Below are 85,479 nucleotides of genomic sequence, written 5' to 3'. Positions count from 1 at the left end.
AGTCGATCGTCCAGGAAGGCCACAAGGCGGTTGCCGCCGGCATGAACCCGATGGACCTGAAGCGCGGCATCGACCTCGCCGTCACCGACGTCGTCGGGACGCTGATCAAGAACGCCAAGAAGATCAAGACCTCCGAGGAAGTCGCCCAGGTCGGCACGATCGCCGGCAATGGCGACGAGTCGGTCGGCAAGATGATCGCGGAGGCGATGCAGAAGGTCGGCAACGAGGGTGTCATCACGGTCGAGGAAGCCAAGACCGCCGAGACCGAACTGGAAGTCGTCGAAGGCATGCAGTTCGACCGCGGCTATCTCTCGCCCTACTTCGTCACCAACGCCGACAAGATGGTCGCCGATCTGGAAGACGCCTACATCCTTCTCCACGAGAAGAAGCTCTCCAACCTGCAGGCCATGCTGCCGGTCCTCGAGGCCGTCGTGCAGACCTCGAAGCCGCTGCTCATCATCTCGGAAGACGTCGAAGGCGAGGCTCTGGCCACGCTGGTCGTCAACAAGCTGCGTGGCGGCCTGAAGATCGCCGCCGTCAAGGCGCCGGGCTTCGGCGATCGCCGCAAGGCGATGCTGGAAGACATCGCCATCCTCACCGGTGGCCAGGTCATCTCGGAAGACCTCGGCATCAAGCTCCAGAATGTCGGCCTCAACATGCTCGGCCGCGCCAAGAAGGTGTCGATCTCCAAGGAGAACACCACCATCGTCGACGGCGCTGGCAAGAAGGCTGAGATCCAGGGCCGCGTTGCCCAGATCAAGCAGCAGATCGAGGAGACCACCTCGGACTACGACAAGGAGAAGCTGCAGGAGCGTCTGGCCAAGCTGGCGGGCGGCGTTGCCGTCATCCGCGTCGGCGGTGCGACGGAAGTCGAAGTCAAGGAAAAGAAGGACCGCGTCGATGACGCCCTCAACGCGACCCGTGCGGCCGTGGAAGAAGGCATTGTTCCCGGCGGCGGCGTCGCACTCCTGCGCGCTTCGCTGGCCATCACCGTCACCGGCGCCAATTCCGACCAGACCGCGGGCATCAGCATCGTGCGTCGCGCGCTGCAGGCTCCGGCTCGCCAGATCGCGGCCAACGCCGGTGCGGAAGCATCGATCGTTGCCGGCAAGATCCTCGAGAACAAGGGCGCGACCTTCGGCTACAACGCCCAGACCGGCGAATATGGCGACATGATCGCCATGGGCATCGTCGACCCGGTCAAGGTCGTGCGCACGGCTCTGCAGGATGCGGCCTCGGTCGCCGGCCTGCTCGTCACCACCGAAGCCATGATCGCCGAGGCTCCGAAGAAAGAGTCGGCTGGCGGCGGCATGCCTGGCGGCATGGGCGGCGGCGGCATGGGCGGCATGGGTGGTATGGATTTCTAAGGTCCACGCATCTCAACAACTCGAAGGGCGGCAGCGATGCCGCCCTTTTTGCTGGTCTAAGCTTGGTCGGAAAAAATGCGGTCGGCGCGAATATTTCCGGAACCCAATAGCCCCTCGGCGTTAGTTTGGCGCCTAAGGCGTTTCGGGGGACAAATCCGAAGAAATGAATTTGACTAAAAAAGGCGTCCCCCGCACCTAAAAGCTGTGAGGGACGCTCCCGGGTCGAGGCTTCGCTTTTCAGGATGTTGCGCTGCGACACGGCAAAGCCAAGCCGGGCGCTTTTTCATGGGGCGATGCCCTTCTCCTCTTGCTGCTTAGTGCGTTCCGCACTGCCTTCTTATGCGACTTTCGAAGCACAGAGCGTGAACATCGAGCCCGGTTCATTGTTAGAGTCACGGCCCAGCGAGCAGCCCTCGCTATTCTAAATGCCACCGGGTCGTGGTGAATACGATAAACGACTGCGCCAAGGGTGCCTTCAGCTTTCCCCGGAAAGCTCAAGAATTCAAAGCGGCCAGATCGTTGCACTAAGGCGTCCTTCCAGAGATCGATCGTCGTCGTTTTGCCAACTCCGTCCGGACCCTCGGCATTTACGCTCCCATATACTCGCAATAGATATGCAGAATGGCTTCTATTTAAACCGTCAGACTCAGCAAAACGCCAGCGTCGCAGTCGAGGCTTTCATACTCAGCGGCCATTGAGGCGGCAAAAGGTTTACCCGCAGTTTAGGAGCTGGTCCGAATTTTGGCGGAAGATCACACGGTACTCTGAGACCTCCGAACTCATGCGAATCACGAGGCTTCTAGTGTTCGATACAGGACAATTCGTCCCGTCGGTACAAGTTGGGAAAGAAAGTCGAAGTCCCGAATGTTTCCCGTGAGCACACTCGCACCCAGCTGCCGCGCCTGCAGGCAAACCAGAGCGTCGTTGACGAACTTGCGTTCGTGACCTTCGCCTTTTGGCAAATTGCTCATTCGGAAAAGCAGGCCTGCGAGGATGCCGGATTGCCCCCAGATGGCAGTGTCGGGAGCGTGAAGTCGGTGCTCGGGTATATCCGCGACCGTCGCCCGGATCGTTTCCAGTGCGATCTTCGTTGACGTGTGCTTTGGATCCAATCGGCCGAATGCGTATGTCAGCTCGGAAAGGCACACAGCCGAATGATGACATAGCCTATACGTCAGAAGCCTATCCACCTCTGCCGGTGATCGGCCTTGGAGGACATCCAGATACACGGTCGTATCCAAAAACAATGGACGGCCAATAATAGGCTCGTCGTCGACCCATGGCAGATCGTCATCGGCCCGGCGCACGAGTGTCCCCAGGCGTTTCTGCGGTTTGAATGATCGAAGGGTATCGGCGAGATCAAATCCCAAGATCGATATCCGAGGGAATGCTGCCTTTGCGCTTGACGAGGCCAGCCCCGAAGTCATCCTCCAGCGCCAGCCGCGACAGAGCAAGCTCCAACAACTCGGTGTCCGACGTGACGTGGGCGCGCTTCTTGGCCGCGTCGATCAGCTCTGACGGTACGCGCCCCGACAGACGCGTATTCTTAGCGGAACCAAGGAGACCAACGGCCCTCGCTTGTTCGAGGACGAGCTTGTTGCGGGTCAGTGCGACCGTTGCTTCGCTGTCTGTTGTAGTATGGATTTGAGCGCCCATGCCAGCCTCCTGTGTTGAACATAACATAGTTTACGTTCAACATAGATGCAAAGGGTAGTCGAGGTCGGTCGCGGGGATGATCCCAGCGCCACGATACTGGATAGCGATGTCGGCGCGGCCGGTGGAAGATTTCGCTTCGACGGGCTACCCGAGCCGAGGGGAACATCGTCCTTAAGACGACATTCCGATTATGGTCGCAAGCGCCCGCTCGAAGAGATAAGCGCTCCTTTTGGCGATGCAACTCCAGGTTAGGGATGAATTGCAAAAAGCTCAAGACCGTACGGCTGGACATCGATTTCCGGGGGACTGCTCGGCCATCAATTTCGCATTAAGAAGATCGACGAAGTTCGGCCCAAGCTTACGGCCGAAACGCGCTTAGCAGCTGGCTGCACCCTATATCGAAAAATGCAGGTGTCGAGCTGCTTGGGTACCGAATTGCCAAAATCGACATCGCGATAGTGGCGCTTTCGATGGCGCGAAAATATCTTCGGCTCTTCGTGGAAAATTCACAAGCAGGGGATTGGGAAGCACAGCTGAGCTCGACTTGGTCGGGGGATAGCCAAAAGCGAGCGGATGAACGTGCACGAGGGCATGATACGTCGCATAGATCTCAGTGCTCGACGAGCATCGCGACAGCCCTGCTAACGCTGTATTTGCGTTCAGCGGCAAGCCCCACTATGAAGCAATGCTTCGCCGACTATGTTTCAAGCCGCTCGGAGAGTTTCATGACAGACGAAGCCGACAAAAACATCGACACACTCATCGAGCTCACCGCCGATGTTGTCTCAGCCTATGTCTCCAACAATCCGGTTCCGGTGGGGGATCTCCCTGCTCTGATCGGCCAAGTGCATGCGGCTCTGAAAGGCACGGCCGGAAGCGTCTCGGCAGAAGAGCGGGTGGTCCTTCAGCCTGCAGTCCCGATCAAGAAGTCGGTGACACCGGATTACATCATCTCCCTTGAGGACGGGAAGAAATTCAAATCGCTAAAGCGCCATCTGTCCACCCACTACGGGCTGACGCCGAATGAATATCGCGCCAAATGGGGCCTGCCGGCGGATTATCCCATGGTCGCGCCGAATTACGCCGCGGCGCGCTCGGCCTTGGCCAAGACGATGGGGCTCGGCCGCAAGCCGAAGGAGCCGGAAACGCCAGTGCCGGCGAAGCGGACCCGCAAGAAGGTCGCGGTCTAATTTCGGCAACCGAAATTCGTTCTCCAGTGCGCAGCCTGCGGTCGCGCACAGGGTGCATTTCGTGGTTGTGTCTGCGCCGCCATGTTTTCAATCGCGTACAGGGTGCGTTCCTGCAAACGCCGCTCGTAACGCAACGCAAAGGATGTCGCACCATGGGTACTCGAAATTTCATCGCAGTAGCCTCCCTCGCCATGATGGTGATCGTCTCGTCACCCTCCGAGGCCCGCACCCTCTTCACCAACGACACCGCCTCCCGCACCCAGGCCCTCGCCCTGCTGGAAACGCTCAACGCCGACCTGCTCAGCCACCCCAGCGCCACGCTTACGCTGGAACGGTGGTGTGGTGAGCACGGGCTGGCGCCGGAGGCGAAGATTGTCGCCCATCGCGTGAAGGGCGACGACAAACTGCTGCCGGATAATGCCCGCCAGGCATTGGGGATCAGCGCTGGCGAACCCGTGCACTACCGCCGCGTGCAGCTCGCCTGTGGCGAGCTCGTGCTCTCCGAGGCCGATAACTGGTACGTCCCGTCGCGACTCACACCCCAGATGAACCAGGTGCTCGACACCACCGATCAGCCCTTCGGGAAGGTGGTCCAGCCGCTGCACTTCCGCCGCCAAACCATTAGCGCCGAGCTGCTGTGGTCGCCGCTGCCCAAGGGGTGGGAGATGGACGCGCCGCTGCCGGCGGCGGGGAAAGGAGCGCTGGCCATTCCCCACGAGGTGCTGCGGCACCGGGCCATCCTCTATACCGGAGCGAACCAGCCCTTCAGCCTGGTGGTGGAGACCTACACAGCCGAGGTCTTGGCCTTCGGCCGCCGCTGACAGGCCGCGAAATTTTCGCGCTCCCGGACCGGCACTTGAACGGAAGCCCCGGAGCGACCCTATCGCTGTAAAGGTTGATTACTCCATATCAGAGTAACCTCGAGACCTTTTTGGGCTATATGCGGGCAAGGCGCCACGTTCAGAGCCGTGCCGGTGCACGAATTGGACGCTCCAGCGAAATCTTCAAACGCCTTCACTTTGCACAGAAACATTCCTCACGCCAACCTGGATGGACTTTCTTCGCCTCAAGCATCGGCTCACGGCCGCGGATAAGGAAGTCGGCCCTCATCTCCTGGCACTGCATGATGGAGAGCTTCCTCCACACACAGTGCTTTCGATCGAACAAACGACCGAGGTAGCTCGTACCCATGCCACAACAATCTTTTCTCGTCCTCCGAGGTGACGTCATGATGAGGCGTTAGCCGATGAACCGGCCCCCTGGCGCATGACAAGTATCTGTCAGACCACTATCTAGTGATAACCTCAATCGTCGTGCGGCGCGACGACGATTTCAGCACGGCAGATGCGGTTGCAGGTGCAGTGGCTGGGGTGTGATCCCTCCTATGTGATAGTCCTTGCGGACAGAGGGCCGACAGGCTCTGTGCCGCATCCAGTCAGTCGGACCGATCTATCTGGCTGCCTTTCTCCGTTATCGACAAATTTTGTAGTGGAATGTGAGTGTAGAACAGCGCGGTCGACGAAAGGCTTCAAACGAACGGAGCGCAAAACCAGAATGGCGTGTAACATGCTATTCGCTGGGCGAAAAAAACTGTTCGGATTGTGAGAACGGTCATGGTTAAACAGGGCCGTGAACATACCCGCGGCATGCTCGTCGAAGCGGCTTGGCGGCAGCACGCGCGCGCGCCGGGGCCACTCCGTGATTTCGCTTGTCGTACTGATGGCGACCGACCGGTGCCGACCACATGGTGTCTCGATCCATGCAAACAATACTGTCGCTATTGAGCCAAACTGTCGACTATCGAACAGACGCACCATAGGCCAAACGTTTTGCATTTCGTGCGCAGCCTCAAGCAAAAAGGAAGGAAGAGCGCGACGCGAAGGTGCGCCGGCCCAACTTGAGTAGCAGCGCGCAGTTACATCCTCAGGATGGCACGTCACTTGCACATCACTTTGGGAAGCCGTTGTGACGGTTTTGCCCCGAACCAAAGGAGATGACGATGGCAACTGGCCCGGAAGTACTGAATTGCCCGGAGCAACTGAAGATTTTGGCTGAAGAGCTGCAGGCGTAGCGTGCCGAGCCAGGAACTATGTCACGAGCTGAGGTGGAGCGATTCGTCGGCGATCTGGCGAAAGACGATAATCGACACTGTCGCGTTTGGACGTGAAGGGACCGCCGACGGCCATATCAGGCGAGGGCTGGGATCACAGCTTTCCAGGTGATGGAGATGGATCTGGAATGCGGAGCGTTTTGAGCGGGCTGGGACGAAGAGACTACGGAAGGTTGAGAAGATCGAGCGAAGCGCTGCAGCCTCCCGGCGAACGGAAGCCTTGCATCGTCCGCTCCCGCTTTCGCAGCGGCACGTGGGAACTCTCGGCCCTGTTGTTGAGGCCCCTGTGCGCGCGGTGCTCGACATCCGGCATGACCTGCCGTTTCGCCGCTCCATAGGAACGCAGCTTGTCGGTGATGATGCGCTTTGGCGCCAGGCCCTGTTTCTTCAGCAGCCTGGTGAGCAGGCGCGGCCTCGAGAACATAACCGTCCTGATCGAGCTGCCAAACATCATTGGGGCTCGGCCGCTTCCTGCGCAGTTGGTCGAACGTAAACTCGGGGCCGAACTTCTTCCCCCACCGGCGATCGCTTTATAGGAGACGACGATCCAGCGCTCCGGAAGCTTTCCTCGACCAGGCGCAGGCTCAAAGGGAACCGGTAATAAAGCCACACCGCATGGGCGATGATCGCGGCGCGAAAGCGGTGGCGTTTGTAGCTTATGTGCATGAACCGGCGTCGACCCCAGCGCCTCCTCACAAGAAGTTACCGTGACAACGCCCCAAATCATTAACGAATCGGGTGGCCATTTTGGACAATGCACTTAAAAAATACCGTTCTGCCGAGCTGGGTCGTGGAACCATATCGGTTGAAATCGATCGCAGCCTAATGCCCCCCGATGAAATATTTGGATTTGCCGAGCGCGTTAACCCCAAACGGTCTTTCATGTTCGTTTCCAAGGTGCTTGGACGTCATATTCCCGTGCGGCCTTCGCTGATGCGAACGACGTACAAATTTCTGGCCGACCAAATTTCACCCGATCTCGAAGGGCCAATCCTGTTCATAGGAATGGCCGAAGCCGCTGTCGGGCTGGGTGCGGGCGTGCACCAGCAATACTCAGAACAAAATGACCGGGATGACACCGTCTATATTTGCACTACCAGACATGCACTTGGTTTGCCCCTAATCTGCGAGTTCCAGGAGGAGCACAGTCACGCCACGGGACATCTCCTACACTGGCCGCTCATGCCAGGTCTGGTCTCCAGGGTTAAGAATGCCCGAACACTTGTATTGATTGACGATGAAGCGTCGACCGGAAAAACATTCGGCAATCTGTTCGCAGCTCTGCCTGCCGGCATCAGGTCGAACGTTCGCAATGCGGTACTCGTCACCCTCACGGATTGGTCAGATGGCGCTATCGAACAGACGATAGCAACCAAAGTGAAGCGCGCGTCACTCCTGTCCGGGCGGTATCGCTGGCATGCAAACGGTCTGAACAGCAACGCGCCGGAAGTGCCAACAGTTGAAACGAAAAGGCGCAAGGTCATTTCTCCCGACAAGGATATCGACTGGGCGCGATTGGGCGTCTCCCGCCACCGTCTGCAACTGGAGGGTCAGGCAGCAGCGTCGGGCGCTACGCTGGTTCTTGGTACAGGAGAACATATTTGGCAGCCGTTCCTGCTTGCGGAAAAATTGGAGATGGAAGGAGCTGACGTCCACTACTCATCCGTTACACGATCGCCGATTTCAGTAGGTCACGCGATAGTAAAGAAATTCGCGTTTGAGGACAATTACGGAGGGCATTCGTTAAATTACCTGTACAATGTCAATCCGTCAGATTACGCAAAGGTCCTTCTTTGCTCCGAGACATGTGAAGAGCAGATAAGTCATACACTTGTGACGTCATTGAGAGAGCCAACAGTAATAGTTGCTCGGCGAGCGCTTTTATCGATGGTCTAACATTAATCAACAGCATTCACCTTGGTATTTCATTGATACTCCATCCTGGGTTTGAAGCCAGCAGTCATCTAAGCCTCCAGGGTTCCGATACGCGGCGGAGGAAAGAGAGGACCTTTGCTGACGACGCAAAGTAAATTCATTTCGGGCACGTATCGCAGTTCGGACGTTACGTTTCTTTTGAAACCTATAAAATTAGAGGCAATCGACGTCGCATCGAAGGAAGCGGCGATACAGTCCGGTCTACGCCACTATTCGGAAACAATTTCATTCGAAGGCGCGCCCGAAGCCGGCTACATGGAGATATTTGATGAAGCGATGTCAGCTGGCGCTGCGAGAATGGGACGCGAGGTGGCAGCCCTCGCGCGGTCTATCTCAAATCAAATTAAAGGCCCGATCACGTTGGCGAGCCTCGTTCGGGCCGGAGTGCCCTTGGGTGTTCTCCTCAAGCGTGCGTTGTCGCGCCTAAAAAAGGACGTCGAACACTTTGGCATTTCGATCATCCGGGACCGCGGAATTGACTGCAATGCAATGCGCCACATCATTGAGCGGCGGCCCATTGAAGGCCTGCTGTTCGTTGATGGCTGGACCGGCAAAGGCGCTATCGCCAACGAGCTGGAACGGAGCTTCCATTCATTTTCTGCACAGCCGCCAAAGCTGGTGGTTCTGGCTGACCCCTGTGGCCGCGCGTGGCTTGCGGCGTCGAGCGAAGACTGGCTTATTCCGTCGGGAATACTCGGAAGCACCGTGTCCGGGCTGATCAGCCGTTCGATACTGAACGAGCAGGTCACCGGTCCGGAAGATTTTCACGGTACAGTCATATGGGATCACTTGACGTCCCACGATATCTCAGCTGCTTTCGTGGACAATGTGTGGACACATGCCGTCACCGCGTTAGACCAAAATAACGAAATCGCGCAGTGGACGGATAACGACCGCTCAAGCCATCAGAGACGATCGCGGGAGGCAATCAATCGAATTGCTGCAGAGTTTGCCGTTGAGAATTTTAATCGGATCAAGCCAGGAATTGCGGAAGCCACGAGGGCAATTCTGCGCCATATGCCTCAAATTGTATTCCTGTCTTCCGTTGAAGATGCTGAGCTGGCAGCGCTGCTATATTTGATCCGAAAGAAGAATGTTCCCTTCCAAGTCGCCTCGGAAATAATCCAGCCTTATCGCGCCATTACCTTGATCCAGAGGGTTTAAAAGAATCGCAAAAAAATAGATCGCCATTTTAACTTGGCGCGACACTTTACATGCCGATTATAAAGCAAGACGCGCCTGCTTTATGGTAAAAACTTCTGGAAATAATGTCGTTGGTCCTGTGTCTAGAAAACGAAGCAGTCGGCATAGATGTGAATGCAAAACCAAAGTCATCTGCCCGGAATCTTTCCGGGTTGACGAAAACGAATTCCAAATATGTATGGCGGATCGAGTGCAATGCCTGATCAACCCGTCAAATCCGTAGATCACGCCATCCAGCCAATCGTCTTTGCCGATCTGGATGACACATTGTTCCAGACGCACGCAAAGTGTCCGAAAGGCAGCAAGGACAAACTGACTCTAGCTGCGATCTCCTCGAACGGACATCATTCCATGATGACCCCGCGGCAGGTTGCGATGATCGATTGGCTGCTGAGTACGTCACAAGTCATTCCCGTCACGGCACGTGGCACGACAGCCTACGGGAACGTCAAGATCGCGTTCAACAGCTACGCAATTGTTGCCAACGGCGCTGTCATCCTTAAACCGGGCGGTGCGCATCTGAAGGAGTGGCACGATGTCATTTCTAAGGAACTGATCCCTCACAGGGAGGCACTGAACAAGGTACTTGAAATAGGTCGGCAAGGAGCCGAAGCTGGCAAAATGTCTGTTCGTTCGTGGATCGTTGAAGAAATGGATATGGCCACATACGCCGTCTTCAAAGAAAACGACGGTGATGGCAAGAGGCTGGCCGAACTGAAATTTGAGTTCGACGATGCGGGTTGGATACGGCATCACAACGGAAACAACTTCGCGCTAATCCCCCCGCCGGTTTCAAAGCGCCGGGCAGTAGAGTTCCTCTTGAAGAAGATTCGCTCGGAGTCTGGAGATAGGCCAGCGATCGGATTCGGTGACAGCGCAAGCGATCTCGCCTATCTCAATCTGTGCGACTGGTGGGGCGCGCCATCGCGCTCGCAGATTTCGGCGATGCTGAACCAAGGCTTGACCTTCAGCGCATCGAGAAATGGGAGCGCTCCCCGGAACCGGAAACTTCGCTAAAAAAAGCCCCAACTGTGTTTCGGCTTGGAATAAGGGGTGACGCAATCTCGATGAAGTTCGCATTCATGCACCACACCGATCAATCGGGCTTGGAGGAGGTCGAGTTTTCCGCGCCCATACATCTAGGCTTTACGAGCTTGAGTTTCGTAATTTGGCCCTCTTCTGGCCGTTTGAACAGGGTTCGGTGATCGCGGCGCGGACGGCTGCGCGGTCGCGAGTGATACCGCTGACGAAGGATGCGATGACCCGGCATCGGTCCAACCTGAGGGCGACCGGTGTGCGCGGCGTTTCGTTGCCGCTAAGTGACGTTAGGGCGGGCGTACTGGTTTCTGTCGCAAACTATTCGGTAATCCGCTGAACAGCCATTATGACAGCGGTCAAGCCCATGCTGCAAACGGCCGCTTCTCCGTCTGCGACCACGCCCGACCACGCTGCACCGATGTGATGACATCAACGCGTGACGATGTGACCACCTCAACGCGCGACCTCGGCTGTAAGTTTTCTGATTGCGGCAGCGGCGCTTCGTCGACCGCTCGCCGCTGCCAACACTCGCGATTTAGGCATATTCTTTAATTTGTCCACGTTCTCCAGCAGCGCGTGCACCGCTTGCGTTGCGCCGTTGTTGCCCAGGATCTGGAGGATATCGTCCTTGCTGAGCTTCTGGCCGCTGAACTCCAGCTTCGCCAGCCCCTCCGCGTTGTCCAGCAGGGCCTGCACCGCCTGCGCCGCGCCGATGTTGCCCAGGATCTTGAGGATGTCGTGCTTGGCGAACTTCTGGCCGCCGAGATCCAGCTTCGCCAGCGCCTCCGCGTTCTTCAGCAGGGTCTGCACCGCCTGCGCCCCACCGTTGTTGCCCAGGATCTTGACGATATCGTCCTTGCCGAACTTCTGGCCGCCGAACTCCAGCTTCGGGCGGCACCATCATTGCCTAGCATCTTGACGATATCGCCGTTGCCGAACTTCTGACCGCCGAACTCCAGCTTCGCCAGCGCCTCCGCGTGCACGTAGCGCAGGGTCCTCGATTCGATGTGCCCCAACGGTGTGGCTGGAAGACCTGTCGCCAAGGGCATCATTGGCACTGCGCGCAATGGGAACGGAGGACGACCCTCTACCTTGAGGCCCAGAGCGCATTCGATCCATGATGGAATCGAACGATTGGCTGCCTTCTCCAGGGGCAACACCTGATTGGGGGCGCGAACTGCTCGATCCCCGCGTGCTGTCCGCTCCAGCAGCGCCAATGCGCGCTCTTCCGGGTCGGCCAATGCCCGTCATATTCCATCTCCGATACCGGCGAGAATGCGCCGGCTATAGTGTTTGGGGCGGGTGTCGATCATCCAAAGTGCTTCAGGGCTTCGACGTATAAGTGCGATCGCCCAGATGGCACGTGGTCTTCCCAAAAGTGGGGCACGGATGCGTGGCGCCCCTTGGTCCCTTTTGAGGCTCTGATGCGATCGGTTGCAGCTGCCTCGGCGCGGACCCAAGACGTTTGGCATGCGGCCGAGCCAGCTGACAGTAGCTGCACCGGGAGATGCCGAACGTATGCACATCGTGTCACCGTGAGCAGAGTCGGCCGTACGCCTACTCGACCCGCTGATCCAGCCATGGATCGTCGCGGCAGCGCCCGAACTCTCTCGCCGATCCTCATCGCTGCGATCCACGCGCCAAGATAAGTCCGCGTTCTCGCGTGATGACACTCCGTGCCGCGGACGATCCACCATCCCGGCAAGTGAGATCATGGACCGTGGGCAATCCGTGGCGCTCATTCCAATCCATTTGGGTACTGCCACGATCCGCCGACCGACAATCTCGCAACAAGAAAAAGTGAAATAGTCATTCCCTACGGAGCCGCATTTTGGCAGGTCGGGCATAGTCGTCCTTCCTGACGCAAACCTGACTTGCGTTCAGCCAAATCTTGAAATTTGGAAAAAGGGGTGATCACTCAAACGCCTGCAGCGGTCCGGCTGCAGCCCATGGGCGGGCTTTGCCCGCGGTGTGGGAGGTCGAGCCGCGTCCATAGCCCGTACGTGAGGAGCGTTGCAGACTTGCCCGGTGTGGGCAGAATATTGAGCTAGGCTGGGCTTTGCGTTGCAGCTTTGCGCATTGCGGTACCCAGGTCGCAAACAGCAGGCAGCGTCGCGCGTTCGTGCAGAGATCGTGCGCGCGGGCGGCAAGCACATTCAGCCGCATCAACGTGACATCAACGGATCGCTACCTCTTCATTGTGCTGACTTGCACCATCTACTCGTTGCCGCTCTCCCCGACATACGCTTGCGTTGCCCCCTGTTGTCGGGTTTGTCGCGTCCGCGACACGGTGATGTTCGGCCGGCGTGCCGCCGCGCTCTCCCTGAAGCCACTGAATAATATGCAGAACAGTTTTTCTGAAGCGCCTCTGTGCAGTTGGCACGACTCTTGATGTTCTCATTGTACGGCGGCACACGCCGCCGACCGGCATCACCGATTCATCCTCTTATTTGAGTTCTAGGAAAGGAGACAACAATGAACGCGGATATGTCAGCTTATAGTGTGACCGAATTAGCTCCTGAAGAAGCATCTGCAATTTCTGGAGGGTTTTTTTGGGCAATAGCTTTCGCGGTTATTGGGCTATTAGGCCTTGCAGCTGTAACTATAGCGGCAAAAGCCGCCGAGCTGCATCACTAAATGATCTTCTCATTTGAATATAGGAAAAGGGGATAACAATGAAGGAGGATATGTCAACTTATGGTGTTACCGAATTATTACCTGAAGAAGCATCTGCAATTTCGGGAGGGCTATTCTGGGGAGTAGTTTGGGCAGCTGTTACGCTACTAGCTTTTGTAGCTTCGACTATAGCGGAAGGGGCAGTCCGCTATAAGATTCACGGCTAGAACATAAGTGCGCAAGCTAACTATGCTTCATACTGAACATAGATCAGAAGTTCCCCTTTCTCCTGAAATAGCCTGCTACACCGCAGAGAGCATTCTCTCCCGAAGGTCAGGACGATCTTTGGTCATTTATAAGGTGATTGTGCTCTCTGTGCTAGCGACATTGGTGTCGCTGCCACTCATCACCATAACGGTCTCTGCCCAAAGTGCCGGTATCATTCGCCCCACCGTCGAGAAGACGCCCCTGATCGCGCCCGTCTCCGGACGCATCTCCCGTATCCTTGTCGTTGAGAACGATCTGGTTGCCCAGGGGCAGGAGATCCTCGCCCTCGATGATGAGGTGGTTGAGGAAAAGCTCAGGGCGCTTACAAGCGATATTCGCGCTAAGAGCGATCTTGCCCGGGACCTCGAAACCCTGATCTCCTCCGCCGGCATACAGGCCAAGGACCCGATCCGCCTCCTGACCGAGCCCGCTACGGCCGAGCGGGCGCATTTTCTCAACCTGCTGCGGGAGAACCAATATGCCCGCAGTAATGCCGCGGCGGAACTCGACCGCGCTAAGCGACTGCTCTCCGCTGCTGCAACGCCCGCGAAGGCCGTTGACGAGAAGGCTTTCGCCCTCCAGACAATTGAGGTGCAGGGCGAGATCCTCGCGCTGCGCAAATCCGCCGAATGGAACCAGCAGCTTTTCGACATTAACCTACGTCTCAAGGAACTCACGTCCACCTTACATCAGCTCGAGAACGAACGGGATCTGACCCGCATTCGGGCCCCCGTGTCAGGCGCTCTTGAGCAATTCTCCGGCCTCACCCCCGGCAGCTACATCCAGGCCGGGCAAACCGTCGCTTGGGTCTCGCCGGACGGCGAACTGGTGGCGGAAATCTATGTCACCCCCAACGACATCGGCTTCGTGCGGCCGGGCCAGTCGGTGCGGCTCCAGGTGGATTCCTTCAACTATAATCAATGGGGTGTCATTGACGCGACAGTGCTCGACGTGGCGCAGGACTTCACACTCCACGACAGCAGCCCGGTCTTCAAGGTCCGCTGCGCGCTCTCTCGCAGCCATCTCGCGCTCAAGAACGGGGTCATCGGTCACCTGAAGAAGGGCATGACCGTACGGGCCCGCTTCCTCGTGGCCGACCGCACTCTCCTACAACTCCTCTACAATGAGGTCGACGATTGGCTCAATCCGCTCCTGGCGGGCCACTAATCCTTCATTTTCCAACAGGCAGCGAGCCGCCATGTCGAGCAAGGTCATCAAGTTCAAGCAACGCGACATCACCGATTGCGGGGCCGCCAGCCTTGCTTCTGTCGCTGCCTTCTATGGCTACAAGCTGCCATTGTCACGCATCCGCCAGTATGCCTCGACCGACCGCTCCGGCACCACCGTGCTGGGTCTCACGGAAGCGGCCCAGAAGCTGGGCTTTATCGCCAAGGGGGTGAAGGGTGGCTTCGACAGCCTATACAAGATCCCCAAGCCCGCCATCGCGCACGTGATCGTGAAGGAGGTCCTGCACCACTTCGTAGTCATCCAGGCGATCGATGCTAGGTGGGTCATCGTCATGGATCCAGCCTATGGCGAAATCCGCAAGCTGCCGCACGAGGAATTCAAGAGGCAATGGACCGGCGTTCTGGTGCTCCTCGTTCCTGCAGACACCTTCAAGCGCCGCGAAGAAACCACCTCACCCCTCGCCCGCTTCGCGCGTCTGCTAGCGCCACACAGGGCGGTGATGGCGCAGGCTCTCGTCGGGGCGCTGGTGACGACGATCCTCACCCTCTCGACGGCCATTTACGTCCAGAAGATCGTCGATCATGTGATCACAGCGGGCAACCGCAACCTGCTCAACCTGATGAGCGTCGCCATGCTGCTGATCCTGGTGGCACAGATCCTGATCAATTTCCTCAGAAACCGGCTCGTCCTGCAGACGGGGCAGAAGATCGATGTCCACTTGATACTCGGCTACTACACTCACATCCTCAGCCTGCCCCAGAAGTTCTTCGACAGCATGCGCATGGGCGAAATCGTGTCCCGCATGAACGACGCGGTGAAGATCAGGAACTTCCTGAACGACGTCTCGATCAACATGTTCGTCGACGTGCTAATGATACTGTTCTCGCTCGGGCTGATGTTCATTTATTCGTGGAAGATCGCCTTGGTTGTGGCGGTCTCCATCCCATTGTACCTCTTAGTCTATTGGACCATCAACCGGCTGAATAGGAAGCGCCAGCGCGCCATTATGGAGAATGCCGCCGATCTGGAGGCACAACTGGTGGAATCTCTCGCAGCTGTCTCCACGATCAAGACCTCCGGCATGGAGAGCTTCGCCAACTTCAAGGTGGAGACCCGCTTCATCAAGATGCTGCACTCCGTCTACAGCTCCGGCCTCATCTCGATCTTCGGAGACAATGCCTCGAATTTCCTCTCGACCCTATTCACCATCGTGCTGATGTGGTTCGGAACGACGCTTGCCCTCGATCAAACCATCACGCCCGGCGAATTGCTGTCCTGCTATACGTTGCTCGGCTATGTCACCCGGCCGGTTGCCAGCCTGATCCAGACCAACCGGATCGTTCAGGATGCTTTTATCGCAGCGGATCGCCTGTTCGAGATCTTCGACCTGGAGCAGGAGACAAGCGGCGGCGACATTGATGCCACAAAGTCCAACCTTGGTGATATCCGCCTGGAGAACGTCACGTTCCGCTATGGCGCGCAGCCGGAGCTTTTCCAGGACCTCAGCGTCACCTTCCGCCGAGGCGAGATGACGGCCGTGGTAGGCGAAAGCGGCTCGGGCAAGAGCACCCTTGCGGCGCTGCTGCAGAATGTCTACCCGCATGAGGGCGGACGCATCCAGATCGGTCCCTTTGCTCTCCAGGATCTCTCAACCGTATCCCTGCGCAAGGCTATCGCTGCGGTGCCGCAATCGGTCGATGTGTTCTCGGGCTCGATGATCGAGAACATCGCCCTTGGCGAGTTCGAGCCGGACATCGAGAAGATCCTGCAAATCTGCGATCAATTAGGGCTACGAGAGCTGATCGATCGCTGGCCCGGCGGTCTCCAGACCCATCTGGGCGAGAACGGTGTACGCCTCTCCGGCGGCGAGAAGCAGCGCCTTGCCTTGGCTCGGGCTCTGTACCGGGATCCGGAGATCCTGATCCTCGACGAGGCGACCTCCTCTCTTGACTCGGTCGCCGAGGCGTTTGTCCTGCGGGTGATTGAGGATCTGCGTCGGGACGGTAAGACCATCGTCGTCATCGCTCATCGACTCAGCACCATTCGTGGGGCTGACACGATCGTGGTCTTGGACAAGGGGCGGATTGTTGCGGAGGGAAGGCATGGTGATCTGCTGACAGCTGACGGCGCTTACGCTCGCTTGTGGCGGGCGCAAACCGGATCCAGCTAATCCGAAAAAATTCATGGTGGGTTGGCGAATGTGGTGCAAGCCGTTGAAATGACGTAGGATTTGGTTAGATCATACCCGCCATGAACGATCTTACGCTGCTGCTGAGCGGTTTGTCATTCGTGGGCGGCAAGTCACGTCGTCGCCCGTTTCGACGGCGGCATGCTGTCGTCCAACAGCGGCGGCTCTGGCCGAGATGGAAACGCGGCTGCGGGGTGGCGTCTGGCGCGCTGCATCGACGATCCGCGCTGTCCGACCAGACCGCCCACAGCTTGGCCGACATGAGCTGCTTTCGCATGAAGATGATCGCCGCCGGCTACCAGGACGGCAACGACGCCAACCGGCTGCGCTCCGATCCGGTCTTCAAGATGGCGCAGGGTGTGCTGCCGTCGGGTCGGGATCTGGCCTCCCGATCGACGATGTGCCGGCTGGAGAACCTGCCCGGCGTGCGGGAGCTGGTCGCCATGGGGCGGGCGATGGTTGACCTTTACTGTGCCTCGTTCCGGCAGGTGCCGAAGCGGATCGTGCTCGACAAGCACCTGAGAAGCCCGTGCCCATTCCGATTAAACATCGGGATCTCGTCCCCTCCAAACCTCCGTGCTCGGCAGCTGGTCTGCGCGCGGCTGGTCCGAGGCCGACACCAAACGCGTGGCACTCGCCCAATTGCTTCAACCCATGGTTCAAATTGATTTCGCGAAGCAATTTATTTTTCGCTCGACACATCTACCGTCAGACACACCGTCAAAAATTCGGGCTTTGATTTCATCGATAATTTCGCAGTTCGCGGCTTTCTTGCCGTCATAGACGATCGATAGGATCGGTCGACATTTGGTGGGCCGATCAACTGGCTTCTGACAATGCCTCCCCTTGATCTTACTGAGGAAATGTTCTGACTAAGTGCATAGAAAGCGCGCCCGAGGCGCATGTGCTCAATGATCAACACGCCGTCTTGACGGGACGCGAGAACAAAGCGAAAACATTCAAAAGAGAGGTTGGGGAGGCAGCGATTGCCTACGTACATTGCGAATGACCCGGCGGATCTATTTCGTCACGTGAGCGCCGAGAAGGCCGCATTCTACCGCTGCATCATGGACGTCTTCGCAGCGGCCAAGCGGCAATATCGCTTGCAGTTGCGGCCCGACGAAGTGCTTGCGGAAGCCCGATGGTCGAAGAATGGGCCGCCGCGCATTGAGGATGTGAATACGGCGCTCACCCAGCTTACCGAATGGGGCAATCTTGAATCGCATCCCGACACCGCGCGGGTTTCCAGCCTTAGCGACTTCTACCGTGCACGCTTTCTCTATCGACTCTCGCAGGGCGGCGAGGCCGTTGAATCGGCCTTGGCGGTGTTTGTACAGACCTTGCAGCGCCGCGCTGAGCTGCAAACGGTGGCGCTCGAGGACATAGCGAGCCGACTGCAGGCACTTCAGGCGCTGGCCAAAGCAACCGAACCCGACGCGGCCAAGATCCATGAAACACTGCGGGATCTTGTGCGTGTCTTCGAAAGTCTGGCCGAGAACGCGCAGGCGTTCATGGCCGGCGTCGCGCGCAGCATCGAGCTGCAGCAAGCCGATGCAGGGGCGGTCGCAGACTACAAGAAGCGGCTGATCGACTATCTGGAGCGCTTCATGGGTGATCTGGTGCGCCGTTCCGACACCATCGCACGCCTCATCCTGGCTTTGGAGCAGGGCATCGACGCCCTGCTTGGACAGGTGGCCGAGCGCGAATCGCGCGACGCGGCTCCCGGCGGCGCGCAGGATCAGGCCGAGGCGCGGAAAGCCTACCTGCAAGCCTGGCAAGAACGCTGGAAGGGTCTGCGCGGCTGGTTTCTCAGCACCGGCCACGAGCCGCCGCAAGCCGAGCTGTTGCGGGCGCGGGCACGATCGGCCATCCCCCAGCTTCTGGCTGCTATCGCTGCGCTCAACGAGCGCCGCAGCGGCCGCAGCGATCGCTCTGCCGACTTCCGCCTGCTCGCCGGCTGGTTTGCCGCCTGCGCAGACAACGGCGAGGCGCACCGCCTTGCGCGGGCTGCCTTCGCCCTCAATCCGGCGCGCCATTTCTCGCTCAACGCCAACGCGGACGCCGATCTGCCGGCCAGCACCTCCTGGGCCGACGCCGCGCCGCTCAGGATTCACCCGCGTTTGCGCGAATACGGCGAAGCCGCCCCGCGCGGACCGCTGCCGCGCGTGCGAGACCGCGCCGAAGAGCGCGCGTTCCTGGCACTTCAGCTCGCAGAGGAGTCGCTGCAGGTCGAAGCGGCGCGCGAGCGTCTCGCCACCAGCCGCCCGGCGCGGCTTTCGGATCTAGGGAAACTGGACACGCATGCCTTCGGCCTGTTCCTGGCCCTGCTCGGGGAGGCGCTGAGCGAACAGGCCGGGCCGGAAACGCCGGTGGAACGACGCACGGGCGACGGTTTGCTGCACATCCACCTGAAGCCGCTCGCCCCCGACAGTCGCGCCATGATTGAGACGCCGCGTGGTGTCTTTGCCGGGCGCGACCATCTGATCACTATCACACCCTTGCAGGACGGTCGATGAAAGCGGCGAACGGCTCCAACGACAGTCGCGGCATCGGCCTGCTGCAACAGCGCTTCCAGCGCGAGGAGTTTCGCGCGAGCGTGCGCGCCCTTCTGATGACGCCGCTGATGGGGCCGGCGCATGAGGATTTCGCCGGCGTACGCCGTCAGGCCGAAGCATTGCGTGAATGGTTTTCGCGCGAGACGGGCTGGATACTGCAGGTCGAGCGCGAGGGCGCGCGCCTCTACAAGCGGCCCGGAGACCTGGCCGACGCCATGCGCGGCATTCCCGGCTACGATCGGCGCCGCTACGTGCTGCTTTGCCTCGCCTGCGCGGTGCTCGAACGCGCGGATCCGCAGATCACCTTGCGCCTGCTGGGAGAGAGGCTGCTTGAACTCGCCGCCGAGCCGACGCTCGACTTCACCTTCACGCTCGAGGCACAACACGAGCGGCGCGAACTCGTGTCGGTGTGCCGCACATTACTGGGCCTCGGGGTACTGCACCGCGTCGCCGGCGACGAAGAAACATTCGTGCGTGCCGGAGGCGATCAGGCGGATGCGCTCTACGACGTGCAGCGCCGCACGCTTGCCGGCATGCTGGCAGCGGTGCGTGGCCCGTCCACCTGGGCGGCGCAAGAAGCCCCCGTCACGCTTGAAGAGCGGCTGCGCGCCCTAATCGAAGAACATGTGGCGGACAGCGAAGAGGGGCGGCGCACGGCGCTGCGCCACCAGCTCGCGCGCCGGCTTCTCGACGATCCGGTGGTCTATGTCGAGACGCTGGACACGGAAGCCCGAGCCTACTTCTTCAACCAGCGCGGCGCGATGGCGGCCCGCCTGTGCGAGGCCGCCGGCCTGGTGGCCGAGCAGCGCGCTGAAGGCTGGCGCTGGTGGATGAAGCCGGTGTGCTGACCGATGTGGCCATGCCGGCCGAGGGCACCGACGCCCATGTAACGCTGCTGGTCGCCGAACACCTAGCCACCGGCCAAAGGCAGGGCCGGGCCGATGGGGCCGGCACGGCGCAGGCCGCCGGCATGCGGGAGCACGACATCGCCGACTTCCTGCATGAGGCCAAGGGCCGGTATGGCCGCTACTGGCGCAAATCGGCGCGAGAGCCCGGCGCCGAGCGCGAGCTCGCCGCCATTGCGATCGATCGATTGGAAAAGCTGCAACTTGTCGTGCGGATGGCTGGCGTCGTACAGCCGCTGCCGGCGCTCGCGCGCTTCGCGCTGGGCGAGGCTGAAATCCGTGAAACCCACAGTGCCTCGACCAAGGCATCCGGACCTCTGTTCGAACCGACGGGAACGACTGCTTGAACCTGTTCGCCTTGCCTCCGGAAAAACCCGCCTTGCCGATGCCGACTCGGCAGCGCTGGCAACCGCTGCGCTTGGGCCTGGTGGAGCTCTTCCGCTACGACAGTGAAGAATTCTGGTTCCGCGACGGCCATCTGCTGCTACGCGGCAACAACGGCACGGGCAAGTCCAAGGTGTTGTCGCTGACGCTGCCGCTGCTGCTCGACGCGCAACTCAAGTCTTCCCGCATCGAGCCCGATGGGGACGGCAGCAAGAAGATGGCCTGGAACCTGCTGATGAACAGCTACGACCGGCGCATCGGCTATGCGTGGATCGAGTTCGGCCGCATCGCAGAAGACGGCACGCCACGTTTTCTCTCGCTTGGCGCTGGCCTTTCAGCGACGGTGGCTCGTCCGCAGGTCGACAGTTGGTTCTTCCTGCTGGAAGATGCCGACAACGCGCCGCGCATCAATCAGGATCTGTGGCTGACGAGCGCGCAGCGGGTGGTGCTGACCAAGGAACGCCTGCGCGACGCGCTCGATGGCCGCGGCCAGGTGTTCGACACCGCGGCCGGCTACCGCCGTGCCGTCGACGAGCGCCTGTTCCACCTGGGCGCCAAGCGCTACGACGCGTTGATGGACACGCTCATCCAGCTTCGCCAACCGCAGCTTTCCAGAAAGCCGGACGAAACCGCGCTGTCGAATGCACTGACCGAAGCCCTACCGCCGCTGGCGCCCGAATTGCTTGGCGACGTCGCCGAAGCACTCGGACAGTTGGAGGAAGATCGTCGTCAACTCGACGAGTATCAGGCGCTGGCCAAGGCCGTTGGCCGTTTCGAGGAGCGTTATCGCGTCTATGCCGGTACGCAGACTCGCCGGCAGGCGCGCTTGCTGCGCCAGGCCCAGACGGAGTTCGACAACGCCAGCCGGGCACGAGGCGAGGCCCAGGTTCGGTTCGACGAGGCACAAAGGCAAGAAGCGCTGGCCCGGACCGCTCACGATGATGCCGAGATCGCGCTGGCGCGCAGTCGTGCGCGGCTCGATACCTTGCGCTCCGACCCGACGATGCAGGACGCCAATCGCCTCGAAAACGCCGAGAAGGAGACGGCGGGGCGACGGCAGGCGATGCAGAGGGCCACGATGGCCGTCGCTGAGGCAGGACGTCGGCTGGAGATCAGCACCGAGGAAGCCGGACGCGCAATCCAGCGCGCGGACCAGGCCGAACGCGCATTGGCCGATCTGCGACTGGAAAGCGCCACGCACGCCGATGCGGCGGGCATCGCCGGCCAGCACGCCGGAAATCTCCTCGCCACATCGGAGGCTTCCGCGCTGATCGAGCTGACGCAGCATGCCTTCGACAGGGCCTGCGCCGAGCTCCGCAACCTCGTTGTCGGCCGGCGTGAGCAGATTGCCCTGTTGCGTCGTCGCCACGGCGAAGTCGCGCAAGTCGAGGCCGTCTATGCGCGGCGCCGCGAAATCCAGGACGAACGGCGGATCGAAGCTGAAGCGGCTGCCGAAAGTCGGACCCAAGCCGACACTAAGGTCGAACAGCAAGGCCGGGAGCTGGTGGAGAGTTGGGACCGCTATTTTATTGGCCTAAGGCAATTGCTGATCGATTCCGACGGCAGATCCGCGGCATTGACGGCCCTGGCGGAATGGACAACGACGCTCCAGGGCGACAACCCCACGCACCAGCTCCTGCAAGCGGCATATCAAGGAGCCAGCCTCTCCCTGACTGAGCGTCGCGTAGCGCTCGACGGCCAACGGCAGGCGTTGGAGCTGCAATACGAGATCCTGAAAGACGAACGCGGACGCCTGGAAGCTGGCGACGAAATTGCGCCGCCCCTGCCCTACACGCGCGACGCCTCTGTCCGGGACGAACGTCAGGGGGCGCCGCTCTGGCAAGTGGTCGATTTTCGTGGTGCGGTGGCTGCCCCGCAACGCGCCGGCCTCGAAGCCGCCGGGTTGCTCGACGCCTGGATAGCGCCTGACGGACGACTCCAAGTCAGTGATGGTGGTACCCTACCTTACGATACGCAGGCTGTGGAACGACAGAAGCACTCTCCATCGCTCGTGGACTGGCTGGAAGCCACCGTGCCGGCCGGCTGCATCGTACCAGCCGATATCATCGGGCGCGTGCTGTCTGGCATCGCCTGCGCGGACGACGATCCGATCGACAGCGAGGCCTGGATCGCCCCCGACGGCCGCTTCCGCCTCGGCGCGCTGTCCGGTCGGTGGGGCAAGCCGGCGGCGGTTTATATCGGCCACGCGGCCCGCGCCGCAGCCCGCATGCGGCGGTTGGCTGAGATTGCTGGACGTCTGACGCAACTCTCTATCGAATTGACGGCGGTGCGAGCCAAGGCGGAGCAGCTCGCGCTGGATCGGGACCAGGCCGACGAAGAGTGGCGCCTTGCGCCCGCCGACGAGGTGTTGCGAGGCGCCCATATAGCCGCCACCGCCAGCGCCCGCGCCGCGCGTCTCGCCAGCGAAAAGCTCGCCGAAGCAGATACACGATGTCGCGAGGCCGAACAGGCGCTCAAGGCAATGCGCGAACGGCTTGCTGGGGATGCCATTGACCTGCGCCTACCCGAAATACCCGAAGCGCTACCTGGCGTCCAAGCAGCGCTGGATCATTATCGCGATGCGCACGTCCGGCTCGAACATGTGGCCCACGAGGTCCGTCTGGCACTGCCCGAGCGGCAGCGTCAGCGTGCCCGCGAGAGTGAGGCACGCAACGATGTATGGCAGCGCGAAGAGGAACTCGCGACAGCCCGCGTTGAAGCGGAAGACGCCTCTGCTCGGCTGGAAGTGCTGCGCGAAACGGTCGGCGCCAAGGTCGAGGAATTGCAGCGGCAGCTGATCGATGCGCGCCGTGTGGTCGAAACCGGTGAAGCCGAGCTGAAGCTCGCCGGCGAAGCCTGGCGCAAGGCAGGTGAGGCGCGTGCGGTTGCCGGCCAGCAGGCCGAGACGGCGAACCTCGTCCTTCAGCAGCGCGGCGAGGCCCGCGCCCAGGCGATCTCCAGACTGCAGCAGTTCGCGGTCACGGGCCTGCTGTCGGCCGCCCTGCCGCATATTGAACTGCCGGACATGGGCGTTCAGTGGACGATCGACCCGGCGTTGACACTGGCCCGTCGCGCTGAACAGGAGCTGTCCGGCCTCAGTGACGACGAGGAGGCATGGGCGCGCGTGCAGCGGCAGATAGCCGAAGAACTAACCGATCTGCAGCGCGCGCTCGCCGCGCTCGGCCACCAGGCCCAGGCCGACCCCAGCGATTGGGGTTTCAGGGTGGATATCGTCTATCAGAACCGGCGCGAACGGCCGGACCGCCTTGCCATGCGCCTCGCTGAAGAGATCGCCCAGCGCAGCGAACTGCTTACCGCGAACGAACGGGCTGTTCTGGAGAACCATCTGCAGGCCGAAATCGCCGCAGAAATCCAGCGCCTATTGCAGGGCGCCGAACGCCAAGTCGACGCCATCAACGGCGAGTTGCACAAGCGCCCTACCTCCACCGGCGTGCGCTATCGCCTGTTGTGGCAGCCGCTGTCCGAAGAGGAAGGGTCGCCGGTGGGCCTCGACGTGGCGCGCAAGCACCTGCTTAACACCAGCGCGGACCTTTGGTCGTCAGACGACCGGAGCGTCGTCGGCGCGATGCTGCAGCAGCGCATTTCCGCCGAGCGGGAGCGCTGATTCCAGCGGTGGAAAAGACAGCGGCGGTACCCTGCTCGACCAGCTCGCCCGCGCCCTGGATTATCGCCATTGGCACCGCTTCCGCGTCGAACGCTGGCAGGAGGGACATTGGCGTAAGCTTTCCGGACCCGCCTCGAGCGGCGAGCGGGCGCTCGGTCTGACGGTGCCGCTGTTTGCCGCGGTCGCCAGCTTCTATGGCCAGAGCAGCCACGCCCTGGCACCGCGGTTGATGCTGCTCGACGAAGCATTCGCCGGCATCGATGACACAGCACGCGCGCATTGCATGGGGCTGATCCGAGAGTTCGATCTGGACTTCGTCATCACCAGCGAGCGCGAGTGGGCTTGTTATGCTGAACTGCCTGGTGTCGCCATCTGTCAGTTGCAACGGCGCGAAGGTATCGACGCCGTGTTCGTGTCGCGATGGACTTGGGACGGAGGGGAGAGGAAGCTAGAGGCCGATCCCAACCGTCGATTTGCGCCGGGATGAGCGACCAGGTCGATCCGCGCCTTCAACGCCTGCTCGGCGGCGAGCATCTCGCCCCGCTGCGCAAGCGACTGCGCCAACGCTTCGAGCGCGCGCCGCTCGGCGGCACTGTCGATCATATTCGCGTCGCCGGGCTCAGCGCGGAAGAACACGCGAAACTGGCCTCGCTGCTCGGCCGCCCCCAGCGCCGCTCCAAGTCCCTACAGATTGACGTCCGCCGCGTCGATGCCGACCTGCTGCGCTCCGGCATCGCAACGTCCCTGCGCGACGCGTTGGAAAAGCTCGACGGCCCCATCCTTCATCTCGCCGGGATGCGCCTCCATCTGCAAACAGTGTGGTCCGGTGTAATCGATGGTTGCAGGCATTCCGGCTTGGCCAGCTTGCTCCTGACACCGGAGGGCATCGGCCTGCTCAAGCGGCTCGCTCGGCAGGATGCAATCGCTGCAGCGGAGCTTTGCCGACGCGCCGAAGAGGTGCTGCGGCATCTGCCGGCAAAAGGCATTACGCGTTCGCAATTGGCCGCGGACGTTCTGGGCGATGCCCATGCGCTCGACAACGGCCGCGGGGTCGCGACACTTGTGCTGGCGGTCTGGCGCCAGACCGCCACGCCCGCTCCTGACCTGACCGCACCCGTTACCGACGAAGATGGCAAGACGATGCGGAAATCGAGAGACGACGTCGATCTGAACCCGGCCGGCGGTGCGGAGCGAGCACGCGAGACGTGGGCCAGAGCAGGGGTTCTGGTCAACGAGCTGGCACGCCCTGCCCTGTCCCTGAACCTGCCGACAAGCGGGACCGGAAGCGATCGTTGGCCTCTGGGAGAGCCAGCCTATGCATCGCTGCGATCGCTGCTGCGCTCGCCGCCCCGGTGGGATGCGACGGGCCGTGACGTCTATGTGTGCGAAAATCCCAACCTGCTCGCCATCGCCGCTGACCGATGGGGGGCTGGCTGCGCGCCGCTAGTCTGCACCGATGGTATGCCAGCGGCTGCGCAACGATGCCTTCTGGCCCAACTCGCGCAGGCGGGCGCGCGGCTCTACTATCACGGCGATTTTGACTGGCCCGGATTACACATCGGCAACCACCTCATGCGCGAACATGGTGCAGAGCCGTGGCGCTTTGGCGCCGGCGACTATATTGCCGCCGTGCGAACAGCGCCGAGCGTGGCCCACCCGCTTGGAGGAAAGGCGGTCGAAGCATCATGGGACGCAGCGCTGACGCTGGCCATGCTTCAGCACCGCGTGGCCATCGCCGAGGAGGCGCTGGCCGCCTCGTTGTTGCAGGATCTCGATGATCGATAAAGCTGCCTTCTTCGCACGGCCACGCAATTCTTCGCAAATACAAGGTTGAGAATGCAGCTTTGCCGACGCGCGCCAACGTCTCGCGGGAGATCGGCGCGCTGGCGGGAGGGGGACTGCTCCGGATAAGAACGCATCGCATGAAACCCTCCCATTGGGTTTTGAGACCTCATATGCTATATGACCATCTACATGGTCAGGAGCAGTGACATGGACGCGATCAATCTGGCGGACGCCAAGGCACATCTGAGCGAACTCGTCGACCGAGTTGAGGCTGGGGATTCGATCGACATCACCCGGCGTGGCAAGCCGGTCGCGCGCCTCACAGCGGTGACTAGGCCACGCATACGGATCGATGCGGCTCCGCTCCGATCCCTAACGGCAACCATGCCACCGCAGGCGGAGGGTGCCGCCAATCTGGTGCGGTCGATGCGGGATGGCGATCGCTACTGATGCTCTATCTCGACACGTCGCTGATCGTCGCGGCACTCTCCAATGAAGCGATGACCCCGCGCGCGCAGGTGTGGCTCGCCGACCAGGATCCGGCGCAGCTTCTTATCAGCGACTGGACGATCGCCGAGATGTCCTCTGCCATGGCGATCAAGCTACGGACTGGGCAGATCAACCTGGAGCAACGTGCGGCGGCGCTCGCGATGTTCAACAAGCTGGTTGCCGAGAGCTTCACCGTGCTGCCGGTGACGGGCGGGCATTTCCGTACGGCAGCGAAGTTTGTCGATCAGCACATGCTCGGGCTTCGTGCCGGCGACGCCCTGCATCTCGCGACCGCGTCGGAGCATGGCGCCACGGTCAACACTCTGGACCAGCGTCTTGCTGAGGCCGGTCCGGCGCTCGGCGTGCCGACGCAACTTCTGGCATAATCATGGCCCTCACCAATGTCGATCGTCAGGCTGATCCGGGGACCGCTGATACAGGCTATTGTCCGCAGCCACAGCCCGCCATATTCTAGCTCTTCGCGAATACGATCGACGCGAAGTGCGTCGACATCGAATTCCACGCCATCGTCTGCGGCCTGCGCCAGGATTTCTCGAAACGTCGCGAGCATCTTAGTCGCAGCAGTCACATTCATCTTCTTCGGCGTTTTGTCTTTTTGAGGTTTTCTCGTTGAATCCGACAATGCGCCTGTTGAGACGGCTGGACAATATTGCGCAGTCGCCGAAGACCACCTCCACATCCTCGCGCGAGACGAAATCACCGCCGTCCCGCGCAAGGCTCCGTTGAGCGAGACGGCGGACCATTTCCTTGACGTAGGCCGCGCTGCTGCCCTCTGAGCGTGCGGCGGCATCGGCCACCGCTCCGTCCTCGAAGACGAGCGTCTGACCATACAGCCCGATCAGCCGCTCGCGGCAACCGGCGTCGGGAAGCGGGATCTCAATTGCTTCGTCCACTCGGCCTGGGCGCGAGGCGAGCGCGTCCTCAATGTCCTCCGGTCGGTTCGTCGTCAGGATGAAGAGGATATCTGCATCTGGTGCGAGACCATCCATCTCGTTCAACAGACGGTTGAGGAGGCTTTCGGCCTTCTGACCATAAATGTCTTCTCGTGACCGGCCCACCAGATCGACGTCCTCCAGCACGACGATGCTCGGCTGCAGGGTACGAGCCAGTGCGATATAGGAGGCAATCTGCTTCATCTGCTCAGCCGTGACCAGAACGGTGGTGCGCCCGACCAGGTTGGCAGAAACATAACGGATGACGTGCGTCTTGCCTGTGCCAGGTGGTCCGTAAAGCAGAATGCCCTTTTGAGTCGATTGGCCGAGGCGCTTCAGCCCCTCTCGGTGTCGATCAAAGTCGAAGATGTGGGCATCAAGACGCGCCATAGTTGCCTCGGAAAGCACCACGTCATTCCGGGGTACGGCAGGAAGGCGATGAACCCGCATCGTTCCCGGCATCCCGGAGTTTCGTGCATCGGGTTCGAAAGAGAGAACCTTGTTGCGGTAGTATCGTGAGCTTTCGCCTGCCGCCTGGATCTTGCGAAGAAATTCGCGCGAGAAGGCTGATGCCTGCTCGCCAGGCAGATAGGCGATTTCCACTTGAACCGTTCGCCCGCCAAAGTAGTCAAAAAACTGCGATTGCAAGATCGCGACAGGCTCTTCGCCGATATGGAATAACCATAGGCCATTGTGCAGAGACGCATAAGGCAGATCTTCGCCGATATCGATGTCCTGATATTCCAAGGGTGTCAGCGCAACGACGGCTTCTCCCTCGCGAATGACCATGTCCGACAGCTTCATGGCATTGAACTCGTGCCGCTGGTGGACGCCGACGAGCTTGGGAGACAGAGGTGCAATCTGCTCTTCAATCACCGTTTGAAGGTCAGGCAGGAGATATGGAGCAAACTTTCGGCGCGAGCTAGCGAGACCCGTCAAATCATCGTTTTTGAAATGCCGACACAGTGCCAGCCAGGCAAAGGGATCGATATCGGTCATAGCAACATCCTATTGCGAGTTGAGTTGAGCGAAGATCAATGCGATCCTGCATCATGCGTCGTCACGGCGCCGCTGAGCTCTGCGACGCATTGCTGACGTCCCCGACAAGATCATCGGGGCAATTTGCGTGCCGGATTGGCGCTCCGTTTGCGCTACATCGTTTGCCCGCTAACGGTGGCCCGGCCTTGGCGGCCTTTCGGTCGGGCTTGCGACACTCTTGTCCAGTTTCGGACACAAGAAGGTTGCCGATAGACACGCTCGGGGAAACCAAATGGAACCTCAAGCATGTAATGTCGCACCCGAGCCGAATTCGATCCTCGCCGAGTCCGGACCAGGGCGCTTGCTGAAGAGCGCGCGCTCACGGTTGCTGCTAAAGGCGTGTGCTCGCGATAGCCGTGCCTCTGCGCATGCAAGAACACGCTAGCGGCAGACACTGTGCAATCGCTGCAGTGCCGCCCGTGTGCGGTATTGCATCCGGCTCGGTCTGTCCGGTTTGGGTTTCCCGAGCCGGTGCGGAAGCGCTGAATATGCGCACCTAGCACCTTTGTTCAGTGTGGTGACCAAGCGGTTATAGAGCGCGCCTGGTCTTGGCGAAGACACCGGTCCTTTCAAGCCAAAGGGTCGCTGCAAAGGCATCTTCAATTGAAATGGCATGCCGCTTGCTCCTCGTGGTTAGAGCCCATCAAAGCACGAAGAAAGCGACTACCCAACCATGGCTGAGACGCGAACCTCTATACGATCGTCCGAGGCGACGGTGCCCACTCCCGCTGGAGATCGGGAAATCGTCCGCTTCGGAGGTCCTTGCCTGGTAGCTGCTTTGCGCATGGCAGATCCGATACCGGCGCGCCAACACGTGGCGCTCGCGCAATTGCCGTTTGCCGGTTCTCATCAGCATGTGAGTGCCCAAGAGTCCCATCAAAGGGTCGCCCACGCCTATTTCGATACTGACTACTTCCGGTTGCCATCACTTTTTCCCGGGTACGAGCAGCGGGTGATCGATGCCGCGTTCGGCGCCATAGCCGTGGAAAAATTGCCCAAGCGACTCGGAGGCCTCCAGCTCAGTCATATCGATGGCGTTCGGGTAACGAAGACCAGGAGCCAGGACATTCCCATACATCCGGATGAAAAAAGGAGGTTTAGAGCCGCGAGGGCCTCATCTTATCCCCGGCACGCGGGCCCTAGCTCGCTATTACGCCAGTCCAGCTGAAATCCAGTGCACCAGTTTTTCTAGAGGAGCAAGTTGATGACCGTTCAAAAGAAGGTTCCCTTCGTTACCTTTCTCACGCGTGTTCGCGACGAGTCAGTCCAGGGGCCAAATCCATATCGCTGGGAAGAAAGAACATCCGACGACTACTTTGCCGGCAAGCGCGTCATACTGTTCTCGCTGCCTGGCGCCTTCACCCCGACCTGCTCAACCTACCAATTGCCCAATTTCGAAAAGCTCTATGACGAGTTTGAGAAGGAGGGAATTGACGCGATCTACTGCGTCTCCGTCAACGATGCCTTCGTCATGAATGCATGGGGGAAGTCCCTGGGCCTGCAGAAGGTCGGGCTCATCCCTGACGGCTCAGGCGAGTTCACGCGCAAAATGGGCATGCTGGTCGCCAAGGATAATCTCGGCTTCGGCATGCGCTCCTGGCGCTATGCCGCCCTGATCGACAATGGCGTGGTGGAGCAGTGGTTCGAGGAGGAAGGGTTCTCCGACAACTGCGAGACCGACCCCTATGGCGTCTCATCCCCGCAGAACGTTCTTGAAACGCTGAAGGCCGCCGCATGACCTAGAGGACGTCTCACTGATCCCATTACGCACGGCCAAGAGTCTCCTCGACAGGATTATCGCGCTCACCATGCAATCATCAGCAAGCCTGCTTCAGCGCCAGAAGCAATCTATGGTTGCCTCGCCTCAACTCATTGAGTCGATACGATTGCTGCAACTGGCGCATGCCGAACTGCATCAGTTCGTGGAGCAGGAACTCGAGAAGAATCCGCTTTTGGAGCCTGCTTCAAACGAAGGCGAGGCTCTTGGCGACGTGTTGCCGAATTCGGGGGAGGATCAGTACATCGGCGCAGGCGAAAACGACGTTGCCAGGCCGACCATGGCCGGATCCCCCGAACGGCTCGGGGAAAGGAAATCACTTCGCAACACGGCCAACAACCCACCAGGCAATCGCCCTGCCTTCGACGAGTTTGTTGCCCTCACCGAAACATTGCACGACCATGTCGCTCGCCAGATCGCCCTCACTGCGCTCACACCACAGGAGCGGCTGATTGCTGGCCAGCTTGCCGCGCATCTGGAAGACACTGGCTATCTCCGGGCAAATCTTTTGGAGCTGGCGGAGAGCCTAAACATCCGGGAGGCTGATGTGGAACGGGTTCTCGGAACCTTGCAGCACTTTGATCCACCGGGAATCTTCGCGCGGACGCTCAGCGAATGCCTTGAGATCCAGTTGCGCCAGCGAGACCGGTTCGACCCGGCGATGGCAACTTTGGTTGCCAATCTTGAAATGCTTGCGCGACGCGATTTTCAGGCATTGAAGCAGCGTTGTGGTATCGATGAAGAAGACCTTCTCGACATGTTGCAGGAAATCCGTGCGCTCGATCCCAAGCCTGGAAACCGATTCCAATCCGGAGCGTCGGAATCCATCATACCCGACGTCTGGGTCATGCCCTCGCCCGGCGGTGGATGGCAAATCGAACTTGATCCGGACACGCTACCCAAGCTGCTGATCAACCAAACCTATTTCGCCGAAGTCTCGCGCCACACGGTCCAGAATTCGAAAGATCAGGCCTTTCTCAACGAATGCTTGCAAAACGCGAACTGGCTAATCCGCAGCCTCGATCAGCGCGCCAAGACGATCCTTAAGGTTGCGACTGAAATCGTGCGCCAACAGGAGGCATTTTTGGAACATGGCGTCGCCCACCTGAGGCCTCTCAATCTCAGGACTGTCGCTGACGCGATCAACGTGCATGAGTCGACCGTAAGCCGAGTGACATCGAACAAGTACATGCTTACCCCACGCGGGGTGTTCGAACTGAAGTATTTTTTCACTGTCTCGATCGCCTCCTGCCAAGGCGGCGACGCGCATTCCGCCGAAGCTGTCCGCCATCGGATCAAGGAGATAGTCGCCTCAGAATCGCCCCACGACGTGCTCTCCGACGATGACATCGTCGGCCGGCTCAAGGAAACCGGCATCGAAGTAGCACGCCGCACCGTCACGAAATATCGCGAAGCGATGAACATCCCCTCCTCTGTGCAACGGCGGCGGGAAAAGCGCTTATGGCTAAATGGCGGTCAAGGCCCGGCGGCCTCGCACCGCTGACGAAAGCGGCGCTTAATCCAGAGCGATCCCGTTCTTAATGCGTGCGAGGCGGCTTTCGCCTTCCTCCGGGCCGAAGCAGTTTTCGAAATCGTTGCATTCCCGGCAACTGGGCGCGGTGCATAGCGAAAAACCTTCCGCCTCGCAGAGCTTGCGGTAAAAGTACCTCTTCCATTTCATGTTCTGGGTGTTGCCGGCTGCCAGCGTCGGAAAATGCGTGGCAAGCAGGCGGCTGAGCTCGGCCCGATTGAAAAGGCCAAGGTCCTGCCACAGATGATCATCGCGCATGGCACGTCGCGCGATGATCTTGGCGAAGCGGGTGCTCGCCGGGTCGCCCGGCCGGGCATGAGCCAGCAGCAGGCCGCGCAGAAGTTCTTCCTCCATGTCGGGCTCGGGGTCGCTCACCTCTTTCAAGGCGAAGGCGTTGACAGCAGCAGCGGGGAAACCGCGGGGCAGGACGTTGCGCAGCTCGGCGTGCGAAAGGCCGGTCGCCTCCGTCGCCGTCGCCTCGCCGGCCTCGACCTCCTCGAGCGCACGCGAAAGCACACACGCAAGCACATGCTGGTCGAATCTCCTCTCCAGCTCGATGCGCGGCCATTGGCGGGCGCTGAGCCGGCAATTGTGATGGGCGAACATGGTGGCGTTCTCCTGGTTTATCCTCCAGCGTGCGGCGACCTTGTCAGCCGCAATATGGGTCTGGCAGCTCTTCGAGCAGACGGAGGCGCAGACACCGCAGCCAGTGCAGCGACCGGCGTGGTCGACGACCATGATCATGCGATTGAGCTCGCCATCGAAATCGTCGTCCTCGCCGGCGCAGGCGCCGAAAATCTCACCCGCGTCATCGACGCCGTAAAGGTGCATGACATGGCGTGAGCAGACCTTGAAACAGCGGCCGCAGCCGATGCAGGGTCATGCCGTCGATAGCGGTCAATTCCGGCATCCATCTGGAGCCGTCGCGGGTGACGAAACCGCTCATCGGGAATTCTCCAACGCAGCGAGCTTTCTTGCAGCTGCAGGGCGCACGTCGTGCCACCACCATGCTGAAGCTGCGTCGTCACTGTGCGTACGGCACGGTGAACGCTGCGTTCCGGCCGGAGGCCGCGGCAACAGCGATGGAAGCCGGGGCACGGCATTCTTTTGACAAACCTTTGACATAGGCCCCCCTGAACCTGTCGCGGCGAGCGACCTCTAGGCTCCGTCCCTGCTGTTGACCGCGCGCTTCTATCTTTCGAAACGACCAACCAGCCGAGGTGAGAGTTCAGGCCGTTGCGGATTTTACCCCCCCGCATGAGCGAGCGACTTGTTGACCGCCGGGATGATCTTGTCTCCCCAGAGCTCGATCTGGCGCAACATTGTCTTTTGGTCGAAATCCCCCAACTGGGTCTGAATTGCGATCTGGTCCGGTTTCAAGATATCCACCTCTTCCAATAGGCGATCAATCACGCGATTCACGCTGCCGATCGGCAGGTTCTCGCGCATCGTCTCGAATGACAGGTCCTGCTGCGTCGGCGTTTCCTGCAGCAGATAGCCGTCCAGGCTCTGCTGGCGGCGCTGATGCAGTGCTTCAGACAGCCGGCGCTGGAAGCGGGCATTGTCGAGATAGCTGTTGATCTCTGCCTCGTCGTCGCTGGCATAGCAGCAGCGCAGTAGCGATATCTTGGCGTCCGTGACATTCTTACCTGCGGAAGCCGCCGCCCTCTTGATGGATTCGCGCAGCGTGCTCAAAGTCTCCAAGCCATTGTGGAATGCTGTGACAAAGAAATTGTGTCCCTCACGATAGGCCCTGCGCATGCGCGCGGACCCGCCGGCGATCCAGATCGGCGGTGTCGGCTTCTGGACGGTGCGCACCGAAATCGCTGTCGGGGGTATGCTCTCATACTGGCCGTCGTGCTCGAAGATGTCTTGGTTGAGGCCCTTCAGAAGGATGTCCAAGTATTCCGAGAAGACGGCCGGCGCCTCATCGACATTTACACCAAAGCGCTCGAACTCGAATTGCTGGTATCCCAAGCCGACGCCGAGCTCGAGACGGCCGTTCGCAACGATGTCGGCGAAGCCGATCTCGGAAAGTAGGCGCTGAGGTTGATAAAGCGGCAGCACGCAGACGGCGGTGCCAAGGCGAATGGTGCTCGTCACGCCGGCGCAGTGCGCCACCATCATCAAGGGCGAGGGAATCAGGCTGTAATTGTTGAAGTGGTGCTCCGCGAACCACGCGGTATCGAAGCCAGCCTGCTCGGATACGACAGCCTGCTCAATGGAGTTGCGGATGACGCTATCGGACGATTGATGATAGCCGCGCTGGGCGGCCAGGATGAAGGTCGCGAATTCCATGGTGCTTCCTTGTTTACAGAGGGAGTTTGCCGGTCAGGGGCAGCGCCCGGCATGCGCACAGAAGGCATTGGCCGCAGCGTCGATCCAGCCCTTGGCGGCGGCGTATTCTTGCAGCAAACCGCTCGCCATTCGGCGGTTGCAGGCGCGCCCCGAGCGGTTGGAACCGCTTCGACCGCGATGAGGACGTTTTCGTCATGGCCGAAGATGACATGCTCGATTGCAGGAAGCGCGGGCGCGCGCAGCCGAAGCCTGAAGCTCTGGACGTCCTCGGCTTCGATGAGCCGCAGCCCGTCGGCTGGCGATTGGTCGATAATCAACCCACGGCCTCCGCAAAACATTCGTCATAGAGTTCACAGGCGTTTCCCGCATCACCGAACGAGGTCCAACCGCCGTCCACGTAGAGGATCGAGCCGTTGATGTATGAGGCGTCAGACGAAGCAAGGAAGAACGCCGCATCTGCGACGTCTTCTGGCCGTCCCGTCGTGCCCGTGGGGATGCGTCGTCCGATTGCTGTCGAGTCGATGCGGCCGGCTTTCGCCAACTGAGCAAGTGCAGGCGTGCGGATGTAGCCAGGAGCAACGGTGGCTGTTCGAATCCCTACCGGTCCGAGTTCGGCCGCCATACATCGGGTCAGAATGTCCATCCCCGCCTTGGAGGCGCTGTAGGCATGGCGCGGCGCGAACGGCAGAAAGTGGTTGACCGATCCGAGGTTGAGGATCACTCCGCCAGGGCACATCGCCTTGATCGCCTCGCGCGCACAGGTGAAGGCGCCGGTAAGATTGACATCCAGGACGTGTTCGATCTGTTGCGGTATTTGTTTGAGCCCCGACAACCAAGTGTCGGCGACAGCAGCACCGTTGACGAGCACATCGATGCGCCCGAACCGTCCCCGCAGCTCCTCGAACAGCGCCACCACCTCGCTCTCAACGGCCACGTCCACGGATTTGGCCGGGGTCTTGCTGTCGAGCAATCCAGCGAGCTCTGCCGCTGCAGCGCCATCTCTATCAGCAATCACGACGGTATCGCCGTTGGCGGCAAAGCGGCGAACGACGGCCTCGCCTATGCCGTTCGCGCCGCCCGTGACGAGCACGATTCGCGCGTCGGTGCGTTCGGCCGGACAGGAGAGTTCGGCTCGGGGCGTCCCATCCACCGGTGGGTGCGCATCCCCCGGTTGGTTGAATGACATCCAGCCGCCGTCGACCGCGAGCACCGATCCGGTGATGTGGCGCGCCTGCGTGCTGGCCAGAAAACGCACGGCGCGGGCGATCTCGTCGGGCCGCGCCAAGCGCCCCATCGGCACACGGCGGCGCACCGCGTCGAGGTCCACTTTGCCCGCGCGTTCCAGTTCTGCGACCATCGGCGTGCGCACGTAGCCCGGTGCTACCGCCGTCACGCGGATGCCACGAGACGCCCACTCGCATGCAAGCGACCTCGTCAACGAGATCAGGCCTGCTTTCGAGGCTGCGTAGGCATTACGCTTGGGATTGCCGACCATGCCTGCCATGGAAGCGACGTTGACGATGGCACCGCCTCGCCTCATGCGTCTCGCCGCTTCGCGAGCCATGACGAACGGCCCAATTAGGTTTACTGCCAGGCGGCGTCGGAAGGCGTCGACGCCGGTGTCGACAGTCGCAGCCATGGTGGGTCCCACCGCTGCGTTGTTGATGAGGACGCCGATCTCAGCGAACTGTGCTTCGACCCGGCCGTAAAGCGCGAGAATATCCTCCTCTCGCGAGACATCGCACTCGAGGCCGAGATGCGGGTAGCCGAGACCACGAGCCAATTCAACGACGCCGCTGCCCGGAAGGTCCACCGCAACAACAGTGTGTCCGTCCCCGGCAAGAATATCGACCAGGGCTCGGCCGATCCCGCCGGCGGCGCCTGTAATGATGACGATGCGTCCTGCCTGCTTCATGAGCTTCTCCGCGACGAGCCTCAGCGATCTCAGCCCATCACCCGTTGGGCGGCGGAATGAGGTAAAGCAGCCCGCCCGGGTGACAGACAGTTGCGACCCCACATAGACGTCGTGCGTTTCGGCAGCGGTCCAACTCTCGATTTGGCAGTCGAAGCTGGTGAGGGTCCCGCCGAGGACAGGCACTTACCTTGATGAACGGCTCTGCCGTAATCCCGCAAATCGATGCACACCAGCGTCGTCAGCAGGCTCGTGGCGACAGAACTGATCGCTGTCACGGTCAAGCCTTCGCGGGCGGAAAGGCAATCCTGCCGGCCGCATCTTCACCGGGCAGGCTTTCGCCGGGCGCGCTGTAACATTGCAAAGTTGTCATAGTCTCTTGTCCCCTCGGCCGACGCGGATCTCCCGTTCGAAATCTCTGAAGGCATCATGGCGAAAAAGGAATGCGACGCTTCCCGAGCGCGTAGACCGGATCGTGCGGATGAGGTGCTCCAATCGGCTGTCGCGGGCCGAACCGTTCTGCCTCAAGGACCGCTGGTGGGATCTGCTCCTCGAGCCAATCGTAGACCACCGTCCGTTCGGCAATCCGCCACTCCCCTTCCCTCTTCTGAAACAGATCGCAGTAGCGGCCGCAGAGGAGTGTCTGGCGTACTTCTCCGTCTTTGTCAGGTCCGTGTTGCAGCGCGGTGAAATAGCTCTCAACCGCAGCCGTTGCCGAGCTGATGAATTCGATCAGGATGTTCGTGATCTGATGGATGTTGCGAGGCTCGGTCTTGAAGACACCGAGCGCAAACCGGATGAAGCCCTCTGCAGAGCCGCAATAGGCCCCGTGATTGTCATGCGCATCGGGCCAGTACGCGCTGCGCAACGCCGCCTCATCCGCGCGGTCTATCCCCCGGCAGTATCGATAGAGGCAGTCGCGGATCGCCTCACGGTCGAGTAATTCGTTAATTTTTGCCTGGTCCATCGTCTCTGCCGCAAATTCCCTGATAGGAAAAGATGTTTCGCAAAGCCCCGCCCGCCGGTCGCATCATGGGAGCACCTCGACGCCGGAGATGCCTCCTGCGCAGTTCGACGAGGAGGAGGGGTGGGACAGAGGCCGCCTGCCGTCTTTCAGTATGCGGCCACAGGGTCGATCCCCATTCAAGCCCGCCAGACTCTTGGTTCAATGGCGTCCGGTACAACCCGCGCAGCGGGTGTAGGGTCGAGTTCCAGCGCACGTTCGGGGCAGGATCGCGCACCCCGTGACGCAAGCAGTTGCCCCCCCTCCGCAACCTCAATGTCACCGGGCAGGATGTAGCCCTCGTCATCAAGCTTGAAGACGTCCGGCGCTTGCGCCGAGCATCGCGCGTGACCCTGGCATTTGGCTTTGTGGACAATAATGCGCATAGCGCTACCTCCAATGTCTGTGCCCCGGCCCGAGACGGGCTTGGTCAGGACCAGTCCAGGATCAGATTTTCGATCCCGAATAGATGGCCGCCGGAGGTAATGGGTGCCGTAGCGTTCTGGATCCGGAAAGCCGGGATGCGCGCCAGCCACTCCTCCAGGCCAATGACAATCTCCCGCCGGGCAAGGTGTGAGCCAAGGCAACGATGGGGACCATAGCCAAAGGCAGCGTGGCGGTTGTCCTCTCGCGCCAGATCGACCGTGTTGGGGCATTCGAATTCCGCTGGGTCACGATTGGCAATCATCGCGGCGCAGGAAACATAATCCCCCTTGCGGATCGGCGCGCCTTCGAAGTCTATGTCTTTGGTTGCCACTCGGATTATCTGAACGCTTGGATAGGCGCGCAGCAATTCTTCGGCTGCGAGCACGATCCGGTCCGGTTCGCGCCGCAGCAAATCTTGATCTTTGATGTTGCGCGCGAGATAAGCCAAGCCAAAGCCTATAGCTGCCGCGACCGTGTCGAGGCCCGCAATGAACACGAGCACGCCGATACCACGGACTTCCTCCTCGGTCAGCCGGCGGCCCTCGACCTGTGCCTGCACGATGAAAGTCATGAAATCGTCGACCGGTTCCTTGCGGCGCTTGGTTGCAAGTTCGTCGATGAAGGCCACAATAGTCCGGGCCGCCGCCGGTCGCTTCACATCGTCGCCGTGGAGCAGATCTTTCGCCCAGCCGACAAATGTATCGAGTCGGTGATCCGGAAGCCCCAGAAGGCGAAGGAAGATGCTGACCGTGAAAGGAAAGGCAAAATCCTTCATGACGTCGCAGCTTGTGCCCGATGCGGCGATCCTAAGGATCAGCGTGATCGCTCGCTCGCGGACCTTCGGCTCCAATACCACCACCCGCTTTGGCGAAAGCAGCGGATTGAGCAGTGAGCGAAAGACGCCATGGGCCGGTGGATCGAGTTCAAGCGGGATCATCGGCCAGTTTTCGCCCAGCGCGGATGAGAAGATGCTGCGGTGGCTGGAAAAGGTTTCGGCGTCCTGCAGCACACGGCGCTGGTCTGCGGCGCGAGTGATGACCCAAGTACCCCGGCCATCGCGCGTGTTGTAGGGCGAATAAAAGATCGGCGGGCCGGCATGGACGCAAGCGACAGCTGCGTGCGGATCTCCGTTGGGCGTCGGCGCCATGCCAGGCGACGTAAACAGACTGAAGTCCCTCACCATTTCGGGCGGGACATGATCTGGAACCGCATTAATCGTCATTTGGTTTCTCCTGAACGTCAGGCGTTCTTGCGCTCGATTGGATCGCACGGCTGGTCACAAGGTCGATTGCCAGCACGGGACACGTCCCGGATCAGACGCTGTACAGATTGGCAATGACCGCTGAGCTCCATCACACACTGCTGACGCCACCCTGACAAAACTGTCGGAGCAAGTTGCGTGCCGGTTAGCGCACCGTTTGCGTTGCACCACTTGCCCGGGTAACGGTGGCCGAGCCTTGGCGGCCTTTTTGGTCGGGCTTGCGACATTCTTGTTCAGCTTCGGACATTTCTCGGTTCTGGTGACCGAGCGTTACCGCCGAACGTCGGGACCTTGTCCCGTCCTCGACGACAGCGTCTCCGACTCAAGGAAACGGCATCGATATTGCACGCCGCACTGTCACAACATGTCGCTGAGCGCCGTCGGGAAAGACGGCGTTTCTGGCTCTGATGCGGGCCGACCCATCCACCCCGATGTTGCAGCGCATTCAAACTGAAGAGCTTATTCATGGCCGAATCGGCGACAGGCTTCACGGACGCTGCTCTGCACGACCCAGAAAAGCCCGATCAACGGTCTTGTCCCGCATGGGGTGCGGTCATTTCGCTTGCCTTGGGCACCTTCGGGCTGGTGACGGCAGAGTTTCTGCCTGCCAGCGTGCTGACGCCACTCGCGCATGATCTCGGTATCACCAAGGGTGCGGCTGGTCAGGCGCTGACAGCGACCGCAATCGCCGGGGCGATCTCGGCGCCGACGATGGCCATCATTACAAGGCGCCTGGACCGCAAGATCGTCATGTGGGCGATGACGCTGCTGCAGATCCTGTCCAACGTTCTGGCGGAGGTCGCCTGGTCACTGCCGGTTTTCCTGACGGCGCGTGTCGTGCTCGGCATAGCGCTCGGAGGGTTCTGGTCGATTTCGGCAGCGCTGGCGATGCGGCTCGTTCCAAGTCACTTCCTGCCGCGCGCCATGTCGATCATCATCACCGGCGTTTCCGTCGCTACCGTTTGCGCACCTCCTATCGGCGCTTATGTCGGAGAGATCTGGGGATGGCGAACCGCCTTCATGATCGCCGTATTCGTTAATGCCATTACATTGCTGGTCCAACTCATAACCATTCCGACGCTGCCTCCGATTGAAGTGGCTACATTCCGCAGTCTGCTGGATGCGGCCAAGAATCCAACGACCAGGGTCGCGTATTTGGTCGTCCTGCTGGTTGCTTCTGGGCACTTCGCCAGCTTCATCTACATCCGCGCCTTTCTCGAGAGGGTTCCCGCGCTCGATATCGAGACCATCTCGCTAGTCTTGCTCGCTTCTGGCATCGGCGGCTTCTTCGGTAATTTGGCCGGCGCATTCCTGGGCAAGCACAGCCTCAAGGCAGTCGCGGCTCTGCCACCCCTGCTCATAGCGATAGCCGCAGTCTCGCTGCTGACGATGGGAACATCGGCCTCGGCCTCGGCGATTGCGGTTGCCGTATGGGGCTTTGCCTTCGGCGCAGTGCCGGTGGGGTTACAGACGTGGATGGTGCTGCGCGCCGCTCCCGAGCAGGCCGAAAGCGCCGGTGCGCTAATGACCGCAACGTTCCAGTTGGCCATCGCAGCCGGCGCGATTTTCGGCGGACTACTGGTGGATACTGCCGGCGTTGCTAGCGTCTTTGCCTACAGCGCGGTTGCCACGTTGCTCGCCGTCCCGACAGTGTTCGTGCTCGGCCCGAAGCGCGAAACCTAGACCGCCTGACAGACGAAGCCCTCAGCGCGGTGCGGCGAGAGATGCAATCGCATCAGCCGCGCGGCGCGATCCTGCGCACGATTACTTTGGCGGTTGCAGGCTTCGTCTCGCCAATCGCATAGCCGCCTGGATCGCGGCTATTGTCTCTTCCGCGGCGGCTTTCCGATCGGGCATGACCCAGCACCGGCGCCTCGCTGGCCTTTAGATCGAGACCGGCATCGTATGTAATCCGTCGAAGGAACCGCGTATTCAACCAGCTTGCCGCGCCGCTCCTCGAAAACGTTCGAGATCGTACGTTCCGGCTGCTCGACATAACGATGCGTCTTGGCGTAGGCGATACACTTGTCAGGCAGGCAGGCGTTCAGCTTCTCGTGGGTGTTGAAGCGCAACCACGGCGCCGCGCGCATGCTCGACATTCTCTCGGGCACATCAGCCTCGAGTTTGATGCTGAAAGATCGCGGGCCGCGCATGATCATGGACGACCCGGAGGCCTCTAGCACAGTCGATATTTTCGTCAAGGATCTCGGTATCGTGCTCGAGGCGGGCCAAGAAACCAGGGCGGCGCTGCCGTTCGCCGTTCTAGCCCACCAGCTCTTCCTTTCAAGGTGGGGTGGGCCGCCCTTTGACCGACTGGAAGACTGTGGCCGCAACGGCCGCTCGAATCCGATGCCTCGCTCGCCGCCGTTAACAAGCACCTATTCAGCATTCCCGGACAACGTCTGACAACCGACATTTACGGTCGCTTTGTCGGGTCCGCGACGGAGGACAGATCGACCTCCTGCACCTCGTTAAGTCATTGAATAATATATGGAACGCTCTTTTTTGAGCCTCTTAGTGCGATGTCGGCATGATTCTTGAGGCTTCCTCGTCGCGAGGGGTCAGGAGTTGCCGAATCGATATTCTCGTCGTGTGACAATTCCGTCGTTCCCGGCGCACCGATGCCCCCAACGGCCGTGGACGGCTATCTCGCCGAAGTCGCCACCCGGCCTACCGGATCAGTGACGCCGAGCCGGAGGCGGGGTGGCGGCGGGCCGATTGGAGTGCGTCTTGCGTCACCCTTGCCTGCCGTTTCCCTGGAGCGGCTATAGCGGAGCATATGCGTGAAGCTTACGTGCGATATATTGGACACTCGTGTCAGTACACCGGTCGTTATCAATGCGACACTGGATAAACTCAGCAATAAATTCGCCGATAGGCGCGCAAAACACTTGGGATACCCTTACAATCTCGACTTTGACGCCTGGCCAATCTCTCAGTTCTGCAATTTTTTTATCAATAACTTGGGGGACCCCTATGTCGGTTCACACTATGCGACTGAGGTTTGTGGCGTAGAGCGCGAGGTGGTCGACTGGTTCACTCGGATCTGGGAATGTGCCAATCCAGAAGAATACTGGGGAGCTGTGGGTGCGAGCGGAACTGAGGGCAATTTGTGGGCCCTATATCTTGCGCGAGAGACTCTCGGTAATCCGGTTCTGATATACTCCACAGAGGCGCATTATTCGATCCCAAAGGCGGCGAAAATCCTCGGGATCGAGGCCTTGACGTGCGAGGCCGACCATACCGGCGCCATCTGTCCGGATGCTCTGAGGGAAGTCGTCCAGGCAAATCGCCATCGCTGCGTTATTCTCGCATTGACCTGTGGAACGACCATGAAAGGGGCGCATGATGATATTGCGTCCTGCATCAGCGTTCTGGACCAAGTCGGGATCGATCCGAGTCGGCGCTTCGTCCACGTCGATGGCGCCCTGAATGCAATGGTCCTTCCCTTCGTCGATGGCTTACCGAGTGGTATCCGTCCCTCGTTCCGGCACGGGATCGACAGTATGTCAACCTCGGGCCACAAGATGATCGGCACGCCGATGCCCTGCGGCATCCTCGTAGTCCGACGCGAACATGTCCGTCGAGTGGCCTCCGCCGTGAGCTACTTGCGCTCTGATGATACTACCTTGATGGGATCGCGAAACGGCCACGCCGTTCTGGCGATATGGAACCGGCTGACGCGCCTCGGTATCGCCGGTTTCCGTCATTTTGCCCGAACCTGCATCGAGCGCGCGGATGGCTTTGCCGGAGCACTACGCTCAGCGAGTGTCCCGGTACTGCTCAATCCGTGCTCCTTGACGGTTGTGTTTCCGAAACCATCCGAGAGGCTCGTTAGCGAATACCAGCTCGCATGTCATGGCAACTGCGCCCATGCGATTGTCATGCCAAACGTCAAAGCTGATCTCATTGACCGCTTCGTCGGCGACTATACCGCCGAGTGGCCCTGCAATTCTCGGCAAAAGGTGTTTTCATGAACGCTCATGTACAGCCCCAGTATCACGGCATCGAAGCCCCAAGGCGCTACAACCACTACCGCTTCGATCGATCCATCACTCGCGAGATCAAGGCCCTTGAGACCGACAATTGGCATGGGCCTCTTTACATCATAAAGGACTATGCGGTGATCGCCGCCTTCGCGTGGCTGGTCATTGGAGTAAGCTGGTGGTTCTATCCCCTGACTGTGATTGTCATCGGAGCCCGTCAGCGAGGCATCTCCACCATCTTGCACGATTGTGCGCACGGTGTGCTGACAAAAAATCGTGTGCTGAACTTCCTGCTCGGCACGTTGCTGACGGCTTGGCCCCTGTTTCAACGCCACTTCGCCTACAAGGAGTCCCACGTCCACAGCCATCACCCCTACCTCGGGAGAGCCGATGCCGATCCTGACCTGAGGTTTTTCATCGCGGAAGGTGTCTTCACACCCCAAACGGATCGCTCCTTCGTTTGGAAGATCATCATCTTGCCGCTGCTTGGATCGAAAACCTACGCATATCTGAAGTATCTGCTCCGCAACAGATACCGGATGATCCTCGACACCTTCTCTCGCAAGGAGAGCTCAACGCGAGTGAAGCGCGAAGAGACATGGCTTTACGTGTTCGATCGCTGGGGCTTCTACGCGTTCTGGGCGTGTGTCGTAACGCTCGCTCTAGCCTACGGCTCCTTCCAGGAGCTTGTCCTTCTCTGGGTAGTTCCCTACCTGACCTCGTTTCACATCATCGGCTGGTTCATCGAGATGTCTGAGCATTGCAGTTCCATCGACCGCCGAACCGTAGATCTGGAAATGACCCGGAATCGCCGCAGCCGTCATATCGAGAAGTGGCTGACCGCGATCAACGGCGACAACTATCATCTCGATCATCATCTCGATCCAGCGACCCCGCTCTGGCGCTTGCCCGAAGCTCACGCCATCCGCATGAGGGACCCCGCCTATGCCGCGCACTGTTGCGAAGCGGGCGGGATCTTCCAATCTGGCCCAAATGGCGAGCCTTCGATCCTGAAGCTGATCCGCGACCAGAACCGGAAGCGCTTCGCCGCAAGAGCGGGATCGCGGGCCTGAACACTATCCATCGAGAACAATGTGTCTCCGGAGTACTCGAAGTTGACCAAACTCCAAAAAGATGGCCCTGCAACACGATTGGAGCCGACGCCGGCTCTTCATGCGGAAACGACGGTTCTGCATGGGGGCTATCGCTGTGATCCGGCGACCCTGGCGACGACTGTACCGATCTATCTCTCGAACGCCTATGCGTTCGAATCCATTGACCATGCATCGGACGTCTTCGATCTCCGCCGGCAGGGGCGTACCTATTCGCGGTTGATGAACCCGACGACGGATATATTCGAACAACGTGTCGCGGCTCTCGAGGGTGGCGTCGCCGCCTTGGCAACCTCCTCGGGACAGGCCGCGATAATGCTTGCGATCCTGAACATTGCTGTTACCGGGGACAATATCGTGAGCTCCGCGCACCTGTATGGCGGGACAATCAATCTGCTCGCCAGCACGTTTCAGCGGCTCGGGATCGAAACGCGCTTCGTCGATCCGAGTGATCCCGAGCGCTTCCGCGAAGCCTCGGACCACCGCACTCGCTGTTGGTTTGCGGAAGGGCTTCCCAACCCGAAGCTCAGCCCCTTCCCGATCGTCGAAGTGGGGGCGATCGCGCATGAAGTCGGAATTCCGCTGATCATCGACAACACGATGACCCCCCTCATTTCACGCCCTCTCAAGCTTGGCGCCCATCTAACCGTGCAGTCCACTTCCAAATATATTTGCGGCCACGGCACCACGATTGGCGGCATTATCGTCGACGGCGGCACCTTCGACTGGGCTGCTTATGCCGAGCGCTTTCCGTTGATGACACGTCCTGATATCTCCCATGGCAACATACTCTGGCTTGATGCTGCGCGCGGTCTGCCCGGCCCATATGGGGCCAGCCCGTTCCTGCTCAAGATGCGCAACACGCTCATGCGCGACTTTGGACCCTGCCCGTCCCCGTTCTCATCTTTCCTCTGCATCCAAGGGTTGGAAACGCTGCCTTTGCGAATGCCGCGACATTGCTCCAATGCCCGGCAGCTGGCCGACTATCTTAAGGCGCATCCTGGTGTTGTCGACGTGAAGTATCCGGCTTTTGGCGGAACTGTCGAACGGCATCGCGCCGTGCAGAACATGGGCGATCATGGCGGCCCCATGATCGTTTTCGATATCGCTGGAGGCATCGAGGCCGGGGGGCGTTTTATCGAGAGCCTGCGACTCGCCTACCACGTCTCAAATATTGGCGACGCGAGAACGCTCGCCACGCATCCAGCCTCGACGACTCATGCTTCGGTTCCCCGCGAGGCGCGCCTTGCTGCCGGGGTTTGCGATGGAACAGTCCGCATCTCCGTCGGACTTGAGCATATCGATGATATCATCGCCGATATCGGGCAAGCCCTTGGGGGCGCCTGATTTGACCGCGATTGCAGACAGAAGTCCGGTGATCGTCGGTGTCCTTTCTAACCGCCAGACAGTGGACAGCGTCGGCTATGAGACGGTGCGCATCCGTTATCTCGAAGCCTTGCGTTCGACCGCGCGTGTTTTGCCGCTCGTCATTCCGGCCGGACTTGAGGAAGAGAGTCTGCAGGCCTGCTTTTCGGTCCTCAACGGGGTGCTGCTGACCGGGGCGGAGTCGAATGTCTCGCCCTCGCTTTATGGGGGGCCAGAAGCTTGTCCAGAGACGCTCGATCTCGACCGGGATCGGACAAGTATTGCTGCGATCAAGATTGCTCTGTCGTCCGGCATTCCGCTGTTCGGAATCTGCCGTGGGTTGCAGGAACTCAACGTCGCGCTTGGTGGTACCCTCGCAAATGACCTTTCGGAAGGTCAAGGTCGGATCACTCATGTGGAAGACCTCACGCTCCCGCGCGACCTTCAATATGCCTGCTCGCATGCAATTCAAGCCGAAGGCCGAGGTTACATTGCCCAGTGCATCCGTCGCTCGCAAAAGAAACCGGTCCTGGTCAACACCCTGCATCGGCAGGGGATCGCGCGTTTGGCTGATGGTCTTGAGGTCGATGCGCGATGTATGGACGGCGTCATCGAAGCTGTCTCCGTAAAGGGCACGGCAACGTTTGCCGCCGCCGTGCAATGGCATCCTGAATGGTTTCACGCAGAGGATCCACTTAGCGTCGAAATCTTCCGTGCATTCGGCGAAGCCTGCCGCTCCCACATGATAGCAATGAAGTCACAGCCATGAAGAATGCTTATTTGTCGTCGATCCTTGGGGCCGGTTTCGCCCTTCTCGCAGCTCTGTCCAATGGAACCGTCGGAGTGCTTTCCCGGTCCGCCTTTAATGAAGGGCTCGACCCCACCGCGGTCGCATTCTGGCGTTGCGGCATTGCTCTTTTGCTACTCTCGATCGTCATCCTTTTGAGGTCTGGAGGCTTGGCTCGACTCCTCGCCGCTTTCACGGGATCGTGGAAGATCGCCGTCTGCTCTACGCTTGGCATCTTCACGCTTTATCATTTCGAAACCCAAGCTTTCGCCTACACGCCGATCCCACTTGTTGCCATCCTTGTTTTCACTGGCGGCCTTGGTGCAATCGCTCTCGACATCCTCATACTTAAGGAAAGGGTGACCACGCGAAAGGCGTTCGCCATGACGATGGTTTTCCTTGGAGGCTACTTCCTGATTGCCGGCGACGGCATGATGGCTGGAAGCATTATCGGCATTTGCCTCGCCCTTATCGCAGGGCTAGGCTACGCCAGCTTTATTTTCGCTTGGAAATTCTTCAAGCTTCGCTCGACCCTAGAAACTTTCTGGTGGTTCCTGGCTTATGGCTTTGCCATGCTCGCCGTTCCCTACGCTTGGAGCGGCGCGCCAATCCCGTCAGTGAACACCATTCCAGCTTTGTTAGCGCTGGGGATTATCCCCTCGTTCTGCGGTTTCTACTGCACAATCCTCGCCCTTCAGCATATCGAGGCTTACAAGACGCAGGTCATCGAATCGAGTGAGCCATTCTTTTCCGCCCTCTTTGCAGCCGTGTTCTTCGGCGAATGGCTGACGGGTCCAGGAATGCTCGCGGCATTGGCCATCATTGTCGGTGCGTTGATCACATCCGTGCCTGAATGCGGCGCCATCTCCATTCAAATACGCCCAATTGGCGAAGGGGAGTAGGGCACCGTTTCCATTATTTCCAAGGACCAATATGCCTATGAACCGCGGACAGCTATTGCGTGGACAGATGGCCATGATCGAGGTCGACACGCCGGAGCAACTGGACAGCGCGTTGGCACCGGCGTCGACGCGGGTCTCCTGGACAACCTGTCGATCGAAGAGCTGGTGGGTGGCGATAGTCGGCGGCCGCGCGGCAAACGAGGCGTCCTGGCATGTAACACCCAGGACAGCGCCAGCTATTGCCGCGACCGGGGTATCGACCTCACCTCGGTCGGATGGATCATACAAGGGTGCCGATTTCTCGCTATCGGGCTGGACACACATAGTTGCTGGGAGGAGGGTAGTTCGTGTTGGTAGTCCATCTGTCGACTTCAAAAGGGAGTCGCACCGACATGCCGAGCCCTCTCAGTTCACTACTTAGATCAGACCAGCAACGCCAGTCCCACAACTCGAACGTTAAGCGGCTACCGCACTAAATCCTGCTCTCGAAATCACCCATGACCCGACGATACGACATTGAGAAGACGCCCGAAGGCTCGTGGGACATCATCGACGTGTTCACCGGGCAGCCGGTTGTCGAGATAGGCGTCCCCTTGATCGACATGTCCATCGACGAAGCCGACGATCTAGTCAACCTTCTCAACTGCCGCGATAGGGAACAGCGGTCGAACTCTTAGGCTCCCCGTCGCTCAAAGTTCCGAGCAAGCGCCTCCCTGCATTTGTGGGCTGTCACCTTGACCGGTTTCGCACGGTTTCAATCATCCATTGATGTCTTGTCGGGGGACGCGCAATATCGAATTTCGTTATCTTTGGGTACGAGGGCAGCATGAGCGTCATCCGTAAAGTCGGCCTAATTTCCACGGCAGTGCAGGTGGTTGCCTTACTTCTCGACCGGGCGGATCATGGGGACATTGTATCGATCAAAGCTACAATGAAAGAAGCTCGCGATGCTGCACCATATCTGCTGGAAAGCGACGAAGAACTAACCGAGGTTGTCGTGACGGAGGCAACCGTCCGCGGCCTGTTCGTTGCCTTTGACAGCCGAGAGTAGCCTCATGGCTCTCCATTGGTTCAACCCTCCCGTCTACGTTAGGACCCACCGCCCCGGAGTTCGGTTTGGGGTCAGCCACGTCGAGGGTGCCGCCGAGCAGCTTCTAAAGTGGAGCAACAAGGGGCCTAGGTGGGATTACGCGGTGCGCGTTTGTATGGCCGCTCTTGAGGGTGAGATGCCTACGCAAGAAGCCCGTAAGGCATTCGAGGCGGCTGCCAAGGAGGAGAAGATGTTTTTGCCAATGACTAGCGCGTAACCGGTCAGCCGGTCACTGCATGTCCGACACGTAGCCACCGACGAAGAGTGTGGTCGGCCCCTTACACGCCTGGAAGGGTTGGCATCACGCGACCCAGCAACGACGCCAGCATGTCCAGCTAGCAGCTAGCCCTTCGCCGTCCTTATTGGCTCGATCCTCGGTCTGCTGCTCGGCTAGTCCAAAGACAGGCTGAAGGTCGCAGGTCTCATCGCGGTGAAAGGCGGAGACGACGAGTAGCTTAGGTTGCTTTCCAATGAGTTCCTCGACTTCGGCCTTGGTCGCCCTGGGTGGCCCAAGCGCGAACGGTGTCGAGCGGGCACTGCATCCGGCATAGATGCCTATTTGATGCCAATCGGCAACGCCGTGCACTTCCTTCACGCGACCCTTTTCCTCCACCCAACTCCCGGCGCCAAAAAACGCCTCTCGGCCAAGTTTGCCGGCGTCGGATATAGATCGGGACAGTCTGCCCGCCGCGGTTGCCCTGTTTCGCGGATTTTCGACCTGGTGCGGCACCGCTGATCGAATGAGCCTATACCGCTTCCGATTCACTGCCCGATTTAGAGGGTGAGATCCAAGGCATTACAGCAGCCGGGTCTTCCAGTATGCAAGCCCGCTTGGCGAAGCTGATGAACGCCTGACGGACCACGCTGACCGGCTTGTAGCCATCGTGCGCATCGTAGCACGCTTTGAGTGCAGTCTTGTGGATCAAATCTCGACGGCTTTCGGGCCATTCTTCGAGAAAATCAATGGCGCCATCGATGCTGACAATTTCTCGCACAATGCAATTCCCGTCCTTCACGAAAACGGGGCTGCTGAATGTGGTGGCGTTCATCAAATCCCTCGAATTTTTTGAACGGCTCAATTTCGTGAGAAGGCCGCTTCAGCAACCATCGCAGAACGTGATGTCATGCCGATGACGGTGGAAAGCACGCTCGATGCTCATCCTCAGCCTTCGCGCCGTCACCGACTTCACCTGGAATGAGCCAAGCTCATCGCAAAGGGATGCCCGCTCCCACCATGACACTTTAGAAAACGACCCACACCACTAGACAAAGTTCCACACGGTATGAGTGGCCGTGCGCCCGACGGCAGCGATGGGTTTCGGGTACCCGCGAAAACATTACGCTGCCTCGAATGTGAAAGCCGGTGTTCCAGCGTGGGTGGGCAAGGCGACGGCGGCGGCGGTATTCGGCTCGCGTTCAGGCCCGTCCATCGGCCGGAATAAAAGGTTCTTAAATGCGAGGCCTTCAAAAAGCTCGGGCGCTCCATCCTTGTCCTCGGGCTATCCGCTCGACACTGGAGGCAAATCGCAGATTCGTCGCTCCAGGAAGGGAAGCAAGAACATCGAGATGCATCTCTGACGCGGTCCATGCACAAACTGCAGTCGAAGGCACATCAACGTCTGCGTCAGGTATGTTTGGATAGTGTGTAATGAGAATTACATGGATCTTATCACATCAATCAGTGGATCATGCGGAAGGGCGGTCGATTCTATTGTGCGCGAAAGAGTCTTTCCGTGATGTGAGAGGCTCGCTCGCATTTCGCGATCTGTAATTGCCAGCTCTAAGACCGACGCCAACTCGGCCACATTGTTGGGGTCTTCGGCGCGCAGGACGTTTGTCCGATCCGCCAGCTCGGCGGCGAAAGACACCTTCGAACAAATCTCACCGCTCAATATCAGCGGTGTACCACATGCCAGCACCTCACGCGGAATCTGAGGCCCATGAAACGCGATTGGAAAATTGTTTTCCAGGAACGTGATCACCGAGCAGGACCTTATGAAAGCCGGAACGTCCCACGGAGGAAGCGGTGGCAGAATGATCGTTCGACCCCGCAGCCGTTTCTTTGACGCAAGGTGGTTGAATGCATGAGCAAAGCGATCAGGCGCGGCACTCCACAGCGCGCGATAGGCGACCGGGAGGTTTCGATCCGCGAGGAGTTCCAGCGCATCAATTAGGCTGTAGGTTCCTTTCGCTATGCCGATTTTCCCGTAACTGCCGACAATCGGATCTGAGCACCTCAACCCTTCCCTATTCCAATAGGTCAACATCTTCAGGAAGTCGCGTTCGAAACCGTAGTTGCTGAAGAAAGCCTCCGCCTCTTCGACAAGTGCCTCAAAGTCAAATCGAGTAGGCTCCAAGAAGGAATCATCAAGCCTCCTGCCGCGAGCTTGGACCAGGCTTTCTCGTCTGACGCCCGCATTCAAGACAATCTGCACCGCATCCTGCTTTTTGCTCGCCACTACACGGCTTGCCGACGCTAAGCAGTGGTCATAGAGTGGCCCTAGATCGGCAACTTTCCTCAATCGACCCAGGTCGCTCCCGGCATGCCGCAATATGACCGGCGTGTCGACCAATCGACCAAAGATCGAAGCCGCAACGCCATAGGGTTCAAGATACCATCCAATCACCAAGTCGGGCGTACGCGACTTTGCGGCTGCGATGGCGTTTCCCAAAAGTTGGCTAAGGTACGGCGGTGCCCATGGAATGTAAGAGAGCCTTGGCACCGCCTCAAGCTGCCGAATCTCAAGCTTTCCCGCGAAGCCAGCAACCGTCGCCTCTATGCGGGATGCCGATCCCATTTGCCGGAATCCGTAGCCCATGCTGTTGGCGTTCGAGATGAAGGTTACCGTGTGGCCGGCGGTCACAAGATCGGTTGCCGCTACCCAAGTTGCCTTGGAAACACCCCCCTGGATAGGAGGCATCTTTCCGAACATCAGAATATGCATGGCCGTGCCCCTCGTTCTCAGCTGAGTATTCGGCCGAATGGCTCGGCCAATCTGGGGCCGAGCAATTCGACGCGCTCCTTCTGAAAAGTGTTGCTTCAGCTAAAGCATCCTGCGTTGCAGCCGTTGCAGCCGTCGCAGGAAGCATCTGTGTTGTGGGGTGAGCGCTTCGGCTTGGGCCAATACGGTGGGGGCGGCTCTTCCCCGTAGACCGTTCTGTAGTCCTGCAGGAAAGCGAGGTACCGGTCGATGGTACCCTGCTTAGCTACGCCATCGGGTTCCGGAATATGGTGCAGGAACCTGCCCGCCACCTCTTCGCAAAATCGAGCGTAGTCTCTAGTGAAGATGACGAACATGTGCCATAGCTCATCGACTGCGCCCATCATCCCGTATGAGCGGCCATACTGTCGGGCGGTCGCGCAGAGTGCCAAGAAACGGACAAGTTCGCGCCGATGGTCCTCTGCAACGGCTTGTGAGAAGCCGTACTGTCTCCGGTACCTCGCGAGCACAAAAGAAAGATCGAATCGTTCCGCGACTGCGGTTCGACGCAAGGCGTCTTGGATGAACCCGTCCTCTTGGGCGTATCCGTGCGGAGCACCTGTGGCGGGTTTGTCGTCAATTGATGGCGATTGATGGACAGCCGCGATGCTTGACACGTCACCGCTGCCTGTAACGAGTGTTGCTTCAGTCATGAAAGTCTCCTTTTCGTCATCCTCTGTTCGCACTTTGACCTGTCTGTGAGAACAGCTCTTGATCTGGCGACAGCACCATCGCCGGATGGGTAGCCTTTGACGTCTCCGTGGCGCCTCCGGACCCTTGTACAGATCACAAGCAAGGTCAGTACTTTGGGGGCGCTGCTTGAGCGAAGCATAGACCTAGCCTTGCGGCCTTGTATCGCTGGCGAAAGCCACACTTGATCCAAGTCGATCCCGTCCTGATCCGTGTGAGGCGCTTTTGCCTTCCTCCGACGCGGATCTTTCAAGGATGCCTTTATGGCGGTGGTCCCCCGGCAGCTCGATGAAGGGCCCGTTCGATTTCGCCAACAGATCGGCCGCTTCCTTCGCGCCGCTGTTGACCGACAGAACACCCTCCGCCGACAGCTGACGCATGTAGGCGACATCGGTCACCTTCAGCGCGGTGACATCGGTCACCTTCAGCGCGGCTTTCGGATAGTAGCTCGTCGAATTGCGAGCGATGAGATGACTTTCCTCGCCAAGCGTAGACGATCTCGGCGATGGAGCCGCCGATCCAGCGATCCGTGACGGATCGGGAAAAACAGCCCCGCCCTCATTGGCCTCGGCGGGCGAAGGGGCGGCCAGCAGAACGCCGAGCATCGGGGCGAGCACCGAGCGGAAATGAAAAGCAATACGCATTGGTCTTACCTCACGCGGCGGACGGGTTAGGAATGCGCGGCAGATTCTCGACCAGGAAGCGCCAGTCGCCGCGCTCGCGTTGGCCTTCCTGGCGCGTGCCGAAGAACTGGATGATCATCTTGCCGTCGGCACCATAGGCTTCGAGTGACGTGATGTGACCGTCCCTGGTCGGCTTGCGCACGGCCCAGACCTCGAGGATGTGGTGGGTCCTGAGATGCAGGTGGAAGGTCTCGTCGAGGACATTGATCCTGGACCCGATCGGCTTGATCGACTTGATTGGGCCGGAATGGATCTGGATGCAGCCACGATTGCCGACAAAGCACATGATCGGCATCTCGCCATCGGCCGCGTGTTCGAACATGGCGCCAACGGCATCGTTGTCGAGCAGCCAGGCGTAATCCTGGCCGACCATGCGCATCGCCTGGCAGCGGCTGAGCTCCAGCGTCTTCAACATGCCGAAGAACTGATGCACGTCCGTCAGCCGGCTCCAGTGCTCGCGCAGGTCCTCGACCGTGGCGGCTTGGTCCGGAACCTCTGCGTCATCGTCGGCTCCGCTCGCCTGAGCCGATACGATCGGCTCCTGGTTTGAGGATTCGAGTTCCGTCACCAGCTTCTGGTAAGCATCGAGGTTTGAGGCGGGCCTGAGATGCACCCTGTGCACCGCCTCGCCGGTGGCATCGAAGAACTGCAGGCTGCGGCGGATGTTGCCGCCATCGCGCTTGTCGACAGCGAAGCCATAAGCCCACACTTCCGGGAAGATACGCAGGTGGATGTCATCGCCGAGCACCATCGCATGCTGGTTGCCGGTGACCACCTTGTCGTAGACGCCGATCTTCTCGTGCACAGCGCTTTCATTGCGGGTCAGCGCCATCACCTCACCGACCGCTCCGAGGCCGGTCAGCAGATCGTTGACGCGGGGCTCGATGCGCACCGCGCCAAAACCGCAATGCGCCGCAACCAGTTCCGCTTCCGAAATGCCCAACTGGGCGGCGAGATCGCGCTCGCGAATATTCGGCATGTCTTCCTGCGCCCGCCGGATTTCGGCCGGCGAGCGTTTCACGCGCTGGTCCATGTCATCCACCTGCCTGCCTTCTGTCTGCATACTTGCGCGTCACTGATCCGCCCGCCTGTTGAAGATCCGCTGCCCTGCCTGTTGATCTTCCGCCGACAGAGCGCCGTAATGTTCGACCCCCGATCGCGTGCTCACCGAGGAACGGGGTGTTGCTGGAGAGTGTGCGCATCGCCGTCGGGCTCCCCTTGAAACCGGACGTGCTGCTTGACGGCGAAACGCAATGACACTGACCGGCAAATGCCGGTCGAATCCCATCTCAAGTCGGTTAATGGCCACCAGGGGGTGGTGAGCGATTGTGGGTGTCGACGCCAATCGGCCGATGGGGCAATCGGATTGCGCGGGCAGTACTGCTTTGCCATAGAAAGCGGAACTGACCCAGATCTGACATGTTGCTTTCCTTCCTTCGTTCCATCCCTCGCGAGGAGAAGCCCACGAGACGATTATCGGCCGGCGGGGGTTGTTGCCGCCTCGCCAAAGGGAGCTTCAAAAGTCGTGCCAATTGCGCCGAAGCAAGCTCAGAAAAATCTTCTGCATGCTATTCAACGGTTTACGTCAGAGTGGAGCAGGAACTCAGGCCGAGCAGTCCCATGTCGCGGACTCGACAAACCCGACAGTAGGTGTCGGCTGCCCGACGTCTTCCCAACAATGGCGCACAAAGATTCATCGCAGTGTTAGAGAGATCGCGCTGTTTTGAAACGGTTTTTTTCCATTGGCACGGTCCATGCGGGGTGATCCGCAAACCGTAACCGAATGGGGAAATCGAACCATGATTACGCTCACCGACGACGCCGTTGCCGCCGTCAAGACCGCTCTTTCCCGCGCCAGCGAGCCGGCGCAAGGCTTTCGCATCATGGTCCAGGCCGGCGGCTGCGCCGGCTTCAAATACATAATGGGCCTGGAGAACGTCTCGCGCGAGGGCGACGCGATCATCGAGACGGACGGGGTCAAACTGTTCGTGGATGCAGGCTCTCAACCCCATGTCGCCGGCACGACCGTCGATTTCGTCACCAGACTCGAATCCTCCGGCTTTGTCTTCGACAACCCCAACGCGCGGGGAAAGTGCGACTGCGGCAAGTCCTTCAGTTGAGCGCCCCAGATATCGAGAAGGCGATGTTGGCCTATAGCGATAAGGTCAAGGAATACTCCTTCACGCCGAAGAATGCCGGCGTTCTGGAAACGGCCAATGCAGTCTGTGCGGTCGGCGCGATCGCCTGCGGCAATGCGCTTAAAATGATCAGCACCGATCCGGTGACGGAAACGTTCAAAGTAGAGTTCCAGACCTTCAGCCGCGGCGACGCTGCAGCAAATTTGACTGATCGAAGACGCTGGCGCGGGCATTGTGAATGTCGGCGGCGACCGGGTCTACGTGAAACCGTCGGCGTCTGGCAGGGCGCCTGCGTCACCAGCAACGGCATGCGCCGGAGGCTCAATGCGACTGGCCTGGCGCTTCGCATCGTCCGGCCAACTGAGGATTCGCACGCATGAGGACTGTCTATCTTGACAACAACGCGACGACACGGGTCGATCCGGAGGTCGTTCAAGCGATGTTGCCGTTCTTTACGGATCAGTTCGGCAACCCTTCGTCGACGCACGGTTTTGGCGCCTCAGTTGGTGCAGCGGTGAGAAAGGCGCGACAGCAGTTGCAAGCGCTGATCGGCGCGGAATTCGACGATGAGATCACCTTCACCTCGGGCGGGACGGAAAGCGACAATGCAGCGATTCTTTCGGCGCTCGAGGACATGCCTAATCGAACAGAGATCGTGACTTCCGCCGTCGAGCACCCGGCCGTGCTGGCGCTCTGCGCGCATCTTGAGAAGACGCGCGGCGTCAAGGTGCACAGAATTCCAGTGGATCGCCATGGCCGGCTCGACCTCGACGCCTACAGGGCTGCCCTCACCCCACATGTGGCAATCGTCTCAATCATGTGGGCGAACAACGAGACCGGTACGATCTTCCCCGTGGCCCAGCTTGCCGAGTTGGCCAAGGAAGTTGGCGCCCTTTTCCATACCGATGCCGTGCAGGCGGTTGGCAAGCTTCCGATGGACCTAAAATCGACCGCAATCGACATGCTGTCGCTCTCCGGCCACAAGCTGCATGGCCCGAAAGGGATCGGAGCACTTTATGTAAAGCGTGGCGTGCGCTTCTGCTCGCTGATCAAGGGGGGGCACCAAGAGTACGACCGGCGTGCCGGCACCGAGAACACGCCCGGCATAGTCGGGCTCGGCATGGCGGCAGAACTCGCCTCGAAGTTCATGAACGACGAGACCACACGGGTAAAGTGGCTCCGCGACCGCCTTGAGAACGGGGTTCTCCAGCGCATCCCGAACACCTTCGTCACTGGCGATCCGCTGGAGAGGTTGCCGAACACCGCAAACATCGCCTTCGAATATATCCAAGGCGATGCAATCCCAACTCTCCTCAGCCGCGTGGGCATCGCCTGTTCGGCCGGCTCAGCCTGTAGCTCCGGCTGCCTTGAGCCGAGCCATGTCTTGAGGGCGATGAAAATGCCACATGGGGTGGTCCGCTTTTCCTTTGCGCGCGACAACGGCGAAGAGGATGTCGACCGGGTGCTCGAGGTCATGCCCGCAATCGTGGAGAGGCTGCGTGACGTTCGCAATTCTGGGCCCGGCACGCCAAGTACCGAAGACCTTCAATCGAATCTATGCCCGGGCGCCGGAAGAACCGGTAGTCGCTCATGAACCGTCGGGTCTTTCTCAACGATACGACGTTGCGCGATGGCGAGCAGGCACCCGGCGTCGCCTTTACCACTGCGGAAAAGCTGGAGCTCGCAGAGTCTCTTGCCGCAGCCGGCGTCCCAGAGATCGAGATCGGCACCCCGGCCATGGGCGGCGACGAGATCGAAACAATTCGCGCCGTGGTCGCGAGGCGTCTGCCGGTTCGGCTCACCGCCTGGTGCCGGATGAGATCGCAGGATCTCGAGGCGGCAATCGAGAGCGGCGTCACAGCCGTCAATCTGTCGCTACCTGCGTCGGACATCCAACTCGCCGCCAAGCTCGGCCTCGATCAGACGGCAGCGCTCCAGATCATCGAGCATATGGTCGGCTGCACAGCCGCCCGCGGCCTTTTCGTTGCCGTGGGCTGCGAGGATGCCTCGCGCGCCGATCGGGATCATCTCGCGCGCGTCATCGAGACGGCCGCGCGCGCGGGCGCAAGCCGCGTCAGGCTGGCTGACACGGTCGGCGTTCTCGATCCCTTTTCGACCTTTGAAATTGTCGCCCGGGTCGCGGCGCAGTCTCCCATCGACATCGAATTTCATGGCCACAACGATCTCGGCCTTGCTACCGCCAACACGCTGGCCGCCATCCGCGCCGGTGCGCGCCATGCCTCAGTCACCGTCCTCGGGCTCGGCGAGCGCGCCGGCAATGCCGCGCTGGAAGAAGTAGCCACCGCGATGACCGTCCTCGACGGCGCAGATACCGGCATCGATCTGAGCGCATTGTCCGACCTCGCGGCCCATGTGGCGCGGGCCGCCCGCCGGCCGACAGCAGCTATCAAGCCGGTCGTCGGCGCCGATGTTTTCACCCACGAATCCGGCGTTCACGTCGCAGGGCTGCTGAAGGACTCGCGCAGCTATCAGGGGCTCGATCCGGCTCTCGTGGGCCGCTGCCGGCGTATCGTCATCGGCAAGCATTCCGGCGCCACGGCAATTGCCCATGTGCTGAGCGAAAGCGGCCGCGATCTCGACCCGGATCTGGCAGCCGCTATGGTGGCCCGCGCCCGCCGCAAGGCGGCCGAGACCAAATCGACCGTCACTGCAACTCAATTGGCCGAGCTCTACGATAAAATGATCAGCGAGGCATGCCTGGCTGGTTCAGCCCATTTCATTCCGCCAACCGCGGATTGCGCGCAGGTCAGCCCTCCGACGAACGCACCGACAGCACAGTTTTCCGACCAGGGAGAATGCAATGAATTGTTCCGCTGACAGCCGCCCCATCGACGTCACTGACATCCTCGCACGACTGAAGGGCCTGTCGGCTGCGGAGGAATTCTTCGCAGTCCTTGGCGTCTCCTATGACCCGAAGGTGCTGAATGTCTCACGACTCCATATTATGAAGCGCGTGGGCCAATACCTTGCCGAAGAAGATTTCTCCGGTCTGCCCGACCAGGTAATCGCCGCGCGGGTGCGCGCCACGCTGGAACGCGCCTACGAGGACTTCGCGATTTCCTCGCCGCTCACGCACCGGGTCTTCAAGGTGCTCAAAGACCACGATCCGAACAAACCTGCCACGACGGACCGCAACTTCGTCCCGTTCGACTCCGTCCTGAAGCGGTTCGGAAAGGAATGAGCGCGACACGGTTGCGACGCGACAATGTCGAGAAGCCGACAAATCCGGTCATCACGACGGCGCCCTCAGATGCAACCAACCGAATTTCTAGGAATAGGGGCACGCAAAACAGTTGGCACGAATGATGCAACCAAGAAGATGAACCGCCAAGCCCGCATCCGGATGGGAGCCTGGAGAAACCGCCAATGCACATCGTAATCTGCATCAAGCAGGTGCCGGACTCGGCACAGATACGGGTCCATCCGGTGACGAACACGATCATGCGCCAGGGTGTGCCGACCATCATCAACCCTTACGACCTGTTCGCACTCGAAGAAGCACTCAGATTGCGCGACACCTATGGCGGCGAGGTCACCGTGCTCACTATGGGTCCGCCCATGGCAGAGGACGCGCTGCGCAAGGCGCTCGGTTACGGCGCCGACCGCGCGGTGCTCTTGACCGACCGCTATTTTGCCGGCTCCGACACGCTGGCGACTTCCTTCGCTCTTTCTCAGGCAATCGCGAAGGTTGGCGAGACATTCGGCGCGGCAGACATTGTCTTCACCGGGAAGCAGACGATCGATGGCGACACCGCCCAGGTCGGGCCCGGCATAGCCAAGCGCCTTGATCTCTTGCAACTCACCTATGTCGCGAAGATTGCCTCTATTGATCTCGCTGCTCGCGAGATCAAGGTCGAGCGCCGCTCCGAAGGCGGCACGCAGATGCTGCAGAGCAGGCTACCTTGCCTCATCACCATGCTGGAAGGCACAAACGAGATCCGCCGGGGCTCGATCGAGGACGCCCTGTGCGCCGCGCGCAGCAACGTCTTGAAGTGGAGTGCGGCCGACGCCGGGATTGAGGACCTCACCAGATGCGGCCTGCGCGGCTCGCCGACGGTCGTCAAGCGCGTTTTCGCTCCTGCTGCGCGGGCGGAAAAGGCGGTGCAAATCGACACCGCGGAGAAGACATTGCGCGACATTGCTGACGAAGTCATCGCCGCCATCTTCACCCGCCAGCCGGCGCTGGAACATGAGCTCGCCTTCAACAGCGGCGCATGAGGACCAGGAGCAGATAATGTCGACCGTGAACCGAGAAACCCCTCGCCCTGCCGCCGGCCGTGCCGGCATAAAGAAGGAACTGCCCGACCATTTCAAGGACTACCGGCACGTCTGGGTGTTCATAGAACTCGAACGCGGCCAGGTCCATTCGGTATCATTCGAGCTGCTCGGCGAAGGCCGCAAGCTGGCCGACAAGCTTGAGGTCCAGCTTGCTGGCGTCGTGCTCGGCCCGCCTGGAGAGGCCATCGGGAACGCCATTGCCGAAGCCTTCGCTTATGGCGCCGACCTTGTCTACATCGTCGAGGCGCCACTGCTCGCCGACTATCGGAACGAGCCTTACACTAAGGCGATGACGGATCTGGTCGCTACCCACAAACCCGAGATCCTTCTTCTCGGTGCGACCACACTCGGCAGGGATCTTGCTGGCTCCGTGGCGACGACTTTGCAGACAGGGCTCACGGCCGACTGCACCGAACTCGATGTGGATACCGACGGTTCGCTCGCCGCGACCCGTCCGACTTTCGGCGGTTCCTTGTTATGCACGATCTATACGCTCAACTATCGGCCGCAGATGGCTACAGTGCGACCGAGGGTCATGCCCATGCCGCAGCGGGCGGATAAGCCGGTCGGGCGTGTCATCCAGCACAAGCTGTCGATAACCGAGGACGAGATCGTCACCAAAGTCCTCGGTTTCCTGCCGGATAGCCAGTCGGCAACGGCCAATCTCGCCTATGCCAACGTCGTGGTCGCGGGAGGTCTCGGTCTTGGGGCGGCGGAAAACTTGCAGCTTGTGAAGAACCTCGCGCGAGCGCTCGGCGCCGAATATGGCTGTTCTCGCCCGATGGTCCAGAAGGGCTGGATGTCGGCTGATCGGCAGATCGGCCAAACTGGCAAGACCATCCGGCCGAAGCTTTACATAGCGGCGGGGATTTCCGGTGCGATCCAGCACCGGGTTGGCGTCGAGGGGGCCGATCTCATCGTGGCCATCAACGCCGACCCGAACGCGCCGATTTTCGATTTCGCCCACCTCGGGATCGTCACCGATGCGATCCGCTTCCTGCCCGCACTGACGGAAGCCTTCACCCGGCGGCTGTCGCCGCACAATCGCGATAAACTTGCGAGCTAAGGGAGATGGACATGATCGAGGAAAAATTCGACGCCATTGTCATCGGAGCCGGCATGTCCGGGAACGCAGCTGCTTACACCATGGCAAGCCAAGGCCTGAATGTGCTGCAGTTGGAGCGCGGTGAATATCCGGGCTCCAAGAATGTCCAGGGTGCCATCATGTACGCGAACATGCTGGAGGAGATCATCCCGGATTTCCGGGATGATGCGCCTCTCGAGCGGCATTTGGTTGAACAGCGGCTTTGGGTGATGGACGATACGTCCCACACCGGGATTCACTATCGGTCGGACGACTTCAATGAGGCGAAGCCCAACCGTTATACGATCATCCGTGCCCAGTTCGACAAATGGTTTTCGCGCAAGGCGCGCGAGGCCGGGGCGACGGTTCTATGCGAGACGACCGTGACGGAACTCGTCCGTGATGCCAAGGGCAGGGTGGTCGGCGTCCGCACAGACCGGGCCGGCGGAGCGATCTTCGCGGACGTGGTCGTGCTCGCAGAAGGTGTGTCCGGACTGCTTGGCACGCGGGCCGGCCTGCGCGAGATTCCGAAGCCGCAAACCGTGGCGCTCGCCGTCAAGGAAATGCATTTCCTGCCCGAAGAGGTCATTGAGCAGCGGTTCGGCCTCAAGGGCGACGAAGGCTGCGTGATCGAGGCGGTGGGCACCACCTCCCGCGGCATGGCCGGGCTCGGCTTCCTCTACACCAACAAGGAGTCGATCTCACTGGGCATCGGTTGCCTCGTCTCCGATTTCGCCGCAATGATGGAGAGCCCTTATGTCCTGCTCGATGCATTAAAAAACCATCCTTCGATCCGGCCGCTGATCGCTGGCGCGGAGGTGAAAGAATATGCCGCGCATCTCATTCCCGAAGGCGGCTACAAGGCGATTCCGCAGCTCTTCGGCGATGGTTGGGTCGTGGTCGGCGATGCCGCGCAACTGAACAACGCCGTTCACCGCGAGGGTTCGAACCTCGCCATGACCTCCGGCCGCATCGCGGCTGAGGCAATCGTCAAGGTCAAGAACCGCAACGGTCCTATGACCAAACGCAACCTCGCTCTCTACAAAGCCATGCTGGACAAGTCTTTCGTGGTCAAAGACTTGAGGAAATACAAAGACATGCCGGCCCTGCTCCACACCAATTCCTGCAATTTCTTCACGACGTATCCCCGGTTGATGTCGCAAGCCGCGCAGAACTTCATGCGTGTCGACGGCACGCCGAAGATCGAGAAGGAAAAGGCGACCACGGCCGCCTTCATCAAGGCGCGCTCGCGTTGGGGGCTGGTGAGCGACGCGGTCCGCCTGGCATTCGCGTGGCGCTGAGGGGGAGACGAGATGACGATCGCAGTGACGAAGTCACGTGTCGAGGACAAGCTTTACCAGAACCGCTACCTGGTCGATCCTGGCCGTCCGCATATCAAAGTGCGACCGCACGAGAGGCCAAGCGCGAACTTGCTCGCGCTGACCCACGTTTGCCCGGCGAAATGCTATGAGTTGAACGACAAGGGTCAAGTGGAGATCACCCCCGACGGCTGCATGGAGTGCGGCACCTGCCGGATATTGTGCGAGACCAGTGGCGAGATCGAGTGGGACTATCCACGCGGCGGCTTCGGTGTCCTGTTCAAGTTCGGATGACCGGCGCACGCATCGTGTCAAAAGCGTGGTTCGTACTGGACCTGAAGTTTCGGCACGTCAGCCGCTGCTAGAATGACCTCTCAAATTAGAAAGAAGCTAGTGAATAGTGTGAGTTTCGGAATTCGAATACAAAACGGCGCTTGGGAGGAGCACACCCTGGACGACAACCCCTGAGGTGTTTGCATGGCTCACGTACTGCGAAATTGGGTCGATGAAGGAGGATCTCTTAACATCCTGCCTGAACCACGGATCAACTCCAATCATGAAGCGGATATCTCGCTCAGGGGAATCTACGAGATATCGAAGATCCTGACCGCCCCCACCCGGCTTGAGATCACGATTGCGAATGTCGTGAATACCCTCTCCTCATTTGTGCAAATGCGTCATGGAGCAATCGTCGTCCTGGACGCTAAAGTGGAGCCGGAGATTGCCGCATCCGCCGGCAGCGCCCACCCACCTCAATCAGGAATTGGCCGCGTCATACCGCAAGCCGCGATAGACCAGATCGTCGCTACGGGGGCGCCGCTCGTCATACCGGATGTTAGCAAGTCCGACCTATTTCAGGCTGACCTTCAACCATCTTCGAGCGGCGGCACCGTCCCAATTGCCTTCATCGGTATCCCGGTAAAGGCTGAACACGAGATCATTGGGACATTGTCGATCGACCGTGTCGGTGATGGCGAGACCAGCTCCCCCTGCGACGAGGATGTACGCTTCCTAACCATGGTCGCCAACCTTGTCGGCCGCACCATTCGTCTCCATCACATCCTGAGCATGGATCGTCAGCGGTTCATCGAGGAGCAACGCAGACCGCAGAAATGGCTCGACGAGGAGAGGACCGACCCAGCCCGGCATCGGCATGTCAAAATCGACGGGATCATCGGAGAAAGTCCCACACTCAAGCAGGTGCTCGAAACCGTAAGGGTCGTGGCAAGGACTAATTCCACCGTGCTTCTGCGGGGCGAAAGCGGCACCGGCAAGGAATTCTTTGCCCAGGCCATCCATAAGCTTTCACCTCGGGGCAAGAAGGCGTTCGTCAAATTGAACTGCGCCGCACTGTCTGAAAGCGTTCTGGAATCGGAGCTGTTTGGACACGAAAAGGGCGCCTTCACCGGGGCTATCTCCCAGCGCGCCGGCCGATTCGAATTGGCAAATGGCGGAACACTGCTACTTGATGAAATCGGCGAGATTTCGCCTGCCTTTCAAGCCAAGCTGTTGCGCGTCCTGCAGGAAGGCGAACTGGAGCGAGTGGGCGGCACGAGAACGCTTCAGGTCGATGTCCGGCTCATATGCGCCACCAACAAGGATCTCGAGACGGCCGTCGTAAATGGGGAGTTCAGGGCCGACCTATATTACCGCATCAATGTTGTGCCAATTATCCTGCCCCCGCTCAGAGAGCGAGCCGGCGATATTCCACGCCTTGCGAACGCCTTCCTCGACCGATTCAACAAGGAGAACCATCGCGAGCTCGCCTTCGCGCCATCGGCCCTTGATCTGATCTCGCAATGCTATTTCCCTGGCAATGTCCGCGAGCTGGAAAACTGCGTGCAAAGGACGGCTACGCTTGCGCGTTCGAGGACGATCACTCCATCGGATTTCGCCTGCAAGAACAGCCAATGCCTTTCGTCGCTCCTCTGGAAAGGAGCCGACCGTTCGCATGGCGGCAATGCCATCGACGAGCTCTCCCAGCGTGACACGATGCAGGTTCGGCGCATCGGTGCCCCGGAAGGCGAGGTATCGCCCGTCAAGGTCGTCTACCCGAACGATCCCGCTTGCCCCGCAATAGGCCCGCATCTGACGGAACGCGACCGCCTGACCGACGCGATGGAGAAGGCCGGCTGGGTTCAAGCCAAGGCGGCTCGTATCCTCGGCCTCACGCCGCGGCAGGTCGGCTACGCTCTGCGCCGGCATGGTATCGAGGTGAAGAAATTCTAGGCGCCTGATGATGTCAAACGTCAGGCCGGAGTAGTCTTCCTCACATTCTGCGCGCCCAAGACGCGGTGCCCTTCGCGACCGGTTTGCTTGTCCACTGTCGGAAGCCGGACAAAATTGTGCCGGAGCAAACCGACAGAATCCGACACGGAAAGCCAATTGGTGAACTAAAACCACCCTTTGAGCTGGCATAGCTCTTGCGCCTCGAACTGCGACGTTACCAGCAACGGAGCCGTTCGATGTCCGCACCGATCATTTCGCTTGAGGGCCTGACCAGCACGACATCCTTCGACCAGTTGCTGGCGACCGCGAAATCCGGTGGCTGCGCATCTTCAACCTGCGGCTTGTCGGGAAAGTCGGACGACATGGATCCGGCTGTCTGGGAGAAGATCAAGGATCACCCCTGCTTTTCGGAAGAAGCGCATCACTATTTCGCGCGCATGCACGTCGCGGTCGCCCCGGCTTGCAACGTCCAGTGCAACTACTGCAATCGCAAATATGACTGCGCCAACGAAAGCCGGCCTGGGGTCGTTTCGGAAAAGCTGACGCCCGACCAGGCGCTACGCAAGGTGATCGCGGTCGCCAACGAGGTGCCGCAGCTTTCCGTACTCGGCATCGCCGGACCGGGCGATGCCTGTTACGACTGGAAAAAGACAAAGGCAACGTTCGAACGAGTTGCCAGGGAAATCCCCGACATCAAGCTGTGCATCTCCACCAATGGGCTGGCGCTGCCGGACCATGTCGCCGAGCTCGCCGACATCAATGTCGATCACGTGACGATCACTATCAACATGGTCGACCCTGAAGTCGGCTCAAAGATCTATCCTTGGATCTTTTACGACCATCGCCGCTACGTCGGCATTGAAGCCGCCCGGATCCTTCACGAGCGGCAGATGCTGGGCCTGGAGATGCTGACCACGCGCGGCATTCTCACCAAAATCAATTCGGTGATGATCCCCGGCGTGAACGACGAGCATCTGATCGAGGTGAACAAATGGGTCAAGGAGCGCGGCGCGTTCCTGCACAACGTCATGCCGCTGATTTCCGACCCGGCGCACGGTACCCACTTCGGCCTGACCGGGCAGCGCGGCCCAAATGCAATGGAGATGAAGACCCTTCAGGACCGTCTGGAAGGCGGCGCCAAGTTAATGCGCCACTGCCGGCAGTGCCGGGCCGATGCCGTCGGCCTGCTCGGCCAGGATCGTGGCCAGGAATTCGCGCTCGACAGCATTCCCGGCGAGGTCACCTACGATCCCAGCAGGCGCGAAGCCTATCAAGAGGTGGTCGCGAGCGAGCGCCGTGATCATGTGGCGGCCAGGAGCGAGGCGATCGGAATGGTCAAGGCAGCGGGTTCAGGCAAGTCCCTTCTCGTCGCCGTGGCCACCAGGGGCGGCGGCCGCGTCAACGAACACTTCGGCCATGCGAAGGAATTCCAGGTTTATGAAGTCTCGCCGAGAGGGATCAGCTTCGTCGGGCATCGCAAAGTCGAGCAGTATTGTCTTGGCGGCCGCGGCGATAACGCCACCCTCGACGGCGTTATCGCCGCGTTGGAAGGCATAGACATCGTGCTGTGCGCCAAAATCGGAGATTGCCCTAAGGATCAGCTGGCGGAAGCTGGAATCCGAGCAACCGACGCTTATGGCCATGACTACATCGAGACCGCGGTCAGCGCGCTTTACGCCGCCGAGTTTGGGATCCAACCGCTGGCGGCGACGGCCTGAGCTGTCTCATTCCAATCGAACCAGGAGTTAAAATGGCTTTCAAGATCATCGCATCCCAATGCACCCAATGCGGCGCCTGCGAGTTCGAATGTCCCTCCGTCGCGATCAAGTTCAAGGGCGAGAGGTACGTGATTGATCCGGACAAGTGCACCGAATGCAAGGAGGGCTTCGACACCCAGCAGTGCGCCTCGGTGTGTCCGGTGCCGAAGACCTGCGTTCCTGCCTGAATTCGGCTAGCGACACGGCCGGGTTCGCCTCCGGAGGGCACCTGGAACTCCTTTGCCGACAACCTGCAGCCTCGAGAAAAGAAGGAACGGCCATGTGGCTTGGACGCGAACAGGAGGTCGAAATCCGCAAGCCTCCCCGATTTATGCCGGGTGAGCGGGTCCGTGCCACGCGACACATAAAGAATGACGGCACCTATCCTGGCAGGGACATCGGCGAAAACCTCGTGCGCAAGGGCGACGAGGGTTATGTGCGCGACATTGGCACCTTTCTCCAGCAGTTCTTCATCTATGCGGTCGAATGGGTCGATCGCGGCACGATCGTCGGCATGCGAGCGCGTGAACTTATGAGTCTCGACAAAGTCGAAGTTCCTTGCAGGGCCGACAGCACTGCAAATCGAGGAGCAGCCAGATGAAAGTAATGATTCGCAGGACCGGTGCTGGCTTGTCGGCATATGTGCCCAAGAAGGATCTCGAAGAGCCGATCGTCAAGCTCGAGAACGAAGACGTGTGGGGCGGGGTCGTAACGCTCAAAAACGGGTGGCGGTTCATCCTGCCCGACCTTCCACGAGATACGCGTCTGCCGATCACGGTCGAGGCCAGGAAGATTTCCGACCAAGACTGATGCTGGGCGGGTTGATAACAGGGCAGTGAGAGGAAGCGAGCATGAAAACGATCCTGACCCCGCGCCACCTCGTCGTCCTCCGCGACAGTTTTGCCGAAAAGCTCCTTGACCTGCTGAATGAAGCCCTCGCGGCCGATGCGGTGATCCCATATCTCGGTCCGGGTCTCCTCCGGCTCAGCTCCGCGGAAACGCCTGTACCGCATGGTCCGGAAGCCGTCGCCGCGGCGCTCAACACGCGCGCGCCGGCCCCTTCCAGGATTCGCACCAATATGTGGTCGGTCGCACAGTTCATCGAACAGCGCCGGCATCGCCGGACGCTTCAAGCATGGATGGCCGAGATATTCGCAGCGCCGGCGGCACCGACCGTCCTTCACGCCTGGCTGGCAAAGCTGCCGCTCTCCCTCATCATCGACAGCTGGTACGACGGCGCTATGCGAGCCGCCCTCGCAGAGGCCGGCCGAGCGGACGTCGTCGAGATACAAGGCGTTACGCGGGCGAACGAAATCGGTAACATTTGGACGAAAACCTACGACTTGTCCGGGAACGAACTCGGCCCGGGGCCAGCGGCAAAGACGGTTCTCTATACCCCTCATGGCAGTGTTAGGCCGGCCGCAAATTTCCTCGTCGCCGATTCCGACTATGTCGAAGTCCTAACCGAAATCGACATTCAGACGCCGATCCCTGACGTGGTGAAGGAACGGCGCATCAACCGTGGCTTCTTCTTCGTCGGCTGCCGCTTCAACGATCAGATGCTGCGCACCTACGCCAGACAGATCATGAAGCGCTCGGAAGGATCCCATTTTGCTGTAATCGATGCGGCAACGCTCACCAGAAACGAACGTCGTTTCCTTGCAGAAAGCGCAATCACGGTCATTGACATGCCGGCAGCTGTAGCCGCGGCTCGGCTCGTCGGAGCAGGCACTGCTGCAGATGGTGGCCAGGATTAAACGTGGCGGGCGCGTTTCATGGTGAGTCGTCCCGGCGCGCACAGAAAGCGCAATTCAGTCTGGAACACACCCGTGAGCAATGATGCTATTGGCGGCGCGACGAAGCCTCTGAATTCGGTCACGCATCTTGAAGCGGCCGGGCGGGGCCGGGGCTTGAGCACGCTGCTGCGCATTACCCGAATGAATTTGCGGCACCCGTGGCAGGTCGCCTTCGCCATCGGCTCGACACTGGTAGCGGTAATCCTCCAGTTGCTCATCCCGCAGCTTCTCGGCCGAGCGATCGACCAGAGCCAGACAGCTATCGGAGGCGGTGTCACCGGGGCTGAGGCAGAAGGAGCGCTCTGGATTTCGGCTCTCCTGCTGCTCGCCGTCAGCGCTCTGCGCGGCCTCTTCACGATGGTGCAGAACTATTTTGCCGAAGCGGTCGGGCATCACGTCGCGTATGAACTGCGCCTCGCCTGCTACGAGAAGATCCAACGTCTCAGCTTTTCCTTTCACGATCAGGTGCATTCAGGCGATCTGATCACCATAGGCATGCTCGATCTCGAAGGCGTGCGGATGTATTTTTCCACCGCCCTCGTTCGCGCCCTCCTGCTCACCATGCTGATTGGAATGGGGGCCTACATGCTGATCTCCACCGATCCAGTGCTCGGTCTTCTCGCGCTCAGCTTCGTACCTTTCGTCGGCTGGCGCTCGTCCGTCACACAGCTTAGGCTGCGGGCCACCTGGCTCGACCTACAGGAGCGGTTTTCGGTCCTAAGCCGCGTGATGGAGGAAAATCTCGGAGGCATCCGCGTCGTCCGCGCTTTTGCGGCACAGACTTATGAGATGTTGAAGTTCGATCGCGCCTCGAAGAACGCGCTCGACCTCGCCCACGAGCTCGCTGACATCCACGCACCCAACACGTCGGCGATGACCTTGTCCTACTTTTTCGCCATGGGTTTGGTCCTCTGGATCGGTGGCAACAAGCTAATCGCCGGCGAGATCACCGTCGGAAAGCTCGCCACATTCCTGACATTCATGACGATCCTGCAAATGCCCGTGCGCCAGATTGGCCTGATCGTCAATGCATTCGCCCGCGCTTCCACTTGCGGTTCGCGTCTTTTCGGTCTCCTCGACCAAGATATCACAATCAGGGATGCTCCCGACGCCAGACCGCTCAAGATCAGCGAAGGCACCCTGCGCTTCGACAATGTCTCCTTTGCATATCCCAGCACCGAAAACCGCGCGATTGTGAAGAACATCAACTTTGAGGCCCGTAGGGGTGAGACAATCGCGATCGTCGGTCCGCCGGGTTCGGGCAAATCGACGATGGCTCACCTGATCCCCCGCTTTTACGACGTCACTGGGGGCGCCATCACCTTTGACGGGCAGGACATCCGCAAGGTCACCCTAGCAACTCTTCGCAAGGCGGTCGCGGTCGTACAGCAGGACGCATTCCTGTTCACCACCACGATCGAGAACAACGTCGCTTATGGCGATCCCTGGGCGAAAGAACAGCGGATTGAGCGCGCTAGCGAATCCGCCCAGCTGCACAACTACATCCTAGGGCTACCAGCAGGCTACGAGACGGTCGTGGGCGAACGCGGCATCTCTCTCTCGGGCGGCCAGCGCCAGCGTCTCACGATTGCGCGCACCATGATGCTGCGCCCGTCGGTCGTCGTTTTCGACGACTCGACCGCGGCGATCGATGCCGCCACCGAGCAGCGCATCCGCGCGGCGATACGGCGCTTCGCTAAGGAGCGGGTGACTATCATCATCGCCCACCGGCTGAGCTCGCTCATGCACGCCGACCAGATCCTTTTTATTGACAACGGCGAGATCGTCGAGCGCGGCACCCATGAAGAGCTTTTGGTGAAGCGAGAACGATATAAGGCCCTTTACGATCTGCAGATGCGCTCCGAGTGATGACATGATGATCGAGTATGGGAACGGGCGCTGATGGCCCAAGAGGACGGCGACGAACTTGAAGGCGAACGCAATAACGTCCGTGGCGACGGCAAGCGCCCTCCCCGCGCGGTTGTCGGCTCGCACCGAATCGAAGAGGAGATGTTCGGCCGGGCTTTCGACAAGAACGTGATCCGGCGCATTTGGGCCTTCGCGCGTCCCTACAAGGCCAAGCTATTCATCTCGGTTTCCGCATTGCTGATCTTCACGGGCACGCAGCTTCTCATCCCATTGATCATTCGCAACGCGATCGACCTCGGTATGGCTCCGGGAGGCATCGATCACTCCTACCTGCTTGCGGCCGCCGGAGCATTCCTTCTCGCGATTTTGGTCAATTTCGCCGCTGGCTACACGCAGGAAGCCGTGATTGGGAAAACGGCCGAGAATGTCCTCTTCGACATCCGCCGCGCCATGTTCGGCCATCTGCAGAGGGTTTCGCTCTCTTTCATGGACAAGACCGAGGTCGGACGCCTGATGTCCCGCCTGCAAGGCGACGTCAACTCCATACAGGAATTCCTCGCAAGCTCATTATTTTCCGTAGGCGATATTGCGCTTCTCTTCGGCATCGTCTTCGTGATGCTGTGGCTCGACTTCCGCCTCGGCCTCCTGACGCTCTCGGTCTTGCCGATCCTGTTCATCGTCCGCATCTTCTGGCTGCCGCGTGCCCGCGACGCCTTTATGGCTGCGCACGAGACCAATTCGGTCGCCAACGGCGCGCTGGCTGAAGCCATTCACGGCGTGCGCACAGTTCAGTCCATGGACCGCCAGCAGGTGAATTTCATTCTCTACGACGACAAGGCCCATGCCAATCTCAGGACTCACCTGATTGCTGCCAAATATGCACAGGTCATGGTCCCGATCGTCGATGGGCTCACCGGCCTCGCCATGGCCGTCGCCATCGTGGTCGGCGGCTCCATGATCATGAACGGCCGTATCGATGTGGGCGTATTGGTCGCCTATCTTTTCTACATCCAGCGCTTCTTTGATCCGATCCGCTCGCTCACTCTGCAATATTCGATCATGCAGCGCGCCATGGCCTCCGGCAAGCGCCTAACCGATGTGCTCGACGTCAAGATCGATGTCCAGGACAAACCGGATGCCCAGACGCTTTCGGCCGAAATGAACGGCTCGGTCGAATTCAGGAACGTCAGCTTTGGCTACAATCCCAACCATCCTGTACTGAAAAATGTGTCCTTCCGGGCCAATCCCGGCGAGACGGTCGCCCTGGTCGGGCCGACCGGTTCTGGTAAATCGAGCGCGATGGCCCTCGTCCATCGCTTCTATGATGTTCAGCAGGGCCAAGTGCTGGTCGGCGGACAGGATGTGCGCGATCTCACCCAGGAATCGCTTGGCCGCCAGGTCGCCATGGTGCTGCAGGAGCCGTTCCTGTTCACCGGGACGGTCCTCGAGAACATTCGCTACCATAAGACGGAAGCCACGCGCGACAAGGTGATCGAGGCTGCCAAGGCGGTCGGCGCCCACGACTTCATCATGAGCCTTGCCGACGGCTATGAAGCCCAACTCGGCGAACGGGGCGGCAACCTTTCTCTCGGCCAGCGCCAGCTTATCAGTTTCGCCCGAGCTCTCGTTGCCGACGCCAAGATCCTCGTCCTCGACGAGGCCACCGCCAACATCGACAGCTACACGGAAATGCTGATTCAGAAGGCTCTGAAAAAACTGCTTGCAGGCCGCACTGGCCTCGTCATCGCCCACCGCCTTGCAACGATCCGCGGCGCCGACCGTATCGTCGTATTTCAGAATGGCCAGGTCATTGAGACCGGCAACCACGACAAACTGATGGCTATGGGTGGTCTCTATTCCAAACTCTACAATCTTAACTACGCGTCCTTCGACGACATTCCCGAAGAGAAACTCGATACCACCGCAGCAGCGGGGTGCCGGACCTGATGTTTGGTCGGCCATTGTCTAGAGTGACCCGTTCCATCCGGTTGAGGCCGACGAGATCGTTGTAGATGGCGTGTTTGTCGGCGACACGGTTTGGCGGGCGCTACAAACGCGCACGGCCGCCCAGTCTGCCTCGCCATACACGTCGCGGATGCAGCGATGCGTCCGAGCTTATCAGCCTCGACAAGAATGCTGTCCATGCCGACACCGGAGCCATGCGCGATATGTCGGCAAAGGATGGAAAGAACGATGCGCAGCACTTTCCAGGCGGCGCGCGATTAAGGACCTGGCCTCCCTCGAGGCGGTGTAAGACCCGAGATTATGCCGAATATAAGCGGAGCGGCATCCGCCCAACCGGCCGCAATTGCGCGTAATTGACGGGTTGCTTTGCACAGCCACTCGGCATAGCGGAGCTTGGCAGCCAAGTTCAACGACTTTGAACCCCTTGCACCCGAGCCGGACTTCCCACGACTGTTGCCCCTGCGGGGACATCTCGAGTGACCACGCTGCCAGCGCCCACGACCGCATCGTCGCCAATCGTGACGCCCGGGAGAATGATTGCTCCACCGCCGATCCAGACACGGCTGCCAATGCGGACAGGACGCCCGAGCTGTAGCCCACTCTGCCGCTGCTCAGGATCATGCGGATGATCTGCGGTGTAGATCTGCACGGCAGGCCCAATTGCCGTTCCTTGGCCAATCGTCACCTCTACCACGTCAAGGATGACGCAGTTGAAATTGAGGAATACGTGGGCTCCGAGGCGGATGTTGAAGCCGTAGTCGCAATAGAAGGGCGGACGGATGACCGCTCCGAGCCCAAGCTCTCCTAACCGCTCGGACAGGAGCGCATGCCACTTCTCGGCGGTTTGGCCCAACGTGTCATTGTACCGCTTCAGCCAAGCCCCGGTGGCCAGCAGGTCAGCTTGGATCTCCGAATCCGCCGCACTATACGGCTCGCCTGCGAGCATCTTCTCTTTTTGACTGCGTATCATGGTTCCTCGTCAGATCGTATCTCGTGGTGTGGTGTACGAGTGCATGGCGGATTGCCCTCGGGCAACGTTTGTATCTTGGTCTTGCCGCGCCCCGGCTTAAGACCCGGGCGGTAGTCTCGTCGGCGACCAGCTTCGTTCAAGCACCTCCTCGGCCGCGTCCTCTATGCCAAGCCTATGCGTGCAATTTGACTGCGTGGCAATGAGCATTCGTCAAGCCGTCTTACGCTCAACCGATGCCAGTTGGCGGTCGCTTCGCTTTCCATTTTCGCGTCGAGAATTGCCAACTCTTCTCCCAGTGCGGCAATCAAAGACGACACACCTTAGGGCGTAAGCTCCGAAACGGTTATGCGTGCGCCGCCACTTCGCGCAACCCGCCCGACGGAATTCCCAATCACGATAGGCCTGGCCCAGGATTCGAAGGCGATCAAGGTGCGCTGCCGTCCTTAGGCGATTGACCAGTGTCATCATTGGGCAGCATCATGCCACATAAAGCTGATCAAGCTCGCGGGCTCGGGCCTTGCAGTTTTGGGCGCGACGGCGGAGGTTGTACATGGCGGCTTGCCCTACGACATACCCCAAGCTTGGTCGAAAGCCTTGTCGACCCATATCGATGCAGACGGAATCGCCTACTACGCTCGGCACGATGATGAAGCACTTTGCTATGCACTGTTTGACCGCGCAGGTCATGCTGTCCGAGAAGAAGAACGAGTGGTTGATCGAGACGCGGACTGGTTTTGGGCTCTCGCCAAGCGTTACAAAATAGGCTTGGCGCCTCAGTAAGAGCGCCAGAGATCGATGACGTACCAAAGATCCAGTTCAAGAACGCCCAGGCCCACCGTCGCGCGGGGCGATGTCCGACCACTGCGCTGGAAATAGTCGGCGCCGACAGGCCACCTAGATTGGGCCATAAAAATCCCCACGCCCTGAGCGCCCCACAATCCTGCTGCGGGCAGCTGCCGTCCCCTCCCGTGCAGGCCGGATAGCGAGTGCCCGGATTGATAGGCCGGCGTTCCTCCAGCCGAACCTCGTTGTCCAGGTTGTTCTCGTACAGAAGCCGGCTGCCCTTGCGCAGCTTCAGATCGGCAAGCGCAATGGCAGAGGAACTAGCGCCTGTCTCCCATCAGCCGTACCGAACCGTGTGAATGATGAACTGGATGCCTTCCCATCCCATGGCGACCCGAAGAACGCCATGAAACTCGTGCAGCGTGATCGTCAAGGGAACCTGAACCCGATGCCACACCATCGGGCTCAAATCTTTCAGCCAGATGCGGAACTGGAGGATGAAAACGCCATCCTCAGGGTCAATGTGCTTCCCCCTGCTGCCTTTTCCCCGGTTCGTCCCGCCTTCTTCAATCCCGCCAGTCCTGTGGAAATCTAATGCTGCGGGATTACTCTTTTCCGTCCCGCCCCACAATTCCTCGTGCTCCCCATGTAGGGTCATCGAGGAATGCTGGCCTGTCTTTTAAAAGGGGTGCATTCAGAACCTTACGAATTGCCCCTCGACCTGGGTGTGTGTTTGGCCGCCGACCCATGTCCTGACCTGATAGTCGGCAACCACATTTGTTGGCGATCGCAGGAACGTTGTTTCTGATGAATTGAACCACTGCGCAATCCGGAGCATGTCAGTGGCGCGCAGATCATCCTTAGGATGCATAGCGGCGCAGTGGAGAGGCTGGCGGATGTAAAGGCGGATTCTGCGAGGCGTTTTTGTGGCTCATCAACGCCTCGCAACAAGTTTGCTCTTTCGGTCGATGTGCTCGTTTACTCGATCGAAACGGGTGCCAGTGCCCTCGAAAGGCTGGCCTCGCCGCGGCCGTAAGTCGCCGCATCATAGTTGACGAGCGTGTCGGTCCTGGCTGTATCCAGCAGCTGATTGGTTATCTGTGTCGGTGTTGCGGTCGTGAACTTGCTGCCAAGGATGGCGGCATAGCCTGCAATCACAGGTGCCGCGACAGACGTTCCGGATAGCCCAATCTTGTCACTATCGACCCCCACCGTCAGGAAGTGGTTCTGCACCTCCGAACCTGAACCGGCATAATTCGAATAGGAGGCGAGCTTTGCCTTGTTTTCGGGAGTGCCATTGTGCTCGAGCGCACCCACAAAGATCGTCGATGGCGCCCCAGTCAGGTCGAGAGCTAGGAAATCAATATCCCCTTCGGTCGGGGTACCTACCGCTACGGCCTTGTTGCCGGCTGCCTTTGTGAAGACCGCAGCACCCGCCCGAGCCGCATCGACAATCGACTGCTCGAGCGGATACTCGCTCACTGGATTCTCAAGGCCATAGCTCAGATTGATGACATTGAGCCCGTCCTCCAGCGTGAGCGGACCTGGTTCCAGATAGTCAAGCTCGAGTATCTTTGCGCCAGGTGCCACCATGCCGGCTGCTTGAGCGATCCACTGCCCATGTTGCCGCCATTGGGGGCCATGGCCGAGATCCCCAAGGTCTTCCATTTCACCTGTGAAGTCGTCTACGATAGTCACAGATACCCCAGAACCGGTATAGCCCGATGCCCATGCTTCACCAATATCCGGGCTCATCCAGCAAAAGGTGCTGTCGGGATTTTGTGCGCAGCCCGAGGTACTTCCTTCCGTGGTTGGCGTCCCGGCCCTCCCTTTGCCGGTGACCCCGGCATCGAGGTCACCAGCGAAACCGGTTGGTGCCAACAGGCACACGACAAAACCCGCAACGAATCCTACCGGCAACAATTGCTTTCTGTGCAAATTAAACTCCTGTCTGTTGTTCTTCATCAACGAAATGAATCATCTCACCATCGCTAGAACTGACCTCTGAACCAGAGTCTGAGTCTCAATCGGCTCGGATGGACGTTTATCAGATGTTTCAACGTGTCCGCGGGCGGAAGCCGCGACGCCGCCAGACGGCAATTCACAGTCTGGACGCCGCCGATGTCGCCATATTTAGCGGTGCAGGGTTGTTCCGTCAGGTTCCCGCCCAAAATCGTACTGACGATGAGAGAAAGCGTCGTGGACGGTGTCGGTCGCTTTTGCACAATAAAGCCGAGTTTCATACCCGGGTCGATACGGACCTTTTTGGCGCGCTGGCCGGAACTGGCGCCCCACAGGAGACCGAAATCGTCCGACAGCTTTGTCAACATTTCAAATCGCATGTCGATCCATTTGCTACGGTACCACTTGTCGAAAGACACCCAGGTGCCATCCGACAGCTCGTATCCGCCCTGTCCCAGACGGCCGGCGACCGCGGTTAGCTCTGACCCCTGCTGTATGTCGAGGAGGCTGGTCTCCTGTCCGTTCGCAGTCATCGCGCCGAGGGGAAATACCATCCCAAACATGACGAGACTCGCCTGCAACCTAATGCGCATCTAAAACACTCATAGTTGGCGCCGCCTCCAAATCATCGGCCTCGACAGGAACACGGTACTCCCTGGGCACGTCTACAAGCGCTGCGGAGGCCGTAGCCGCAGACGCATGGCCGCCAGCGGAGGAACGCAATCAGTCTCAACAAACCCACTTATTTCAGTCCTTCAATTTTGCCGAGCGATCTCCTCGCTGTTACCTAGCAAGCAACTCCGCCGGCTCTCAACAGAGGGGGAAGCAAAATTCATGCCAATTTGTATGGTGGAGCTAAAAAATGGATTGTAGATTTCCTTTCAGTTACTTAGCCGAAAACATCCAGGAAGCCGGCCAAACAAGCCTATGTCGTCAAATCGCCAAAACCGACACAAATTGTCGGACACCGTCGAAGGCCGCTGAGCCTCAGCCGCTTCGGCGAGAGCGGAGTCACCTTCCGCTATAAGGATTATCGCCACCCTGGCGCCGACCGGCGGCAAAGTCATGACGCTCGCCACAGACGAGTTCTTCCGTCGGTTCCTACTCCATATCCTGCCACGCGGCTTCGGAAGTCGTCTGGTACTTCCGGGGTGTGGTCATCGGGCGGCGGAGCTCAGCAATTTGCGGGCGAGCGGCCGTGCCCAAGCTGCGGCGGACGCATGATCGTCACGAGTTGTTCGCCTGCCGGGGCAGCCGCGAGCGCTCTCAAGCAGCACGCCATGACCCCGCATGGTCCGACCCCACCACCCCACGCCGTTCCTGCGCTCACGGCGATAATCCCGCTGGCGCCACCGCCGCGGCAACCGATCGATCGCTATCTACTTGACCGGAGCAATGCTGCTCAATGAAGTCTTCGAGCGGTTCGGTATTGCGCCCGATACAAAGAATACAAAGACCGCCCCTTGACGAACGAATATTGGGGCAACAGGAATGGAGAAACGTCGGGTGAAAATAGTGGAGCGCCTAAAGCTTACCCCCCTGCTTCCTTGATGACTTTCTTCAGGTCGACCCGCCGCCAGCGAAATGAACGCAATCATTTTCGCACCTCTCTCGTTTCCAACAAACGACCAATCGGCAACTTCTCTTCCGCAGTTTCACGCCAGCCGTCCGTCGCCCCATGCCATTGTCGCATCGTCTGCTCCTCTCCAGGGAACCACATCCGGGAGACGGAGAAGGAATGTACGATCTTCGCTGTTTCGTCCGTCTTGAACCGCTTCGCCTGCAACAATGCTGACGAGGTTCGAGCAGCAGTTGGCAACGCTTGCACCGCCAACGTAAAGCTCACCCACCGCTCAGAACGGCACGGGCGCGCCATGACCGTCCAGCAGGTCCACCCGCGTGTTCGCAATCGGACGGCCGATCGGGACAACCGAACCCTCATAACTAGCCGGGCAATTCCAAATCGTCGTGCAGACTGTTGCTTCGGTAGGTCCATAAATTAACAATTGATGCCGGGAGCAGACTTCGGATGAGTTCGGCTTTCGGCAGTTTTCCAGCAAGAATGAGAACATGGCCAGCACGAGTCCATCGCCTTCGGACGGGCAACAAGCACCACCCTGTCAGCCTGCAGGGGAATCCGACTCTACGAACTTATTAGCTCCATCCGTGGATCGCGCAACCTGCACCAAATATGCGGAAGAACCCGATCAGGATGAGAGCCCCACCTTGATTGTCGCCGCGCATCCGCCCCCTACGAGCTTGGCGCAACAGGAAGCTCCTGAAACGAGCCGACCTGCCGAGCACCCTGCCCTGCGCCGCCGCTGAGATAGGCGTGCAGGGTCGCCACGCATGCTTCGGCGTTCCTGTTGTTGTTCCTTTTATGGGGCGGAACGTCTGTGAGATTGGCTTGGCGGTAATGCGGCGTGCGCCCCTGCACGATTTCCTCGAAACGCTCCTTCTTGATGGCCTTCTTGTCGGAGCCCCGCAGCCCGTTGGTCTCCTCTGCCTCGTCGATCTGCAGCAACGGGCGGCTGATGTCATTCGCAAGGCGCTTCCAGATCTCGCCTCGGTCAGTGTCGAGCCAAATCGAGACCGCATTGTCCAGGATGAGGCGCCGGGTTTCCTCACGCTCGAAGGCGCCGCCGCCAGTTGCGAGGACCACGTTCCCTTTCTCAACACACTGCGCGATCAAGCTCGTCTCGCGGTCCCTGAACCACTGCCTGCCTTTGTCTTCGCATCTAAAATTTCCGTGAAGGACATGCCGGTCACTCTTTCGATTTTTTTATCGGAGTCGACGAAGGCGAGCCCGAGTCGCCGCGCGAGAGCTGGGCCGATGGAGGACTTGCCGGCGCCCGGCAGCCCGACGAGCACAATCGGCCGCCGCCCGAGCGACGAGACGACCTCCTTGGCCATCGGTGATTTCTCGGGCATCCGTGGCCGTTCGGCAGTTCGCGGGCCAAAGTTCGCATCGAAAGATGGTAAAGCGTCCAGTTCAATTCCCAAGTTCCCTGGCGCCTTCTGGAATCGCCACGTCCTTACAGACCTCTCGTGCACTTTGGGCAAGTTCTTGCGTAGCTTGCCCAGAGCATCTCAGTTCGAGCCGCAGCTTGCCCCGCTTCTTGTAGGTATCGTGGTTGGTAATCCGATGAATCCAGAACCCATCGAGGGGGGCTTCTTGGATCGATTATGATCCGAAAACTACGACCGGTACGTGCTTTCGCTTTGCGCTGCTGTTCGGTGAGGCAGGCTAACAATCCTGGAGCATCCCCGCCTGTCACCGCGAACTTCGACATGCGCTCGCCGGCACCTGGCGATAGCGACGTGATCAGCCATTTCGAACGAGAGAGTTCCAAAGAAACGAAGATTGCAGCAAGCTCAACGCGAATTGAATAGCGCTCGGCGAATCGGAACGGTCTACGACTTTCATTGCGAGCCTCCTGGATGGTTTTTGGCGACTTCACCCTCGCAGAGTGGCGGCCGCTATTCACCATAGGATCTCTACCATCTGCCAGCGGAGGTCCGCAGGCGCGAACGGATGAACCGGGTCGAGGCCGCCGACCATTTTCGCGGTCGTCGAGCCGGTGACGCGTGATACGCCGCATTGCCGAGGCCGGGCTTGGTCCAATACTCTTTTCCACACACGGCCTGCGCTCCGGATATCTCACCGAGCCGCCCGCTGCGGCATTCCGCTATCTGAAGCGATGCAGAAATCGCAGCACCGCTCCGTGCAACAGGCGTCGCGCTATTACAACGACGCTGAGCGCCAATTAGGCCGCGCCGCGCGGCTGATCGTCTGACTGACCCACGCTCACTGCTCCAAGCCGCGCTGTTCGGCCCAAAACGATCGTTCAGAGCTGCAAGTGGCCACGGAAACGCAAAATCGCGCTTCCGGTCGGGCGAAGCGGACTTGCTCAGCAGGGATGACGCTGCAAGGATCGAGGCGTGTTGTGGCGCGAACGCAGTACCCATCGCGCACCTTGATCTTAGCCCAGATAGGCTAAACAAATCCTAAACGCGGGAGCGCGCATTGATGGAAACCAGGATCATCGACAGCCGGGACGATTTCGCGCAATGGGCGATCGATCGGGCCAATGCGATCCTGACGGATCAGGGTTCGGAACTCGCCACCGCCGCCCGCAACGGAAGCGAAGCCCAAATCGGTGAGAAAGCACAGGCGCTCGGCCAGGCGATTGTCGATGCACTGCTTGAGGCGTTCGACGGTCTCGCAGGCGACGAATGAGCCACCGGCACGGCTCGCATGACCGATGCGCCAGCGGAACCGCGGCATGCACGCCGGCTCACAGATCCATCCGCGATCATGAGTTGGGACTGTGCAGGCTCCGGAGAAGCTTTTCCGAGATCTCGAACCGCCCTTGCGTCTGATCGCCATCGTTCGGCGGCCTGGCGTCGCTCGTGGCGCGGCTGGTGAAGCCTGCAGCGTTGGCCGACAGGGTGCGCGGTGATCTCAACGAAGGCGAGCGTGGTCAAAAATTTTGGCCACTCGCTGCGCGCCCGCCTCGCCTCAGCCGAGGTTGATGAACGCTATGTTCAGAAGCAGCTTGGCCACACCTCGGCAGAGACACGCAAGTACCAGACACCGACCGTGCCGGTGGATCGGCGATCGGCAAAATGATATCGGAATATCAATCCCGGCATTATACGCAGGGTCGTCCCACAGATTGAACGGGGAATGTCATGGAGCGCTGCGACAACGATTTTGATCTCCAATCAGACAGCAAATTTCATGGTCAGCCGACTTGAGCCATGATTTCGGATTGAATCGTCGTTGCGGTGTACAGGGATGCATCTAGCGGCAGATCCCCAAATGCCAGTTGACAAAGAAGGTAGTTGGCACCTGCCTCTTCCAACTGACCAAGCAGAGCTTTTCGCACAGAAGCTGCCGATCCTACTACGCACAATTCACTCTCGATTGCTGCATCGAAGGTCAGCGGCAGGTTTGGTGGAGTCGGGATGGCATTGAGGTCGTAAAGGAATTTGAAGCTCTTAAGCCATCGTTCGTAAGCAGGTGCCGCGAGCGAATACGCATCTGCTTCAGAACGCCCAATCACAACCATTCGGAGCAATCCAAGAAATGGTGCTCGATCGTCCGCCTCAGTTTTGTGCGCTGGACCGGCGCGGAAGGCATCAGTAATTCTGCGAACAGAAGAGGAAGGTCCCACGCACGCGATATTTGCGCCATTAGCCGCGGCCCAGCTTGCCGGCTCGGGTCGATTGGTGGCGATCCAGGTCGGCGGATGCGGCCGCTGATGAGGTCTTAGCGTCAAAGGAACGTCATTCAGTTCAAAATGGCGCCCTTGATAAGATAATGTGCCGCCCTTCATCGCATTAATAAGGATTTCACTGGCTTCCACATACTGGCCTGGCGCCGCGTCCGCACCAATCCCGAAGTAACCCAATTCGGTGGGGAAAGAGCCGCGTCCTATACCGAGTTCGAGCCTGCCGCCGCTCAATTGGTCAAGCATACAGATCTCTTCGAACGCTCGCAGCGGATGATAAAGGGCAAGTAGCATTACCAACGGGCCGACACGAAGGCGCTGGGTGCGCTGGGCGACGCTCGATAAGAACAGATTCGGCGATGGACCTCTCCCATGCGGGGTACAGTGGTGCTCTGCCAGATGATATGCATAGAAACCGAGGTGATCGCACGCCTCCGCCAACATCAGGCGATCCGCGTATTGTCGGGCGATATCGCGGCCGTCCTCGTCCAGGTGATCGAAGATGCCGAAGGTCAGGGTTGAAGGAAGGGCGTTTCTCACTCGACTTCTCCAAGTTTAACGCAGGAAGTTCTCTTGCTTGCGATGAGCAAGCAATTCGAAGATATAGAAGGTGTGTGATTGCTCGGATTATCGCCCGCGTAGCGCGGAAGCAGAGCCTGATGCTGCCCAACGTCTGGCGCTTGGCATCTTTAAGCTTCCAGAAATATCTCTCGCGGCTGCAAGAAATGCATCCATCTGTTCTTTTGTGCCGATGCTGATGCGGATATGATTTTGCAAACCTTTATCGGGAAAAAAGGCAACAAGTATCTTTTGCCTTTCCAAGGCTGCTTGCCACCATGAGCCGTCCTGTTCCGCTGGCACATGGGCTAGCAAGAAATTCGCATGGGAAGGTATTACGGAAAATCCAAGTTGCAACAGCGCCAAGGTCACTCGCTGTCGTTCATGCTTGATGTGTTTGTGGTTCTCTGCATAGGCGGCGCGATGCGCAAGCACGCTTATACCAACCGCATGCCCGATCACATTCATGTTGAAGACGTTCTGGATGTTGCGCAGCCTGCCAATAATTTCGGGGTGACCGAAACCGAAACCGACGCGAACGCCGGCGGCTGCATAGCTTTTCGAAAATGTTCTTAAGACCAGAAGGTTCGAATAGTGATCGATGAGGCGCAGACCATTATCAGGTGCAAAGTCGACGTAGGCCTCATCCAGGACGATCAAGCGGTCCGATTGTGCTAGGAGACGTTCGATATCGGCCACCGGAACAAACGTTCCTGTCGGATTGTTCGGATTGGCCAACAGAATGAACTTGGCGTCTTTTGCAGGACCGGAAAGCAATTGCTCTATCGGCAAGGAATGAGCTTCGCCCCATCCGATTTCGAGAAATTGAGCGCCCTGCGACATGGCAAGTTTGCGGTTGAACGAAAAACCTGGCGACATCATCGCCACGCTGTCGCCCGGGGCAAGGAAAGCTCTGTAAATGAGCCCGAGCAGTTCAGACGATCCGTTACCGGCGATCACCTGATCGTTGGAGACGCCGTAGGCATTGGCGGCTGCTTCCCTCAAGCTGATGTTGTCGTCCTCTGGATATAGATACTGCCGTTCGAGGGCCGCAATCGCACTTTGCATTATGATTGTCGGCAACGGAAATGGGTTCTCATTCGTGTTTAGCTTGACGCAACTTGCATCCGGCGCTGGTCGGCCGGATGGCACAGCCTCTAACTGTCTCGCCACTTGCGAAAGTGACGAAAGCACACTTTGCAGTTTTGCATCGGACATATTTTTCTCCATTTCAGTCGCGAAGGGCATCCGGCATCAGCTGATGGTCGAGAGCAAGATGGCCGACAAACCGGCGTCATAGCGCTGCTTCACGCCACCTTTGTCGGGACGCCGACTGCCGTGAGGTCGGGCGGGCTGTCCTCCATCGGGTCGAATTGGCGCCAACGCGGGGTCTGCATCCCCTCGTCATCGGGCAAAGGCCCGCCAAACCACCAACGCTTGATTTGTCCCAGCTATTCGCCTCAGTCGTCCTTTCACAGACGCTTGATCTCGATGCCGTATTTCCTCAGCACATAGCCAATCTGGCGCGGCGTCAGTCCAAGCAGGCGTGCCGCCTTTGCCTGCACCCAGCCACATCTTTCCATGGCCGCGATGACACCCTCGCGATCGATGATCCTCGAACTATTTAAGTGGGCTGCGCCAGCAGGCGCTAGCGGTCGCTGCCCAGTGATCGCTGGCGGGACTGCCGCGGCGGCGGAACTGGCGGCCGCAGCCGGCGGTGCGGCCGGATTCACTGGCACCGGCACGATCGGCCCCGGTTGCAGCGCGCTCTCGCCCGATCTGCTCTTCCACAGCGCCGCGGCAAAGCATTGGCCCTGGGAGCAGGAAAAGTCGTTTCTCCCGATTGATGGTCCCGCCGCCATGATCGCCGTGCGGTGCACGCAATTTTCGAGCTCGCGAATGTTGCCGGGAAAATCACAGTTCATCAGTACGTCAATCGCACTCGGATCGAAGGTCAGCGTACGGCCGTTCTCATCGTTGAAATTCTTGAGAAACTCAGCCGCGAGGAGCGGAATATCACTGCGCCTTTCGCGTAACGCCGGCACCAGCAAGGGAACCACGCTGATGCGGTAATAGAGGTCGGCTCGGAACTCGTTCCTTGCAACCGCCTCTTCCAGGTTCTTGTTCGTGGCGGCAATGACGCGAACATCGACCTTAATGGTCTGGTTGCCGCCGACGCGCTCGAACTCCTGCTCTTGCAGCACGCGCAGTAACTTTGCCTGAAACGAGGCCGAGATCTCACCGATCTCGTCCAGGAACAACGTCCCTTTGTCGGCAAGCTCAAAGCGCCCCTTGCGCGAATTGAACGCGCTGGTGAAGGCACCCTTCTCATGACCGAACAATTCGGATTCCAGGACTGTCTCAGGCAGCGCCGCGCAATTGAGCTTGATGAAGGGCCGCTTGGCGCGCGGCGACAACCCGTGAATGGCCTTGGCGATCAGTTCCTTCCCGGTACCGGATTCGCCTCGCAACAGAACCGTAATCTTCGCCTCGGCTACCACCGCGACCTTCTCGAGCAGACCGCGTAGCGCCGGACTGTCGCCAATCATCCCCTTGACGTAAACCTTCTTACGCTCCCGCGCAGGACGCTTGAGCTCGCAGAATTGCTTTTGCAGCCGCTCCTTCTCCGCCATCGGTTGCTCGCGGTCGCACGCGAATGAGCGACGCAACTTCACTGTCTGTCCCACCAGGTTGGCGATCACGGGTAGCAGACGGAGGTTGTAATCGAGCCAAGATCTTGACCCATTGTCCAGCACGCGGTCGATGGTCAGCGTGCCCACGACGTTCGCATCGACGCGAATGGGAACACCGATGAACGACACTCGTATGGCGTCGGAGGCCCCGAGCACGTCCGTGTCGGCGGCACTGAAGGCCGAATGCACCGCTATGTTCTCGGCGACGAGGGGCGTGTCCGTCGTCACAATCTGGTCGATTGCCTTCCGCGGCAGGTACATCCGGCAGCGCTCATCGCAGCTCTCGCTCCAGCCGGCGCCTACGGTGATGTCCAGCTGGCCATCACCGTCGAGGAGAGAGATGATGCCGCACCGCATCTGCACAAACGATCGCAGAAGATCGACGACCTTGGCCAGCGTGACTTCGAGCCGGGAGGGGGCGGTGAGTACTTTCGATATTTCGAAGACCCCGGCAAGTGCACTCTCGTGCGACGGCACAATGGGGACCGCGTTGTTCGTCTCGGGCTTTGAGTTAGCTCTTTTCGCGTGCTGAAGCGATGTGCAGCATGACGGTGTCTCCCCGGCACTTTGTTCGGATTCGCGAGTATTGTCTGAGTCTAGCATGTCATCCTCGATCTCGCGCCGCGAAATCAATGCTCGCGGCATTTGCGCCTGCGACGTCGTCCGGCGCGTAAACGCTCTCGGCAAATGGCATTGTCGCCCGAGCCGTCGTTGACCAGGACCAGCGTCTTCTCCCCGCAGGCCGCGGCGTAATCGGCGAGCTGGCCTGCGCGCGGGAGGCCACGCATTGAAGCGCTGCAAGGCGTTGACAGAGATAATCGAGACGCCGACCTCGGTGGCGGCAGACCGGACTTCCGCAGCCGGCATGCCGCCTGCAATAGGATTGCTGAAAAGATGGTCGCGGATTTGGGTGTGGGGCAGGCCTTGGTCACGGGCAAGCGCAAAAAATGCCCGAACATCAAGTCGGGGCGCCGCCATGTAGTTGAATGCAAAGCGAGGCGATACCTGACGCATGGCTTGGCTCTCCTTCGTTGAAGTGTGGCCCCGTTCTAGGCTTCTGCCGGGCGCAACCGCACGTTGATTCAGCAGACCGGAATGAGGGTTGCCAGTCAATCGAGCTTTCTTTCATTTGTGATAGGAAACTCAACGCCTATGATAGAATTCCCTCAGTGCTATCAGTCGTCGAGCAGATAGAAGTCGAACAACACCCATGTCGCCCCAGCGTCTCCGCGGTGTTTGGTGCAATGACCGTGCAGAGGTGTTGCGTGGCTGTGCCGTTCGCCATCACCATGAAGTGATCGGAAGCGGCATCCGGAGCCGACGACACCGGTCGGCTCGCCGCTCGCGGCAACCGTCATTTGCGTCAATGTGATGATGTGGAAGAGGCGATGGCGCGAAGCTCGTCGTAAGCGCGGCTTCCTTGGCAGTGCTTCGGACTATAAGCATCTCTTGAACCGCACCGTCGCGCGCCCACCCGGAAACCATCTGCCTTTCGACGTCTCCTTTCAAACTGTCGGTTGCGGGGATGGCAAGAGCACGCTCGCGTAGAGAATACTGCGCTCTGGTGCCGGCAATGCGGCCCGTCGCAAAGACGACAAAACCGAGGGGGCCACCAAGAAGTGTGAGCAAAACCGCACGCCAGAGAGGTCGACCGGCGGCCGATCTGCCAGGGAACATCAAAAGGCGAGCTGCTGTAAGGCGCCGTTGTCACTCCCGTCATGTGCCACCGCATTCTTCAGACCCGACCGCTATGGCGAACCTTAGTGTGGAATTCCGCCCCGAGTGAAGGCAGCCGGTGCGGAAATCCGCACATGGCCACTGGCGCGAGATGACCGAAACCGGGAAAGGGCGTGACTGGCGCAGGTCCTCATTTTGGCACGGCACTTGCGGCCGGCATGGCAAGCAGCGTTCGACCGGAGCGCCGCGATGGGAGAAGCCTGGGATGGGAAGAAGAGCCCGGCCCCTATCCGGTTGGGGAGAGAAATGGTGTTAGCTCCACATGTCCGCAGCGCGGGCGCCGCGCCTCGCAAGGCCTTCTACGCCAAGCCCTACGTGCAGGTGCTTGCCGCCATCGCCCTTGGCGTCGCCCTCGGCCATTTCTATCCGGGGATCGGCGAAAGCGTGAAGCCGCTGGGTGATGCCTTCATCAAGCTTGTCAAGATGATCATCGCGCCTGTCATCTTCCTGACAATTGCGACCGGCATCGCCGGCATGAACGATCTCCAGAAGGTTGGCCGAGTTGCCGGCAAGGCGATGGTCTATTTCCTCACCTTCTCGACGCTGGCACTGATCGTGGGCCTTGTCGTCGCCAATGTCGTTCAGCCGGGCGCGGGCCTCGACATCGATCCGGCCTCGCTCGATGTCCAGGCCGTGAATAGCTATGCCGCAAAGGCCCACGAGCAGTCCCTTACCGGCTTCCTGATGAACATCATCCCATCAACGATCGTCGGTGCCTTTGCGCAAGGCGACATCCTGCAGGTCCTGTTCTTCTCGGTTCTGTTCGGCATCGCCCTGGCCATGGTCG

At 59.8% G+C, this 85,479-nt stretch carries 72 protein-coding genes and 13 pseudogenes; 54 read left to right on the top strand and 31 right to left on the bottom strand.

The window, feature by feature from the left end; translation table 11 throughout:
- Window positions 1–1,367, top strand: a 1,367-nt coding sequence (gene groL / locus DH08_RS07640) for a chaperonin GroEL (RefSeq protein ID WP_192178732.1), incomplete at its 5' end; no start/stop codon positions are given.
- 788 nt (window positions 1,368–2,155) lie between these two features.
- Here groL and DH08_RS07635 read toward each other — a convergent pair.
- Window positions 2,156–2,737, bottom strand: a complete 582-nt coding sequence (locus DH08_RS07635; RefSeq protein WP_192178731.1) for a type II toxin-antitoxin system VapC family toxin — start codon at window positions 2,735–2,737, stop codon at window positions 2,156–2,158.
- Window positions 2,727–3,023, bottom strand: coding sequence for a hypothetical protein (locus DH08_RS07630; RefSeq protein ID WP_192178730.1), 297 nt, complete (start codon window positions 3,021–3,023; stop codon window positions 2,727–2,729). The genes DH08_RS07635 and DH08_RS07630 overlap by 11 nt, the downstream gene beginning before the upstream one ends.
- A gap of 725 nt (window positions 3,024–3,748) precedes the next feature.
- Here DH08_RS07630 and DH08_RS07625 point away from each other — a divergent pair.
- The 3 genes and pseudogenes from DH08_RS07625 to DH08_RS07615 form a co-directional block, all read left to right on the top strand.
- Window positions 3,749–4,213, top strand: coding sequence for a Ros/MucR family transcriptional regulator (locus DH08_RS07625; protein WP_192178729.1), 465 nt, complete (start codon window positions 3,749–3,751; stop codon window positions 4,211–4,213).
- Between the two features lie 152 nt (window positions 4,214–4,365).
- Window positions 4,366–5,034 carry a hypothetical protein gene (locus DH08_RS07620; protein ID WP_192178728.1) on the top strand — a complete coding sequence of 223 codons (669 nt, stop codon included), beginning with the start codon at window positions 4,366–4,368 and terminating at the stop codon, window positions 5,032–5,034.
- Window positions 5,035–5,056: 22 nt separating this feature from the next.
- Window positions 5,057–5,437, top strand: a pseudogene (locus DH08_RS07615) (MFS transporter); the annotation flags it as partial.
- Between the two features lie 985 nt (window positions 5,438–6,422).
- On the opposite strand, the pseudogene DH08_RS07610 reads toward DH08_RS07615, so the two are convergent.
- A pseudogene (locus DH08_RS07610) lies at window positions 6,423–6,989 on the bottom strand (IS6 family transposase); the annotation flags it as partial.
- 81 nt (window positions 6,990–7,070) lie between these two features.
- Here DH08_RS07610 and DH08_RS07605 point away from each other — a divergent pair.
- The 3 genes from DH08_RS07605 to DH08_RS07595 all read left to right on the top strand — a co-directional run bounded on the left by DH08_RS07605 (window position 7,071) and on the right by DH08_RS07595 (window position 10,478).
- The gene (locus DH08_RS07605; protein ID WP_246800730.1) at window positions 7,071–8,219 is read left to right on the top strand and encodes a phosphoribosyltransferase domain-containing protein; all 1,149 of its coding nucleotides are present in this window, start codon (window positions 7,071–7,073) and stop codon (window positions 8,217–8,219) included.
- Window positions 8,220–8,333: 114 nt separating this feature from the next.
- Window positions 8,334–9,422: a cysteine protease StiP domain-containing protein gene (locus DH08_RS07600; RefSeq protein ID WP_192178727.1), complete on the top strand. Its 1,089-nt coding sequence runs from the start codon at window positions 8,334–8,336 to the stop codon at window positions 9,420–9,422.
- Window positions 9,423–9,656: 234 nt separating this feature from the next.
- Window positions 9,657–10,478: an HAD family hydrolase gene (locus DH08_RS07595; RefSeq protein WP_192178726.1), complete on the top strand. Its 822-nt coding sequence runs from the start codon at window positions 9,657–9,659 to the stop codon at window positions 10,476–10,478.
- Between the two features lie 71 nt (window positions 10,479–10,549).
- Here the strand turns inward: DH08_RS07595 and DH08_RS07590 are convergent.
- Window positions 10,550–10,721, bottom strand: a pseudogene (locus tag DH08_RS07590) (ISL3 family transposase); the annotation flags it as partial.
- A gap of 231 nt (window positions 10,722–10,952) precedes the next feature.
- Window positions 10,953–11,309 carry a hypothetical protein gene (locus DH08_RS07585; protein WP_192178725.1) on the bottom strand — a complete coding sequence of 119 codons (357 nt, stop codon included), beginning with the start codon at window positions 11,307–11,309 and terminating at the stop codon, window positions 10,953–10,955.
- Window positions 11,310–12,974: 1,665 nt separating this feature from the next.
- Between DH08_RS07585 and DH08_RS07580 the strand changes: the two genes are divergently transcribed.
- From DH08_RS07580 to DH08_RS07530, 12 genes and pseudogenes are all read left to right on the top strand, one after another.
- Complete coding sequence (locus DH08_RS07580) at window positions 12,975–13,136, top strand: hypothetical protein (protein WP_192178724.1); 162 nt, start codon at window positions 12,975–12,977, stop codon at window positions 13,134–13,136.
- A 38-nt stretch (window positions 13,137–13,174) separates the two neighbouring features.
- On the top strand, window positions 13,175–13,342 hold the full coding sequence (locus tag DH08_RS07575; protein ID WP_192178723.1) for a hypothetical protein: 168 nt from the start codon (window positions 13,175–13,177) through the stop codon (window positions 13,340–13,342).
- A gap of 118 nt (window positions 13,343–13,460) precedes the next feature.
- Entirely contained in the window at window positions 13,461–14,549 is a 1,089-nt protein-coding gene (locus tag DH08_RS07570; protein ID WP_192178722.1) for an HlyD family secretion protein, read from the top strand.
- A 31-nt stretch (window positions 14,550–14,580) separates the two neighbouring features.
- The gene (locus DH08_RS07565; protein ID WP_192178721.1) at window positions 14,581–16,740 is read left to right on the top strand and encodes a peptidase domain-containing ABC transporter; all 2,160 of its coding nucleotides are present in this window, start codon (window positions 14,581–14,583) and stop codon (window positions 16,738–16,740) included.
- Between the two features lie 80 nt (window positions 16,741–16,820).
- A pseudogene (locus tag DH08_RS07560) lies at window positions 16,821–17,270 on the top strand (transposase); the annotation flags it as partial.
- Between the two features lie 519 nt (window positions 17,271–17,789).
- Entirely contained in the window at window positions 17,790–19,274 is a 1,485-nt protein-coding gene (locus tag DH08_RS07555) for a TIGR02677 family protein (protein ID WP_345892367.1), read from the top strand.
- Window positions 19,271–20,565: pseudogene (locus DH08_RS07550) on the top strand (TIGR02678 family protein). Before DH08_RS07555 ends, DH08_RS07550 begins: the two are co-directional and overlap by 4 nt.
- Complete coding sequence (locus DH08_RS07545; RefSeq protein ID WP_246800729.1) at window positions 20,562–24,227, top strand: TIGR02680 family protein; 3,666 nt, start codon at window positions 20,562–20,564, stop codon at window positions 24,225–24,227. The pseudogene DH08_RS07550 and the gene DH08_RS07545 overlap by 4 nt, the downstream one beginning before the upstream one ends.
- A gap of 31 nt (window positions 24,228–24,258) precedes the next feature.
- The gene (locus tag DH08_RS36165; protein WP_246800733.1) at window positions 24,259–24,714 is read left to right on the top strand and encodes an SbcC/MukB-like Walker B domain-containing protein; all 456 of its coding nucleotides are present in this window, start codon (window positions 24,259–24,261) and stop codon (window positions 24,712–24,714) included.
- Window positions 24,711–26,012, top strand: a complete 1,302-nt coding sequence (locus DH08_RS07540) for a TIGR02679 family protein (RefSeq protein WP_192178719.1) — start codon at window positions 24,711–24,713, stop codon at window positions 26,010–26,012. The genes DH08_RS36165 and DH08_RS07540 overlap by 4 nt, the downstream gene beginning before the upstream one ends.
- A gap of 207 nt (window positions 26,013–26,219) precedes the next feature.
- Window positions 26,220–26,462, top strand: coding sequence for a type II toxin-antitoxin system Phd/YefM family antitoxin (locus tag DH08_RS07535; RefSeq protein ID WP_192178718.1), 243 nt, complete (start codon window positions 26,220–26,222; stop codon window positions 26,460–26,462).
- A complete protein-coding gene (locus tag DH08_RS07530; RefSeq protein ID WP_192178717.1) occupies window positions 26,462–26,887 on the top strand; it encodes a type II toxin-antitoxin system VapC family toxin in 426 nt (141 codons plus the stop codon). The genes DH08_RS07535 and DH08_RS07530 overlap by 1 nt, the downstream gene beginning before the upstream one ends.
- Before the next feature lie 5 nt (window positions 26,888–26,892).
- Here the strand turns inward: DH08_RS07530 and DH08_RS36160 are convergent.
- Both DH08_RS36160 and DH08_RS07525 read right to left on the bottom strand, forming a co-directional pair.
- A pseudogene (locus DH08_RS36160) lies at window positions 26,893–27,072 on the bottom strand (nucleotidyl transferase AbiEii/AbiGii toxin family protein); the annotation flags it as partial.
- Window position 27,073: 1 nt separating this feature from the next.
- The gene (locus DH08_RS07525; RefSeq protein ID WP_192178716.1) at window positions 27,074–28,453 is read right to left on the bottom strand and encodes an AAA family ATPase; all 1,380 of its coding nucleotides are present in this window, start codon (window positions 28,451–28,453) and stop codon (window positions 27,074–27,076) included.
- Window positions 28,454–29,696: 1,243 nt separating this feature from the next.
- Between DH08_RS07525 and DH08_RS07520 the strand changes: the two genes are divergently transcribed.
- Both DH08_RS07520 and rpoN read left to right on the top strand, forming a co-directional pair.
- Window positions 29,697–30,230, top strand: coding sequence for a peroxiredoxin (locus DH08_RS07520; protein WP_192178715.1), 534 nt, complete (start codon window positions 29,697–29,699; stop codon window positions 30,228–30,230).
- 70 nt (window positions 30,231–30,300) lie between these two features.
- On the top strand, window positions 30,301–31,773 hold the full coding sequence (rpoN, locus tag DH08_RS07515; protein WP_192178714.1) for an RNA polymerase factor sigma-54: 1,473 nt from the start codon (window positions 30,301–30,303) through the stop codon (window positions 31,771–31,773).
- Between the two features lie 12 nt (window positions 31,774–31,785).
- On the opposite strand, the gene DH08_RS07510 is transcribed toward rpoN, so the two are convergent.
- The 7 genes and pseudogenes from DH08_RS07510 to DH08_RS07480 all read right to left on the bottom strand — a co-directional run bounded on the left by DH08_RS07510 (window position 31,786) and on the right by DH08_RS07480 (window position 38,661).
- Window positions 31,786–32,406, bottom strand: coding sequence for a nitrogen fixation protein NifQ (locus DH08_RS07510; RefSeq protein ID WP_192178739.1), 621 nt, complete (start codon window positions 32,404–32,406; stop codon window positions 31,786–31,788).
- A 30-nt stretch (window positions 32,407–32,436) separates the two neighbouring features.
- Window positions 32,437–32,746 (bottom strand): annotated as a pseudogene (gene fdxB, locus DH08_RS07505) (ferredoxin III, nif-specific); the annotation flags it as partial.
- A gap of 299 nt (window positions 32,747–33,045) precedes the next feature.
- The gene (locus DH08_RS07500; RefSeq protein ID WP_192178713.1) at window positions 33,046–34,098 is read right to left on the bottom strand and encodes an LLM class flavin-dependent oxidoreductase; all 1,053 of its coding nucleotides are present in this window, start codon (window positions 34,096–34,098) and stop codon (window positions 33,046–33,048) included.
- A 313-nt stretch (window positions 34,099–34,411) separates the two neighbouring features.
- Window positions 34,412–36,013: an SDR family oxidoreductase gene (locus DH08_RS07495; protein ID WP_192178712.1), complete on the bottom strand. Its 1,602-nt coding sequence runs from the start codon at window positions 36,011–36,013 to the stop codon at window positions 34,412–34,414.
- Window positions 36,014–36,437: 424 nt separating this feature from the next.
- Window positions 36,438–36,977, bottom strand: a complete 540-nt coding sequence (locus DH08_RS07490; RefSeq protein ID WP_192178711.1) for a nuclear transport factor 2 family protein — start codon at window positions 36,975–36,977, stop codon at window positions 36,438–36,440.
- Window positions 36,978–37,153: 176 nt separating this feature from the next.
- Window positions 37,154–37,399, bottom strand: coding sequence for a ferredoxin (locus DH08_RS07485; protein ID WP_192178710.1), 246 nt, complete (start codon window positions 37,397–37,399; stop codon window positions 37,154–37,156).
- Between the two features lie 44 nt (window positions 37,400–37,443).
- A complete protein-coding gene (locus DH08_RS07480; protein ID WP_192178709.1) occupies window positions 37,444–38,661 on the bottom strand; it encodes a cytochrome P450 in 1,218 nt (405 codons plus the stop codon).
- 504 nt (window positions 38,662–39,165) lie between these two features.
- On the opposite strand from DH08_RS07480, the gene DH08_RS07475 reads away from it, so the two are divergent.
- The 10 genes from DH08_RS07475 (at window position 39,166) to DH08_RS07430 (ending at window position 48,159) form a co-directional block, all read left to right on the top strand.
- The gene (locus DH08_RS07475; RefSeq protein ID WP_192178708.1) at window positions 39,166–40,383 is read left to right on the top strand and encodes an MFS transporter; all 1,218 of its coding nucleotides are present in this window, start codon (window positions 39,166–39,168) and stop codon (window positions 40,381–40,383) included.
- 342 nt (window positions 40,384–40,725) lie between these two features.
- On the top strand, window positions 40,726–41,106 hold the full coding sequence (locus tag DH08_RS37115) for an NAD-binding protein (RefSeq protein ID WP_345892366.1): 381 nt from the start codon (window positions 40,726–40,728) through the stop codon (window positions 41,104–41,106).
- 398 nt (window positions 41,107–41,504) lie between these two features.
- Window positions 41,505–42,677 (top strand): histidine decarboxylase, encoded by a 1,173-nt coding sequence (locus tag DH08_RS07465; RefSeq protein ID WP_246800728.1) that lies wholly within the window; start codon window positions 41,505–41,507, stop codon window positions 42,675–42,677.
- The gene (locus tag DH08_RS07460; RefSeq protein WP_192178707.1) at window positions 42,674–43,759 is read left to right on the top strand and encodes a fatty acid desaturase family protein; all 1,086 of its coding nucleotides are present in this window, start codon (window positions 42,674–42,676) and stop codon (window positions 43,757–43,759) included. The genes DH08_RS07465 and DH08_RS07460 overlap by 4 nt, the downstream gene beginning before the upstream one ends.
- A gap of 42 nt (window positions 43,760–43,801) precedes the next feature.
- A complete protein-coding gene (locus tag DH08_RS07455) occupies window positions 43,802–45,145 on the top strand; it encodes an O-acetylhomoserine aminocarboxypropyltransferase/cysteine synthase family protein (protein ID WP_246800727.1) in 1,344 nt (447 codons plus the stop codon).
- A gap of 1 nt (window position 45,146) precedes the next feature.
- The gene (locus tag DH08_RS07450) at window positions 45,147–45,932 is read left to right on the top strand and encodes a gamma-glutamyl-gamma-aminobutyrate hydrolase family protein (protein ID WP_192178706.1); all 786 of its coding nucleotides are present in this window, start codon (window positions 45,147–45,149) and stop codon (window positions 45,930–45,932) included.
- On the top strand, window positions 45,929–46,852 hold the full coding sequence (locus tag DH08_RS07445) for a DMT family transporter (protein WP_192178705.1): 924 nt from the start codon (window positions 45,929–45,931) through the stop codon (window positions 46,850–46,852). The genes DH08_RS07450 and DH08_RS07445 overlap by 4 nt, the downstream gene beginning before the upstream one ends.
- A 497-nt stretch (window positions 46,853–47,349) precedes the next feature.
- Entirely contained in the window at window positions 47,350–47,529 is a 180-nt protein-coding gene (locus DH08_RS07440) for a hypothetical protein (protein WP_192178704.1), read from the top strand.
- A gap of 149 nt (window positions 47,530–47,678) precedes the next feature.
- Window positions 47,679–47,903, top strand: a complete 225-nt coding sequence (locus DH08_RS07435; protein ID WP_192178703.1) for a hypothetical protein — start codon at window positions 47,679–47,681, stop codon at window positions 47,901–47,903.
- A gap of 4 nt (window positions 47,904–47,907) precedes the next feature.
- The gene (locus DH08_RS07430) at window positions 47,908–48,159 is read left to right on the top strand and encodes a DUF982 domain-containing protein (RefSeq protein ID WP_192178702.1); all 252 of its coding nucleotides are present in this window, start codon (window positions 47,908–47,910) and stop codon (window positions 48,157–48,159) included.
- Window positions 48,160–48,688: 529 nt separating this feature from the next.
- Here the strand turns inward: DH08_RS07430 and DH08_RS07425 are convergent.
- From DH08_RS07425 to DH08_RS07405, 6 genes and pseudogenes are all read right to left on the bottom strand, one after another.
- A complete protein-coding gene (locus DH08_RS07425; RefSeq protein WP_192178701.1) occupies window positions 48,689–48,991 on the bottom strand; it encodes a DUF982 domain-containing protein in 303 nt (100 codons plus the stop codon).
- 214 nt (window positions 48,992–49,205) lie between these two features.
- Window positions 49,206–49,327: pseudogene (locus DH08_RS37340) on the bottom strand (6-carboxytetrahydropterin synthase); the annotation flags it as partial.
- A 270-nt stretch (window positions 49,328–49,597) separates the two neighbouring features.
- Window positions 49,598–50,887, bottom strand: coding sequence for a glycosyltransferase family protein (locus DH08_RS07420; protein WP_192178700.1), 1,290 nt, complete (start codon window positions 50,885–50,887; stop codon window positions 49,598–49,600).
- Window positions 50,888–50,982: 95 nt separating this feature from the next.
- Window positions 50,983–51,576 carry a glycine-rich domain-containing protein gene (locus DH08_RS07415; RefSeq protein ID WP_192178699.1) on the bottom strand — a complete coding sequence of 198 codons (594 nt, stop codon included), beginning with the start codon at window positions 51,574–51,576 and terminating at the stop codon, window positions 50,983–50,985.
- 183 nt (window positions 51,577–51,759) lie between these two features.
- Window positions 51,760–52,257 carry a TroA family protein gene (locus tag DH08_RS07410; protein WP_192178698.1) on the bottom strand — a complete coding sequence of 166 codons (498 nt, stop codon included), beginning with the start codon at window positions 52,255–52,257 and terminating at the stop codon, window positions 51,760–51,762.
- Window positions 52,258–52,267: 10 nt separating this feature from the next.
- Entirely contained in the window at window positions 52,268–53,329 is a 1,062-nt protein-coding gene (locus DH08_RS07405) for a hemin-degrading factor (protein ID WP_192178697.1), read from the bottom strand.
- Between the two features lie 766 nt (window positions 53,330–54,095).
- On the opposite strand from DH08_RS07405, the gene DH08_RS07400 reads away from it, so the two are divergent.
- From DH08_RS07400 to DH08_RS07320, 17 genes are all read left to right on the top strand, one after another.
- Window positions 54,096–54,416, top strand: a complete 321-nt coding sequence (locus DH08_RS07400; protein ID WP_192178696.1) for a HesB/IscA family protein — start codon at window positions 54,096–54,098, stop codon at window positions 54,414–54,416.
- Between the two features lie 23 nt (window positions 54,417–54,439).
- The gene (locus tag DH08_RS07395) at window positions 54,440–54,814 is read left to right on the top strand and encodes an iron-sulfur cluster assembly scaffold protein (protein WP_192178695.1); all 375 of its coding nucleotides are present in this window, start codon (window positions 54,440–54,442) and stop codon (window positions 54,812–54,814) included.
- Window positions 54,811–56,028, top strand: coding sequence for a cysteine desulfurase NifS (nifS, locus tag DH08_RS07390; protein WP_192178694.1), 1,218 nt, complete (start codon window positions 54,811–54,813; stop codon window positions 56,026–56,028). Before DH08_RS07395 ends, nifS begins: the two co-directional genes overlap by 4 nt.
- Window positions 56,025–57,272: a homocitrate synthase gene (gene nifV, locus DH08_RS07385; protein ID WP_192178693.1), complete on the top strand. Its 1,248-nt coding sequence runs from the start codon at window positions 56,025–56,027 to the stop codon at window positions 57,270–57,272. Before nifS ends, nifV begins: the two co-directional genes overlap by 4 nt.
- Entirely contained in the window at window positions 57,256–57,636 is a 381-nt protein-coding gene (gene nifW / locus DH08_RS07380) for a nitrogenase stabilizing/protective protein NifW (RefSeq protein WP_192178692.1), read from the top strand. Before nifV ends, nifW begins: the two co-directional genes overlap by 17 nt.
- Before the next feature lie 185 nt (window positions 57,637–57,821).
- Window positions 57,822–58,673 carry an electron transfer flavoprotein subunit beta/FixA family protein gene (locus DH08_RS07375; protein WP_192178691.1) on the top strand — a complete coding sequence of 284 codons (852 nt, stop codon included), beginning with the start codon at window positions 57,822–57,824 and terminating at the stop codon, window positions 58,671–58,673.
- A gap of 16 nt (window positions 58,674–58,689) precedes the next feature.
- Window positions 58,690–59,799 carry an electron transfer flavoprotein subunit alpha/FixB family protein gene (locus DH08_RS07370; RefSeq protein WP_192178690.1) on the top strand — a complete coding sequence of 370 codons (1,110 nt, stop codon included), beginning with the start codon at window positions 58,690–58,692 and terminating at the stop codon, window positions 59,797–59,799.
- An 11-nt stretch (window positions 59,800–59,810) separates the two neighbouring features.
- Window positions 59,811–61,118 carry an FAD-dependent oxidoreductase gene (locus DH08_RS07365; protein WP_192178689.1) on the top strand — a complete coding sequence of 436 codons (1,308 nt, stop codon included), beginning with the start codon at window positions 59,811–59,813 and terminating at the stop codon, window positions 61,116–61,118.
- 12 nt (window positions 61,119–61,130) lie between these two features.
- Window positions 61,131–61,430: a ferredoxin family protein gene (locus DH08_RS07360; RefSeq protein ID WP_123169547.1), complete on the top strand. Its 300-nt coding sequence runs from the start codon at window positions 61,131–61,133 to the stop codon at window positions 61,428–61,430.
- A gap of 183 nt (window positions 61,431–61,613) precedes the next feature.
- On the top strand, window positions 61,614–63,365 hold the full coding sequence (gene nifA / locus DH08_RS07355; protein ID WP_192178688.1) for a nif-specific transcriptional activator NifA: 1,752 nt from the start codon (window positions 61,614–61,616) through the stop codon (window positions 63,363–63,365).
- A gap of 236 nt (window positions 63,366–63,601) precedes the next feature.
- Window positions 63,602–65,083 (top strand): nitrogenase cofactor biosynthesis protein NifB, encoded by a 1,482-nt coding sequence (nifB, locus tag DH08_RS07350; protein WP_192178687.1) that lies wholly within the window; start codon window positions 63,602–63,604, stop codon window positions 65,081–65,083.
- Window positions 65,084–65,115: 32 nt separating this feature from the next.
- On the top strand, window positions 65,116–65,310 hold the full coding sequence (locus tag DH08_RS07345) for a 4Fe-4S binding protein (protein WP_192178686.1): 195 nt from the start codon (window positions 65,116–65,118) through the stop codon (window positions 65,308–65,310).
- Window positions 65,311–65,402: 92 nt separating this feature from the next.
- Complete coding sequence (locus DH08_RS07340) at window positions 65,403–65,723, top strand: nitrogen fixation protein NifZ (protein ID WP_192178685.1); 321 nt, start codon at window positions 65,403–65,405, stop codon at window positions 65,721–65,723.
- The gene (nifT, locus tag DH08_RS07335; protein WP_192178684.1) at window positions 65,720–65,932 is read left to right on the top strand and encodes a putative nitrogen fixation protein NifT; all 213 of its coding nucleotides are present in this window, start codon (window positions 65,720–65,722) and stop codon (window positions 65,930–65,932) included. The genes DH08_RS07340 and nifT overlap by 4 nt, the downstream gene beginning before the upstream one ends.
- A 41-nt stretch (window positions 65,933–65,973) precedes the next feature.
- The gene (locus DH08_RS07330) at window positions 65,974–66,879 is read left to right on the top strand and encodes an SIR2 family NAD-dependent protein deacylase (RefSeq protein ID WP_192178683.1); all 906 of its coding nucleotides are present in this window, start codon (window positions 65,974–65,976) and stop codon (window positions 66,877–66,879) included.
- A gap of 72 nt (window positions 66,880–66,951) precedes the next feature.
- Window positions 66,952–68,787: an ABC transporter ATP-binding protein gene (locus DH08_RS07325; protein WP_345892365.1), complete on the top strand. Its 1,836-nt coding sequence runs from the start codon at window positions 66,952–66,954 to the stop codon at window positions 68,785–68,787.
- 33 nt (window positions 68,788–68,820) lie between these two features.
- Entirely contained in the window at window positions 68,821–70,734 is a 1,914-nt protein-coding gene (locus tag DH08_RS07320) for an ABC transporter ATP-binding protein (protein ID WP_192178681.1), read from the top strand.
- Window positions 70,735–71,158: 424 nt separating this feature from the next.
- On the opposite strand, the gene DH08_RS07315 is transcribed toward DH08_RS07320, so the two are convergent.
- On the bottom strand, window positions 71,159–71,722 hold the full coding sequence (locus DH08_RS07315) for a sugar O-acetyltransferase (protein WP_192178680.1): 564 nt from the start codon (window positions 71,720–71,722) through the stop codon (window positions 71,159–71,161).
- A gap of 496 nt (window positions 71,723–72,218) precedes the next feature.
- Window positions 72,219–72,965, bottom strand: a pseudogene (locus DH08_RS37110) (plasmid pRiA4b ORF-3 family protein).
- Between DH08_RS37110 and DH08_RS36140 the strand changes: the two are divergent.
- Window positions 72,912–73,100: a hypothetical protein gene (locus tag DH08_RS36140; protein WP_246800725.1), complete on the top strand. Its 189-nt coding sequence runs from the start codon at window positions 72,912–72,914 to the stop codon at window positions 73,098–73,100. The pseudogene DH08_RS37110 and the gene DH08_RS36140 sit on opposite strands and share 54 nt — an antisense overlap.
- A gap of 383 nt (window positions 73,101–73,483) precedes the next feature.
- Here the strand turns inward: DH08_RS36140 and DH08_RS07295 are convergent, their stop codons facing one another.
- Window positions 73,484–74,470, bottom strand: coding sequence for a S8/S53 family peptidase (locus DH08_RS07295; RefSeq protein WP_246800731.1), 987 nt, complete (start codon window positions 74,468–74,470; stop codon window positions 73,484–73,486).
- A 26-nt stretch (window positions 74,471–74,496) separates the two neighbouring features.
- The gene (locus tag DH08_RS07290; RefSeq protein WP_246800724.1) at window positions 74,497–75,030 is read right to left on the bottom strand and encodes a hypothetical protein; all 534 of its coding nucleotides are present in this window, start codon (window positions 75,028–75,030) and stop codon (window positions 74,497–74,499) included.
- A 423-nt stretch (window positions 75,031–75,453) separates the two neighbouring features.
- On the opposite strand from DH08_RS07290, the pseudogene DH08_RS07285 reads away from it, so the two are divergent.
- Window positions 75,454–75,595 (top strand): annotated as a pseudogene (locus tag DH08_RS07285) (transposase); the annotation flags it as partial.
- A 466-nt stretch (window positions 75,596–76,061) separates the two neighbouring features.
- Here DH08_RS07285 and DH08_RS07280 read toward each other — a convergent pair.
- The 4 genes and pseudogenes from DH08_RS07280 to DH08_RS36135 form a co-directional block, all read right to left on the bottom strand.
- Window positions 76,062–76,313, bottom strand: coding sequence for a DUF6946 family protein (locus DH08_RS07280; RefSeq protein WP_192178676.1), 252 nt, complete (start codon window positions 76,311–76,313; stop codon window positions 76,062–76,064).
- A gap of 405 nt (window positions 76,314–76,718) precedes the next feature.
- Window positions 76,719–77,159 (bottom strand): shikimate kinase, encoded by a 441-nt coding sequence (locus DH08_RS07275; protein WP_282595025.1) that lies wholly within the window; start codon window positions 77,157–77,159, stop codon window positions 76,719–76,721.
- Window positions 77,156–77,380: a shikimate kinase gene (locus DH08_RS36825; protein WP_282595024.1), complete on the bottom strand. Its 225-nt coding sequence runs from the start codon at window positions 77,378–77,380 to the stop codon at window positions 77,156–77,158. The genes DH08_RS07275 and DH08_RS36825 overlap by 4 nt, the downstream gene beginning before the upstream one ends.
- 226 nt (window positions 77,381–77,606) lie before the next feature.
- Window positions 77,607–77,910: pseudogene (locus DH08_RS36135) on the bottom strand (hypothetical protein); the annotation flags it as partial.
- Window positions 77,911–78,064: 154 nt separating this feature from the next.
- Between DH08_RS36135 and DH08_RS35780 the strand changes: the two are divergent.
- From DH08_RS35780 to DH08_RS07265, 3 genes and pseudogenes are all read left to right on the top strand, one after another.
- Window positions 78,065–78,264 (top strand): annotated as a pseudogene (locus tag DH08_RS35780) (integrase); the annotation flags it as partial.
- A gap of 233 nt (window positions 78,265–78,497) precedes the next feature.
- A complete protein-coding gene (locus DH08_RS07270; protein ID WP_192178675.1) occupies window positions 78,498–78,707 on the top strand; it encodes a hypothetical protein in 210 nt (69 codons plus the stop codon).
- A 173-nt stretch (window positions 78,708–78,880) separates the two neighbouring features.
- Window positions 78,881–79,100, top strand: a pseudogene (locus DH08_RS07265) (hypothetical protein); the annotation flags it as partial.
- Window positions 79,101–79,215: 115 nt separating this feature from the next.
- Here the strand turns inward: DH08_RS07265 and DH08_RS07260 are convergent.
- From DH08_RS07260 to nifA (DH08_RS07250), 3 genes are all read right to left on the bottom strand, one after another.
- On the bottom strand, window positions 79,216–80,244 hold the full coding sequence (locus DH08_RS07260; RefSeq protein WP_192178674.1) for an LLM class flavin-dependent oxidoreductase: 1,029 nt from the start codon (window positions 80,242–80,244) through the stop codon (window positions 79,216–79,218).
- Window positions 80,245–80,331: 87 nt separating this feature from the next.
- The gene (gene hisC, locus DH08_RS07255) at window positions 80,332–81,480 is read right to left on the bottom strand and encodes a histidinol-phosphate transaminase (RefSeq protein WP_192178673.1); all 1,149 of its coding nucleotides are present in this window, start codon (window positions 81,478–81,480) and stop codon (window positions 80,332–80,334) included.
- A gap of 254 nt (window positions 81,481–81,734) precedes the next feature.
- Window positions 81,735–83,558, bottom strand: coding sequence for a nif-specific transcriptional activator NifA (gene nifA, locus DH08_RS07250; RefSeq protein WP_192178733.1), 1,824 nt, complete (start codon window positions 83,556–83,558; stop codon window positions 81,735–81,737).
- Window positions 83,559–84,938: 1,380 nt separating this feature from the next.
- Here nifA (DH08_RS07250) and DH08_RS07245 point away from each other — a divergent pair.
- Window positions 84,939–85,479 (top strand): cation:dicarboxylate symporter family transporter (locus DH08_RS07245; protein WP_192178672.1); only part of this gene is annotated, 541 nt, incomplete at its 3' end.

The sequence above is a fragment of the Mesorhizobium amorphae genome, from assembly GCF_014843845.1.
Taxonomy (GTDB): Bacteria; Pseudomonadota; Alphaproteobacteria; order Rhizobiales; family Rhizobiaceae; genus Mesorhizobium; species Mesorhizobium amorphae_A.
The sequence above is the reverse complement of the archived record's forward strand: the minus strand, read 5'-3'. Positions and strand labels throughout refer to the sequence as shown.

What these genes read in the sequence shown, in the direction of transcription:
- nifA (WP_192178688.1), top strand. Translation starts at nt 61,614, where the DNA reads ATGGCTCACGTACTGCGAAATTGGGTCGATGAAGGAGGATCTCTTAAC.
- DH08_RS07620 (WP_192178728.1), top strand. Translation starts at nt 4,366, where the DNA reads ATGGGTACTCGAAATTTCATCGCAGTAGCCTCCCTCGCCATGATGGTG.
- DH08_RS36825 (WP_282595024.1), bottom strand. Translation starts at nt 77,380, where the DNA reads ATGGCCAAGGAGGTCGTCTCGTCGCTCGGGCGGCGGCCGATTGTGCTC.
- hisC (WP_192178673.1), bottom strand. Translation starts at nt 81,480, where the DNA reads ATGTCCGATGCAAAACTGCAAAGTGTGCTTTCGTCACTTTCGCAAGTG.
- DH08_RS07630 (WP_192178730.1), bottom strand. Translation starts at nt 3,023, where the DNA reads ATGGGCGCTCAAATCCATACTACAACAGACAGCGAAGCAACGGTCGCA.
- nifW (WP_192178692.1), top strand. Translation starts at nt 57,256, where the DNA reads ATGAATTGTTCCGCTGACAGCCGCCCCATCGACGTCACTGACATCCTC.
- DH08_RS07365 (WP_192178689.1), top strand. Translation starts at nt 59,811, where the DNA reads ATGATCGAGGAAAAATTCGACGCCATTGTCATCGGAGCCGGCATGTCC.
- DH08_RS07460 (WP_192178707.1), top strand. Translation starts at nt 42,674, where the DNA reads ATGAACGCTCATGTACAGCCCCAGTATCACGGCATCGAAGCCCCAAGG.
- DH08_RS07435 (WP_192178703.1), top strand. Translation starts at nt 47,679, where the DNA reads ATGAGCGTCATCCGTAAAGTCGGCCTAATTTCCACGGCAGTGCAGGTG.
- DH08_RS07330 (WP_192178683.1), top strand. Translation starts at nt 65,974, where the DNA reads ATGAAAACGATCCTGACCCCGCGCCACCTCGTCGTCCTCCGCGACAGT.
- DH08_RS07375 (WP_192178691.1), top strand. Translation starts at nt 57,822, where the DNA reads ATGCACATCGTAATCTGCATCAAGCAGGTGCCGGACTCGGCACAGATA.
- DH08_RS07530 (WP_192178717.1), top strand. Translation starts at nt 26,462, where the DNA reads ATGCTCTATCTCGACACGTCGCTGATCGTCGCGGCACTCTCCAATGAA.
- DH08_RS07340 (WP_192178685.1), top strand. Translation starts at nt 65,403, where the DNA reads ATGTGGCTTGGACGCGAACAGGAGGTCGAAATCCGCAAGCCTCCCCGA.
- DH08_RS07510 (WP_192178739.1), bottom strand. Translation starts at nt 32,406, where the DNA reads ATGTTCGCCCATCACAATTGCCGGCTCAGCGCCCGCCAATGGCCGCGC.
- DH08_RS07575 (WP_192178723.1), top strand. Translation starts at nt 13,175, where the DNA reads ATGAAGGAGGATATGTCAACTTATGGTGTTACCGAATTATTACCTGAA.
- DH08_RS07485 (WP_192178710.1), bottom strand. Translation starts at nt 37,399, where the DNA reads ATGCGCATTATTGTCCACAAAGCCAAATGCCAGGGTCACGCGCGATGC.
- DH08_RS07415 (WP_192178699.1), bottom strand. Translation starts at nt 51,576, where the DNA reads ATGACTGAAGCAACACTCGTTACAGGCAGCGGTGACGTGTCAAGCATC.
- DH08_RS07480 (WP_192178709.1), bottom strand. Translation starts at nt 38,661, where the DNA reads ATGACGATTAATGCGGTTCCAGATCATGTCCCGCCCGAAATGGTGAGG.
- DH08_RS07370 (WP_192178690.1), top strand. Translation starts at nt 58,690, where the DNA reads ATGTCGACCGTGAACCGAGAAACCCCTCGCCCTGCCGCCGGCCGTGCC.
- DH08_RS07270 (WP_192178675.1), top strand. Translation starts at nt 78,498, where the DNA reads ATGGAAACCAGGATCATCGACAGCCGGGACGATTTCGCGCAATGGGCG.
- DH08_RS07520 (WP_192178715.1), top strand. Translation starts at nt 29,697, where the DNA reads ATGACCGTTCAAAAGAAGGTTCCCTTCGTTACCTTTCTCACGCGTGTT.
- DH08_RS07430 (WP_192178702.1), top strand. Translation starts at nt 47,908, where the DNA reads ATGGCTCTCCATTGGTTCAACCCTCCCGTCTACGTTAGGACCCACCGC.
- nifA (WP_192178733.1), bottom strand. Translation starts at nt 83,558, where the DNA reads ATGCTAGACTCAGACAATACTCGCGAATCCGAACAAAGTGCCGGGGAG.
- DH08_RS07395 (WP_192178695.1), top strand. Translation starts at nt 54,440, where the DNA reads ATGTTGGCCTATAGCGATAAGGTCAAGGAATACTCCTTCACGCCGAAG.
- nifB (WP_192178687.1), top strand. Translation starts at nt 63,602, where the DNA reads ATGTCCGCACCGATCATTTCGCTTGAGGGCCTGACCAGCACGACATCC.
- DH08_RS07425 (WP_192178701.1), bottom strand. Translation starts at nt 48,991, where the DNA reads ATGAACGCCACCACATTCAGCAGCCCCGTTTTCGTGAAGGACGGGAAT.
- rpoN (WP_192178714.1), top strand. Translation starts at nt 30,301, where the DNA reads ATGCAATCATCAGCAAGCCTGCTTCAGCGCCAGAAGCAATCTATGGTT.
- DH08_RS07410 (WP_192178698.1), bottom strand. Translation starts at nt 52,257, where the DNA reads ATGCGTATTGCTTTTCATTTCCGCTCGGTGCTCGCCCCGATGCTCGGC.
- DH08_RS07360 (WP_123169547.1), top strand. Translation starts at nt 61,131, where the DNA reads ATGACGATCGCAGTGACGAAGTCACGTGTCGAGGACAAGCTTTACCAG.
- nifV (WP_192178693.1), top strand. Translation starts at nt 56,025, where the DNA reads ATGAACCGTCGGGTCTTTCTCAACGATACGACGTTGCGCGATGGCGAG.
- DH08_RS07295 (WP_246800731.1), bottom strand. Translation starts at nt 74,470, where the DNA reads ATGAAGAACAACAGACAGGAGTTTAATTTGCACAGAAAGCAATTGTTG.
- DH08_RS07525 (WP_192178716.1), bottom strand. Translation starts at nt 28,453, where the DNA reads ATGACCGATATCGATCCCTTTGCCTGGCTGGCACTGTGTCGGCATTTC.
- DH08_RS07290 (WP_246800724.1), bottom strand. Translation starts at nt 75,030, where the DNA reads ATGTTTGGGATGGTATTTCCCCTCGGCGCGATGACTGCGAACGGACAG.
- DH08_RS07565 (WP_192178721.1), top strand. Translation starts at nt 14,581, where the DNA reads ATGTCGAGCAAGGTCATCAAGTTCAAGCAACGCGACATCACCGATTGC.
- nifS (WP_192178694.1), top strand. Translation starts at nt 54,811, where the DNA reads ATGAGGACTGTCTATCTTGACAACAACGCGACGACACGGGTCGATCCG.
- DH08_RS07625 (WP_192178729.1), top strand. Translation starts at nt 3,749, where the DNA reads ATGACAGACGAAGCCGACAAAAACATCGACACACTCATCGAGCTCACC.
- DH08_RS07320 (WP_192178681.1), top strand. Translation starts at nt 68,821, where the DNA reads ATGGCCCAAGAGGACGGCGACGAACTTGAAGGCGAACGCAATAACGTC.
- DH08_RS07400 (WP_192178696.1), top strand. Translation starts at nt 54,096, where the DNA reads ATGATTACGCTCACCGACGACGCCGTTGCCGCCGTCAAGACCGCTCTT.
- DH08_RS07475 (WP_192178708.1), top strand. Translation starts at nt 39,166, where the DNA reads ATGGCCGAATCGGCGACAGGCTTCACGGACGCTGCTCTGCACGACCCA.
- DH08_RS07490 (WP_192178711.1), bottom strand. Translation starts at nt 36,977, where the DNA reads ATGGACCAGGCAAAAATTAACGAATTACTCGACCGTGAGGCGATCCGC.
- DH08_RS07540 (WP_192178719.1), top strand. Translation starts at nt 24,711, where the DNA reads ATGAGCGACCAGGTCGATCCGCGCCTTCAACGCCTGCTCGGCGGCGAG.
- DH08_RS07345 (WP_192178686.1), top strand. Translation starts at nt 65,116, where the DNA reads ATGGCTTTCAAGATCATCGCATCCCAATGCACCCAATGCGGCGCCTGC.
- DH08_RS07500 (WP_192178713.1), bottom strand. Translation starts at nt 34,098, where the DNA reads ATGGAATTCGCGACCTTCATCCTGGCCGCCCAGCGCGGCTATCATCAA.
- DH08_RS07580 (WP_192178724.1), top strand. Translation starts at nt 12,975, where the DNA reads ATGAACGCGGATATGTCAGCTTATAGTGTGACCGAATTAGCTCCTGAA.
- DH08_RS36140 (WP_246800725.1), top strand. Translation starts at nt 72,912, where the DNA reads ATGAAACTCGTGCAGCGTGATCGTCAAGGGAACCTGAACCCGATGCCA.
- DH08_RS07495 (WP_192178712.1), bottom strand. Translation starts at nt 36,013, where the DNA reads ATGAAGCAGGCAGGACGCATCGTCATCATTACAGGCGCCGCCGGCGGG.
- DH08_RS07595 (WP_192178726.1), top strand. Translation starts at nt 9,657, where the DNA reads ATGCCTGATCAACCCGTCAAATCCGTAGATCACGCCATCCAGCCAATC.
- DH08_RS07440 (WP_192178704.1), top strand. Translation starts at nt 47,350, where the DNA reads ATGACCCGACGATACGACATTGAGAAGACGCCCGAAGGCTCGTGGGAC.
- DH08_RS07420 (WP_192178700.1), bottom strand. Translation starts at nt 50,887, where the DNA reads ATGCATATTCTGATGTTCGGAAAGATGCCTCCTATCCAGGGGGGTGTT.
- DH08_RS07445 (WP_192178705.1), top strand. Translation starts at nt 45,929, where the DNA reads ATGAAGAATGCTTATTTGTCGTCGATCCTTGGGGCCGGTTTCGCCCTT.
- DH08_RS07535 (WP_192178718.1), top strand. Translation starts at nt 26,220, where the DNA reads ATGGACGCGATCAATCTGGCGGACGCCAAGGCACATCTGAGCGAACTC.
- DH08_RS07405 (WP_192178697.1), bottom strand. Translation starts at nt 53,329, where the DNA reads ATGGACCAGCGCGTGAAACGCTCGCCGGCCGAAATCCGGCGGGCGCAG.
- nifT (WP_192178684.1), top strand. Translation starts at nt 65,720, where the DNA reads ATGAAAGTAATGATTCGCAGGACCGGTGCTGGCTTGTCGGCATATGTG.
- DH08_RS07315 (WP_192178680.1), bottom strand. Translation starts at nt 71,722, where the DNA reads ATGATACGCAGTCAAAAAGAGAAGATGCTCGCAGGCGAGCCGTATAGT.